The 110,498-nt window shown below is 68.7% G+C and carries 109 protein-coding genes and 1 pseudogene (2 of these 110 cut by a window edge); 48 read left to right on the top strand and 62 right to left on the bottom strand.

The features are described from left to right. Together AVKW3434_RS07655 and AVKW3434_RS07660 are read right to left on the bottom strand one after the other, a co-directional pair. Positions 1–1,079 carry the 5' portion of a methyl-accepting chemotaxis protein gene (locus AVKW3434_RS07655; RefSeq protein WP_284405374.1) on the bottom strand. The gene continues 751 nt to the left of window position 1, outside the view, so the window shows 1,079 of its 1,830 coding nt (coding positions 1–1,079); the start codon lies at positions 1,077–1,079; its stop codon lies off the left edge, out of view. A 158-nt stretch (positions 1,080–1,237) separates the two neighbouring features. After that, positions 1,238–2,038, bottom strand: coding sequence for an IclR family transcriptional regulator domain-containing protein (locus tag AVKW3434_RS07660; RefSeq protein WP_284393314.1), 801 nt, complete (start codon positions 2,036–2,038; stop codon positions 1,238–1,240). A 108-nt stretch (positions 2,039–2,146) separates the two neighbouring features. Between AVKW3434_RS07660 and AVKW3434_RS07665 the strand changes: the two genes are divergently transcribed. The 10 genes from AVKW3434_RS07665 to AVKW3434_RS07710 all read left to right on the top strand — a co-directional run bounded on the left by AVKW3434_RS07665 (position 2,147) and on the right by AVKW3434_RS07710 (position 10,716). Then, positions 2,147–2,848: a 3-oxoacid CoA-transferase subunit A gene (locus tag AVKW3434_RS07665; RefSeq protein WP_284393318.1), complete on the top strand. Its 702-nt coding sequence runs from the start codon at positions 2,147–2,149 to the stop codon at positions 2,846–2,848. Between the two features lie 29 nt (positions 2,849–2,877). Further along, entirely contained in the window at positions 2,878–3,531 is a 654-nt protein-coding gene (locus AVKW3434_RS07670) for a 3-oxoacid CoA-transferase subunit B (protein WP_284405375.1), read from the top strand. Between the two features lie 50 nt (positions 3,532–3,581). Further along, complete coding sequence (gene pcaF, locus AVKW3434_RS07675) at positions 3,582–4,784, top strand: 3-oxoadipyl-CoA thiolase (protein WP_284405376.1); 1,203 nt, start codon at positions 3,582–3,584, stop codon at positions 4,782–4,784. Positions 4,785–4,818: 34 nt separating this feature from the next. Then, positions 4,819–5,613 carry a 3-oxoadipate enol-lactonase gene (gene pcaD / locus AVKW3434_RS07680; RefSeq protein ID WP_284405377.1) on the top strand — a complete coding sequence of 265 codons (795 nt, stop codon included), beginning with the start codon at positions 4,819–4,821 and terminating at the stop codon, positions 5,611–5,613. A gap of 29 nt (positions 5,614–5,642) precedes the next feature. Further along, complete coding sequence (locus AVKW3434_RS07685; protein ID WP_284405378.1) at positions 5,643–6,710, top strand: cyclase family protein; 1,068 nt, start codon at positions 5,643–5,645, stop codon at positions 6,708–6,710. A 113-nt stretch (positions 6,711–6,823) separates the two neighbouring features. After that, positions 6,824–7,120, top strand: a complete 297-nt coding sequence (locus tag AVKW3434_RS07690; protein ID WP_284405379.1) for a YciI family protein — start codon at positions 6,824–6,826, stop codon at positions 7,118–7,120. A 42-nt stretch (positions 7,121–7,162) separates the two neighbouring features. Next, a complete protein-coding gene (locus tag AVKW3434_RS07695; RefSeq protein ID WP_284405380.1) occupies positions 7,163–7,888 on the top strand; it encodes an SDR family oxidoreductase in 726 nt (241 codons plus the stop codon). Positions 7,889–7,942: 54 nt separating this feature from the next. Further along, the gene (locus AVKW3434_RS07700) at positions 7,943–9,277 is read left to right on the top strand and encodes a short-chain fatty acid transporter (protein WP_284405381.1); all 1,335 of its coding nucleotides are present in this window, start codon (positions 7,943–7,945) and stop codon (positions 9,275–9,277) included. Between the two features lie 58 nt (positions 9,278–9,335). Continuing rightward, positions 9,336–9,620 (top strand): muconolactone Delta-isomerase, encoded by a 285-nt coding sequence (catC, locus tag AVKW3434_RS07705; protein ID WP_272565052.1) that lies wholly within the window; start codon positions 9,336–9,338, stop codon positions 9,618–9,620. Positions 9,621–9,708: 88 nt separating this feature from the next. Beyond that, entirely contained in the window at positions 9,709–10,716 is a 1,008-nt protein-coding gene (locus AVKW3434_RS07710) for a tripartite tricarboxylate transporter substrate binding protein (protein WP_284405382.1), read from the top strand. A gap of 100 nt (positions 10,717–10,816) precedes the next feature. Here AVKW3434_RS07710 and AVKW3434_RS07715 read toward each other — a convergent pair whose 3' ends face one another. The 10 genes from AVKW3434_RS07715 to AVKW3434_RS07755 all read right to left on the bottom strand — a co-directional run bounded on the left by AVKW3434_RS07715 (position 10,817) and on the right by AVKW3434_RS07755 (position 19,791). Further along, positions 10,817–12,094: a type II toxin-antitoxin system HipA family toxin gene (locus AVKW3434_RS07715; protein WP_284405383.1), complete on the bottom strand. Its 1,278-nt coding sequence runs from the start codon at positions 12,092–12,094 to the stop codon at positions 10,817–10,819. Then, positions 12,091–12,729 carry a helix-turn-helix transcriptional regulator gene (locus tag AVKW3434_RS07720; protein ID WP_284405384.1) on the bottom strand — a complete coding sequence of 213 codons (639 nt, stop codon included), beginning with the start codon at positions 12,727–12,729 and terminating at the stop codon, positions 12,091–12,093. Before AVKW3434_RS07720 ends, AVKW3434_RS07715 begins: the two co-directional genes overlap by 4 nt. 288 nt (positions 12,730–13,017) lie before the next feature. Then, on the bottom strand, positions 13,018–15,123 hold the full coding sequence (locus tag AVKW3434_RS07725) for a TonB-dependent siderophore receptor (RefSeq protein WP_284405385.1): 2,106 nt from the start codon (positions 15,121–15,123) through the stop codon (positions 13,018–13,020). A gap of 633 nt (positions 15,124–15,756) precedes the next feature. Continuing rightward, the gene (locus tag AVKW3434_RS07730) at positions 15,757–16,311 is read right to left on the bottom strand and encodes a hypothetical protein (protein ID WP_284405386.1); all 555 of its coding nucleotides are present in this window, start codon (positions 16,309–16,311) and stop codon (positions 15,757–15,759) included. Positions 16,312–16,500: 189 nt separating this feature from the next. Further along, positions 16,501–16,785, bottom strand: a complete 285-nt coding sequence (locus AVKW3434_RS07735; RefSeq protein WP_284405387.1) for a phage virion morphogenesis family protein — start codon at positions 16,783–16,785, stop codon at positions 16,501–16,503. A 162-nt stretch (positions 16,786–16,947) separates the two neighbouring features. Further along, complete coding sequence (locus AVKW3434_RS24220; protein ID WP_349816831.1) at positions 16,948–17,307, bottom strand: transglycosylase SLT domain-containing protein; 360 nt, start codon at positions 17,305–17,307, stop codon at positions 16,948–16,950. 126 nt (positions 17,308–17,433) lie between these two features. Then, a complete protein-coding gene (locus tag AVKW3434_RS07740) occupies positions 17,434–17,595 on the bottom strand; it encodes a putative holin (RefSeq protein ID WP_349816832.1) in 162 nt (53 codons plus the stop codon). Positions 17,596–17,726: 131 nt separating this feature from the next. After that, positions 17,727–18,353, bottom strand: coding sequence for a hypothetical protein (locus AVKW3434_RS07745; protein ID WP_284405388.1), 627 nt, complete (start codon positions 18,351–18,353; stop codon positions 17,727–17,729). Positions 18,354–18,372: 19 nt separating this feature from the next. After that, the gene (locus AVKW3434_RS07750; RefSeq protein ID WP_284405389.1) at positions 18,373–19,236 is read right to left on the bottom strand and encodes a DUF4747 family protein; all 864 of its coding nucleotides are present in this window, start codon (positions 19,234–19,236) and stop codon (positions 18,373–18,375) included. Between the two features lie 204 nt (positions 19,237–19,440). Beyond that, on the bottom strand, positions 19,441–19,791 hold the full coding sequence (locus AVKW3434_RS07755; RefSeq protein WP_284405390.1) for a hypothetical protein: 351 nt from the start codon (positions 19,789–19,791) through the stop codon (positions 19,441–19,443). Between the two features lie 15 nt (positions 19,792–19,806). Here AVKW3434_RS07755 and AVKW3434_RS24225 point away from each other — a divergent pair. Further along, positions 19,807–19,884, top strand: a pseudogene (locus AVKW3434_RS24225) (DNA-binding protein HU); the annotation flags it as partial. Positions 19,885–20,049: 165 nt separating this feature from the next. On the opposite strand, the gene AVKW3434_RS07760 reads toward AVKW3434_RS24225, so the two are convergent. The 6 genes from AVKW3434_RS07760 to kefC form a co-directional block, all read right to left on the bottom strand. Continuing rightward, entirely contained in the window at positions 20,050–22,200 is a 2,151-nt protein-coding gene (locus AVKW3434_RS07760; protein WP_284405391.1) for a YehQ family protein, read from the bottom strand. Then, the gene (locus AVKW3434_RS07765) at positions 22,197–23,324 is read right to left on the bottom strand and encodes a vWA domain-containing protein (protein ID WP_284405392.1); all 1,128 of its coding nucleotides are present in this window, start codon (positions 23,322–23,324) and stop codon (positions 22,197–22,199) included. Before AVKW3434_RS07765 ends, AVKW3434_RS07760 begins: the two co-directional genes overlap by 4 nt. Then, positions 23,321–25,801 (bottom strand): DUF5682 family protein, encoded by a 2,481-nt coding sequence (locus AVKW3434_RS07770; protein ID WP_284405393.1) that lies wholly within the window; start codon positions 25,799–25,801, stop codon positions 23,321–23,323. Before AVKW3434_RS07770 ends, AVKW3434_RS07765 begins: the two co-directional genes overlap by 4 nt. Beyond that, positions 25,798–26,943, bottom strand: a complete 1,146-nt coding sequence (locus AVKW3434_RS07775) for an ATP-binding protein (protein ID WP_284405394.1) — start codon at positions 26,941–26,943, stop codon at positions 25,798–25,800. The genes AVKW3434_RS07770 and AVKW3434_RS07775 overlap by 4 nt, the downstream gene beginning before the upstream one ends. Before the next feature lie 52 nt (positions 26,944–26,995). Then, positions 26,996–31,180 (bottom strand): DUF4132 domain-containing protein, encoded by a 4,185-nt coding sequence (locus AVKW3434_RS07780; RefSeq protein ID WP_284405395.1) that lies wholly within the window; start codon positions 31,178–31,180, stop codon positions 26,996–26,998. Between the two features lie 80 nt (positions 31,181–31,260). Continuing rightward, a complete protein-coding gene (gene kefC / locus AVKW3434_RS07785) occupies positions 31,261–33,156 on the bottom strand; it encodes a glutathione-regulated potassium-efflux system protein KefC (protein ID WP_284405396.1) in 1,896 nt (631 codons plus the stop codon). Positions 33,157–33,270: 114 nt separating this feature from the next. On the opposite strand from kefC, the gene AVKW3434_RS07790 reads away from it, so the two are divergent. From AVKW3434_RS07790 to AVKW3434_RS07800, 3 genes are all read left to right on the top strand, one after another. Next, positions 33,271–33,909 (top strand): LysE family transporter, encoded by a 639-nt coding sequence (locus AVKW3434_RS07790; RefSeq protein WP_284405397.1) that lies wholly within the window; start codon positions 33,271–33,273, stop codon positions 33,907–33,909. Positions 33,910–34,051: 142 nt separating this feature from the next. Further along, on the top strand, positions 34,052–34,669 hold the full coding sequence (locus AVKW3434_RS07795; RefSeq protein WP_284405398.1) for a nucleotide-binding protein: 618 nt from the start codon (positions 34,052–34,054) through the stop codon (positions 34,667–34,669). A gap of 65 nt (positions 34,670–34,734) precedes the next feature. Further along, positions 34,735–35,199 carry a MaoC family dehydratase gene (locus AVKW3434_RS07800; protein ID WP_284393360.1) on the top strand — a complete coding sequence of 155 codons (465 nt, stop codon included), beginning with the start codon at positions 34,735–34,737 and terminating at the stop codon, positions 35,197–35,199. Positions 35,200–35,297: 98 nt separating this feature from the next. On the opposite strand, the gene AVKW3434_RS07805 is transcribed toward AVKW3434_RS07800, so the two are convergent. After that, positions 35,298–35,612, bottom strand: coding sequence for a DUF4148 domain-containing protein (locus tag AVKW3434_RS07805; protein ID WP_284405399.1), 315 nt, complete (start codon positions 35,610–35,612; stop codon positions 35,298–35,300). A gap of 209 nt (positions 35,613–35,821) precedes the next feature. Here AVKW3434_RS07805 and AVKW3434_RS07810 point away from each other — a divergent pair, with 209 nt between their 5' ends. Further along, positions 35,822–36,787 (top strand): LysR family transcriptional regulator, encoded by a 966-nt coding sequence (locus AVKW3434_RS07810; RefSeq protein ID WP_284405400.1) that lies wholly within the window; start codon positions 35,822–35,824, stop codon positions 36,785–36,787. Between the two features lie 24 nt (positions 36,788–36,811). On the opposite strand, the gene trmL is transcribed toward AVKW3434_RS07810, so the two are convergent. Next, the gene (gene trmL, locus AVKW3434_RS07815) at positions 36,812–37,273 is read right to left on the bottom strand and encodes a tRNA (uridine(34)/cytosine(34)/5-carboxymethylaminomethyluridine(34)-2'-O)-methyltransferase TrmL (RefSeq protein ID WP_272565035.1); all 462 of its coding nucleotides are present in this window, start codon (positions 37,271–37,273) and stop codon (positions 36,812–36,814) included. Between the two features lie 81 nt (positions 37,274–37,354). Continuing rightward, positions 37,355–38,077: a ComF family protein gene (locus AVKW3434_RS07820; protein WP_284405401.1), complete on the bottom strand. Its 723-nt coding sequence runs from the start codon at positions 38,075–38,077 to the stop codon at positions 37,355–37,357. 37 nt (positions 38,078–38,114) lie between these two features. Here AVKW3434_RS07820 and AVKW3434_RS07825 point away from each other — a divergent pair, with 37 nt between their 5' ends. From AVKW3434_RS07825 to AVKW3434_RS07855, 7 genes are all read left to right on the top strand, one after another. Continuing rightward, on the top strand, positions 38,115–39,020 hold the full coding sequence (locus AVKW3434_RS07825) for a methyltransferase domain-containing protein (protein WP_284405402.1): 906 nt from the start codon (positions 38,115–38,117) through the stop codon (positions 39,018–39,020). A gap of 489 nt (positions 39,021–39,509) precedes the next feature. Beyond that, positions 39,510–40,679, top strand: a complete 1,170-nt coding sequence (gene coxB, locus AVKW3434_RS07830) for a cytochrome c oxidase subunit II (RefSeq protein ID WP_272565032.1) — start codon at positions 39,510–39,512, stop codon at positions 40,677–40,679. Between the two features lie 33 nt (positions 40,680–40,712). Continuing rightward, positions 40,713–42,353 carry a cytochrome c oxidase subunit I gene (gene ctaD, locus AVKW3434_RS07835; RefSeq protein WP_272549039.1) on the top strand — a complete coding sequence of 547 codons (1,641 nt, stop codon included), beginning with the start codon at positions 40,713–40,715 and terminating at the stop codon, positions 42,351–42,353. 13 nt (positions 42,354–42,366) lie between these two features. Next, a complete protein-coding gene (locus AVKW3434_RS07840; RefSeq protein WP_272549038.1) occupies positions 42,367–42,477 on the top strand; it encodes a cytochrome oxidase small assembly protein in 111 nt (36 codons plus the stop codon). Positions 42,478–42,498: 21 nt separating this feature from the next. Beyond that, positions 42,499–43,122 carry a cytochrome c oxidase assembly protein gene (locus AVKW3434_RS07845; protein WP_502869041.1) on the top strand — a complete coding sequence of 208 codons (624 nt, stop codon included), beginning with the start codon at positions 42,499–42,501 and terminating at the stop codon, positions 43,120–43,122. Beyond that, the gene (locus AVKW3434_RS07850) at positions 43,119–43,337 is read left to right on the top strand and encodes a DUF2970 domain-containing protein (protein WP_284405404.1); all 219 of its coding nucleotides are present in this window, start codon (positions 43,119–43,121) and stop codon (positions 43,335–43,337) included. The genes AVKW3434_RS07845 and AVKW3434_RS07850 overlap by 4 nt, the downstream gene beginning before the upstream one ends. Positions 43,338–43,388: 51 nt before the next feature. Then, positions 43,389–44,270: a cytochrome c oxidase subunit 3 gene (locus AVKW3434_RS07855; RefSeq protein ID WP_284405405.1), complete on the top strand. Its 882-nt coding sequence runs from the start codon at positions 43,389–43,391 to the stop codon at positions 44,268–44,270. Positions 44,271–44,381: 111 nt separating this feature from the next. On the opposite strand, the gene AVKW3434_RS07860 is transcribed toward AVKW3434_RS07855, so the two are convergent. Next, positions 44,382–44,612 (bottom strand): twin transmembrane helix small protein, encoded by a 231-nt coding sequence (locus AVKW3434_RS07860; RefSeq protein ID WP_272549034.1) that lies wholly within the window; start codon positions 44,610–44,612, stop codon positions 44,382–44,384. Positions 44,613–44,618: 6 nt separating this feature from the next. Here AVKW3434_RS07860 and AVKW3434_RS07865 point away from each other — a divergent pair, with 6 nt between their 5' ends. The 5 genes from AVKW3434_RS07865 to AVKW3434_RS07885 are packed head-to-tail and all read left to right on the top strand — an operon-like array spanning position 44,619 to position 48,807. Continuing rightward, positions 44,619–45,389 carry an SURF1 family protein gene (locus AVKW3434_RS07865; RefSeq protein WP_284405406.1) on the top strand — a complete coding sequence of 257 codons (771 nt, stop codon included), beginning with the start codon at positions 44,619–44,621 and terminating at the stop codon, positions 45,387–45,389. Further along, on the top strand, positions 45,331–46,080 hold the full coding sequence (locus AVKW3434_RS07870; protein ID WP_272565026.1) for an SCO family protein: 750 nt from the start codon (positions 45,331–45,333) through the stop codon (positions 46,078–46,080). Before AVKW3434_RS07865 ends, AVKW3434_RS07870 begins: the two co-directional genes overlap by 59 nt. Beyond that, positions 46,080–47,285 (top strand): COX15/CtaA family protein, encoded by a 1,206-nt coding sequence (locus AVKW3434_RS07875; protein WP_284405541.1) that lies wholly within the window; start codon positions 46,080–46,082, stop codon positions 47,283–47,285. Before AVKW3434_RS07870 ends, AVKW3434_RS07875 begins: the two co-directional genes overlap by 1 nt. Beyond that, positions 47,282–48,193: a heme o synthase gene (gene cyoE / locus AVKW3434_RS07880; protein ID WP_284405407.1), complete on the top strand. Its 912-nt coding sequence runs from the start codon at positions 47,282–47,284 to the stop codon at positions 48,191–48,193. The genes AVKW3434_RS07875 and cyoE overlap by 4 nt, the downstream gene beginning before the upstream one ends. Before the next feature lie 5 nt (positions 48,194–48,198). Next, positions 48,199–48,807 carry an SCO family protein gene (locus AVKW3434_RS07885; protein WP_284405408.1) on the top strand — a complete coding sequence of 203 codons (609 nt, stop codon included), beginning with the start codon at positions 48,199–48,201 and terminating at the stop codon, positions 48,805–48,807. On the opposite strand, the gene AVKW3434_RS07890 is transcribed toward AVKW3434_RS07885, so the two are convergent. The 5 genes from AVKW3434_RS07890 to ftsY form a co-directional block, all read right to left on the bottom strand. Beyond that, positions 48,747–49,622 (bottom strand): Crp/Fnr family transcriptional regulator, encoded by an 876-nt coding sequence (locus tag AVKW3434_RS07890; protein WP_284405409.1) that lies wholly within the window; start codon positions 49,620–49,622, stop codon positions 48,747–48,749. The two genes, AVKW3434_RS07885 and AVKW3434_RS07890, sit on opposite strands and share 61 nt — an antisense overlap. Before the next feature lie 94 nt (positions 49,623–49,716). Further along, positions 49,717–50,097 carry an oxidoreductase gene (locus tag AVKW3434_RS07895; RefSeq protein ID WP_284405410.1) on the bottom strand — a complete coding sequence of 127 codons (381 nt, stop codon included), beginning with the start codon at positions 50,095–50,097 and terminating at the stop codon, positions 49,717–49,719. Positions 50,098–50,206: 109 nt separating this feature from the next. After that, entirely contained in the window at positions 50,207–51,223 is a 1,017-nt protein-coding gene (locus AVKW3434_RS07900; RefSeq protein WP_272565020.1) for a Bug family tripartite tricarboxylate transporter substrate binding protein, read from the bottom strand. A gap of 132 nt (positions 51,224–51,355) precedes the next feature. Beyond that, on the bottom strand, positions 51,356–52,297 hold the full coding sequence (gene rpoH / locus AVKW3434_RS07905; RefSeq protein WP_272565019.1) for an RNA polymerase sigma factor RpoH: 942 nt from the start codon (positions 52,295–52,297) through the stop codon (positions 51,356–51,358). A 283-nt stretch (positions 52,298–52,580) separates the two neighbouring features. Next, entirely contained in the window at positions 52,581–54,032 is a 1,452-nt protein-coding gene (gene ftsY, locus AVKW3434_RS07910; protein WP_284405411.1) for a signal recognition particle-docking protein FtsY, read from the bottom strand. A gap of 29 nt (positions 54,033–54,061) precedes the next feature. Between ftsY and AVKW3434_RS07915 the strand changes: the two genes are divergently transcribed. From AVKW3434_RS07915 to coaD, 4 genes are all read left to right on the top strand, one after another. Further along, a complete protein-coding gene (locus AVKW3434_RS07915) occupies positions 54,062–55,516 on the top strand; it encodes a M16 family metallopeptidase (protein WP_284405412.1) in 1,455 nt (484 codons plus the stop codon). 23 nt (positions 55,517–55,539) lie between these two features. Further along, positions 55,540–56,889, top strand: a complete 1,350-nt coding sequence (locus tag AVKW3434_RS07920; protein ID WP_502869042.1) for a M16 family metallopeptidase — start codon at positions 55,540–55,542, stop codon at positions 56,887–56,889. Then, positions 56,886–57,530, top strand: a complete 645-nt coding sequence (gene rsmD, locus AVKW3434_RS07925; RefSeq protein WP_502869043.1) for a 16S rRNA (guanine(966)-N(2))-methyltransferase RsmD — start codon at positions 56,886–56,888, stop codon at positions 57,528–57,530. The genes AVKW3434_RS07920 and rsmD overlap by 4 nt, the downstream gene beginning before the upstream one ends. A 180-nt stretch (positions 57,531–57,710) precedes the next feature. Beyond that, on the top strand, positions 57,711–58,208 hold the full coding sequence (coaD, locus tag AVKW3434_RS07930; RefSeq protein WP_272565014.1) for a pantetheine-phosphate adenylyltransferase: 498 nt from the start codon (positions 57,711–57,713) through the stop codon (positions 58,206–58,208). 21 nt (positions 58,209–58,229) lie between these two features. Here coaD and AVKW3434_RS07935 read toward each other — a convergent pair whose 3' ends face one another. The 6 genes from AVKW3434_RS07935 to AVKW3434_RS07960 all read right to left on the bottom strand — a co-directional run bounded on the left by AVKW3434_RS07935 (position 58,230) and on the right by AVKW3434_RS07960 (position 62,747). Further along, on the bottom strand, positions 58,230–59,354 hold the full coding sequence (locus AVKW3434_RS07935) for a zinc-binding metallopeptidase family protein (RefSeq protein WP_284405413.1): 1,125 nt from the start codon (positions 59,352–59,354) through the stop codon (positions 58,230–58,232). Positions 59,355–59,497: 143 nt separating this feature from the next. Then, positions 59,498–59,812: a BON domain-containing protein gene (locus AVKW3434_RS07940; RefSeq protein ID WP_092741513.1), complete on the bottom strand. Its 315-nt coding sequence runs from the start codon at positions 59,810–59,812 to the stop codon at positions 59,498–59,500. A gap of 112 nt (positions 59,813–59,924) precedes the next feature. Continuing rightward, positions 59,925–60,497: a ferritin-like domain-containing protein gene (locus AVKW3434_RS07945; RefSeq protein ID WP_284393399.1), complete on the bottom strand. Its 573-nt coding sequence runs from the start codon at positions 60,495–60,497 to the stop codon at positions 59,925–59,927. Between the two features lie 51 nt (positions 60,498–60,548). Then, the gene (locus AVKW3434_RS07950; protein WP_272565011.1) at positions 60,549–60,947 is read right to left on the bottom strand and encodes a hypothetical protein; all 399 of its coding nucleotides are present in this window, start codon (positions 60,945–60,947) and stop codon (positions 60,549–60,551) included. Between the two features lie 60 nt (positions 60,948–61,007). Continuing rightward, positions 61,008–61,172 carry a DUF1328 domain-containing protein gene (locus tag AVKW3434_RS07955; RefSeq protein WP_011796896.1) on the bottom strand — a complete coding sequence of 55 codons (165 nt, stop codon included), beginning with the start codon at positions 61,170–61,172 and terminating at the stop codon, positions 61,008–61,010. Positions 61,173–61,403: 231 nt separating this feature from the next. Further along, positions 61,404–62,747 (bottom strand): sensor histidine kinase, encoded by a 1,344-nt coding sequence (locus AVKW3434_RS07960; protein ID WP_284405414.1) that lies wholly within the window; start codon positions 62,745–62,747, stop codon positions 61,404–61,406. Positions 62,748–62,887: 140 nt separating this feature from the next. Here AVKW3434_RS07960 and AVKW3434_RS07965 point away from each other — a divergent pair, with 140 nt between their 5' ends. After that, positions 62,888–63,520, top strand: coding sequence for a response regulator (locus AVKW3434_RS07965; protein WP_092741509.1), 633 nt, complete (start codon positions 62,888–62,890; stop codon positions 63,518–63,520). A 128-nt stretch (positions 63,521–63,648) separates the two neighbouring features. On the opposite strand, the gene AVKW3434_RS07970 is transcribed toward AVKW3434_RS07965, so the two are convergent. The 4 genes from AVKW3434_RS07970 to gpmA form a co-directional block, all read right to left on the bottom strand. Next, a complete protein-coding gene (locus AVKW3434_RS07970) occupies positions 63,649–64,053 on the bottom strand; it encodes a response regulator (protein ID WP_272565009.1) in 405 nt (134 codons plus the stop codon). A gap of 116 nt (positions 64,054–64,169) precedes the next feature. Next, positions 64,170–64,925 carry a HesA/MoeB/ThiF family protein gene (locus tag AVKW3434_RS07975; RefSeq protein WP_284405415.1) on the bottom strand — a complete coding sequence of 252 codons (756 nt, stop codon included), beginning with the start codon at positions 64,923–64,925 and terminating at the stop codon, positions 64,170–64,172. A gap of 87 nt (positions 64,926–65,012) precedes the next feature. Then, on the bottom strand, positions 65,013–66,449 hold the full coding sequence (locus AVKW3434_RS07980) for a S41 family peptidase (protein ID WP_272565007.1): 1,437 nt from the start codon (positions 66,447–66,449) through the stop codon (positions 65,013–65,015). Positions 66,450–66,555: 106 nt separating this feature from the next. Further along, complete coding sequence (gene gpmA / locus AVKW3434_RS07985) at positions 66,556–67,299, bottom strand: 2,3-diphosphoglycerate-dependent phosphoglycerate mutase (protein WP_272565006.1); 744 nt, start codon at positions 67,297–67,299, stop codon at positions 66,556–66,558. 71 nt (positions 67,300–67,370) lie between these two features. Between gpmA and AVKW3434_RS07990 the strand changes: the two genes are divergently transcribed. The 4 genes from AVKW3434_RS07990 to AVKW3434_RS08005 all read left to right on the top strand — a co-directional run bounded on the left by AVKW3434_RS07990 (position 67,371) and on the right by AVKW3434_RS08005 (position 69,762). After that, complete coding sequence (locus tag AVKW3434_RS07990; protein ID WP_092741500.1) at positions 67,371–67,778, top strand: rhodanese-like domain-containing protein; 408 nt, start codon at positions 67,371–67,373, stop codon at positions 67,776–67,778. A gap of 52 nt (positions 67,779–67,830) precedes the next feature. After that, positions 67,831–68,103 (top strand): glutaredoxin 3, encoded by a 273-nt coding sequence (grxC, locus tag AVKW3434_RS07995; protein WP_272565005.1) that lies wholly within the window; start codon positions 67,831–67,833, stop codon positions 68,101–68,103. Between the two features lie 120 nt (positions 68,104–68,223). Further along, on the top strand, positions 68,224–68,685 hold the full coding sequence (secB, locus tag AVKW3434_RS08000; RefSeq protein WP_092741496.1) for a protein-export chaperone SecB: 462 nt from the start codon (positions 68,224–68,226) through the stop codon (positions 68,683–68,685). A gap of 60 nt (positions 68,686–68,745) precedes the next feature. Continuing rightward, positions 68,746–69,762 carry an NAD(P)H-dependent glycerol-3-phosphate dehydrogenase gene (locus AVKW3434_RS08005; protein ID WP_284405416.1) on the top strand — a complete coding sequence of 339 codons (1,017 nt, stop codon included), beginning with the start codon at positions 68,746–68,748 and terminating at the stop codon, positions 69,760–69,762. Between the two features lie 297 nt (positions 69,763–70,059). On the opposite strand, the gene panC is transcribed toward AVKW3434_RS08005, so the two are convergent. Further along, positions 70,060–70,908, bottom strand: coding sequence for a pantoate--beta-alanine ligase (panC, locus tag AVKW3434_RS08010; protein WP_284405417.1), 849 nt, complete (start codon positions 70,906–70,908; stop codon positions 70,060–70,062). Positions 70,909–70,987: 79 nt separating this feature from the next. Further along, positions 70,988–71,881 carry a 3-methyl-2-oxobutanoate hydroxymethyltransferase gene (gene panB / locus AVKW3434_RS08015; RefSeq protein ID WP_284393419.1) on the bottom strand — a complete coding sequence of 298 codons (894 nt, stop codon included), beginning with the start codon at positions 71,879–71,881 and terminating at the stop codon, positions 70,988–70,990. A gap of 63 nt (positions 71,882–71,944) precedes the next feature. Here panB and nadC point away from each other — a divergent pair, with 63 nt between their 5' ends. The 3 genes from nadC to pabB all read left to right on the top strand — a co-directional run bounded on the left by nadC (position 71,945) and on the right by pabB (position 75,875). Further along, on the top strand, positions 71,945–72,811 hold the full coding sequence (gene nadC, locus AVKW3434_RS08020; protein ID WP_284405418.1) for a carboxylating nicotinate-nucleotide diphosphorylase: 867 nt from the start codon (positions 71,945–71,947) through the stop codon (positions 72,809–72,811). A gap of 76 nt (positions 72,812–72,887) precedes the next feature. Then, positions 72,888–74,006 (top strand): quinolinate synthase NadA, encoded by a 1,119-nt coding sequence (gene nadA / locus AVKW3434_RS08025; protein ID WP_272564999.1) that lies wholly within the window; start codon positions 72,888–72,890, stop codon positions 74,004–74,006. Between the two features lie 81 nt (positions 74,007–74,087). Then, positions 74,088–75,875: an aminodeoxychorismate synthase component I gene (gene pabB, locus AVKW3434_RS08030; RefSeq protein WP_284405419.1), complete on the top strand. Its 1,788-nt coding sequence runs from the start codon at positions 74,088–74,090 to the stop codon at positions 75,873–75,875. Between the two features lie 143 nt (positions 75,876–76,018). Here pabB and AVKW3434_RS08035 read toward each other — a convergent pair whose 3' ends face one another. The 12 genes from AVKW3434_RS08035 to AVKW3434_RS08090 form a co-directional block, all read right to left on the bottom strand. After that, positions 76,019–76,303, bottom strand: a complete 285-nt coding sequence (locus AVKW3434_RS08035) for a hypothetical protein (protein ID WP_272564997.1) — start codon at positions 76,301–76,303, stop codon at positions 76,019–76,021. An 18-nt stretch (positions 76,304–76,321) separates the two neighbouring features. Then, a complete protein-coding gene (locus AVKW3434_RS08040; protein WP_284405420.1) occupies positions 76,322–77,827 on the bottom strand; it encodes an IQM protein middle domain-containing protein in 1,506 nt (501 codons plus the stop codon). A gap of 178 nt (positions 77,828–78,005) precedes the next feature. Further along, positions 78,006–78,365: a 5-carboxymethyl-2-hydroxymuconate Delta-isomerase gene (locus AVKW3434_RS08045; RefSeq protein ID WP_284405421.1), complete on the bottom strand. Its 360-nt coding sequence runs from the start codon at positions 78,363–78,365 to the stop codon at positions 78,006–78,008. A gap of 57 nt (positions 78,366–78,422) precedes the next feature. Next, on the bottom strand, positions 78,423–78,809 hold the full coding sequence (locus AVKW3434_RS08050) for a 6-carboxytetrahydropterin synthase (protein WP_284405422.1): 387 nt from the start codon (positions 78,807–78,809) through the stop codon (positions 78,423–78,425). 51 nt (positions 78,810–78,860) lie between these two features. Continuing rightward, positions 78,861–79,499: a 7-carboxy-7-deazaguanine synthase gene (gene queE, locus AVKW3434_RS08055; protein ID WP_284405423.1), complete on the bottom strand. Its 639-nt coding sequence runs from the start codon at positions 79,497–79,499 to the stop codon at positions 78,861–78,863. Beyond that, positions 79,496–80,719: an 8-amino-7-oxononanoate synthase gene (bioF, locus tag AVKW3434_RS08060; protein WP_284405424.1), complete on the bottom strand. Its 1,224-nt coding sequence runs from the start codon at positions 80,717–80,719 to the stop codon at positions 79,496–79,498. The genes queE and bioF overlap by 4 nt, the downstream gene beginning before the upstream one ends. Next, entirely contained in the window at positions 80,716–81,408 is a 693-nt protein-coding gene (bioD, locus tag AVKW3434_RS08065) for a dethiobiotin synthase (protein ID WP_284393457.1), read from the bottom strand. Before bioD ends, bioF begins: the two co-directional genes overlap by 4 nt. Then, positions 81,405–82,730, bottom strand: coding sequence for an adenosylmethionine--8-amino-7-oxononanoate transaminase (gene bioA / locus AVKW3434_RS08070; RefSeq protein ID WP_284405425.1), 1,326 nt, complete (start codon positions 82,728–82,730; stop codon positions 81,405–81,407). The genes bioD and bioA overlap by 4 nt, the downstream gene beginning before the upstream one ends. A gap of 13 nt (positions 82,731–82,743) precedes the next feature. Next, the gene (gene panD / locus AVKW3434_RS08075; protein WP_284393461.1) at positions 82,744–83,124 is read right to left on the bottom strand and encodes an aspartate 1-decarboxylase; all 381 of its coding nucleotides are present in this window, start codon (positions 83,122–83,124) and stop codon (positions 82,744–82,746) included. Between the two features lie 52 nt (positions 83,125–83,176). Then, positions 83,177–84,766: an L-aspartate oxidase gene (gene nadB / locus AVKW3434_RS08080; protein WP_284405426.1), complete on the bottom strand. Its 1,590-nt coding sequence runs from the start codon at positions 84,764–84,766 to the stop codon at positions 83,177–83,179. Between the two features lie 68 nt (positions 84,767–84,834). Beyond that, positions 84,835–85,695, bottom strand: coding sequence for a segregation and condensation protein A (locus AVKW3434_RS08085; protein ID WP_272564987.1), 861 nt, complete (start codon positions 85,693–85,695; stop codon positions 84,835–84,837). A 71-nt stretch (positions 85,696–85,766) separates the two neighbouring features. Further along, positions 85,767–85,970, bottom strand: a complete 204-nt coding sequence (locus AVKW3434_RS08090; RefSeq protein ID WP_272564986.1) for a DUF3460 family protein — start codon at positions 85,968–85,970, stop codon at positions 85,767–85,769. Positions 85,971–86,089: 119 nt separating this feature from the next. On the opposite strand from AVKW3434_RS08090, the gene AVKW3434_RS08095 reads away from it, so the two are divergent. Together AVKW3434_RS08095 and AVKW3434_RS08100 are read left to right on the top strand one after the other, a co-directional pair. Beyond that, a complete protein-coding gene (locus tag AVKW3434_RS08095; protein WP_272564985.1) occupies positions 86,090–86,617 on the top strand; it encodes an outer membrane protein assembly factor BamE in 528 nt (175 codons plus the stop codon). A 92-nt stretch (positions 86,618–86,709) separates the two neighbouring features. After that, the gene (locus AVKW3434_RS08100) at positions 86,710–87,384 is read left to right on the top strand and encodes a YitT family protein (protein WP_372588228.1); all 675 of its coding nucleotides are present in this window, start codon (positions 86,710–86,712) and stop codon (positions 87,382–87,384) included. Between the two features lie 118 nt (positions 87,385–87,502). Here AVKW3434_RS08100 and AVKW3434_RS08105 read toward each other — a convergent pair whose 3' ends face one another. The 6 genes from AVKW3434_RS08105 to AVKW3434_RS08130 all read right to left on the bottom strand — a co-directional run bounded on the left by AVKW3434_RS08105 (position 87,503) and on the right by AVKW3434_RS08130 (position 94,717). Then, positions 87,503–87,976 carry a DUF1240 domain-containing protein gene (locus AVKW3434_RS08105; protein ID WP_284393471.1) on the bottom strand — a complete coding sequence of 158 codons (474 nt, stop codon included), beginning with the start codon at positions 87,974–87,976 and terminating at the stop codon, positions 87,503–87,505. 18 nt (positions 87,977–87,994) lie between these two features. Beyond that, the gene (locus AVKW3434_RS08110; RefSeq protein WP_284405427.1) at positions 87,995–88,933 is read right to left on the bottom strand and encodes a hypothetical protein; all 939 of its coding nucleotides are present in this window, start codon (positions 88,931–88,933) and stop codon (positions 87,995–87,997) included. 262 nt (positions 88,934–89,195) lie between these two features. Continuing rightward, positions 89,196–91,265, bottom strand: coding sequence for a methionine--tRNA ligase (gene metG / locus AVKW3434_RS08115; protein ID WP_284405428.1), 2,070 nt, complete (start codon positions 91,263–91,265; stop codon positions 89,196–89,198). A gap of 99 nt (positions 91,266–91,364) precedes the next feature. Next, on the bottom strand, positions 91,365–92,792 hold the full coding sequence (locus AVKW3434_RS08120) for a hypothetical protein (protein WP_284405429.1): 1,428 nt from the start codon (positions 92,790–92,792) through the stop codon (positions 91,365–91,367). 46 nt (positions 92,793–92,838) lie between these two features. Next, complete coding sequence (locus AVKW3434_RS08125; protein ID WP_284405430.1) at positions 92,839–94,095, bottom strand: patatin-like phospholipase family protein; 1,257 nt, start codon at positions 94,093–94,095, stop codon at positions 92,839–92,841. A 40-nt stretch (positions 94,096–94,135) separates the two neighbouring features. Then, a complete protein-coding gene (locus AVKW3434_RS08130; RefSeq protein WP_284405544.1) occupies positions 94,136–94,717 on the bottom strand; it encodes a restriction endonuclease in 582 nt (193 codons plus the stop codon). Positions 94,718–94,851: 134 nt separating this feature from the next. On the opposite strand from AVKW3434_RS08130, the gene apbC reads away from it, so the two are divergent. From apbC to AVKW3434_RS08160, 6 genes are all read left to right on the top strand, one after another. Next, entirely contained in the window at positions 94,852–95,943 is a 1,092-nt protein-coding gene (apbC, locus tag AVKW3434_RS08135; RefSeq protein WP_284405431.1) for an iron-sulfur cluster carrier protein ApbC, read from the top strand. 193 nt (positions 95,944–96,136) lie between these two features. After that, positions 96,137–97,777, top strand: a complete 1,641-nt coding sequence (locus tag AVKW3434_RS08140; RefSeq protein ID WP_284405432.1) for an OFA family MFS transporter — start codon at positions 96,137–96,139, stop codon at positions 97,775–97,777. A gap of 12 nt (positions 97,778–97,789) precedes the next feature. Beyond that, the gene (locus AVKW3434_RS08145) at positions 97,790–99,316 is read left to right on the top strand and encodes a methyl-accepting chemotaxis protein (RefSeq protein WP_284405433.1); all 1,527 of its coding nucleotides are present in this window, start codon (positions 97,790–97,792) and stop codon (positions 99,314–99,316) included. Between the two features lie 108 nt (positions 99,317–99,424). Continuing rightward, positions 99,425–101,770, top strand: a complete 2,346-nt coding sequence (locus tag AVKW3434_RS08150) for an FdhF/YdeP family oxidoreductase (RefSeq protein ID WP_284405434.1) — start codon at positions 99,425–99,427, stop codon at positions 101,768–101,770. Next, positions 101,767–102,933, top strand: a complete 1,167-nt coding sequence (fdhD, locus tag AVKW3434_RS08155) for a formate dehydrogenase accessory sulfurtransferase FdhD (RefSeq protein WP_284405435.1) — start codon at positions 101,767–101,769, stop codon at positions 102,931–102,933. The genes AVKW3434_RS08150 and fdhD overlap by 4 nt, the downstream gene beginning before the upstream one ends. Positions 102,934–103,105: 172 nt before the next feature. Continuing rightward, positions 103,106–105,628 (top strand): ABC transporter permease, encoded by a 2,523-nt coding sequence (locus AVKW3434_RS08160; protein WP_284405436.1) that lies wholly within the window; start codon positions 103,106–103,108, stop codon positions 105,626–105,628. Positions 105,629–105,660: 32 nt separating this feature from the next. On the opposite strand, the gene AVKW3434_RS08165 is transcribed toward AVKW3434_RS08160, so the two are convergent. From AVKW3434_RS08165 to AVKW3434_RS08185, 5 genes are all read right to left on the bottom strand, one after another. Beyond that, the gene (locus AVKW3434_RS08165) at positions 105,661–106,404 is read right to left on the bottom strand and encodes an amino acid ABC transporter ATP-binding protein (protein WP_284405437.1); all 744 of its coding nucleotides are present in this window, start codon (positions 106,402–106,404) and stop codon (positions 105,661–105,663) included. Next, positions 106,401–107,114, bottom strand: coding sequence for an amino acid ABC transporter permease (locus AVKW3434_RS08170; protein WP_284405438.1), 714 nt, complete (start codon positions 107,112–107,114; stop codon positions 106,401–106,403). Before AVKW3434_RS08170 ends, AVKW3434_RS08165 begins: the two co-directional genes overlap by 4 nt. Positions 107,115–107,129: 15 nt before the next feature. Beyond that, on the bottom strand, positions 107,130–107,828 hold the full coding sequence (locus AVKW3434_RS08175; protein WP_284405439.1) for an amino acid ABC transporter permease: 699 nt from the start codon (positions 107,826–107,828) through the stop codon (positions 107,130–107,132). A gap of 158 nt (positions 107,829–107,986) precedes the next feature. Continuing rightward, positions 107,987–108,814, bottom strand: coding sequence for an ABC transporter substrate-binding protein (locus AVKW3434_RS08180; RefSeq protein ID WP_284405440.1), 828 nt, complete (start codon positions 108,812–108,814; stop codon positions 107,987–107,989). 147 nt (positions 108,815–108,961) lie between these two features. Then, on the bottom strand, positions 108,962–109,861 hold the full coding sequence (locus AVKW3434_RS08185) for a LysR family transcriptional regulator (RefSeq protein WP_284405441.1): 900 nt from the start codon (positions 109,859–109,861) through the stop codon (positions 108,962–108,964). 168 nt (positions 109,862–110,029) lie between these two features. Here AVKW3434_RS08185 and AVKW3434_RS08190 point away from each other — a divergent pair, with 168 nt between their 5' ends. Next, positions 110,030–110,498, top strand: the start of a protein-coding gene (locus AVKW3434_RS08190; RefSeq protein ID WP_284405442.1) for an MFS transporter. 1,067 nt of this gene lie beyond the right edge of the window; 469 of the gene's 1,536 nt are visible here — the first part of the coding sequence; its start codon is at positions 110,030–110,032; its stop codon lies off the right edge, out of view.

A 110,498-nucleotide genomic window follows, 5' to 3' on the forward strand; every position in this document is an offset into this window, starting at 1 on the left:
GAGATGATGTCCGAGATCTTGCGCGAGCTGTCGTTGATGCCCTTCATGGTGTCCACCACCTGGTTGACCACCTCGCCGCCCTTCACCGCGACGTCGCTCGCATCCTGCGCGAGCTGGTTGGCCTGGCGGGCGTTGTCGGCGTTCTGGCGCACGGTGCTGCCCAGTTCCTCCATCGATGCGGCGGTCTCTTCCAGGGCCGAGGCCTGCTGCTCGGTGCGCTGGCTCAGGTCGTTGTTGCCCTGGGCGATCTCCGCGCTGGCGTTGGCCACGCTCTCGGCATTGCCGCGCACGGTGCCCACGGTCTGCACCAGGTTGCTCTGCATGCGCTGCAGGGCGGTCAGCAGGGCGCCGGTTTCGTCCCTGGATTGCGCCACGATCGGCACGCTCAGGTTGCCGTCGGCCACGCGGTCGGCGGCGTCCACGGCGTCCTGCAAGGGCACCGTGACGGAACGGGTGATGAAGAAGGCACAGGCCGCGCCGAGCAGCGCGGCGATGAGCGCCACGGCCCAGACGATCATGCGGGCACTGAGGTACGCGGCGTGGGTTTTTGCGCCACCTTCCTGCATGTTCTTTTCTTGAAGGTCCACCATCTTCTTCAGCGTGGCCAGATAGGTGCCCTGCAAGGCAAATCGGGGGCCGAACAGCAGCTGTCGCGCCTCGTCTTTCTGGTTTTGCAGGCCGAGCGCCGCCACCTCCTGGCTGAAGGCGACGTAGGCTGCGCGCTGGGTCTTGATGTCCTGGATGAGGGCGCGTTCTTCCGGGGTGTCGGCCAGCTTTTCCAGCGTTTCGATGATCGCCGTACCTGCGGGGCCGTTCCGGTCCAGCGCCGCCTTGTGGGGCGCCATGGCCTGTTCATCGGGCAGGATGATGAGGTTGCGCACGGCGCGGGCCGTGTCCATGGTGAGATAGGACAGTTGCTGGCTGGCCACGGCTTTGGGATACAGATCGTTGATGACGTTTTGAGACCCGTCGTCCTGCTCTGCCAGGCGAACCAGACTCACGCCGGTGATGATCGCCATGAGCAGAAGCACCACGCCGAAGCCGAGGCCCAGACGGGCACCCAGTTTGAGATTTTTCATGAAAGGGCTACTTGGAAATGACCGATGGGAGGCTGGCAACGGCAGGTCGCCAATTTGTCATTAATCGTAACCACTAATTGCCAAGGCCCTTGGAAGCTGCCCTTTTTTTGGCGGCTTCATCGGTGGGCTGTGGGGAAAATTCCACAGCGGCCCGCCGTTCAGCGGCGCGTGCCCAGCGTGCGCGAGATGGCTTCGGCCGCCTTGAGCAGGGCCGGCAGTAACTCGGTCTGCATCATCTCGGCGCTGGTCCGGTTGGCCTGCCCGCTGATGTTGAGCGCCGCCACCGTCTCCCCGGCCCGGTTGCGCAGCGGCGCGGCGACCGAGATCAGGCCCTCTTCCAGTTCCTGGTTGATCAGGCACCAGCCCTGCGCGCGGGCCTGGCGCACGGCAGCGAGCAGGGCGTCGTCGTCCAGCAGGGTGTGGGGTGTGAGCCGCTGGCGCGGCACCTTCGGCAGCAGCGCCACCACGTCGGCATCGGGCTGGCCGGCCAGCAGCACGCGGCCCATCGACGTCCAGAAGGCGGGCAGGCGAGAGCCCACGCCCAGGTTGGTGCTCATGATCTTGTGGGTGTGCACGCGCAGCACGTAGACGATGTCGCTGCCGTCCAGCACGGCGGCCGAGCAGGATTCGTGCACCTGGTCCACTAGCGCTTCCATCGTCGGCTCGGCCAGATCCCAGATCGGCATGGACGACAGGTAGGCAAAGCCCAGGTCCAGGATGCGTGGGGTCAGCCGGAACAGCCGCCCATCGCTTTCCACGTACCCGAGCGTCTGCAAGGTGAGCAGGATGCGCCGCGCCCCGGCGCGCGTGAGGCCCGTGCGGGCGGCCACTTCGCTCAGCGTCTGCTGCGGCGCGGTGGCGCTGAACGAGCGGATCACCTCCAGCCCACGGGCGAACGACTGCACATAGCTGTCGCCCGGCCTAGGGTTATCACCAGTCTCCGCGGGGGTATCGCTCATAAGCATTTGGTCCTAAAATTCATTATACGAACATTTGTTCTATATGCGAACAAATGCCTAGCCGCTCCGGCGGGACCCGAATTCTCACCTTTAGGCTCTCCTTTCCCCATGATCAACAAGATTGCGGATTCCGTGGCCCAGGCCCTGTCGGGCATTCAGGATGGCGCCACCGTGCTGATCGGCGGCTTCGGCACCGCCGGCATTCCCGGCGAACTGATCGACGGGCTGATCGAGCAGGGCGCGCGCGACCTCACCGTGGTGAACAACAACGCCGGCAACGCCGAAGCGGGCCTGGCCGCGCTGCTCAAGGCCGGCCGGGTGCGCAAGATCATCTGCAGCTTTCCGCGCCAGGTGGACAGCCACGTGTTCGACGGCCTGTACCGCTCCGGCCAGCTGGAGCTGGAACTGGTGCCCCAGGGCAACCTGGCCGAGCGCCTTCGCGCGGCCGGGGCGGGCATCGGCGCCTTCTTCTGTCCCACGGGCTACGGCACGGAGCTGGCCAAGGGCAAGGAAACGCGCGAGATCGGCGGCAAGCAGTACGTGCTGGAGTACCCCATCCAGGGCGACGTGGCGCTGATCAAGGCCGAGCGGGGCGACCGCTGGGGCAACCTCACCTACCGCATGTCCGCCCGCAACTTCGGCCCGGTGATGGCGACCGCCGCGCGGCGCACGGTGGCCACGGTGCACGAGGTGGTGGAGCTGGGCGCGCTCGACCCCGAGGCCATCGTCACGCCCGGCATCTACGTGAGCCACGTGGTGCGGATCGACCGCGTGGCCACGCAGGCCGGCGGCTTCAAGAAGTCAGCATAAAAATGGCCCCCAGCGCAACAGGAGCTAGCGTGAGCAGCTATCAAAAAAGAAGCAAAGACGAACTGGCCGCCCGCGTGGCGCAGGACATCCACGACGGTGCCTACGTCAACCTGGGCATCGGCCAGCCCACGCTGGTGGCCAATCACATTCCGCCGGGCCGCGAAGTCATCCTGCAAAGCGAGAACGGCATCCTGGGCATGGGCCCGGCGCCGGCCGCGGGCGACGAGGACTACGACCTCATCAACGCCGGAAAGCAACCCGTCACGCTGCTGGCGGGCGGTGCGTACTTCCACCATGCCGACAGCTTCGCCATGATGCGCGGCGGCCACCTGGACATCTGCGTGCTGGGCGCTTTCCAGGTCAGCGCCACGGGCGATCTGGCCAACTGGAGCACGGGCGAGCCCGGCGCCATCCCCGCCGTGGGCGGCGCCATGGACCTGGCCATCGGTGCCAAGCAGACCTGGGTGATGATGGACCTGCTCACCAAGCAGGGCCAGTCCAAGGTCGTGCCGCAATGCACCTACCCGCTGACCGGCATCGGCTGCGTCAAGCGCATCTACAGCGACCTGGCCACGCTGGCCTGCACGCCCGAGGGCCTGGTGCTCATCGATGCCGTGCCGGGCCTCGACCATGCCGAACTCGAACGCCTCGTGGGCCTGCCCATCCGGCCATCGCACGCCTGACACCGGCCGCCGCGGCGCCTTTCCCGACCAACACCCTGGAGACAAAGACCATGACGCAAGCCTTCATCTGCGACGCCATCCGCACGCCCTTCGGCCGCTACGGCGGTGCCCTGTCCAGCGTGCGCACCGACGACCTGGGCGCCATCCCGCTCAAGGCGCTGATGGCCCGCAACCCGAATGTGGACTGGGCCGCCGTGGTGGACGTGCTCTACGGCTGCGCCAACCAGGCCGGCGAAGACAACCGCAACGTCGCCCGCATGTCCGCGCTGCTGGCCGGCCTGCCGATCGACGTGCCCGGCGCCACCATCAACCGCCTGTGCGGCTCGGGCCTGGACGCCGTGGGCACGGCCGCGCGCGCCATCAAGTCCGGCGAAGCGGGCCTGATGATCGCCGGCGGCGTGGAGAGCATGAGCCGCGCCCCCTTCGTGATGCCGAAGGCCGAAACCGCCTTCAGCCGCGCCAATGCGGTGTACGACACCACCATCGGCTGGCGCTTCGTCAACAAGCTCATGAAGGTGCAGTACGGCGTGGATTCGATGCCCGAGACGGCCGAGAACGTGGCCGACGACTACGGCATCGAGCGCGAAGCGCAGGACCGCATGGCGCTCGCCAGCCAGCGCAAGGCCGTGGCCGCCCAGCAGGCCGGCCACCTGGCGCGCGAGATCACGCCCGTGCAGGTGCCGCAGAAGAAGGGCGAGCCCGTCACCGTGGACCAGGACGAGCACCCGCGCGAGACCAGCCTGGAAGCGCTGGCCAAGCTCAAGCCCGTGGTGCGCGAGGGCGGCACGGTGACGGCCGGCAACGCCAGCGGCGTGAACGACGGCGCCTGCGCGCTGCTGCTGGCCGACGAGGCGAGCGCCGCCCGGCACGGCCTCACGCCGAAGGCCCGCGTGGTCGGCATGGCCACGGCCGGCGTGGCCCCGCGCGTGATGGGCATCGGCCCGGCGCCGGCCACGCAGAAGGTGTTGCAGCTGACGGGCCTCACGCTCGATCAGCTCGATGTGATCGAACTCAACGAGGCCTTCGCCGCGCAAGGCATCGCCGTGCTGCGCCAGCTGGGCCTGCAGGACGACGACGCGCGCGTGAACGCCTGGGGCGGCGCCATCGCGCTGGGCCATCCGCTGGGCGCCAGCGGCGCGCGCCTTGCCACCACGGCCGTGAACCGCCTGCATGCCACGGGGGGGCGCTACGCGCTGGCCACCATGTGCATCGGCGTGGGGCAGGGCATCGCCGTGGTGCTTGAACGCGTCTGATCGGCCCGCTGCGAAACCCCAGGAAATCAAGCCCGTGTCCACTGCCACCCTCCACACCCCCGCCGGCGCCTTCCGCGTGCGCCTCGACGGCCCCGAAGGCGCACCCGTGCTGGTGCTCTCCAACTCCCTGGGCACCACCCTGGAGATGTGGGACGCGCAAGCCGCGCGCTTCGCCACCACGCACCGCGTGCTGCGCTACGACACGCGCGGCCACGGCGCGAGCGTGGCCTCGCCCGGCCCGTACACGGTCGACCAGCTGGGCAGCGACGTGCTGGCGCTGCTCGACGCGCTGGCCATCGAGCGCGCCAGCTTCTGCGGCATCTCGATGGGCGGCCTCACCGGCCTGTGGCTGGGCGTGAATGCCCCCGCGCGGCTGGACCACCTGGTGGTGGCCAACAGCGCCGCGAAGATCGGCACGGCCGAGGGCTGGACATCGCGCGCCGCGCTGGTCCGCGAGAAGGGCACGGCGGCCATGGCCGAACTGGCCGCATCGTCGCCCAGCCGCTGGTTCACCGATGCCTTCGTGGCTGCGCAGCCCGCCGTGGTGCAGCGTGCCCAGGGCTGGATCGCCGGCATTGCCCCCGAGGGCTATGCCGCCTGCTGCGAGGCCCTGGCCCAGGCCGACCTGCGCAGTGCCATCCGTGCCATCAGCGTGCCCACGCTGCTGATCGCCGGCACCGTCGACCCCGTGACCACGGTGGCCGATGCGCAGGCCATGCAGGCCATCATCGCGGGCGCGCAGCTGGCGCAAGTGCAGGCCTCGCACCTGTCCAACCTGGAAGCGCCGGCCGCGTTCGACGCCGCACTGGCCGCGTTCCTGGCGCGCTGAGCCGCGGCACGAAGAGAGACCGAGACCGCATGGACCCGCAGCCCACCAACCCCCGCTGGCAGCACCGGCCCGCCGGCTCCACCTGGGGCGACTTCGGCCCCCATGACCAACTGGGCCGCCTGAACCTGCTCACGCCCGAAAAGGTGCGCCAGGGCGTGGCCGAAGTGCAAGAGGGCCTGGCCTTCGCGCTGAGCCTGCCGCTGGACTATCCCGGCGGCAACGCCCTCAACCCCAATCGCCAGCCGCCCGTGCTGCGGCCGCTGCTGCGCAAGGGGCTGGTCAACTTCAACTGCCTGCTGGGTGCGCTGGAGCCGGGCCGCACCGACGTGCTGTCGGACGACCTGGCCATCCTGCACCTGCAGTACTCCACGCAGTGGGATGGCCTGGCGCACGCGGGCTCGATGTTCGACGCCAATGGCGACGGCCTGCCCGAAGCGCTGTACTACAACGGCTATGCCGCAGGCCGCGACATCGTGGGCCCGGACGACGTACGCGATGCCGGCGTGCCCGCCGCGCCGGGAGCGGCCACCAGCACATCGGCCGCGCATGCGCTGGGCATCGAGGGCATGGCCCGCACGGGCGTGCAGGGGCGCGGCGTGATGATCGATCTGCGCGCGCACCTGGGCGATGCCCGCACCGTGGTCGGCTACGATACGCTGATGCGCGTGCTGGAGGCCGACGGCGTGGCCGTGGAGCCGGGCGACATCGTCTGCCTGCACACGGGCTTTGCCGACGTGGTGCTGGGCATGCGCCGGCACCCCGATCCGGCCGTGCTGGCGGACAGCTGCGCCGTGCTGGACGGGCGCGACGACAGGCTGCTGCAATGGATCACCGACAGCCAGCTCGCCGCCATCGCCGCCGACAACTACGCCGTCGAGGCCTTCCCCGCCAAGGCGGGCCCGGCCTGCTGCGCCGCGCTGCCGCTGCACGAGCACTGCCTGTTCAAGCTGGGCGTGCACCTGGGCGAGCTGTGGCACCTGACGCCGCTGGCCGCGTGGCTGCGCGCGCGCCACCGCTCGCGATTCCTGCTGACGGCGCCGCCGTTGAATTTGCCCGGGGCCATCGCCTCGCCCGTGACGCCGGTCGCCACCGTCTGAAGCCCTGACCGTCACCCCGTTCCGCGCAGTGCGCACTGCGCGGAAATCCATCCCCTGAAGCCGGCTGACCGGCGTTTGCAATGTGCCGGACCGCCGTGCACACGGAGACTGTTGTGCCTTTCATCATCGAGACCTTCGACAAGCCCGATCACCAGCACGTGCGCCAGGCCACGCGGGCCGCGCACCTGGCGTTCCTCGACCAGCACAAGGCCCTGCTGCTGGCCTGCGGCGCCAAGCTGGCCGACGACGGTAAGGATCTGGGAGGCGGCCTCTACGTGGTGGCGATCGACTCGCGCGAAGAGGCCCAGCGCTTCATCGAATCCGACCCGTTCCACGCCGCCGGCCTGTTCGAGCGCGTCACGCTCACGCGCTGGCGCAAGGCCTACGTCGATGGCCAGAGCTACCTGTAATCCCCACGCGCCCCTGCATTCCCTGAAGAAGAAAGACCTTCCATGACCACTGCACCTGCACGCGAGCGCGTTCTCATCACCGGCGGCGGCGCCGGCATCGGCGCGGCGACGGCCGAGCGCTGCCGCGCCGACGGCTACGAGCCCGTCATCATCGACCGTGCGGTCGCCCATGTGCCCGGCGGCATCCAGGCCGACCTGTCCGACACCGCCGACACCGCACGGGCACTGCAGCAAGCGCTGGCGGGCGGGCCCATCACGCGCCTGGTCAACAACGTGGGCATCGTGGTGCCTGCCGAAGCCGCGGATCAGACGCTGGAGCAATTCGACCTCGCCGTGGCGCTGAACCTGCGCTGCGCGCTGCAGTGCATGCAGGCGCTGCTGCCGGGCATGCAGGCGGCGGGCTTCGGGCGCATCGTGAACATGTCCTCGCGCGCCGCATTGGGCAAGGAGCTGCGCACCGCGTATTCGGCCACCAAGGCCGGCCTCATCGGCATGACGCGTGTGTGGGCGCTGGAGCTGGGCCGCCACGGCGTGACGGCCAACGCCATCGGCCCCGGCCCCATCCGCACCGAGCTGTTCGACCGCGCCAACCCGCCCGATGCGCCGCGCACCAAAGCCATCATCGACTCGGTGCCCGTCAAGCGCGTTGGCACGCCGGACGACGTGGCGCATGCCGTGTCCTATCTGCTCGATGCGCGCAGCGGCTTCGTCACCGGCCAGGTCTTGTACGTCTGCGGTGGCATGACCGTGGGCGTGGCCGGGGTCTAGCGCTTGCCTCCTCGCGTTTTCTCAAAACCTCACAACACCAAAGAGACAATTTCCATGTCGAAAATCACCGCCTTCTTCACCGAACTGATGCGGCGCTATCTGCCCGATCCGTTCGTCTTCGCGATCATGCTCACGCTGCTGACCATGGCGCTCGCCTTCGGGGTGGAAAACCGCCCCATCAACGCCGTGGTGCAGGACTGGGGCAAGGGTTTCTGGAGCCTGCTGGCCTTCACCACGCAGATGGCGGTGATCCTGGTGATGGGCTACGTGCTGGCGGCCGCGCCCATCGTGGACCGCTTTCTCGACCGCATCGCCTCGCACGTGCACACGCCGCGTCAGGCCATCATCGTCGCCACCATCGTGGGCTGCGTGGGCAGCTACCTCAACTGGGGCTTCGGCCTGGTGATCGGCGGCATCATGGCGCGCAAGCTGGCGCTCAAGGTCAAGGGTGTGCACTACCCGCTCATCATCGCGGCGGCGTACACGGGCTTCACCATGTACAGCCTGGGTTTCTCGGCGACCATCCCCGTGCTGATCTCCACCAAGGGCCACGCGTTCGAGGGCACCATGGGGCTGATTCCGCTCACGCAGACGATCTTCTCCGCGCCCATCCTGCTGACCAGCCTGGCCGTGCTCATCGCGCTGCCGCTGCTCAACGCCACCATGCACCCCAAGAAGGGCGAGCCGGTCGTGGAACTGGACCCGGCCACCGTGGCCGACACCAAGCCCGCCAGTGCCGAACACCTGCTGGGCGACGAGAAGACGCTGGCCTGGCGCCTGAACAACAGCCGCGTGCTGAGCCTGCTCATCGGCCTGTGCGGCATGGGGTACGTGGCCATGCACTTCATCCAGGGCGGCAACCTCGACCTGAACATGATCAACTTCTTCATCCTGTTCCTCGGGGTGCTGCTGCTGGGCACGCCGATGAAGTACGTGGAGAAGGTCAACGAAGGCGTGAAGACCATCGGCGGGATCATCCTGCAGTTCCCGTTCTACGCCGGCATCATGGCCATCATGCACGGCTCGGGCCTGGTGGAGTCCATCGCGCACGTGTTCGTGAGCGTCTCCACCGCCGACACGCTGCCGCTGTGGGGCCTGGTGAGTTCGTTCGTCATCAACTTCTTTGCGCCCTCGGGTGGCGGGCACTGGGTGCTGCAGGGCCCGTTCATGATCAACGCGGCCACCACGCTGGGCGCCTCGCAGGCGCAGACCGCCATGTCGGTGATGCTGGGCAACGGCTGGAACGATCTGGTGCAGCCGTTCTGGATCCTGCCGGCGCTGGCGCTGTCCAAGCTCAAGCTGAAAGACATCATGGGCTACACGGTGGTCTCCATGCTGCTGGTGGGCGCGATCTACGCCGTGACCATGCTGGTCTGGCCGCACCTGTGACCGCAGGCGCCTCCCTTTCTTTCCTTTCCATCCCTTTTTCGTTTTCAAGGAGCAATCGATGCTGTTCATGGCTGAAATGACGGTGAACATCCCGTCCACGCTGGCCCCCGAAGTGGCCGACGAAATCAAGCGCAAGGAGAAGGAATATTCGCAGCAGCTGCAGCAGGGCGGGAAGTGGCGCCACCTGTGGCGCGTCGTCGGCGAGTACGCCAACGTGAGCATCTTCGACGTCGCCAGCAACGACGAGCTGCACACGATCCTGAGCGGCCTGCCGCTGTTCCCCTACATGCAGATCAAGGTGACGCCGCTGGCCAATCACCCGTCGTCCATCGTGCAGGAATAACGGCATTGGCCGCTGCGCCCCGCTGGCGGGCGCCGCACCCGCCACGCGCCCCGCTTTTCATCCCCATAAAGAGATCCGAGGAAACAACATGACTTCCGTCCGCCCAAGCCTTCGCTTCGCCACCCATCGCCGCACCCTGCTGGCCGCCGCCCTGGTCGTGGCCGCCACCGCTGCGGTGCCCACCGCGTTCGCGCAGGCGTTCCCCAACAAGCCCATCACCATCATCGTGCCCTTCGCAGCCGGCGGCACCACCGACATCCTGGCGCGCGTGATCGGCCAGGGCCTGTCCGCCGAGCTGGGCCAGTCGGTGGTGGTGGACAACCGCGCCGGCGCGGGCGGCAACATCGGCGGCCAGATGGCCGCGCGCGCCCCGGCCGACGGCTACACGCTGTTCATGGGCACGGTGGGCACCCACGCCATCAACGCCGCGCTGTACAAGAAGATGCCGTTCGATCCGGTGAAGGACTTCGCGCCGCTCACGCGCGTGGCCAACGTGCCCAACCTGCTGGTGGCCAACCCCAACCAGCCCTACAAAACGGTGCAGGAGTTGATCGCCTATGCCAAGGCCAACCCCGGCAAGGTGAACTTCGGCTCGTCCGGCAGCGGCAGCTCCATCCACCTGTCGGGCGAGCTGTTCAAGAGCATGGCCAAGGTGGACATGCAGCACGTGCCCTACAAGGGCAGCGCCCCGGCCGTGACCGACCTGCTGGGCAACCAGATCGGCATCATGTTCGACAACATGCCCTCGGCCATCCAGCACGTGCGCTCGGGCAAGCTGCGCCCCATCGCCGTGACCACGGCCAAGCGCTCGCCCGAGCTGCCCGACGTGCCCACCATCGCCGAAGCCGGCGTGCCCGGCTACGAGGCCACGTCGTGGTTCGGCATGTTCGCGCCCGCCGGCACGCCTGCGCCCATCGTGGCGCAATTGAACAAGGCCCTGGTCAAGGTGCTGTCGCAGCCCGAGACGAAGAAGAAACTGGCCGACCAGGGCGCCGAGCCGGTGAGCGAGACGCCCGAGCAGTTCGCCGCCTTCATCCAGGCCGAAAGCGCCAAGTGGGGCAAGGTCGTGAAGGAGTCCGGCGCCAGCGTGGATTGATTTGCTATATTTTTGATAGCGATATGCCATAGTGGAATTTGTGCTGGCGGCATTTTTCATGCCGATGCCGGCCGCTTGAATCGCAGGCGCCGGCGCCGACTCAGCAGAACGCCTGGCGCTGCGCCTTGAGCGCATCGCGGTCGATGCTGGCGTGCAGCAGTGCCATGTCGTTCGCGTCCACGCCGTGGCCGGCAAAGTGCTGCGGCCACTGGTCCACCGTGCGTGCCACGGCCTGGATGAGCTCGATGGCCCGGGCGCGCGGGATGCCGAACTCGCTCAGGTCCGTCAGCGCGTTCTCCAACGTGGATTCGGCGCCGTGCCGGCCGACCACCATGGCCTGGTAGCCCATGTTCTGCAGCGTGGGCACCACGTCGAACGCGGGCGACAGCTCGTAGTACCCGTCCCAGCCCAGCCGCAGGCAGTGGTTGCGCTCGTGGTCGTCCGTGTTGTCCATGAGGATGTTGAACACCATGCGCTGGAACAGCTCTTCGCGCTGGGCTTTCTGCCGGTCCGGATGGGCCTGGCGCCGCAGCACGGTGGCCAGCGCCCCGTAGCTCTCCGCAAGGCCCGCCGCCGCCAGCGCCGTCCGGGCCGAGAGGCAATGCAGCCGCAGGGTCTGCCCGCCGATGTCGAGCCGGTCGAAGCGCTCGATGGTCAGCGCATGGCGCCGCTTGCCGTGCGCATGCCGCGAGGGCAGGGGCAGCACGCCGGTGGTGGCCACGTGGATGCCGGCCTGGGCTGCCAGCGTCATGGTGGCGTGCTCGATCAGCGGCGTGTCCACCGCGTCATCCCATTCGCTGAACTTGACCACGCAGGGTCCTTTGTCGGTCTGCAGCAGTGCCTTGGGTCGTGCGCCGCCCAGCGTGACGCCGGGCTGCACCAGGCGCTGGATGTCCGGCGTGATGGGCGCTTGCGTCTGCACGTCTTCCACGGCTTGCGCCAGCGAGGCCAGATCGCGCAGTTGCGGATAGGGCCCGATGCGCCGGGGCACGTAGTGCTCGGCGGAGGTGGAGATGCTCAGGGCGCCGAAGCGGTCGTCCCCGGCGAACAGCAGCATCTCCAAAATCGACAGGCGCGCGGGCCGGTCGATGTGGCGGATGATGCGCTCGCCCCACCGGTCAGGCCGCGCGTCGTCGATGGCGCCGGGGGCGGTGTCCTTGTGCCCTGCGCTGAAGGTCTGGCCCGCGATGAGCGGCAGGTCTTCGCTGAGCGCGAACTCCCACCAGTCCGCTGTGTAGCTGAAGGTGGCGCAGTTGGGCACCAGTTGCGACAGGGCCACGGAGCCCGTCAGCACGGGGGCGGCCGGGTTGACCAGGGTCCAAACGTAGAGCGTGTCTTGCGGCTCGTAGGCGCGGGGCGTGACCCCTGGCAGCGTCATGGCCGCTCTTTCTTGATGCCGGCGATCAGGGCGGCCAGGCCTGAAGCGGCATTGGGTAGCCGCCGTTCAATCCGCTGTTTTGCTTGAGTGAAGTCCCGCAGGCCTTCATTTGTGGTCTCCACGTTTCTGTTTGGCACAGGAACGCCGCGCAGGGCTTCTCTGGACGCGCCTGGGCCGGATGGGGAAGGCCGGCTCGCCACCGGCTGGGGCGAATTGGATGCCTTGCTGTCAGGCGCTGCGCCTGCCTTCAAGGGGGAGGCCGCGCGCCTTGCTCGGCCTTGGGCCGCTGTTTCCATGCCCCTGTTTTCTTTCCTGGCCGGAGACCGGGGTTTGGGGCGGGTTCTTGCCACTTCGCGCTCCAGCGAGGCGAGATCGTTCTGCGGGGCAATCAGATCGGCCAGTCCCTGCGCCTGGTTGATGATCCACAGGCACATGACATACGACGCCATCGCCACGGAGGGATCGCCCCGTTCGATGCGGGCCATGGTCGGCTGCGACACACCCAGCCGCTGCGCCCACTGCGCCTGCGTTTCCCTGCGGCGCTTGCGGGCGATGACGATGTTCTGCGCCAACTGCTCAATCTGCTGCAGTACGGCCTGGGGATAGTCTGCGGGAGGGGTGTTCTGTCTCGGCATTCATAGATGTTAGTAAAAATGCCTAAAAATAGAAACCTATAAATCAATGGCTTGGCCGCGGATCAGGGCAAGACGGTCAAAAAATTCGCATAGATAGATTATTTATGGGAAAAGATGAATATCTATGAATAAATTGGAGCAAGCGGCGACTGGCCCTAGCGATGCCGGCCCACGAATGGAGCGCGAGCCGGCGGTTCGAGGGGAAGGAGATGGGCACGGCGCGTGGGCGGCAGCCAGTCCCCATGGCGGGCGGCGGGCAACAACGCCCTTCCGCCGGTCTCCATATCTTCAGAAGAAGTACGTCAGGCCCACGCTGAAGCTGCGCGGCAGGGCGGGCGACACCACGTTGGCGTTGATCGCGCCGTCGTAGTAGGCCTTGTCGAACACGTTCTTGACGCCCGCGGTGATGCGGTAGTTGGAGCCGGCATAGCCGATCGACAGGTCCGCCACGGTGTAGGCGGGCAGGGTGAAGGGGTACGAGCCGACCTGCTCGCTCACGTAACGGGCACCGGCGCCCAGGGTGATCTGCGGCATCTGGGGCAGCTTATAGGTGGCCCACAGGGCCAGCGTGTGGCGCGGCGTGAGGTTCAGCGGCAGGCCCACGATGGCGGCGTTGTTGTCGCGCGTGACCTTCGTGTCGGTATAGGTGTAGGCGCCCGTCAGCTTCAGGCTGCGCAGCAGTTCGGCGCCCACTTCCAGCTCCAGCCCGCGTGCGCGCTGCTCGCCGGTCTGCACGCTGAAGCCGGTGTTGGCCGGGTCGGCCGTGGTGACGTTGCGGCGCTTGAGGTCGAAGAGCGCCAGCGCTCCGGTAAGCCCGCCGCCGGGCGCCTCGTACTTCAGGCCCGCTTCCCATTGCTTGCCGGTCTCCGGCGCGAAGGGCGAGCCGCCGAAGCTGGTTCCCGACACGGGCAGGAACGATTCGCCGTAGCTGGTGTAGGCGGCCCATCCGGGCGTGAACTCGTACACCAGCCCGGCCGACAGGGTGGTGGCGGAATCCTTCTGGCGCGTTTGCCGGTTGGCCAGGCGGTCGTCGATCTGGTTGTCCGACCAGTCGCGGCGCAGCCCGACCAGGGCCGTCCATTGCGGGTTGAACTTGATCTGGTCCTGCGCATACAGGCCCATCACGCTGAGCTTTTCAGGCGCGTTGCTGGTATAGGCGGCCGGGCAGGTGGTGGCCGCGCCGTACACCGGATTGAACAGGTCGAGCGCGCCGATGGTGCAGCGCCGCTGGCCTTGCCAGCTGTGGCTGGTGCGCGCGTCCAGCCCGGTCACCAGGCGGTGCTGCACGCCCAGGGCGGCAAACTGCGACAGCAGCGAGGTGTCGGTGGCCAGCATGTCGTCGTCCAGGTACTGGCGCGTGGCCTGGCGGTTCTGCAGGCGCTGATTGGACTGCAGCGCCAGGTTGGAGACGAAGTTGCCGTTGCCCTTCTCCGATTCGTAGCGCACGTTCTGGCGCAGCGTCATCTGCGGCGAGAAGCGGTGCTCCAGCGCGTAGCCGACCGAGGTGCTTTCGATGTCATAGCCGCCGAAGCTCGGATCGCCCGTGTACAGCGTGGTCCGCACAGGGCCGTTGCGGTTGGGCAGCACCGTGCCGTAGGGCGTGATGCCCTGCTGGCGCATCCAGTTGCTCTGGCTGTAGGTGGCGAACAGCACCAGATCGGTCTGCGCGCCCAGGTCCAGCGACAGCGAAGGCGCGATCCAGCGGTCGCGCCGGTAGATGAAGTCGGTCGGATCGTCGCTGTTCGAGACCTGGGCGTTGATGCGGAACGCCGCCTTGCCCGACTCGTTCAGCGGGCGGTTGATGTCGGCCTGCAAGGTGCGCTGGCCGAAGCTGCCCACCTCCACACCCACTTCGCTCAAGGCATCGCGCTTGGGCCGCTTGCTGATGGCGTTGACGATGCCGCCGGGCTGCACCTGCCCGTACAGCACGGAGGCCGCGCCCTTGAGCACCTCGAAGCGCTCGTAGCCGTAGGGCGTGAGGCGCGTCCACATGCCGGGGCTTTGCACCAGGCCGTCGATGAGGATGGATTCGGTGGAGCGAAAGCCCCGGATGTTGATGTCGTCGAAGCCGCGCCGCCCGAAGTTGACCGGGCTCACGCCGGCCACGGTCTGCAGCGCCTGCTGCAGGTTGGCGATCTGGCGCGACTCCATCTGCTCGCGCGTGACCACGCTCACCGACTGCGGGGTTTCCAGCCGGCGCATGGGTGCCTTGCCCGCTGTCTGCGCTTCGGTCGGCGCGAAACCCACGTCTTTCTCGGTGCTGGCGTTGATGCGCACTTCCTGCAGTTGCGGCGTTGCGTCCGCGCCGGCCTGGGCCATGACGGCTTGCGAAAGGCACAGGGCCAGAGGCGTCAGTGCGCAGCGGCGCAGGGTGCGTGCCGGGGAACGGGCCATTGAAAGGCGCAGGAAAGGGCGCAGGAAAACAGTGGCGTAGGCAGGCAAGTGCGCCGCGTCGGAACGTGTGTGGACCATGGAAATGCGGGAGAGGGAAGAGGCGAGGAGTAGGCAGCCAGACCAAGCGACGAGAAAGTGAATCAATTCTAATAAGAATAATTATCATTCAAATTAATATGGAGGCTGCCGAACCGGAAAGAGGCGCCAGGCGGGCACTTCCTCAAGGCGCACTTCGCCCGAACGAAACTCACCGGTATGGCGAAAACTGGACCCGGCGCATCAGCCCATCGCCTCCCGCCGCCTGCACGGAAAAGATGCAGGCGGCGATGACTACGGCGCTACGGAGGGTGTTGGGGAAATGCGTGTAGCCATGGTCGGCGGCGGCGGGCTTGGCGTCGTGGGAACCAGGACCTATTTGAGGCGCGCGGCCGTAGCGGTAGCCGCGCTACGGCGTCCGGTCGTCATCGCCCTTGGCATGCCTGTCTTCATGGTCACCAAGGAATTGGTTGCAGAGCACGTAGGGAATGAGCGAGGGAACCATCCACCACCACGAATGGAAATAGGTGAGAGCCCAGCAGGTCCAGGCGAAGACGGCACTGAACCAGCGGGCGTAGAAAGAGAATCCGCGAGACTTCATTTCGCGATCTTGAGGCCGCGACCGCCCCAGCGCACATAGACCAAGTAAGGCAGGATGCGCACCGTGCCAGCCGGTGTGGGCAGATGAATGGGCACTGTTGCCACCTCCTTGATCATCATGTTCAATGGCGGACCCAATCTCGCCATGTACACGCCTGGGCCAAAAACCCCATTCGCTCCAGCCCGGCTCGCGTGGATGACGCCAGTTCGTGCGATGCCCGCCGCCCCCGCCGTCGTCGTGAAGTGGATAAGGTGCTTTGGCAGTGCCGCGAACCCGTAACCCGCCGCGCCTAGCACGGTGGCGGTGGTCGGCGCCACATCCGGCGTCCAGAGCGCCGCGAACACACCAGGCACATGCGCCAGCGGAGCGAACGAATTGTCCGAGGTAGTGGCAACGTTCGCCCAATACTGCGCCGCCTCATCCGCCGCCAGGGTGGATTGGCGATAGAACTGGCGCAGCTTGAACATGAGATGGCTGATGGTACCCGCGTCGGAAACTTCCACGGGCGTGCCGCATCCTTCGCGGCGGCAGGTAAGGGCAATGTCGGGCATGGGCGTTCTTTTTATGCAAAGGCCGCGGGAACATCCCCGCGGCGCACTGGCCTCCCGCCAGCGCTCGGCATTACCGCCGTGCTACCTTGCGCGACCCTTACAACATCACCGCAAATTTGTTGTGATTGGCGACCCCCTCAATCGTCGGCCCGCGCGCCCCTAACCGCAAACCTGCCGAGCCTGGGTTGGCTACACCAAACGCTCCAGGCTGCGCTCCATAACCCACTCGCGGATGATCTCGCGAATCTCCGCATCGTCCGCCGCACTGAGACCCAAGTACAGCCTAGCCGGCATCTTGACCTTGTGCGCCGGGATCGCTAACGCCCTCACCGTCGCGGTCTTGTGCTTCTTGCCCGCAAACAACACCGTGCCCGCCACGCTTCGATAGCGCACTATGGTGGCGCGCTCGGGCTGGTCGATCTTGCCGCCGAACTGGTGGATCGCGCCGTACTTCGCATTGGTGCTGACCGCCACAATTGTTGTCATCCACCAGCAGCATCACGGGCCAAGCGCTTGGCCTCGCGTTCCAATAGGACGCCGTCCTTGGCCGCCATAGCCAGCAGGCAGTCCACAGCCAAAAACTAGGAATGCCATGCTCGCAGCCCGGGCCCCAGTCCAGGTAGCGCGGCTGCAGGACTACCAGGACGCGGTGCGGCTAAAGGGCTGATTTGCGCGCAGCGCAGGGTCAGTGGTTGAAATCCCCCTCAACGTGGCCGGCATGAACTGCGCCAGACCGGCCGCTCCGACGTGCGAGGCAGCGCCCGCGCGCCAGGCGCTTTCCCTTTCCTGATGCACTTGAGCGGTGAACACGGCCACCGGAGCATCCAGGCCCCATACCGCATGCGCCGAGCGGATGAGCAGGGAGCGGTGTTTGCTGCGCTGCCGTGGGCGCCTGGGCTTTTGCAACAGAGGAGATAGCCGACAGGGCGAAAATTCACAGCGCAGCAGTAAAAGCGCAGAACAAGGCCACGACCCTTGCGCAACAAGTACTGCCACATGGTCACAGGCCCGACGCCACGCCGAGGACCACAAATCCGACCGCCATGGCGGTGATGTACACATGCTGGTCTCCCGGCACTACGCGGTAGTCCACGTCCCGAGAGGTTTGTCCATGCCCAGCCATCAATCCTGGTAAAGGAAGCCGTCGGGGCGCGTAGAGGAAAGCACACGGTCGAGCCAATAACCCAGCACTGCCGTCAGCACAATGAGTGCGGCCTTGTATAGCACCACAGGCAACTGGGCCAGAGACACCAACGCGATCAGCGCTAGCAGAAGCACCGCCACCAGCAGGAACAGGCTATTACGCGGCGCGTAGCCACAGAGGGATGACGTGTTTCACAGGCACTGCTTGCAAGACGATGATGGAAAGCCATCAGTCTTCCTGCGAAGGGGGCCGTGTATTGGGAGCCAGAACCTTAATCCTTTTGCTGCCCGGTGGAGCCTCTTGCGGATTGCGCTTGCGATACTCCGAGATGTTTCCGAAACTGCGAGTACATCATTGCAATGCGAAACACATGCATAGTTGCGGCAACTACAGACGTCAAGGCGTAGAGAAAAAATCCATAGCCAAATACGCCGCCAAGGGCATTCATCCAGGGGAGCCAGTCACGGATTGGATCCATCGCAGGGGTATAAAACCACCAGGCTTTTGCCACAACGGCGCTAAGAAGCGCCAAGGCCTGCACCAGAATGAAATGCACGAACGTCGCGCAAAGACCCAGATACATGGTAGGCAAGGTTTCCCCACCTGAGTCTTGCGGGTCAGGATCAGCAAGCAAGGATCGGAACTTCTCGTCGCCGAAGCCAATGAAGATGGCAAATCCGCCGAGAGTGAAGCCTAGAACGTTGGGAAGTACGGAGAGATTCTGATCCCACCAAGCCGTGCAGCTTCCACCTGGAGCACATACAGGTGACCACCAAGTATTCCAAGTGAGCGCAAGAAGGACCAGGGAAAGGTGCATGTATGGCGAGCGCACCAAAGCACGGAGGCCACCATAGGCAACCCAGTACGCTTTGAAGACATGGGAAACGCTGCGATACATAAAGTGCTCATCCTATTGGCTACTGATTTTTGGCCCTTTTAATCAATTCCCTGATCGTCTCTTTTGCCTCGGAGAAGCGCATAAACACGCGCTTAGGTCTTTTCGCTGTAGTCACCTCGATAGGGGTGCCGTGCTCATCCACTCCCACGCTTGTCACCCGGCCGTTACGAGCAGCAACCTCAGCTTCTGCTAGAAGTTGCGGATCTGGTTGCAGGCGATCGCCCCTTTTTGCCGTCAGTACTTCTTGTCGAGATTGCACATTCAGCCCTGCTAGGCGCTGTTCAAATCTGGCTGCCAAGTCACCCACATCGTCAGGGTTGGGACGCTTGAACGTTAGCTCGACACGATGCAGCCCCGGAACGTTGAAGACCTCCTCCAAGGCATCTTCGTCAGGCAGCGCTGTAACGTCAACCTGTGGAAACTGCTGGTCCGCAACCACGTGATCAAACAGTGTTTGCAAATACTTCTCTACTATCCCCGGCGCAAGCACTCCTGACTTGTCCTTGGAGACGTACCAAAGTTCGTGCTCCCGCGGGAAAAAAATGAAGGGGATCTTCTGCATATGCGCCAGAAGATGCCGAGGAATACTGATCTGCTGTACCTCTTTCTCAGTAGCTTGCTTGCGTGTGACCGTGTTGAACCACGGTTCGTTCGCGTCGACTTTAACGAAGCGGTAGATCTCGCCCGAGAGCTCGTTAGTTTGAACAGCATCTCCAATGCCATAAAGACTCCCCAAGATCAGCCCGTGAATTTCTCCTTGAGCGTAGAGCTTGTGTACGTCATAAGCCGAACTGAAAAGTTCGACGTAGCGCTCCCGGCTATGTGGACGATGCATCGCAATATTCATCGCACTTACAACTACTGTTCTTGCTCTTTGTGCCACTTTACTTGTCCTCCGAGTTATTCGATTTAATCGTCACGGGCCATTATGCAAAGAGTTCGCACAAGAGCGCCGGACCCTCTCAGTGGAGGGCATCGCCGACCGCATGGACGTGACTCATGACAGCCTCTACAAGTGGCTCGGCACCGGCCGCATGCCGGCCATCCTGATGGCCGGCACGCGGACTGGCCTGCGGTTGTCACTACGTTACCGATTGGTACACCGCGGCAGCGGGGCGCCTGTCCATTCCCATGTCCGTGCCCGGTATCGGGTTGGCGCAGTAGGCTTGGTCCAAGCGAACGCAGCACCGTTGAGCTGGTCTACGTTTTCCACGGATTCGAACCGCAGTCGGCTCTCGAACTGCGTCTCCTCGATGTTGTTGCGGTTCTCCACGCAGCCCTTGGCGCGGCTGTTTCCAACCTCATCGGTGATGTGTTTCGCTTCCAGCACATCCAGCCGCGAGCGAACTGCCGCCGACGTGTTGGCACTGCTGTCCCACAGCAGATGGCGCGGCGCGCCCTGGAACGGCCGGCCTGCCTGCAATCCTCGCGCGAACATTGAAATCCGAAGACGGGCAAGGCCCTTAAGATCAAGGCTAGCGAGGGGCCGAAGTTCACCGCGAGCAAGCCGCTGAAGGATGTGCTGAACTGAGCCAGCCGGCTTTCTGCTGCCCCTGCTGGGAGCAGTGGTAAGCCACCTGGACCCAAGCCACGACGACAAAGCAAAAACCTTCCGCCGATGTCGGCCGCGCGGCGTGCGTGCCCTGATGCGCTGGCACCCACTTGCAGGGGCCGCCCGCGCGGTCTTGCCGCCGCCCTAGCCGCCGCTTTGTGCCTGCAACAGCAGTGCCAGCGTGGAGAGCGCGGCCAGCAGCGGTGCGCGGTCGGCCGAGCGCAGGTGCTCGCCCAGGCTTTCGAGCAGCTCTGCGCTGCGGTCCAGGCCGCCTTGCCGTAGCTGCCGCGCCTGCGACTGCGCGCGTGCGTCCAGCCCGCCTGGCTGGTGGCGCAGGCCCTGGCGCAGCCACTGGGCCAGCGATTGCAAGGTTTCATCGAGCAGGGCCTGCAGGGGCGTTGGCACATCAGCGCAGGTGCGCAAAGCCAGCGGCTGTGCGGCGGGCGGCTCGATCTGCGGCACCACCGCGCGCTGTTGGGTGAGCAGCGCCAGCGGCTGCATGACCGCCTCGCCGCCGCGCAGCGCCACCGGCCCGGCCACCGCGCGCAGCGGCCCCCATTCGCCCGCCAGCGCGCGGGCCAGCGCGTCCACGGCGCCCGGCGCGGCCGCACGGTGCGGCAGCGCAAGGTGCAGTGCAGGCCCGGCGTCCTCGTGCTGCGCGTCCACGATGCGCGCATGCAGCAACTGCTCGGCGGCATCCCACTCGCAGTCCTGCACCTGCATGCCGCCTTCGAGCGCCACCACATGCAGCGCGCCCGATGCCCCGCTGGCCGCGCCGGTGGCGGCCTGGCGCGGCTGCACGAAATCGGGAAGCGCGGCGCGCAGGCGCTCGCGCAGCGCTGGCACGCTGGCTTGGCGCAAGGGCGGGGCCAGCTCGTCCCAGGCCGCAGGCGAGAGCGGCATCACGCCGGTCTGGCGCGCCCCGGCGGTGATGTCGATGAGGCCGTTGGCGCGGCGCGTGGCGGTCTTGGTGATGACCTGCCCGGTCGCGATCTGCCGCAGCGGAAACCCCGCCACGCGCCGTCCGGCGAGGGCCTGCGCGGGTCCGCCGGCGCCTTCGCCGCGCGGCCACTGGCGTTCCAGCACCGTCACGGTCTGCGTGTCCGGATCGGCGAAGAGCACGTTGGCGCCTTCGGCGGCTGCGTCGGACCAGAGCGCGGCGCCCAGCGAGACGAGCTTGATGTGGTCCAGCGCGACCTCGCCCTTCACGCCCGTGCCCAGGATCTGGCTGGCATGCAGCGCGGGGCGTGCTGCCCCCGTCCTGTCCGCGGCCACGGCCTCGGCGTGAACCGCGGCACGCGGGCGCGCCCACAGCTCGGCCGCCACGGCCAGCAGACGCAGCGGGTCGTGCCGGCTGCTGCGGGCCTGCAGCGATTGCAGCAGCAGCCACAGCTCCGCGATGCCGTCGTCCACCCAGCGCCAGCCCAGGGCCTGCGCCTGCGCGCGCAGCGCTTCGAAACGCGCTGCCAGGGCCATCGTGGGCTGGGCCGATCCGTCGAGCCACAAAGACAGCAGCACCGCATCGAGCGCCTCGCGCAGGCGCAGCGCCTCGGGGGACTGCAACTGCGCGGGTGCCGCCGCGGTGCCGCTGCCGCCATCGGTGCCGGCACCGGCCTGCCCGGTGCCCGCGCGCGGCGGCACTTCCACCATGGTTTCGTCGCCGCCCGCGGGCAGATCGCCCGCGGCGCGGAACGCCCACAGCGCCACCACGACATGCGCGCAGCCGCTGCCCTGCTGGCAGTCGCAGCGCGCATGCACGAGCGAGCTGCGCGAGAAGAACCGCACGGTGCACATCGGCAACCGGGCCGTGGGCGGCGCGGCGGGACCCTGCCACGGCTGCACCGCCACCACGGGGCGCGAGGCCGCCAGCCGCGCGGCCTGCTCCAGCACCGAGGTCGCCACGCTGGCCGACACCGCCGCGTCGTCGAAATGCGCGGGGCTCCAGGCGCCCCCCGATTCCGTGGGCGGCGCTGCGGCCGTGGACGCATCGACCGCAGGGGCGCTCGCCGTGCCGTGCCGTTGTTGATAGGCCAGCACCAGCATCACGCGGTGGCGGCACATGCCGCTCGCGGCGCAGGTGCATGCGGCATCGCGCAGCGTGCGGCCCGGCGGCAGGCGCGTGCGCGCGCCGTCGTCGAATTCCGCGCGCACGGTGCCGTCGGGTTCGGTCTCCAGCCGCGGCAGCACATTGGCCGCCACGTCCTTCTGCGCGCGCTTGACGAAGCCCGCGTTGGCCAGCGCCGTCAGCGCCTCCGGGGTGAGTTCGAGCAGGTCGGCCCGCAGCGGCGCGTTCATGCCTGCACCTTCTCGGCCAGCCAGCCCGCGAGCTGGCCCGGGGTCATGGCGCCGACCTGCGCGCCTTCCTTCACGAGGCGCGCGGCCATCTCGCGGTCGTAGGCGGGCTCGGCCTGCGCGTCGAGCGCGGCCAGGCCCAGCACCTTCGCGCCCGCGCCGGTCAGCGCCTTCACGCGGCGCACGAGTTCTCCGGGGTCGCCGCCCTCGTAGAAATCGCTCACCAGCACGACGATGGTGCGGACCGGGTTGGCGACGAGCGATTGCGCATAGGCCACGGCCCGGGCGATGTCGGTGCCGCCGCCCAGCTGCACTTTCATGAGCAGCTCCACCGGGTCGGACACATCGGCCGTGAGGTCCACCACCTGGGTGTCGAAGGCCACCAGTCGCGTGCGCATGCCCGGCAGCTGCCAAAGGCAGGCGGCCATCACCGCGCTGTGGATGACGGAGTCCACCATCGACCCGCTCTGGTCGATGAGCAGAACGATGTCCCACGGCTCGGCATGCCGCCGCGTGCGGCTGATGAAAATGGGCCGCTCCACGTAGAGCTTGCCACGCGCCGCGTCCCAGCGCCGCAGGTTGGCCTGCAGGGTGCGCCGGAAGTCGAAGTTGCGCGCCACTTTCATGCGCGAGAGGCGGCGCCGGTCGCGGCTGCCGCTGAACGCCTGGCGCACTTCGGTGGCGAGTTTTTCCATGATGCGCCGCACCACCTCGGCCACGAGCCGGCGGGCGGCGGCCAGCACCTGCGGGTTCATGAGGTGCTTGGTGTGCAGCACCGCGCGCAGCAGCGATTCGGACGGCTCGATGCGCTCCAGCACCTCCAGGTTGGTCACCACTTCGTCGATGCCGTAGCGCTCCACCGCATCGCGTTCCAGCCGCTCGATCACTTCCTTGGGAAAGAGCGTGTGGATGGTGTTGATCCAGTCCGGCGTGCTGAGCGCCGAGGGTCCCAGGCCCGCGCTGCGCTCGCCGCGCTCGGCGCGATCGCTGTCGCGGCCGTAGAGCCATTCGAGCGCCGCATCGGCCGCCTGCGCGGCATCGCCGAGCGCGCCGCACGCGGGTTCCGCCGGTTCGCCGAGCAACAGGCGCCAGCGCTGCAGGGGGTCAGGGATGGTCAGCGGTGTCATGCAGGGGCTCCGGTGCCGGCGTCGATGCCCCACGCGGCCAGCCGCGCCGCGGCCGCGGCTTCGCCGGCGCGGGCACGGGCCAGTGCTTCGGGGGGCAGGGCGCCCGGGGTCGCGGCCGTGAGGGTGCGGCGCGGCAGGTGCTGCGCGCCGTGCAGCGACAGCACCTGCCCGGCGAGTTGGCCCCGCTCGCGCGGTGGCAGCCAGGCGAAGGCGGCCCGCAGCGCCGGCAGGGCCTGCACGAAGTCTTCGTCGTCCAGCGCCCGGATGCGGCGGTCCATGCCGGCGGCGAAGGCCGGTTCGGTGGCGAGCGCCTCGCGCGCCAGCGCCAAAAGGCCGGCGAGGGCGTCGCCCAGCGTGGCGGCGGTCATGGCGGCGAGCAGGTCCATGGCTTCCTGCACGCCGGCCTCGGGGGTGGCGGCATCGCCGCCTTCCGAGCCACCGCCCAGGCGGCCCGACAGCGCCAGCACCGCGCCCAGCGCCGCGCCGCGGCTGACCGGTGCGGCCTGCGGGTCGGCCGCCTTGCGCTGCCATACCGCGAGGGCGCGCGCGGGTTCCAGCGCGAGCGGATGGGGCGTGCCGTCTTCCAGGTCGGCCAGCGTGTCGGCGACGATGCGCTGCAGCGCGCGGTGGCCCTGCAGATGGTCTTCGGTGTCGGCGGTGGCCACCGCGGCGGGGGCTTCGAGCAGCCAGAGCGCGCGGTCGAAGCCGGCCTCCACCGCGATGCGCAGCACGGGTGCGCCGGCCATGCCGAGCATCTGGCCGTGGCGCAGCAGCGTGTGCAGCAGCCCCAGCGCGGGGGCCAGCGCCTCGAAACGCGGCTCCTGCGCGATGGCGTCGCCGATGTCCCGCAGCAGCCCGTCGCTCAGGTCCGCAAGGCCGGCCCAGGCCGCGCTGTTCAGGCCTTCGGCCAGCGGCGCGATGCGCCCGCGTGCCTGGCGCAGGCGGTCTTCCAGGCGCGCCCGCGCCGCGTCTTCCAGCGTGGCGCCCCAGGCGCCCGCCTCGATGAGCGCGGCCTGCTGCTCCAGCGGTTCGCTGAGGCTCCAGGCCTCGCCGCGTTCGCCCGACAGCGCCATCGCCGGGCCGCGCGTGCGCACCACGCCCGGCAACTGCAGCAACGCCAGCCGGTGCAGCACGCGGCTCCTGGCGCGGTCGCCTTCCTGCAGCAGGTCGAGCGTGACGGTGCCACGCAGCGGCAGGCCCTGCGCGGCCAGCTCAGCCCGCACGGCCGCGACCAGCGGCGGCTGCGGCGTGCCCGGTGCGAGGCGGCCCGCCGTGTCGCCGGCCAGCACGTCCATCGCCTGCACCAGCACCGGGGCGGTGCCGGCACGCAGCGGGCCACGGTAGGTCCAGGGCAGGGGGGCGTCGAGCGCCTCCTTCACCAAGGCGCCCGCCAGGGCGTCGAGCCAGTCCGAGCGCAACGGCTGGCGGTGCCCCCGCAGCCGCGCCAGCCCCAGCGCGCGCGCATGCACGGCCATCAGGTCGGCGGTGGAGGCGCTCAGCTGGCGCTCGCGCAGGCGCTGCACCACGCCGCGCAGCAACTCGCGGGCCGCGCCCTCGGCCCCGTGCTCCCAGAGCCACTGGTAGTACTGCGGCGACGGCATGCCCGACGCATAGCCCGCGAAGGCATCGAGCCGCCGGAAGGTGTAGGGCACGATGTAAGAGCCAAATCGTGCCGATGCCTTAGTGGTAATTGGTTGGTTTGCTATATTTTTGATAGTGTCTTCGGGGTCTTCCGCGGGCTGCGGCGTCTCCGGCTCGCCGGGGGACATCTCGCGCCAGAGCCGCGCGAGCGCGGGTGCGTGGTAGCCGCCGCACACCACCAGCACGGCGCCGCGGTCCTGCGCCATGGCCCAGGCGATCCAGCGCGCCATCATCTGTTCGCGCGCCTGGTTGCCGAGCGAACCCGCCTCCCCCTCGCCGCGCAGGTGGCCGAAGTACGTGGACAGGCGCAGCGCCAGGCCATCGCTGGCCTCCCAGCCGGCCTGCGCATCCTCCGGCCCTGCGTCTTCGAAGAGGTGGTCCCAGAGCGCGTCGCGGCCCTGCACCGCGAGCTTGTCCGCCAGCGCGCGCTCGTAGGCCTCGGCCCGCGCCTGGTGCTCGGCATCGGCCGCATCGGCGTAGCGGTTCTCGAGATGGGCGAACGCGTCGTGCCAGGCGGGCAGGTCGATGAAGCGCACCTGCGCGCCGGCTTCCCGCCCGGCCTGCAGCGCCTGCCATTCGGGCGAGTGATCGGCGAAGGGCGTCCACGATCCGCGGTGCGTGCCGCCGCGCGCCAGGTAGCTGTAGATCGCCACCGGCAGGCGGTGCGGCAGGTAGAGCTCGTCCAGCCGGTCGTTGAAATCCGCGGGCCCCTCGATCAGCACGAACGCGGGCCGCAGCGCCCGGATGCGCGCCGCCACCAGCCGCGCACAGGCGGGGCTGTGGTGGCGCACGCCGAGGATGACGGGGTCGGCGGGCGGCGCCGTGCCGGCCTTCACGGCAGCCGGTGGCGCGCTTCGTAGTACGCGCGCCAGTGCCCGCCCGTGCGCTTGGCGGCCTTTTGCTCGAAATAGCGGCGCAGCTTGGCGCGGTCGTCGGCGTTGTCCTTGACGATGGTGCCGGCGATGCAGTCCACCAGGTCGGCGGGCGAGCCCTCGCGCCGCTCCAGGAACCAGGCGCGCACGCCCACCGCGTGGGCCACGTTCACGGCCTCGGCGGTGGACATCACGGCGCTCAGGCGGTCCATGGCCGCATCGGGCGACGCGCCGCGCTGGCCGTCGGCCGGTGCACCGCGCAGGTCTCGGAAGGTGGACACGAGCAGCTCCAGCACCGGCGCCGGCACGGCGTGCGGGATGCCGCTTTGCGCGAGCAGCCGCGCGCTGGCGTCCTGCACGAGCGACAGCTCCCGGTCGAAGTCGAGGATCGGGAAGACGGTCTCGAAGTCGAAGCGGCGCTTGAGCGCGGCGCTCATCTCGTTCACGCCGCGGTCCCGCGTGTTGGCCGTGGCGATGATGTTGAAGCCCTCGCGGGCGTAGAGCATGGCGTGTTCGCCCGCCAGCTCGGGCACCGCCATCACGCGGTCGGAGAGCATGCCGAGCAGGCAGTCCTGCACCTCCAGCGGCGCGCGCGTGATCTCCTCGAACCGCACGATGCGGCCCTGCTGCATGCCCTGGTAGAGCGGTGCGGGCACGAGCGCGCGCGGGCTGGGGCCTTCGTTGATGAGCAGGGCGTAGTTCCAGCCGTACTTGATCTGGTCCTCGGTGGTCGAGGCGCCGCCCTGGATGGTCAGCGTGGAGATGCCCGAGACGGCCGCGGCGAGCAGCTCCGACAGCAGCGACTTGGCCGTGCCGGGCTCGCCCACGAGCATCAGCCCGCGGCCGGTGGCCAGCGTGACCAGCATGCGTTCGATGCTTGCCACGGGCGCGACGATCTTGGGGGCGATGCCCAGCGCCGCATCGCCCAGGATGAAGGCCCGCGCGGCGCGCAGGCCCAGCGACCAGCCGGGCGGGCGCGGGTCCGTGTCCTGTGCGCGCAGGCGCTCCAGTTCCGCGGCATGGAGGATTTCGGAAGGCGGCCGCTGCAGCGGGACTCCCGCGGTTGCGGCTTCGCCGGGAGGTGGTGTTTTGCGGGAGATGGCCATGGTGCGGTCGGTCAGGGATGGGAAAGGCAGGGGGCAGCCATGCGATGGCCGGTCAGGCGCGAAGCCCCTCCAGGTCGCGGATCAGCTCGCTGGCGGAGATGGCGTCCAGACGGCCGATGGGCTCGGCATTCTGCAACTCGCCCCACGCGGAAGGCTTGCCCACCTGCACCTCGCCCAGTTCCTGCTCGGGGTACTCGTCCACCATGCCCACGATGATGCCGGGGTCCAGGTGCAACTCGATCACATGGGCGGCTCCCAGCGGCTTGGTGAAGTACCAGATGCCGCCGCCGTCCTGCGCCTGCCCGCGGCGCCAGCCCTTGTTGACCAGGCCCAGCACGCGGCCCGTGGGCACCTTGGCCTTGGTCCAGCGCGAGAGCTTGATGTCCGCCTTCTCCGCCTCGGTCAGCGTGTAGGTGTCGCGGCCGATCTGCGGGAACGGCTGCAGCAGCTCGTAGTCCGCGAAAATCTGGCCGAAGGCTGCGGCGTCCTCGGGCGACAGTTCCAGCGCATGCGGAACGCCGATGCGCACCTGCGCACCCTCCGGGATATCGAACGGGTCGTCCTCGGCCGTGGTGGTGCTGCCGTCTTCCGCCACGCGAAAGCAGGCCGCGAGCCGGCCGCCGTAGCTGCCGCCATCTGGCACCTCGTACACGCCCCAGACCAGGCGCTGCACGATGTGGCGCACGAGCGGGTGGCCGGCGAGGAAGGTGCGGAACACCTGCGGCGTCCAGCGCCGGCGCGCGCACATGGCCACCTCCAGGCGCAGCAACTGCTGGCTGGCGATGGTGCGCGCGTCCTTCTTGAGCAGCTTGAAGCGCTCCACGGCCTGCGCCGAGAGGTCGGGGTCGTCGGTCTTCTTCGGCTTGGGCAGGTCCGGCAGGCGCGCGCCGTCGCTGCCGTCCCCCGAGACCTCGCGCACATAGGGTTTGAGCGTCTCGTCGAAGCCCACCTTGAACGCCCTCGGACCGAAGTCGAGCCGCAGCGTGCCCTGCGCGTCCAGGCCCAGGTCGGGCGCGAGGCGGTCCTCCAGTTCCTCGGGGCTCAGGCCCCGCGCCTCGGCGATGGCGGCGATCTTCTCGCGTGCCTTGTCCTGCAGGCCCTTGAACTTGATCTTCTGTGCGATGCCGTTGAGCAGCATCAGCGCGACGTCGGTGCCGATCTGCGCGAGCACGTCCAGCCCGGTGACGGCGCGCGCATGGGCCGACTCGCCGGGCCAGGCGCGGATGAAGGGCGTGAGCCGGCGGGCGGTGTCGTCGGTACCCAGCAGGCCCAGCGCGGTCAGCGCCCAGCCGTCCTTCGACGGGCCGCCCGCTTCGAGCCAGGCGCCGAACGCATCCCATGCGAAGTCGGCCAGCGAATCGGGCGTGCAGGCCTCGCGCGCCACGGCGATGCCGGCATAAACCTCCTCGCTCGTGGGGAAGGTCAGCATCTGGCCGAGCGCGTCGAGCGCTTCGTCGGGCAGCGCCTTGCCGCGGCCCGGGCCGTCCTGCAGCACCGGGCGGCGCCAGCCGCGCGGCTGCCAGAATTCGGGCAATTTGGCGCGCTTGGTCGGGAAGCGGTCCAGCGGGCTTTCGTCGAGCACGGTGCGCAGCGCCTGCAGGACCGTGTCGTCACCGTAGCGGCCGGCCACCTCCATCAGGAGGGCCCCGTGTCCCTGCGCATGCAGCAGCCGCAGGGCGGCGCCCGCGCAGTCGCGCGCCTCGCCCGCTTTGCCCAGGGCCGGCGCGATGAGCGCACAGGCCGCGTGCTCGGGGTATTTCAGCAGCCAGGCGCGGCCGGTGTCGCGCGCGGTCTTGAGCTTGGCGAACGCGCGCGCGGCCGTGGGGGCGATCTCCACGGCACCGTAGTGCATCGCCCAGGCCAGGTTCTCGGCCGGCTTCGCGCGCACCATGGCGGTGAGCGCCGGCAGCGCGGGCAGGCCCAGCTTGGCGATCGCATGGCCCACGCCGTAGCCCTCGGCCTCGCCCGCCACGGCATTCCAGAACGGCACGGCAAGCGCTGGAGGCAGCGTGGCCACGGCCACGCAGTCGAAGGAATACCAGTAGTAGCGCTCGCGCTTGCGCTCGGCCAGCATGGCGCGCCATGCCGCGATGAGCGCGTCGGCGTCTCCCGCCCGGATGGCGCGCGCGGCGTCCTCGGCCAGGGGGGCGAGCTGCTTTTTCCTGTTCGTGTCGAAGCCCAGCAGATCCACCATCTCCAGCACGTCCTGCGCCGCTTTCGCAAAGCGGTTGAGATGCCACGAGTTGAGACGCTGCGCCTCTTCGCGTTCGCCCGGCGCCCATTCCTCGACGGGGGGCAGCGGCAGCGGCTCCAGCGCCAGCGCCGCCGCGGTCTTGCGCGCGGTCTTCGCAAGCCAGGGCGGATCGGCGAGCACGGCCGGCAATTCTTCGCGGGCGGCCACCTCGGCCGGGCCGGTGAGGAGGGCCAGCTGCCGGTCCACGGCGGCCTGCGCGGCGGCATCCAGCCAGGGGCGCAGCAGCGGCACGCTCTGCCCGTGCGCACGCAGCAGGCGCGAGAGCATGGGCGTGAGCAGGCCGGCGTCCTTTCCGTCCGCGGCCACCAGCCGCGAGAGGGCCGCGATCGCCGCGAGCGGCCAGCGGTCCGCCGCCAGGGACAGGCGCGCCAGCGCGCCCTTGGAGCTGCTGGCGGCCTTGGCCAGCGCATGCACGGCCTCGGGCGTGCCGAGGGTGGCCAGCGCTTCGCCGGCGGCCTCCTCGGCGGCCCCGCGTTCCAGAACCGCCACCGCGCCGGTGCCGCGTTCGCGCACGGCCGTCGCCACCATGCGCCGGTTGCCCCAGAAGCCCTCGGAGTAGCCCAGCCGCGTCTTCGCGGCCAACGCGATCGCGGCGGGGTCGGTGGCCGTGAGCATCAGCCAGTGCAGGGTGTCGGGCACCTCCTTCTCGGCGGCGAGCCGGTGCGCCAACGCGTCGGAAACCGCCGGCCGGTCGGGCAGCAGCAGCGCCATCGTCGGCTGCCGGCTCGGGTGCAGGGAGGGCAGGGCGGCCTCGATGCGGTCCGCGCAGACCTCCCACTCGGCCTGTGGCGCGGCCGCGAGATGGCGGCGGAAGGCTTCCTCGCCCTGGCCCAACGGCCCGCGCCATCCGTTGCTCATCGCGCGGGTCACGGTGGTGGACAGGTGCGCACGGCGCTTCTTGGTGGTCGAGTCGTAATCGTTGGTCGTCTCCAGGCGCTGCGCTGCCATGAGGATGTCGACGGCCCCGGGCAGTCCGTACTGCGCCACGAGGTAGTCCACGATGGCGGCGGCCGGTTCGTTCTCGCCGTAGTAGCCCGAACTGGCCAGGGCCAGCGCGAGCAGTGCCGTGTCGGCCTCTGCATCGGCCTCGGCCGTGGGCCGGGCGAGGCGGTCGATGGTGCGCTGCAGCGGATCGCGCAGGGGTGCATCGGTGGCGGGCAGGTCGACGAGGAAGTCGCAGTTGCTGCGCACGCGCTGCCATGCCTGGGGCAGTGCAGCGGCTTTCGCTTCCTGTGGGAAACGGCGCGAGGCATAGGCCTCGCGCTCCATCTGGGACGGCAGGCGCACGGGGTCGCCCTGGGCCAGCCAGGGCGGCACCGCGCCGGGCTCGCCGTCACCGGCCGCGGCATCGGTGGGCGCTGCGGCCGGCGGGGTGGTCTCGGCCCCAGCGGCCGCTTCGGCGAGCAGGGCCTGGGCGAGGGCGGTCGCGCGCTTGCCGACCTGCGCGGTCGTGCCCCAGCCCGTCAGCAGGCCTTCGGATTTCAGGCGCTCGAACGCCATCGAGGCGCCCTGGTCGCTCACGCCGTGCTGGCGCTTGAGCACCGCGGCCGAGAACACGTCTTCCACCTTCACCGCACCCTCGGCCAATTGCGTGCAGAAGGCTGCTAAGACACGATCGCACTGCGCATCCAGGCTTTCCGCCGGGGCGGGAGCCGGTGCAGAAGCGCTGGCGGTGGCGGAGCGCTCGGCACCATCTGCGGCCGCCTGCCTGGAAGCGGCCTGGGGCGCGGGCGTCTTGGCGGGCGCCGGCGAGGCACCGATGGCGGCGCCCGGGGCCACGCCGACTTCGCTGTAGCCCTTGTTCGTTTTCTCGGTGACCAGCTTGGTCAGCGCCGCCGAGGCCTTCGCGGCGTCGGCGAACGATTTGGTCTGGCTCTGGCCGGCGGTGCCGATGCGGCCCCACCGGATGTTCAGGTCGGAGCCGGAGGGCTCGATCTCCCAGAATTTGCTGGAGTTTCCTTCGATCAGTTCGAAACGGCGCATGGGTTCGTGTGTCCTTTCGCAAACGGGTCTTGGGGGATGGCCGGCGGCCGCGGCCCGGGCCACGGAGCCGGTCGAAAAAGTCAGGCGCTGCCCGGCGGCAGGCCGGTGCGCTGCGCGGGCGGGGCATGGCCTGCGGCGTCCGCAGGAGTGCCCGCGTCCGCCGCGGCGGATGCGGCTTCCTGCCGCTCCTTGGCCATCTGTTCTACCAGTTGCTGGCGCCCTTGTCGCGCCACGGCGATGAACTTCTCCTGGTTCTTGTGGTGCGGGTACATGCGGTTGGCCAGGTCGATGTTGTGTTGGCGGAACCGGTCCGCCACGCGCTGGGCCTCTTGCGCCGGCAGGCCCATGAGTTCCAGCACCGTGCGGGCGGTCTTCAGGCTGGACTCGAACAGCTCGCGCTCGACGTGCTCCACGCCCAGATCGCGCAGCGCGTTCCAATGGCTCATGTTGCGGGCGCGGGCCACGATTTTCAACTGCGGAAAGTGAGCGCGCGCCAATGCAGCGATCTTGACGGACTGGCTCGTGTCGTCCACCGCGATGACCAGGATGCGGGCCTGCGAGGCCCCTGCGATGCGCAGTAGCTCCAGCCGCGTGGCGTCGCCGTAGAACACACGGTAGCCGAAGGTGTGGGCCACCTCCAGCATCTCCACGCTGTGGTCCAGCACGGTGGTTGGAACGGCTTGCAGCAGCATGGTGCGCGCGACGATCTGCCCGTAGCGCCCGAAGCCCGCGATGATGACCGGCGCCTCCTGCGGCTCGGAGATCTCGGCCGCGGCCGGCACATCGGTCCTGAGCCGCGCATAGCGGCGCAGCAGCACGCGGTCCAGCAGCACCAGCAGCAGCGGCGACAGCAGCATCGACAGCGCCACGGCGCCGATCAGCAGCGACGCGGTTTCGGCCGGTAGCGCGCCCGCCGTCGATGCCGCCTGGAACACGACGAACGCGAACTCGCCGCCTTGCGCCAGCAGCAGCGTCATCACGGGCCGCTCCTGGTACGGCGTGCCGGTCGCCCGCGCCAGTGCGTAGATCACCACGCCCTTGATGACCAGAAAACCGAGCAGCACCAGGGCCATCAACCCGGGCGAGCGCATCAGCACGCCGAAGTCGATGGACATGCCCACGGCCATGAAAAAGAGCCCCAGCAGCAGGCCCTTGAAGGGTTCGATATCGGCCTCCAGCTCGCGCCGGTATTCGCTGTCGGCCAGCAGCACGCCGGCGAGGAAGGCGCCCAGCGCCATCGACAGGCCCACGATCACCATCAGCCAGGCGATGCCCACCACCAGCAGCAGCGAGGCGGCGGTGAAGATCTCCGGTGTCCTGCTCTTGGCGATCCAGCGCAGCAGCGGGCGCAGCAGCAGCCGTCCGCCCAGCACGATGCCGCCCACCACGCCCACGATCTTGCCCACCTCCAGCAGCAGTTCGGGCGTGGCATGGGGCGCCGCGCCGGCCGTGGCGGCAGCGCCCAGCAGCGGCAGCAGCGCCAGGATGGGAATGGCCGCCACGTCCTGGAACAGCAGGATCGAGAACGCCTTCTGCCCGCTGTCGGTGCGCATCAGGTTGCGCTCGCCCAGCGACTGCAGCGCGATGGCCGTGGACGACAGCGCCAGCCCCAGCGCGCCCACCAGCCCCACGCGCCATGGCAGGCCGCAGGCCCACGCCACGAGCCACAGCAGCGCCGCGCACCCCAGCACCTGCGCGCTGCCCAGCCCGAAGATCGGGCGCCGCAGGCTCCACAGCCGGCTGGGCTGCAGCTCCAGGCCGACGAGGAAGAGCATCAGCACCACGCCGAACTCGGCGAAATGCAGGATGTCCTGCACGTTGCTCACCAGGCCCAGGCCCCAGGGGCCGATGGCGATGCCGGCGGCCAGGTAGCCGATGATCGCTCCCAGCCCCAGCGCCCGCGCGATGGGCACGGCGAGCACGGCCGCGCCCAGGTAGAGGAAGCCGTAGGTGAGCCAGGTGGGTGCGTGGGCCATGGAGAAGGAATGGGGTGGAGAGAGAGGCGGTGAAGGGACCTCGGCAATTTTGCATCGGTAAGATCGGCGGCTCCCGATCCTTTCATCTTCTTTCCTTTCTTTTCCGGCGTACCCATGGACCTGCACACCTGGCTGGCATTTTTGGCGGCGGCTTGCCTCATCGCGATCTCGCCGGGCTCCGGCGCCGTGCTGTCCATGAGCCACGGGCTCACCTACGGCGTGCGAAAGACGGGCGCCACCATCCTGGGGCTGCAACTGGGGCTGCTGCTGATCCTGGTGATCGCCGGGGCGGGTGTGGGCTCGCTGCTGCTGGCGTCCGAGACGGCGTTCAGCGCGGTCAAGATCCTGGGCGCGTGCTACCTCATCTACATCGGCATCGCGCAATGGCGCTCGGGCGATGCGTCGTCCCTGCCGGGCGGGGAGGCCGCGCCGGCCGGCCCGTGGCAAAAGCGCTGCCTCACGGGCTTTCTGACCAACGCCACCAATCCCAAGGGCATCATCTTCATGGTCGCCGTGCTGCCCCAGTTCATGACCGACACGCGCCCGCTGTGGACGCAACTGCTCGCCATGGCGGCCACCATGGTGGCGGTGGACATGGCCGTCATGCACGGCTATGCCGCGGGCGCCAGCGCAATGCGCCGCCTGCTGCGCAACGCCCGCGCGGTGCGCGCGCAGAACCGCGTGTTCGGCGGCCTGCTGATGGCCGTGGGCACAGGGCTCTTCTTCGTCAAGCGCGGGGCCCAGCACGGTTGAATTCGTTCGCTATAAAAAATATAGCAATACGCCCTAGTGGAATATGCGATGAAGGGGTTTTTGACTCATACTCCCCAGTCCGGCGCCGGGCGGCGCTACCATCGCCCCCGCCAACCCAACTTTTGACACCCAGGAGGCGTGCATGCCAGTGATCGCAGTGGCCAATCCCAAGGGCGGCGTGGGCAAATCCACGCTCGCCACCAACATCGCCGGCTATTTCGCCGGCCAGGGCCACGCCGTGGTGCTGGGCGACGCCGACCCGCAGCAGTCGTCCCGGCTTTGGCGTGGGCTGCGGTCCCCGGCCGTGCGGCCCATCGGCGACTGGCCCGTGCAGCCCGACGCCATCGGCCGCCCGCCCAAGGAGGCCACCCACGCCGTGCTGGACACGCCCGCAGGCCTGCACGGCGCGCAGCTCAAGTCGGTGCTTCAGCTGGCCGACAAGGTGATCGTGCCGCTGCAGGCCAGCGTGTTCGACATCTTCGCCATCCGCGGCTTCCTGGACGAGCTGGCCCAAAGCCGCCATGCGGCGAACGTGCAGATCGGCATCGTCGGCATGCGGGTCGATGCCCGCACCATCGCGGCCGACAAGCTGGGCGAGTTCGTCGAAAGCCTGGGTCTGCCGGTGCTGGGCCGGCTGCGCGACACGCAGAACTACATCCATCTGGCCGCGCAGGGCCTGTCGGTCTTCGACGTCTCGGCCAGCCGCGTGGCGCGCGACCTGGAGCAGTGGCAGGGCATCTGCGACTGGCTCGACCAGTAGGCCGGCGCGCGCGGCTGTCGCGTGCCCGACAACGCGCACGGCCCGCCCCGGCCTAAAGTGCGCGCATGAAAACCTTCCAGACGTATTCCGAAGTGGCCGCCTGCGTGGGCAGCGAGGTGGCGGTGACCGACTGGATCACCATCACCCAGGCGCAGATCGACCAGTTCGCCGAGGCCACGGGCGACCACCAGTGGATCCATGTCGATCCCGAGCGTGCGGCCCAGGGCCCGTTCGGCGCGCCGATCGCCCACGGGTTTCTCACGCTGTCGCTGATTCCGCGGTTCTTCGAATCGGCGTTCGCCATCGCCGGCGCGCGGATGGGCGTGAACTACGGGCTCAACCGCGTGCGCTTCACCTCGCCCGTGCCCGTGGGCAGCCGCCTGCGCGCGCGGCTCACGCTGCAGGCCTGCGAGCCCGCCGCGCCGGACGGCATCCAGATGACCTGGCTGGTCACCATCGAGCGCGAAGGGTCCGACAAGCCCGCGTGCGTGGCCGAGTCCCTGGCGCGCAATTACGGCGCCGCGCCCTGAAGGCGCCCCATGAAAAAGGCCCGCAGGGCGAACCTGCGGGCCTTTTTTGGAGGAGGGGCTGGGCCGGTCGCAACCGGCCGGGCCGCCGTGCGGTCAGATCAGTGGTCGCCGCTGACCGTGTTGCGCGACTTCGCGGCCGCCACGGTTTGTGCCTGCACTTCCTTGCGGGTGACGACCGTGGCGTTGCCGGAGACGGCCAGGGGCGCGGGCACGTCGTACCAGTCGCCGGCGCGGGGCAGGGTGCCGTTCTGGCGGGCGGCCACCAGGTCGGCCACGACGGCTTCACGGGTCAGCGCGCTGGAGGCGGCGACAGGGGCGGGATAGTCGGAGCCGTCGCCTTCCACACCGGCGTGGGCGGCGAAGGCGCTCAGGGCGATGGCGGCAGCGGTGGCGAGAGTGCGGTAGTTGTTCATGATGGTGTCCTTCATTGGTTGGTGTTTCCGGGCAAGGCTGGTCTTGTTGGGGGCCGGTCTTGTCCTGCCTCGGTGGGTCCGCCTTCAGGCTTCCTCATCGATGGGTTGAACTGTACGCAGGGTTAACCCTTTGAAAAACAGCACTCCTGGCAATGAATAATTAACAAAATTGAAATAATCGCGGCCCTTGAAACGCCGTCATTCCTGCAATGGATAGATTGCTGACGATGCGCGTGTTCCAGTCCGTGGTGGACGAAGGTGGCTTCGCCGCGGCCGCGCGCGCGATGGACCTGTCGGCCGCGGCGGTCACCCGGCTGGTTGCCGACCTGGAGAGCCACATCGGCACCCGGCTGCTGCAGCGGACCACGCGCCGGGTCTCGCTCACCGATGCCGGCGAGGCCTACCTGGCCCGTGTGCGCACCATCCTGGCCGACGTGGAGGAGGCCTTCGCCGCGGCCCAGGCCCACACCTCGGAGATCGCCGGCGTGCTGCGGCTGCACGCGCCGCCGGTGCTCGCGGTCCACATCCTCGCGCCGCTGGTGGAGGGCTTTCATCGGGCGCATCCCCGGGTGGTGCTGGACATCCATGTGGATTCCTCGCTGGAGCCGCCCATCGGCGATTTCGACATCACGCTGCTGAGCGACGACGCAGTCTTCGGCTCCAACGTCATCACCCGGCCCATCGTGCGCTCCGACAGCGTGGTGTGCGCCTCGACGGCCTACCTGCGGGACCACGGCACGCCGCAGGTGCCGCAGGACCTGGCCCGGCACCAGTGCCTGCTGCGCCGGCGCAGCGACACCAAACCGGGGGTGATGCGCCTGTTCGATCCCCTGCTGGGCCACCGGGCCATCGACATCGAGGTGCAGCCGGTCTGCGTGACCAACCACATCGAGACCCTGCTGCGCGCTGCGCTGGATGGCGCGGGGCTGACCTCGCTGCCGGTCGATCTGGCCGCACCCTACCTGCGCAGTGGGCAACTGGTGCGGGTGCTGGCGCCCTGGACGGCGGGGCGCTTCACGCTGTACGCGGCCTTTCCGAGCCGCAAGTTCATGCCCGCACGCACGCGGGCCTTCCTGGATTTTCTGAGCGCCCGCACGCGCAAGTCCGTGGAGGAGGCGCTGCAGGCCCCTGGCGTCCTGGACCAGGACGCGGCGGCGCCCGCACCGCAGGCCTGAAGGCCAGGCCCGGGCCTCAACGCATCAAAGGAAGCTGTTTTGCCGCCAGGCCTCGTACACCGTGACCGCCACGGCGTTCGACAGGTTCAGGCTGCGCTGCCCCGGCACCATGGGCAGCCGCAGCTGCTGGGCGGGCGGGAACGATTCGCGCAGCTCGGGCGGAAGGCCGCGCGTCTCGGCGCCGAACACCAGCCAGTCTCCGGCGCGGAAGCTGGTCTCGTACACCGTGAGCGTGGCGTGCGTGGTCATGGCGAACATGCGTGTGGCGTCCGGCTCGGCATCGCGCAGGAAGGCGGTCCATCCCGCGTGGCGCTGCACCTCGGTGTACTCGTGGTAGTCGAGGCCCGCGCGCTTCATCAGGCGGTCTTCCATGGAAAAACCCAAGGGTTCGATCAGGTGCAGCCGGCACGCAGTGTTGGCGGCCAGCCGGATCACGTTGCCTGTGTTGGGCGGGATCTCGGGTTCGACAAGAACGATATGAAACATGGCGTCTATTGTCGGCATCTGCGCCGCACCCGGCGCGAAAGCTCGTAAACAAACGTATCCAGATCCGGCGATCGGCCCCGGTCAGGGGCTGTCGGTGCGGGCGACCACCACCGCGGTGATGTGCGCGGCGCCGGCCTCGCGCAGCACCCGCGCCGCCGCGTGCAGCGTGGCGCCCGTGGTCATCACGTCGTCCACCAGAACCACCCGGCGGCCCGCGATGCGCACGGCGCGTGCGGGCTCCAGCGCGAACGCGCCGCGCAGGTTGCGCAGCCGGTCCTTGCGCGGCAGGCCGCTCTGCGCCTCGGTGGCGCGGGTGCGCAGCAGGCTGGCGGCATCCGCCTTCGCCGGCGACAAGGCACGCGCCAGCAGCGCGGCCTGGTTGAAGCCGCGCTCTTTCATCCGCTGGCGCGACAGGGGAATGGGCAGCAGGCAGTCGGCCGCTTCCACGGCCGGTTCCACCCAAGGCGTGCTGCGAAGCAGGGTGGCCAGCGACGGCGCCCAGCCGGGATCGGCACGGAACTTGAAATCGGCCAGCGCCTGCGCCCACGGGTAGCCGTAGTCCACCGCGGCAAGGCAGGCGTCCAGCGGCGGCGGGTCGGTGAGGCAGTGCCCGCAACGCGCCACGCCCGCCGGCACGGGCAGGGCGCAGGTCGCGCAGCGCGGCTGCGGTTGCGCGAAGCGGGTGGCGCAGGCATCGCAGACGCGCCGCGCGGGCCAGGCATGGCAGACGGCGCACTGGCTGGGCACGGCACCCAGGGCCGCGCCCAGCCAATGCGATATCCCTGCAAGGTGCCTGTGGAGCATCGACTCAATATACTCGCTGCGACCCCCGTTCCCCACGATGCCAGAGCACCTTCCCCCCACCATCGACCCGCCCGCCGCGGCCCGCTGGCACGCCGCCGCTCCCGCCGTCTCCCCCTGGCTGCACGAGGAGGTCGCCCGGCGCATGGACGACCGGCTCCAGTGGATCCGACAGGCCCCGGCCGCCTGGTGCGACTGGGACCCGGTGCGCGGTGGCCTGCAGGCCCATGCCCTGGTGCGCCAGCGTTACCCCCAGGCCACCTGCCAGGTGGCGGAAACCGCGGCGCGCCGCCAGCCGGTGGCTGAGCAGGCATTGGGCGCGGCATGGTGGAGCCCTTCGCGCTGGGGCGGGCGTGCTCCGAAGTTCGGCCTGCCAGCGGACGGCAGCGTCAACCTGGTGTGGTCCAACATGGCGCTGCACACGGCCGCCGACCCGCAGCGGCTGATCGGCCAGTGGCACCGGGCACTCGCCGTAGACGGCTATCTCATGTTCTCCTGCCTGGGCCCCGACACCGTGCGCGAACTGCATGCCGTCTACGCCGGACTGGGCTGGCCGCCCGCCGGCCATGCCATGACGGACATGCACGACTGGGGCGACATGCTGGTGCAGGCCGGGTTCGCCGAACCGGTGATGGACATGGAGCGCATCCGGCTCACCTTCGCCACCCCGGCCCGGCTGCTGCAGGAGTTGCGCGAACTGGGCTGCAACCTGCACCCGGCGCGCTTCCCCGCGCTGCGCGGGCGGCGCTGGCGCGAGCGCCTGGAGCAGGCGCTGGCCGACCGACTGGCCGACCCCAACGAAGGCGGCCAGCTGGCGCTGACCTTCGAGATCGTCTATGGCCACGCCTTCAAGCCGGCACCGCGGTTGCGCGTGAGCGAGAGCAGCGCCGTGTCGCTGCAGGACATGCGCGCCATGCTGCAGGGGGCGAGGAAACCGGGCGCCTGAGGGTGTTTTCCCGGGGGCAGGGCCCCCATGATCCGTCGCAACAGCAGGCTACAATTCTTGGCGGTGCTGTTCCGGAACTTCTGCTGCGCGGTGCGATCCCCGCGGCCCCGCCGGGAGGCCGCCTGTCGGCGGCAGGCTCTGCGGTCGGCGCGAAACCTTCCAACCTTCTCATGGTTTGTACGGGGCTGTGCAGCGGATGTCGCCGCGGGCCTTGCAATCGGACCACGGGAACGGCATGCTGCACGGTGCAGGGCACGCGCCAACCCGCGCGGGCCTTGAAGGTCAGGAGACAAAAAGCGAAGCACCGCCGGTGCTCCGCATCGATGAAACCGGGTTCATGTGGAACCCAGCCGCGCTGAAGGGCCCGGGCATTGCGCCCCAAGGCCTGGGCACGGTCTGGATGTTGGAATTCGCATGGCTTTGTGCGCCGCCCCGACCCCACGCGGGGGCGCCCAGGGATTGGTTAATTGAGGCTTAGAAGTGAGAACTATGAAGAGCATTTCCAACAAGCTGGCTTCTTTGCTGCTGATGGCGGGTGCATGGGTGGGCACCGCAGCCCACGCCGTGCAGGATCTTCCCGGTGGCCCGGCCGTCAACCAATTGAACCTGGCGCCTCCGGTCACCCGCATCGCCGAGGAGCAGCAGTTCCTGCACTGGATGATGCTCATCATCTGCACGGTGATCTTCATCGCCGTGTTCGCGGTGATGTTCTATTCGATCTGGAAGCACCGCAAGTCGCGCGGCGTCAAGCCGGCCAATTTCCATGAGTCCGTGACCGTCGAAGTCATCTGGACCATCGTGCCCTTCATCATCGTGATCCTCATGGCGCTGCCCGCCACCAAGGTGCTCGTGGCGCAAAAGGACACCACCAACGCCGACCTGACCATCAAGGTCACTGGTTACCAGTGGAAGTGGGGCTACGACTACATCACCGGCGAAGGCCAGGGCCTGGCCTACATCTCCACGCTCGACAGCAGCCACCGCCGCATGTCCGACAGCGGCAACGTGAGCAACGCGCCGGCCGACTACCTGCTCAAGGTGGACAACCCCCTGGTGGTGCCCGTGGGCAAGAAGGTGCGGGTGATCACCACCGCCAACGATGTGATCCACTCGTTCATGGTGCCGGCCTTCGGCATCAAGCAGGATGCGATTCCCGGCTTCGTGCGCGACACCTGGTTCCGCGCCGACAAGGTGGGCGACTACTACGGCCAGTGCGCCGAGCTGTGCGGCAAGGAACACGCCTACATGCCCATCCACGTGAAGGTCGTGTCTGCCGCCGACTACACCCAGTGGGTGGCCGGCGAGAAGAAGAAGGCCGCGGCCAAGCTGGACGACCCGAGCAAGGTGTGGACGCTGCAGGACATCCTGCCGCGCGGCGAGAAGGTCTATGCCGCCAACTGCGCGGCCTGCCACCAGGCCAACGGCAAGGGCGCGGGCCCCATCAAGCCGCTGGACGGCTCCGCCATCGTCAAGAGCGACGACCACACCCAGCAGATCCACATCGTGCTCAAGGGCGCCGCCAACGGCGCGATGCCCTCCTGGGCGCAGTTGAGCGATACCGATCTGGCGGCCGTGGTGAGCTACACCAAGAACGCCTGGTCCAACAAGACGGGGCAGATCGTGCAGCCGTCCGAGATCCTGGCCCAGCGTGGCAAATAGCCACCCACGCCCCAACGCACTGAGGAATCCAAGATGAGCGCAGTTCTCGACAACCACGGTCACGCGGGCGGCCACGCACACGACAGCCACGGCGATCACCACCACCACGGCCCGACGGGCTGGCGGCGCTGGGTGTTCGCCACGAACCACAAGGACATCGGCACGCTGTACCTGCTGTTCTCGTTCACCATGCTGATGGTGGGCGGCATCCTGGCGCTGCTGATCCGCGCCGAGCTGTTCAAGCCCGGCCTGCAGTTGGTGAACCCCGAGCTGTTCAACCAGCTCACCACCATGCACGGCCTGATCATGGTGTTCGGCGCCATCATGCCGGCGTTCGTGGGCTTTGCGAACTGGATGATTCCGCTGCAGATCGGCGCATCCGACATGGCCTTCGCGCGCATGAACAACTTCAGCTTCTGGCTGATGATCCCGGCGGCCATCATGCTGGTGACCTCGTTCCTCATGCCCGGCGGTGCGCCGGCGGCGGGCTGGACGCTGTATGCGCCGCTCACGCTGCAGATGGGCCCGTCGATGGATGCCGGCATCTTCGCGATGCACATCCTGGGGGCCTCGTCCATCATGGGCTCGATCAACATCATCGTGACCATCCTGAACATGCGCGCCCCCGGCATGACGCTGATGAAGATGCCGATGTTCGCCTGGACCTGGCTCATCACCGCCTACCTGCTGATCGCCGTGATGCCCGTGCTGGCCGGCGCCATCACCATGACGCTGACCGACCGCCACTTCGGCACCAGCTTCTTCAACCCCGCCGGCGGCGGCGACCCGGTGATGTACCAGCACATCTTCTGGTTCTTCGGCCACCCCGAGGTGTACATCATGATCCTGCCGGCCTTCGGCATCATCAGCCAGATCGTGCCGGCGTTCTCGCGCAAGCGGCTGTTCGGCTATGCCTCCATGGTGTATGCCACCTCGTCCATCGCCATCCTGTCGTTCATCGTGTGGGCCCACCACATGTTCACGACCGGCATGCCCGTGACCGGCCAGCTGTTCTTCATGTACGCCACCATGCTGATCTCGGTGCCCACGGCCGTGAAGATCTTCAACTGGATCGCCACCATGTGGCGCGGCTCCATGACGTTCGAGACCCCGATGCTGTTCGCCGTGGGCTTCATCTTCGTGTTCACCATGGGCGGCTTCACCGGGCTGATCCTGTCGATGGCCCCCATCGACATCCAGCTGCAGGACACCTACTACGTGGTGGCCCACTTCCACTACGTGCTGGTGGCCGGCTCGCTGTTCTCCATGTTCGCCGCCTACTACTACTGGGCGCCGAAGTGGACCGGCGTGATGTACAGCGAAACCCGGGGCCGCATCCACTTCTGGGGCTCGCTCATCACGTTCAACGTGACGTTCTTCCCCATGCACTTCCTGGGCCTGGCCGGCATGCCGCGCCGCTATGCGGACTACCCCATGCAGTTCGCCGACTTCAACATGCTGGCCTCCATCGGCGCGTTCGGCTTTGGCCTGATGCAGGTGTACTTCTTCCTGTTCATCGTGGTGCCCGCGATGCGCGGCAAGGGCGAAGTGGCGCCGCAACGCCCGTGGGAAGGGGCCGAGGGCCTCGAATGGGAAGTGCCTTCGCCGGCGCCTTTCCACACGTACGAGACGCCTCCGAAGCTGGACGCCTCGGCCACCCGCGTGATCGGCTGAGGAGGGACTGGCAATGACCCCCGAGCAAAAGAAGTCCAACCGGCGCATGGCGCTGATCCTGGCCTCGGTGGCCGTGGCCTTCTTCGTCGGCTTCATGGTCAAGATGGCCTGGCTGGCCCGCTGAAAGCCTGGACGCGCCATGGGCATGTTCCGCACTGAAAACGCCAAGATGGTGGGCAAGCTGGCCGTGATCTCGGTCGGCATGTTCGCCTTCGGCTACGTGCTCATTCCCATCTACAAGCACATCTGCGAGATGACCGGCATCAACATCCTGTCGCTGTCCGAGCGGCAGGTGCCGGGCAACGGGGTGGCGGGCCGCGATGTGAAGGTGCCCGCGAACACGCAGGTGGACAAGAGCCGCACCATCACCGTGGAGTTCGACGCCAACGCGCGCGGCCCGTGGGACTTCAAGCCCGCGCAGCGCTCGCTGCAGGTGCACCCGGGCGAGCTGGCCACGGTGATGTACGAGTTCCAGAACGTGCAGAACCGCCGCATGGCCGCGCAGGCCATCCCGAGCTACGCGCCCCGGCAGGCGGCCGCTCACTTCAACAAGCTCGAATGCTTCTGCTTCAACCAGTACGTGCTGGAGCCGGGCGAAAAAAAGCAATGGCCCGTGGCGTTCGTGATCGACCCGCGCCTGTCCAAGGACGTGACCACCATCACCCTGTCCTATACCTTCTTCGAGGTGGGCGGCAAGACGCCGCCCGCGCCCACCGAGCCCACGGCCGCGCTGCCGGCCGGCTTGGTGCCGCAGGGGGCCGGATCGTGAGCCCGCGCAGCCCCGGCGAATCGCCGGTGCGCCGCAAGGGCTCGCTGCTGCGCACCGTGCGGGCGGTGGCGTGGTCGTTCATCGGCCTGCGCAAGGGCTCGGAATACCAGCAGGACGTGGAGCGGCTGAACCCCATCCACATCATCGCCGTCGGCCTGGCCGCGGCGCTGCTGCTGGTGGTCGGGCTGATCGCGCTGGTCAACTGGGTCGTCTGATGGACGGCCGCAGCCCGACGGATAACAACGATTTGAGATTCAGGAGCTGACATGAGTGCATCTACCCCCGGCACGACCCCGTACTACTACGTGCCCGCCGAATCGCGCCATCCGGTGATGGCGGCGGCCGGCCTGTTCTTCGTGATCCTGGGCGCGGGCCAGTGGGTCAACGGCCATGACTGGGGCAAGTATTCGCTCGCCCTGGGCATGGTGTGGTGGCTGTTCGTGCTGTACCAGTGGTTCCGCGATGCCGTGCGCGAGAGCGAGGGCGGCCTGTACGGGCACAAGATCGATCTGTCCTACCGCTGGAGCATGAGCTGGTTCATCTTCTCGGAGGTGATGTTCTTCGGCGCCTTCTTCACCGCTCTGTGGTGGGCGCGCTCCCATTCGGTGCCGGCCCTGGGCAGCCTGGACAACGCGCTGCTGTGGCCCGACTTCAAGGCCGTGTGGCCCAGCATGGCGGCGGGCATGACCGCATCGCCCGCCGGCATCGTGGAGCCCTTCCAGACGGTCGGCCCGTTCTGGCTGCCCACGATCAACACGGCGCTGCTGCTGACCTCCGGCGTTACGCTGACCATCGCGCACCATGCGCTGCGCGAAAACCACCGCGGCAAGACCATCGCCTTCATGTGGGCCTCCGTGCTGCTGGGCATCGTCTTCCTGTGCGTGCAGGGCTACGAGTACTACCACCTGTACACCGACCTGAACCTCAAGCTCAGCTCCGGGGTCTTCGGCTCCACCTTCTTCATGCTGACTGGCTTCCACGGCTTTCACGTGTTCGTGGGCATGCTGATGCTGCTGTTCATCACGTTGCGCCTGCAAAAGGGCCACTTCACACCGGAAAAGCATTTCGGCTTCGAAGGCGCCGCCTGGTACTGGCACTTCGTGGACGTGGTGTGGCTGGGCCTGTACGTGCTGGTCTATTGGCTGTAATCCAGGCCCCTCGGCGGCCCGACGAAAAAAGCGCCGCAGGGCGCTTTTTTTGCGGCGGTGCTTCGGTGCCCGCCGCGGCCCATGGGCGATGCCTGGCAGACCAGGTGGCGCTCAGCGCGTGGCCGGCAGTCCGGTGGGCTGGATGTAGCCCAGCTTCCAGGCCGCCAGCAGGCACAGGAAGAGCAGAATCGACAGCCCCACGCGGACGGCGAGCGCGCGGGCCATGTGGCCGCTGCGGGCTTTGTCGTTGCGGCCGTTGCGCATCATGAAGAACAGCGCGGAACCGAGGCTCGCCAGAATGGCCAGGAAGGCCAGCACCACCACGTATTTCATGGAGCGCATTATCCCGTGACATCTGCAAGACGCCGACTTGGCCTGCAATTTTGGCTGGTCAGCCTGGCCGCCGTGCTGGCCATGGCCGCGACCGCGTCGCTCGGGCGCTGGCAGCTGTCCCGCGCGGCGCAGAAGGAAGCCTTGCAAGCCGCCATCGACGCGCGTTCGGCCCGGCCGCCATTGGAGGGCGCCACGCTCGCGGCCCTGCCTGCGGCCACGGGGCCGGACGACCCGCTGGTGCACCGCCGCATCGTGCTGCGCGGCCGCTGGCTGCCCGCCCACACCGTTTTTTTGGACAACCGCCAGATGCAGGGCCGGCCGGGGTTCTTCGTCCTCACGCCGCTGCAGTTGCAGGGCAGTGCCACCAGCGTGCTGGTGCAGCGTGGCTGGGTGCCGCGCAATTTCCAGGACCGCACCCAGTTGCCCCAGATCCCCACGCCGGCGGGCGACACCGAGGTGGAAGGCCGCATCGCGGCGGCGCCATCGCGGCTGTACGAAGTCGGCGCCACCGGCAGCGCCGAGGGGTCTTCCCGCATCCGGCAAAATCTCGACCTGGCGGCCTATCGCGGCGAGACCGGCCTGGCCCTGGCGCCACTCACCGTGCTGCAGACGGGGGCCGCGAGCGACGGGTTGCAGCGCGACTGGCCCGTCATCGACGCCGGGGTCGAAAAACACTACGGCTACGCCGTCCAATGGTTCGGGCTTTGCGGCCTGGTGGCAATCCTCTATGTCTGGTTCCAAATCGTCCGACGCTTCCTTCGCCCACGCCGCCAGCCTGCCGCCTGACGCGCCCCAGGGCGCCCATCCGCTGGGTCTCACGGTGCACAGCCTGCCGCCCGCAGGCGGGGCCATGGCGGCCGTGCAGCAGTCACGCCAGGGGCGCTGGAAGATGCTGGGCATCCTGCTGGTGTGCGCCGCGCCGGTGGTGGCCTCGTACTTCACCTACTACGTGCTGCGGCCCGAAGGGCGGCGCAATTTCGGCGAGCTCATCGCCCCCCAGCGCGCGATGCCGGCGGGCATGGCGACCACCGCCCTCGACGGCGCTCCCGGTCGGCTCGACCAGCTGCAGGGCCAGTGGCTGCTCGTGAGCGTGGCGCCCGGCGCCTGCGGCACCCCCTGCCAGAACCATCTGTATCTGCAGCGCCAGCTGCGCGAAAGCCTGGGCAAAGACAAGGACCGCATCGACTGGGTCTGGCTGGTGACCGATGGCGCCGCGCCGCCGCCCGAGATCCAGCCGGGCCTGCAAAAGGCCCAGGTGCTGCGGGTGGACGCGCAGGCGCTGTCCGCGTGGCTTGCGCCCGCCACCGGCCACGCGATCGAAGACCATCTCTACGTCGTCGATCCCATGGGCCACTGGATGATGCGTTTTCCGGCGGGCCTGGACGCCGCCGGGGCCGCCAAGGCCAAGCGGGACCTGGAGCGGCTGATGCGCGCCTCGGCCTCGTGGGACCAGCCCGGCCGCACCGGAGCGCCATGATGCAGGACGCCCAGCCGCTGTACGACCTGGCCCCTCTCGCCCGCATGGTGCTGCTGGGCGCGGTGATCGCGCTCGGGCCGCTGGCCTGGGTGTGGCTGCGCAACCGCGGCACCTCGCGCGTGCGGCGCCTGCAGGCGCTCACCGTGCTGACCCTGTTCCTCACCTTCGATCTGGTGCTGTTCGGCGCCTTCACCCGGCTCACCGATTCGGGCCTGGGCTGCCCCGACTGGCCAGGCTGCTACGGCAACGCCAGCCCGCTGGGCGCGCATGCCGAGATCTCCGCCGCCCAGCAGGCCATGCCCACTGGCCCGGTCACCCACGGCAAGGCCTGGGTGGAGATGATCCACCGCTACCTGGCCAGCGGCGTGGGCATGCTCATCATCGTGCTCACCGTCGGCGCGTGGTGGCAGCGGTCGCGCGCGGCCAGGCGCCAGGGTCCGCCGCCCGCCCTGAGCCCCTGGTGGCCCACGGCGACGCTGGTGTGGGTCTGCCTGCAGGGCGCATTCGGCGCGCTCACGGTGACCATGAAGCTCTTTCCCGCCATCGTGACGCTGCACCTGATCGGCGGACTGGTGCTGCTGGCGCTGCTGTGCGTGCAGGCCGTGCGCGAGACGCATGCCGCGCGCGGCGTCCCGCCCGTGGCGCTGGGCCGCGGCCTGCGGGGCCTGCTGGTGGCGACCACCGTGCTGCTGGCGGTGCAGATCGTGCTCGGCGGCTGGGTGAGCACCAACTATGCGGTGCTGGCCTGCACCACGTTCCCCACGTGCCAGGGCAGTTGGTGGCCCGACATGGCCTTCGGCCAGGGCTTCGAGATCTGGCGGCCGCTGGGCCTGCTGCAGGACGGCAGCCACATCACCTTCGCGGGCCTCACGGCCATCCACTATGCGCACCGGCTGGCGGCCTACGCCGTGCTGCTGGCCCTCGGGCTGCTGGCCTGGCGCTTGCACCGCGCCGCGCTGCTGCCGGCCCAGGCGCGCTGGATCGCGGGCCTGGCGCTGATGCAGTTCGCCACCGGCCTGTCCAACGTGGTGCTGGACTGGCCCCTCGTGGCCGCCGTGCTGCACACCGGCGGCGCCGCGGCCCTGGTCGTGGTCCTCACCTGGGCCTTGGCCGCCAGCCGCGCCGTGGGCGCCGCCCGTCCCCTGGCCGCCGCTGCCGGCACACCGACAACCGCGCCCACGGGCGCAACGAGAATCTCCGCATGAGCGCTGCTCCCGCCACCTCCCCTCCGATCACCAGCATGCCGTCGCGCGCGGCGCAGTTCTATGCGCTGACCAAGCCGCGCGTGGTCCAGCTGATCGTTTTCTGCGCCTTCATCGGCATGGTGCTGGCCGTGCCCGGCATGCCCAGCGGCGCGCAGTGGGCGCACATGGCCGTGGCCTGTGCGGGCATCTGGCTCGTGGCAGGCGCCGCCGCGGCATTCAACTGCATCGTGGAGCAGGGCATCGACGCGAAGATGAAGCGCACCGCCTGGCGGCCCACCGCCAAGGGCGAGCTGTCCAACACGCAGACGCTGCTGTTCTCGGCGGCGCTGTGCGCAGCGGGTTCATTGGTGCTCTACCGGTGGGTCAACCCGCTCACCATGTGGCTCACCTTTGCCACCTTCGTCGGCTACGCGGTGGTGTACACGGTGATCCTCAAGCCGCTCACGCCGCAGAACATCGTGATCGGCGGCGCCTCGGGCGCCATGCCGCCGGTGCTGGGCTGGTCGGCCATGACGGGCGACGTGGCGCCCGAGGCGCTCATCCTGTTCCTCATCATCTTCCTGTGGACGCCCCCGCATTTCTGGGCCCTGGCGCTGTACCGCGTGGAGGACTACCGCAAGTCGGGCCTGCCGATGCTGCCCGTCACGCACGGCAACGAGTTCACGCGGCTGCAGGTGTTCCTGTACACGCTGATCCTCTTCGCGGGCTGCCTCATGCCCTTCGTGTACGGCATGAGTTCCTGGATCTATCTGGCTGCCGCCGTGATGCTCAGCCTGGGCTTTTGCGCCTATGGCTTTCGGCTGTGGCGCCGCTACTCGGATGCGCTCGCTCGCGAGACCTTCCGCTTTTCCCTCATCCACCTGAGCCTGCTGTTCGCCGCGCTGCTGGTGGACCACTACGTGCTGTGATCGCCATGAATAAACGCATTGCTCTTAGAAGAATAGCTGCCAGCGCTTGGCTGGTAAGCGCTGGTGGCCTGTTGGCGGCTTGCTCCAAGAAGGGCCCGGAGTTCAAGGGCGTGGACATCACCGGCGCCGACTACGCCAAGGACCTGCCCCTGCCCGACCACAACGGCCAGCCGCGCCACCTCAAGGACTTCGCAGGCAAGGTCGTGGTGGTGTTCTTCGGCTACACCCAGTGCCCCGACGTGTGCCCCACGTCCATGGTGGAACTGGCGGAGGTCAAGCGCTCGCTGGGCGCGGACGGCGACCGGCTCCAGGGCATCTTCGTCACCGTGGACCCCGAGCGTGACACGCCCGAGGTGCTCAAGGCCTACATGGCCAACTTCGACCCCACTTTCCTCGCGCTGCGTGGCAGCCCCGAGCAACTGGCCGCCGTGGCCAAGGACTTCAAGATCTACTACAAGAAGGTCGACGGCAAGACGCCCACGAGCTACACCATGGACCATTCGGCCGGCAGCTACGTGTACGACCCCGCCGGCCGCCTGCGCGTGTACAACCGCTACGGCAGCGGTGCGCAGGCGCTGGCCGCCGATGTGCGGGCCCTGCTGAACGAGGGCTGAGGCGGCGGGGCGGCCGCGTCGGCTTGCCCCACCACCGCCGCCCCCGGGCGCCAGGCAGCACCGGCCACCGGGCCCGACACCGGCTCGGCCATGCCGCGCGCCAGGGCCGCGAGGCGGGGCCGCACGATGGCGCAGTGCCAGCGGTCATGCCGGACCAGCCCACCCGTCAGGGCGATGTGCGCGAGCCCCCGGGCGACCGTCTCGCGCGTGGTGGCCAGCAGTGCGGCCAGCATCGCCTGCGTGGGCAGCCGAACCAGGGTGCTGCGCTGCAGATCGGCCAGCAATAGCAGGGCGCCCGCCAGTCGCGCCGTGGCCCCGCGCATGCGCAGCAGCCCCGACCAGTCCGCAAGCTGCGCCTGCGCCCGTGCGTTCTCGCGCGATAGCGCCTCCAGCCAACCCGAAGCTGCAGCGCCGTGGCGGGGCGAGCGCAGGGCTTCTGCCGACACTTCGCACAGCCGGCCCTCACCCAGGGCCGTGCCCGACAGCTCCGCGGGCGCCGCGAACAGCGCCGTCGTGCCCAGGGCATGGCCGCAGCCCGCCAGGCCCACGGGCCGGTCGATGCCCTCGGCGCCCCGGCGGTGCAGCAGCACCGTACCGACCTTGAGGATCTGCAGCACCGGCGCGGACTGGCCTTGGCGCGCCAGCGTTTCGCCCTTGCGAAAGCGCCGCTCCACCACGCGGCCCGCCATCTGGACCTCGCGCGGGGCCCGGCCGAGCAGGCAGTGCGAGCGGCCGGCGCAGGTGTGGCACGGAGGCAGGGGCGCGCCCTCTTCGGTCGCCGTGGCGCCGTGGGGCCGGGTGCGCAGACTCAGCACGAAAACGGCCTCCAGGGCATGATTTCTCCCGGCATATCGCTATAAAAATAATAGCAATCGCTTGCGATGGTGATGGACGGAGCGGGCCGGGTGCTCAGGCGTAGGCCAGTTCGCCGTGGCGGCTTTCGATGCGCTGGCCGGCCGACAGCGACATCAGCAAAAGCGCGATGGTCTCGTGCAGGATGACCGTCTGCTGGTTGCCCGTGTCCACCATGTGCCGGCGCAGCGCGTCACGCACCGCCGGCTGGCCCGTCACATCGATCACGATGTCCGCGGCGCTGCCGTGCGCCGCCAGCAATCCCATGAAATCGGAGGTCACGGGCACGCCGTGGCTGCGCGCCAGCTCGATGCTGGGCAGGGAGAGGTTCAGGTCCGCCACCCCGAGCACGGAGACGAACGGCGCTGCCAGCAATTGCTGCAACAGCGGGGTGCCGGTGTGGCCGGCACCGATGACGAGGATGCGAAAGGGCTGCATGGCGTGCCTTGGAAATCACGAAGGCGCCAGTCTGCCGGCCACGGGCTCCGCGGGGCATGATCTGCATCAACATCGGTGGAGGCGCAGCGCACCCCACCGGGGCAGGGCGTCAGTCGGCCCGGATGCCCTGCGTGCGGATCACGCGGGCCATGAGCGCGGTGTCCGCCTGGATGCGGTTCGCCAGCCCCTGCGGCGAGGTCCCGGCCACCTGCCAGCCTTGCTGGAACAGCTTGGCCCGCACGTCGGGGCTGCGGGCGATGTCGGCGATCAGCGCCGACAGCCGCGCCTGCACCGCAGCGGGCATGGTGGCCGGCGCCGCGAATGCGTTCCAGATCTCCAGGTTCAGGTCCGGCACGCCGGCCTCCGCCAGGCTGGGCACGCCAGGCACGAGCGTGCTGCGACCGGCCGAGGTGACGCCGATGAGGCGCAGCTTGCCCGTGCGTTCCTGCGACAGGGCCAGCGCGGGCGGCAGCAGCGCCATCTGCAGCTGCCCGCCCAGCATGCCCGTGGCCACCTGCGGGTAGCCGGGGTAGGGCACGTGCACTGGCGCGATGCCGGCGCGGGCCTTGAGCAGTTCCGTACCCAGGTGGCCCACCGTTCCCACGCCCGGCGTGCCGTAGCTCCAGCGGCTGCCGGCCTGCCGCGCCGCTGCGAGAAACGCGCGCGCATCGGCATGGGCCGGCACGTCCGGCTGCGAGGCCGGGGCGGTCAGCACCAGCGGCGAAGTGCCCACCAGGCTCAGCGGCGCGAGGTCCTTCTGCGGGTCGTAAGGCACGGCCGGGTTGAGCAGCTTGGCGATCGTCAGGTTGCCGTTGATGAACAGGCCGATGGTGTGGCCGTCGGTCGCCTTGGCCACCGCATCGGCGCCGATGTTTCCGCCCGCGCCCACCTTGTTTTCCACGATCACCGGATGGCCGAGCGCCTGCGCCAGCGGCTCGGAGAACGTGCGCGCCGTCAGGTCGGGCGACGATCCCGGCGGAAAGCCCACGATGATGCGCAGCGGCTTGCTCGGCCACCCCGGCGTCGCCAGTGCGCCGGGCGCCGATTGGGCCGTGGCCGTGCCCAGGGCGCCGGCGAGCGAAAGGGCCACCATCAGCGTGCGGCGTCGAACGGCAGGAAAAGTCATGGGGGTCGTGTCCTTGGAGATCGGGGGCACCGGCAGCCGGCGTCCCATGAAAAAAGCGCGCAATCCACAGGGGATTGCGCGCTCGGGATTATCGCCATGCCGGCCCGCCCGCAAAGGCGGGTGGACCGTGGGTCAGGCGTACTCGACCAGGGCCTTCTTCATCTTCTTCATCGCGGCCACTTCGATCTGGCGGATGCGTTCGGCGCTCACGCCGTACACGGCGGCCAGTTCGTGCAGCGTCATGCCGCCGGAGCCGTCGTCGTTCACCTTGAGCCAACGCTCTTCCACGATGCGGCGGCTGCGATCGTCCAGGCCCGAGAGGGCGGCGGCGATGCCGTCGGTGGCCAGGGCATCGCGCTGGCGCGATTCGATCATGGCGGTGGGCTCGTGGGCACCATCGGCCAGGTAGGCGATGGGGCCGTAAGCCTGTTCGCCGTCATCGGAGGGCGAGGGGTCCAGCATCACGTCGCCGCCCGACAGGCGGGTTTCCATCTCGATGACCTCTTCGCGCTTGACGTTCAGGTGCTGCGCCACCGCATCGATTTCGCGCTCGGAGAGCGTATCGCGGTGGGTGGCTGCGTCAGCGGCGGCCGCATCGGCCTTGAAACCCTGCTTCATCGAGCGCAGGTTGAAGAACAGCTTTCGCTGCGACTTCGTCGTGGCCACCTTGACCATGCGCCAGTTCTTCAGGATGTATTCGTGAATCTCGGCCTTGATCCAGTGCATGGCGTAGCTCACCAGGCGCACGTTCTGATCGGGGTCGAAACGCTTGACGGCCTTCATGAGGCCCACGTTGCCTTCCTGGATCAGGTCGCCGTGCGGCAGGCCGTAGCCAAGATACTGGCGGGCGATCGAGACCACCAGGCGCAGGTGCGACATCACCATGCGGCCGGCGGCATCCACATCGTTGTTGTCCTTGAGCTGGCGCGCGTATGTGCGTTCTTCTTCCGCCGTGAGCAGCGGAAGGCGGTTCACCGCCGAGATATAAGCGTCCAGATTGCCCAAGGGAGGGATGAGCGCCCAAGGATTGGCGGGAGCCAGAGCAGTGGCTGCGGTTCCAGATTGAAGCGTCATTCCAGAGATCCTTTCTTCCATGACATTCATGTTAGCACTCCATATGAGGGAGTGCTAAGGGACTAGTTCCCGCACCGGCGTAGGACGTGGGAGACGCGTCATTGTCGGAAAAAAGGGCGTCAGCGCAGCAATTCAAAGGGCGTGATGCTATTGAATTGATAGCGAAAAAATCCAAAAACTTTGTTTCGTGAACAATCAATTCACCGGATGGCACCAATCCGCCCCCGTCGCCCAGCCCCCCGGCACGCATGGCAAGGGGCTTCGGACTTCGCTCGCAGGCCCGTCAAGTCAGCAACGCCTGCGCGAATTCCTTGGCGTTGAAGGTTTCCAGGTCTTCCAGCTTCTCGCCCACGCCGATGAAGTACACCGGAATGGGACGTTCCTGCGCGATGGCGGCCAGCACGCCGCCCTTGGCCGTGCCGTCGAGCTTGGTCACGATCAGGCCAGTGAGTTGCAGCGCATCGTCGAAGGAGCGCACCTGGGCCAGTGCGTTCTGCCCCGTGTTGCCATCGATCACCAGCAGCACCTCGTGCGGCGCCGTCGCATCCGCCTTGGTGACCACGCGCTTGATCTTCTGCAATTCCTGCATCAGGTGCAGCTGCGTCGGCAGACGCCCGGCGGTATCGACCAGCACCACGTCCTTGCCGCGCGCCTTGCCGGCGGTGACGGCATCGAAGCTCACCGCCGCAGGATCGCCGCCGTCCTGGCTCACGATCTCGACCGTGTTGCGGTCGGCCCAGACGCCGAGTTGCTCGCGCGCCGCCGCCCGGAAGGTGTCGGCCGCGGCCAGCAGAACCGCTGCGCCCTCATTGGCCAGGTGCTTGGTCAGCTTGCCGATGGAGGTCGTCTTGCCCGCGCCGTTGACCCCCGCCACCATGATCACGGTGGGCGTGTAGCGGCCGATGACCAGCGATTTTTCCAGCGGCCGCAGCAGGTCGGCCAGGGCCTCGGCCAGCAGGGCCTTCACGGCGGCCGGATCGGTGGTCTTGGTGTCCTTGACACGGCGCTTGAGGTCGTCCAGCAGGTGCTGCGTGGCCTTCACGCCGGTGTCGGCCATCAGCAGGGCCTCTTCCAGCTCTTCGTACAGCGCGTCGTTGATCTGGGTGCCGGTGAAGACCGTGGCGATGCTGCTGCCGGTCTTGCGCAGGCCGTTCTTCAGGCGGTCCATCCAGCCCTTGCGCTCGGCGGGCGCGGGCTGCACGGGTGGTGCGGCCGGGATGGGCATCACCGGTGGGGGGACCTGCACGGCGGGCGCCGCCACCGGGGCGGGCACCGGGGGCACGACAGGCGTGGAAACAGGCGCGGGAGCCCGGGACACCGTGGGTACCGCAGGGGCCGGCACAGGTGCCACCACAGGGGCTGCCACGGGGGGCGTGATGGGTGCGGGAGAGGGGGGCGGAACCGCAGCCGGTGCGGGTGCCGTGGGTGCCACGGGTGCCCCAAGCGCGATTGGTGCGGTGGGCACGGGCGCCGCGACCGGGGCTGGCGGCTGCACCGGGGGATGAACGACGGGCGGCGGCGCCACCGGCACCTCCACCGGCGCCTTCGCAAACGGGTTCTTCAGCCACCCGAAGCCCCCGGAGGCCGCAGGGGCACTCGAAGGGGCTGCAGAGGGCGGCGAGAGCGCGTCGGCGGCAGGCGTTGCAGGCACGGAAACCGCTGGCGCAGCCTCCGCGGGATGGGGGGCTTGCGGCTCGGTGGGGGCGGCGGGCTTTTTCTTGAAAAAACTGAACATTGGAGGGTTCTTAGAATCGCATCCATTCTATGAAACGCGCTATCACCCTTCTGGGCCTGCTGGCCTGCGTGCATGCCGGGGCCCAAACCCCGCTGTCCGCTCCCACCCCCCTTCCTCCCTCGGCCCAGGACACGCAGGCGCAGCGCCCGCCGTCCACGGGGGTTCGGCAATTCACCTTGAAGAACGGCATGCAGCTGCTCGTGCAGCCCGATCGCCGGGCGCCCACGGCGGTGCACATGGTCTGGTTGCGGGTCGGCGCGATGGACGAGGTGGACGGCACCTCCGGCGTGGCCCACGCGCTGGAGCACATGATGTTCAAGGGCTCCAAGACCGTGCCGCCGGGCGAGTTCTCGCGCCGCGTGGCTGCGCTGGGCGGGCAGGAAAACGCCTTCACCAGCCGCGATTACACCGGCTATTACCAGCAGATCCCCGCGAACCGGCTGGAAGACGTGATGAAGCTCGAAGCCGACCGCTTCGCCAACAACCAGTGGCCCGACGCCGAGTTCAAGCGCGAGATCGAGGTGGTCAAGGAAGAGCGCCGCATGCGCACCGAAGACCAGCCCCGGGCCGCGCTCATCGAGCAGCTCTATGCCGCCACGTTCATCGCCTCGCCCTACCGCCGGCCCGTCGTCGGCTGGATGAGCGATCTCGATGCCATGACCGCCGACGACGTGCGCGCCTTCCACCGCCAGTGGTACGTGCCGGCCAACGCAGTCGTGGTGGTGGCCGGCGACGTGGACCCCGACAAGGTCCGCGTGCTGGCCGAAAAGTACTACGGCCGCATTCCCGTGCGCGCCGTGCCGACCCGCAAGCCGCGCGTGGAGCCCGTGCAGCAGGGCATCCGCCGCATCGCCTACAAGGCCCCGGCCGAGCAGGCCTACGTGGCCCTGGCGTTCCGCGCGCCGAGCATCACGCGCCTGGAGAACATGGCCGACAGCGACCGCGATGCGTTGTCGCTGCTGGTGCTGTCGGCCGTGCTCAGCGGCTACGACGGTGCGCGCCTGGAGCGCGCCTTGAGCCAGGGCCCCGACCGTGTGGCCGACAGTTCGGACAGTTCGGCTTCCGTCGTGGGCCGCGGCCCCAGCGTGTTCCTGCTGACCGGCGTGCCGGCCCCCGGCAAGACCCCGCAGCAGGTCGAGGACGCCCTGCGCGCCGAGGTCGCCCGCATCGCCCGCGAAGGCGTGAGCGAGGCCGAACTGGCCCGCGTGAAGACGCAGTGGGCCGCCTCCACCATCTACCAGCGCGATTCGCTGCAAAGCCAGGCCAGCGACCTGGGCAGCAACTGGGTGCAGGGCCTGCCCCCCGACGCCGACGCGCGCCTGATCGCCCTGCTGCGCGCGGTGACGCCTGCCCAGGTGCAATCGGTGGCGGCCCGCTACTTCGGGGACGACCAGCTCACCGTGGGCACGCTGCTGCCGCAACCCATGGCCCCTGGCGCCAAGCGCGCCGCCCCCGCAGCCGGCGCCGACGGGCGGATGCATTGATGAGAACGCGCAGGACACCCCCCATGAAAACCTTTCAACGCATGGCCGCACGCGCGTGCCTCGCCTTTGCCGGGGCCTTGTGCCTGGCCCACCCCGCCTGGGCGCTGCTGCCCATCCAGCACTGGACGGAGCCGAGCGGCGCCCGGGTCTGGCTGGTGGAGAGCCCGGCCATTCCGATGGTTGACGTGCAGGTGGACTTCGATGCCGGCGCGCGCCGCGACCCGGCCGCGCAGGCGGGCCTGGCGAGTGCCGTGGCGGCCATGTCGTCCAAGGGCGTGCGCGCCCAGGGCGATGAACCCGCCATGGACGAAAACGCGCTCGGCGAAGCCTGGGCCGATCTGGGCGCGAGCTTCGAGGCCGCGGCCGACCGCGACGGCCTGAGCTTTTCGCTGCGCTCGCTCACCGAGCCTGACCTGCTGGACCGCGCGGCGCGGCTCGCAGCCCGGCAACTGGCCCAGCCGAGCTTTCCGCAGGACATCTGGCAGCGCGAGCGTTCGCGCTGGGCCGCCGCTTTGAAAGAGTCCGAAACCCGCCCCGGCACGGCCGCGGCCAAGGCCTTCGGCAGCGCGGTGTACGGCACCCACCCCTACGGCCAGCGCACGACGCCCGACACCCTGGGGCGCATCGAGATCGCCGACATGCAGGCCTACCATGGGCGCGTCGAGACCTGCCGGGCCCGCGTGAGCATCGTCGGGGCCGTCACGCGCCCACAGGCGCAGGCGCTGGTGGCCACGCTGCTGTCGCAGATGCCCGCGCGCGATCCCGCCACCTGCCAGCCGCTGCCGCCCGTGCCCGAAGTGCAGGCGCTGGCCGCGCCGGTGCAGCAGGACATTCCCTTCGCCTCGGCGCAGGCCCATGTGTTAATCGGCCAGCCGGGCTTCGCGCGGCGCGACCCGGACTTTTTGGCCCTGCTCGTGGGCAACCACATCCTGGGCGGCGGCGGATTCACCTCGATTCTGACCAGCGAGGTGCGCGAAAAGCGCGGCCTGAGCTACAGCGTGTACAGCCAGTTCTCGCCCGGCTTGAACACCGGCGTCTTCCTGGTCGGGCTGCAGACCCGCCCCGACCAGGCCGCCGAGGCCGTGAAGGTATCGCGTGACGTGCTTGCGCGCTTCGTGGCGCAAGGCCCGACCGAGGCCCAGCTCAAGGCCGCGAAGGACAACCTGATCGGCGGCTTCGCGCTGCGCATCGACAGCAACCGCAAGCTGCTGGCCAACGTCGTCAACATCGCGTGGAACGACCTGCCGCTGGATTACCTGGAGCACTGGACCGACCGCGTGCAGGCCCTGACGGCCGCAGATGTGCGCGCCGCCATGGCGCGCAAGCTGCAGCCCGATCGCATGGTCACCGTGGTGGTCGGGGGCCAGCCTTGAACCGGCCCGCACGCCGCGCCGCGCCGGCAGCGCCGGCCAGGTCGGGGGTCGCCGCGAAGAAGCCCGCGGCCAAGGCGCCCGCGGTGAAAGGCGCGGGCGAGGTCCGCATCATTGGCGGGCAATGGAAGCGCACGCGCCTGCCCGTGGCGCAACGCCCCGGCCTGCGCCCCACGCCCGACCGGGTGCGCGAGACGCTCTTCAACTGGCTGGGTCAGGACCTGACCGGCTGGCGCTGCCTTGACGCCTTCGCGGGCACGGGCGCCCTGGGGTTCGAAGCCGCCTCGCGCGGCGCCACGGCCGTGCAACTGGTCGAGAACGATCCGGCGCTGGTCGAGCAACTGCACACGCTGCAGCAGCGCCTGCAGGCCCTGGCGGTGCGGGTGCAGCGGGGCGATGGCGTGGCCGCGCTGCGGCACTGCGCGCCGGGCAGCCTGCACCTGGTGTTTCTGGACCCGCCGTTCGACGGCGCTCTGTTCGAGCCTGCGTTGGCCGCGGCGGCCCAGGCGGTTGCGGCCCAGGGGTTCATCTACCTGGAAGCACCGCAGGCCTGGGACGAGGCCGCCCTGGCAGAGCTGGGGCTGGCGGTGCACCGCCATCTGAAGGCCGGCGCCGTGCATGCCCATCTGCTCCAAAAACAATGATGCTATTGAATTTGTAGCGTAATGCCCTAGTGGAATATGCGCTGGAGGCATTTTTTGCTTGTAGTGCTCGCGGCCATCACTGCCGCCGGGGCAGCCTTTCCGCCCGCTGCATAATCCGCCCCTGCGCCCGCCCAACCGCGTGTGCCCCCTTCCGCCAGACCGCAAAGGAGCGACCACGCCATGGCCCAGAACGTCCTCGCCATCTATCCCGGCACCTTCGATCCCATCACGCTGGGCCATGAAGACGTGGTGCGCCGCGCCACGCAGCTCTTCGGCCGGGTGATCGTGGCCGTGGCGGCAGGCCACCACAAGAAGACCCTGTTCAGCCTGGAAGAGCGCATCGAGATGGTCCGTGAAGCGGTGCGCGCCTATCCGCAGGTGCAGGTCGAGACCTTCTCCGGCCTGTTGCGCGACTTCGTGGTCGAGCGCGGCGGCAAGGCCATGGTGCGTGGCCTGCGCGCCGTGACCGATTTCGACTACGAGTTCCAACTGGCCGGCATGAACCGCAGCCTCATGCCCGAGGTGGAAACCGTCTTTCTCACGCCCAGCGACAAGTTCCAGTTCATCAGCAGCACCTTCGTGCGCGAGATCGCCCTGCTGGGCGGCGAGGTGGACAAGTTCGTTTCCCCGGAAGTGTCCGAACGCCTGGCCGTGAAGGTGCGCGCGCAGTCGTCTTGAGGCGCTTTGGCGGCCGGCGCGTCAGGCTTGCAGTGCTTTCATCGGTTCGGGCCGCGCTCGGTTGCGGGCGGACTGCACCAGTTCGTGCACGAAGCGCAGCTTGGCGAGCGCCCCGGACGACAGGGCGAACGGATAGGCATCCTGCTGGCCCAGGCTGCGGTTCAGGCTGTTGAGCAGCAGGGTGAGTGGCACCCACTCGCTGACCATCGCATCGAAATCCGGGGATTGCGTGGCGAATGGGTCGTTCATCGTGAAGCGCCGTGCCGCGCCCGCTTTGGGCTTCGGGATCTGAAGCCCGGTGCGGTAGCTCGACGCCGTCTCCAGCAGATCGACCATGTGCAGGTAGTGCGCCCAGGTCTCGGCCCAGTCTTCCCACGGGTGGGCCGTGGCGTAGGCGCTCACATGGTGGTCGCCCCAGTCCCGCAGGTGCGGGCTGCTGGCGTAGTAGGCCTGCAGCGCCGCGCCGTAGTCCTGCCGCTCGTCGCCGAACACGGCACGGAAGTGGTCCAGCTTGCCCTGGTCGCGCAGCAACCGGTCCCAGTAGAAATGCCCGGATTCGTGCCGCAGGTGGCCGATCAGCGTGCGGTAGGGCTCGTGCAGCGCCAGCCGGCGGCGTGCTCGTTCGTCGTCGTCGGCTTCGGCGATGTTGAGGGTGATGGTGCCGCTCGAATGCCCGGTGATCACGGGGTATCCCGGCTGGTCGGCCAGGAATTCGAACGCCGGGCTTTCGCCGGGGGGCGCGGGCTCCAGGCCCAGCTTGGCCAGCGTGTAGTACAGCTGCCGCTTGGCGTGTTCGATCTGCTTCCAGCGGCGCAGGTTGGCGGGCTCCGACAGGTCGGGGAGGATGCGCGTCTGCCGGCAGGACACGCACAGGGCCTGCGGGTCGTCGCCCTGCAGCGCGAAGTTGCAGGCGCGGTGCGCGGTGCGGTGGTGGCACAGCCGGTACAGCGGCTGGGCACTGCCCCGGCCGGCGTCCGCCACCCGCTCCCACAGGTCGGAGTCGTCACGCAGGCCCGATACCGCGGGCACCAACGCGGCCATCGTCAATTGGTCTGGCAGGAAGGCGAGCTTGGCGCCGCAATGCAAACATTGGACGCTGTCGAAGAAAACGAGGTGACCGCATTGGTCGCAATTGAATACCTGCATGGTGCGAGCTTAGAGCCTGTGAGGAATCTTGCATTGCACTTGCGGCAAGCCTGTGGCAACCCAAGGGGTTGGCGAAACAAAAACAGGCTCCGAAGAGCCTGTGTTTGCAAGGTTTCCGCAGGCCACGTGGGCCTGCTGTGGCCTCAAGGACGCACGACGATGCTGTTGCGCACGTCACGCACGTGCTTGGTGTTGCGTGCGATGGATTCGGCCGTGTTCTTTTCGGTCTGCGACTTGGCGAAGCCCGACAGTTGCACGGTGCCGTTCAGCGTTTCGACGCTGATGGACGTGGCGGACACGGACTTGTCTTCAGCCATCTTGGCCTTCACAGCGGTAGTGATGCCGGCGTCGTCCACGTAGGAGCCGACGGTCTGCTGGTCGCGCGCCACCGAGCAACCGGCGGAGATGATGGTTGCGCCAGCGAGGGCTGCAAAAGCGAGGGCACGTGCGTATTTCATGGTTATTTCCTTGGTTTGGTTTGTTAACACGGGTGCTTTGGGATTCTGCAGCCCACCGACCTGTTGCACCCCCCGCGGTCGATGAACTGTTTCTTGGTGGCGGCGTCGCCTTTCAGCGCTGCAGCCAGTCCTTGAGTTCGTCGGCATGCTCTTCTTCGTCGGCCAGGATGCCTTCCAGCATCCGGCGTGTCGTCGGGTCCTTGTCGCCGATCAAAGTGATCATCTGGCGATAGGCCTCCACGGCGATCCGCTCGGCCACCAGGTTGGCTCGCACCATGGCCTTGAGGTCGGACGATTCGTCGTAGTCCGCATGGCTGCGCTCTTCGAGCGAGCTGGGCGAAAAATCGGGCTCGCCGCCGAGCTGCACGATGCGTTGCGCGATCTTGTCCGCATGGGCGGACTCCTCGTTCGCATGCACCAGGAATTCGGCCGCGATGGCTGGCGACTCCATGCCGTCCGCCGTGAAATGGTGCCGCTTGTAGCGCAGCACGCACACCAGTTCGGTGGCGAGCGCGTCGTTCAGCAGCTTCACGATGGCATCGCGGTGCGGGCCGTAGGCGGGCGTGACAGCCCCTTCATCCAGATCCTGCGTCGCTGCGTAGTGCAGCGCCTTTTCGTCGAGCACGAGGGTCTCGGAAGGGGCCGCCGGATTGCTGGCCGTGTTGATGGTGGTGACAGGGGACATGGGGACGCTCGCTCTTTGTTATTGAAGTGTTTTAAGCAGTTGCCAGTGGAATCAATATTCGTGGCGGCGGGGGCGGCGGCTCATCAGGCACAGCGTGGCCACTGCGGCGCCCGCAGCGGCAGCCAGCAGCATCGATTTGCCGGGTTGCTCGACCACATAGCGCGTCGTGACATCGGCCGCCTGGTTGAGTTGGCGGCGGGCGCGTTCGGTGGTGTCTGCGCAGTAGGAGATGCCGCGCGATGCGAGGTCTTGCGCACGGGCTGCGAGATCGTCGATCAGCGGGTTCACCTCACCATGCAACTCGTCCACTTTGCGTGCGGCCTTGTCCAGGGTGTTGTTGGCTGCGTCGCGGGTGGATTGCACGGCGTCCTTGGCGGAGTCGAGCACGCTGTCTGCGGCGTTGTGTGCGGAATCCACGGCTTTTTTCGCGGCGTTCTGGGTGTCGATCATGGTTGGGTTCCTTGGGGTTTTGGAGTGGTGAGCGCTTCGGTGCGCGGTGCGTTCAGTGCGTTAACCGCGCTTGAGCAGGCTCAGCACGAAGGTGACCACAGCCATGATCACGAACACGAAGAAAAGAATCTTCGCAATGCCAACGGCGCCGGCAGCGATACCGCCAAAGCCAAAAAGTGCGGCAATCAAAGCGATCACCAGGAAAACCACTGCGTAATGCAACATATCCATCTCCTCTTGCACCAGAAGTTCCGGCGGGTTGGTAGGGGGCGCATCGGTCAGCGCCTGGGATTGAATGTAGTTTTCGCGGTGCGGGGCGGCTGCCGGTCCCTGGCGCGCACCCATGTAGGACGCCGCCCATGAGGGAGGATCTCTCAAAAATCACGGGTGGCCGGCAGCGGCCATTCCGGTCAAAAAGGAGCTTGCGGGCGTTGCGCCTGGGCCCGCTTCGTTCCCTCAGTGCACGTGCGGCAGCACTGCGGAAACGAGGGTTCCCTCACCGGGCTCGGATGTGACGGTCAGGCGGCCCCCAGCGGCCTCGACCCGGTGCCGCATGCCCATCAGGCCGTGGGCGGAAGGGTTGGCCTTGCCCGTGTCGAAGCCGCTGCCGTTGTCGCGGATCTGCACCGCCACGTGCGTGGGGTAGTTGTGCACGGCGACCAGCACCTTGCCGGCGTTGGCGTATTTGCCGATGTTCGTCAGCGATTCCTGGACCATGCGGTAGATGGTCAGTTGAACGGATTCGGGCAGTTCCACCGCTTCCAGATTCAGGTCCACCTCCACATTGCTGCGCTCCGCGAACTCGCGGCCCAGGATTTCAAGCGATGCCGTCAGCCCCAGGTTGAACAGCGACGAAGGCCGCAGGTCTTCGATGATGCGGCGCTTGAGCGCAATGCCGCTGTTGAGCGTGTCGGTCAGGTGCTTGAGGCGTTCGGCGATTTCGGGCGCCTGGGAATCCACCCTGGATTTGAGGCGCGCCACGTCGAGCTTGGCCGCGGTGAGCAGGGCGCCCAGCTCGTCATGCAGTTCGCGCGCCAGATGGCCGCGTTCGTCCTCGCGCACCTGCTGCAAGTGGTTCGCCAGTTCGGTGAGGGACGCGGTGCGCTCCCGTACCAGCTGTTCGAGCCGGTCGCGCTCGCGCTCCAAGGTTTCCTGTTCGCGCTGGTTGAACGACTGCAGTGCGCTGGCCTGCCGCAGGTACATGTAGAACGCCAGCAGCCCGATGGCGGCCATGGTCGCGATGCCGATGCGCGACAGCATCAGAGAATGAAGGATCTCTTCCGTGCTGTGGTTGGTGCGGTCGGTGCTGCGTTCCGTCAGCCGGGCCGAGAGCGAACGGATGGCATCCATGTTCTCCTTGCCCACGTCGGTGGACAGCACGAACTTCCACGCATCGTCGTTGTCCTGGCGCCGCAGCCGCAGGCTCAGATCGAGCTCGGACATCTTGCGGGAAATCTGCCGCGACAGCTGCGTGAAGTCCTCCTGGTCTTCGACCGAGGAAGCGGTGAAGATGGCGCGCAGTTCGTCCAGATTGCTGTTGATGGTGGAAGCGGCTTTCTCGTAAGGTTCGAGATAACGCTCATCGCCGGTCAGCAGATAGCCCCGAAGACCGGTCTCCGCATCGAGCATGTTCTGCATCATGCGATCGAGCGCGGCGCGGGTGGTATAGGTGCGAGAGAGGGCGCTGACCGCATCGTGCGAGCGGTCATAACCGGCCTCGTTGATGCCAACCAGCGCCGATGCAGCCAGCAGTGCCAGGGGCAAGCTGACTGCCATCTTGCGAAAATTGGACCAACGCATAGGTTTCTCCGAAAGACAGGCGGGTGATTTCTGGATAATGTCACCAGCCAGCGGTGTTCCGCTGCAGGCACGCCCGCAACGGGTGAATTGGCTACCAGAACGATAACGGGCAGTTTGGCTGCCCCTTGAAAGAACGCTCAATGATCAAGATCGGCATTGTGGATGACCATGCGATTGTCCGCTCGGGATTGCGACAATTTTTGTCAGAACATGTAGACCTCCGGGTGGTGGGTGAGGCGTCCAATGGGCGCGAGGCGATCGATCTGGTTCGTGCACAGGAGATCGATGTGCTGCTCATGGACTTGTCGATGCCCGGCCAAAGCGGCCTCGATGCGCTGGCCATGCTGCGTGCGAAGGCGCCCGACATGGGCATCCTGATCCTCAGCGGCTATCCGGAGGAGCACTACGCCATCAACCTGATTCGCCAGGGTGCCAGCGGCTACCTCAACAAGGAATGCGACCCCAAGGAGATCGTCGAAGCCATTCGCACGATCTCGCTGGGCCGTCGCTACCTGACCCCTGCCGTGGCCGATCTGCTGGCCCAGCAGCTCAACCGCAAGGACGATGCGCCGCCGCACGAACAACTGTCGGAGCGCGAGTTCCAGGTGTTCCTCAAGCTGGCCAAGGGCGAAACCGCGGGCGACATCGCCAAGTCGTTGTCGCTCAGCGTGAAGACCGTGAGCACCTACCGCACGCGCCTGATGGAAAAGATGGCGCTGTCGTCCAACAGCGACCTGACCTACTACGCACTGAAGAACAAGCTGATCGATTGAACCAGCACCCAAGCAAAACGGCCACCGGGCAATCGGTGGCCGTTTTCAAATGGAATGGGTGGAAAAAGAGCCTGAGCCTGGTCCCATGACCGCGCCCTCGCGGCTTGGCATTGAATCCGGCTTCAGCGTCAGCCGGTGGCGGATTTTGGGTTGGCCTGGCGGGCCGTGCTGTGCTCTACACAGTATTCGACCAGTGCGTCGATCTCATTGGATTTGTCGAACACTGCATCCACGCCCAATTGGGCGCAGCGCATGCGAACGTCCGGCGTTGCATAGTTGCTGAGCACCACCATCTTCTGGCCTGCGGTGCGATTGCGGCACGCTGCCAAGACCCCCAGACCGCTTCCCTGTCTCAGAAAAAGATCGACGATGGCCAGGTCCCACTGGCCTGCATTGTTGGCCAGCCACTCTTTGCCTTCGTCTTCGGTCTCCGCAATGCCTACGGCTTCCACCTCCGCCAGTTCCTCGAGCGTGCCGATCAGGTTTTCTCGGATGGTGGCGTTGTCTTCAACAATGTAGGTGCGCAGTTTCACTGTGGGGTCCAGTCCGGATCACGGAGGCAGAATGAGAATGTGATCACAGCTTCACTTTATGGGGAACCAATGTGTCATTCTGCCAGTAGCAACATGCTGAGCCGGTAGGATTCTTCCTACGGTGTGGCGTGACCACATACGCTGCAATGCCCATGGCGCGGAATTTTCATCACAGTCCATTCCATGGAACGCCCGTCGAGCATCGAGAGCCGCCCTGCCAGCGATTCGCCGAACCCCACGATGAGCTTCAGGGCTTCCCCCGCCTGCATGGCGCCGACGATTCCGACCATCGGCGCGAACACGCCCAGGGTGGCGCACTGGGTTTCTTCGAATGCGGTGTCCGGCGGGAAGATGCAGGCGTAGCACGGCGATAGTGGATCGCGCGGGTCGATGACGGTGATCTGCCCGTCGAATCGGATGGCGGCGCCCGTGACGAGTGGCTTGCTGTGGGTCACGCAAGCGGCGTTCACGGCATGGCGCGTTGCATAGTTGTCGCTGCAGTCGAGCACCACGGTGGCCTGGCCCACCCAGTCATCGAGCCATTCCTTGTCGGCCCGGGCCTGGATGGCGTCCAACCGCACGCCCGGATTCAAAGCCTGCAGCGCTTGAGCGGCGGAGTGCACCTTGGGCTCTCCGACACGCTCCGTGGTATGGGCGATCTGGCGCTGCAGGTTGGTCAGATCCACCACATCGTCGTCCACCAGGGAGATGCGTCCCACGCCGGCAGAGGCCAGGAACAGGGCGGCGGGTGAGCCCAGCCCACCCGCTCCGATCACGAGCGCGTGGGCGGCCAGGATGCGCTCCTGGCCCTCGATCCCGATCTCGTCGAGCATGATGTGGCGCGAATAGCGCAGTAGCTGATCGTCTGTCATGGGGGCTGGAAACGGGTGCGATAGCGAGGCCATGAAAAAGGCCGGGCGCCTGAAAGGCGCCCGGCCGTCGGTGAATCCAGAAGGGATTTAGTTTTCCTTCTTCTCTTCCTTGCGTTCAGTCTGCGTCTTGCTGACAAGCACGGACTGGCCCTTCAATTGGTTGAGGGCCTGCGCCAGCTGAAAGTCCTTGTCCGAACCGAACTCCGGCATCTTGCGGTCGGCGATGGGCTTCTTGGCTTCTTCTTCAAGGCGCTTGCGCGCTTCCTCGCGGGCCTTCTCGCGTGCTTCGTCCTTCTTCTCTTCGCCCTGGCCGCTGGTCAGGTGCTTTTCGAGATCGGCCTCACGCATGCGCAGCGATGCATACACATCGCCTTCGGCGCTTTCATCCACCATCACGTCGGGCACGATGCCCTTGGCCTGGATGGACTTGCCGCTGGGGGTGTAGTAGCGCGCGGTGGTCAGCTTGATGCCGGTGTCCGGACCCAGGGGGCGCACCGTCTGCACCGACCCCTTGCCGAACGTCTGGCTGCCCATGATGGTGGCGCGCTTGTGGTCCTGCAAGGCGCCGGCCACGATTTCGCTGGCAGAGGCCGAGCCTTCATTGACCAGCACCACCAGGGGCACGCTCTTGAGGGCGGCAGGCAGACGTTTGAGCGGGTCGCCATTGCCGCGGCGCTGGTAGAACTCTGGCGCCGCCTTGAAGGTGGCCTTGCTTTCCGCCAGCTGTCCGTCCGTGGTCACCACGGTGACGTTCTCGGGCAGGAAGGCGGCGGACACGGCCACGGCCGCATCCAGCAGGCCGCCCGGGTCGTTGCGCAGATCGAGCACCAGGCCCTTGAGGTTGGGCTCCTGGCGATAGACCTCTTCGATCTTGCGAACGAAGTCGTCCACTGTGCGCTCCTGGAACTGCGAAAGGCGGATCCAGCCGTAACCGGGCTCGATCACCTTGCCCTTCACGGACTGCGTCTTGATCTCCTCGCGCGTGATCGTCACCGGGAACGTGCGGCTCTCGTCTTTGCGGAAGATCGTCAGAGTGACCTGGGTGCTCGGCTCGCCGCGCATTCTCTTGACCGCATCGTTGAGGGCCAGGCCCTTCACGGCGGTGTCGTCGATCTTGGTGATCAGGTCGTTCGTCTTGAGACCGGCACGGAAGGCAGGCGAGCCTTCGATGGGCGAGACGACCTTGATGAGCCCGTCTTCCTGCGTGATCTCGATCCCGACGCCCACGAAGCGGCCGGAAGTGCCTTCGCGGAATTCCTTGAAGGACTTCTTGTCGAAATACTGGGAGTGCGGATCCAAGCTGGACACCATGCCCGAGATCGCGTCGGTGATGAGCTTCTTGTCATCGACCGGCTCGACGTAATCGGTCTTCACCAGACCGAACACGGCGGACAGCTGCTGGATTTCCTCGAGCGGCAGCGGCGTCATCGCGCCGCGCGCCACCGTCTGCAGGGAGACGGTGGTCAGTGCCCCGGCGACGACGCCGATCGACACCCAACCTGCGATTTTCAGTTTGTGGCCCATTAAAAACACCTTTGCCGCTTCAATATACACCTTGGAAAGATTGCCCCCAGTGCAGTTCCGCGCTGGAAGCGACTTTTGCGCTGTGCGGGCCGCCTTTACACGGACTTTACGCCTTGCCCTGCGATGCCACCGCGGCCGCGGCCTTGGCGGCGGCTTCGGCGTCGCCCAGGTAGTAGTGGCGCAGCGGTTTCAGGTCCGCATCGAGTTCATAGACCAGGGGGATGCCGTTCGGAATGTTCACGCCGACGATGTCGTCGTCCGAGATGCCGTCCAGGTACTTGATCAAAGCACGGATCGAGTTGCCGTGCGCGGCGACCACGATGCGCTTGCCGGCGCGGATAGCGGGCGCCATGGACTCATTCCAGAACGGCAGCACGCGCGCGACGGTGTCCTTCAGGCACTCCGTCAGTGGGATCTGCTCGGGGGCCAGGCTGGCGTAGCGCAGGTCGCCCCGCTCGCTGCGAGGGTCTGCGGCTTCCAGCGCTGGCGGCGGCGTGTCGTAGCTGCGGCGCCACACCAGCACCTGCGCGTCGCCGTATTGCTTGGCCATGTCGGCCTTGTTCAGGCCCTGCAGGGCGCCGTAGTGGCGCTCGTTCAGGCGCCAGCTGTGGTGCACCGGCAGCCAGGTGCGGTCCATCTCGTCGAGCGTGTGCCACAGCGTGCGCGTGGCGCGCTTGAGCATGCTGGTGTAGGCCAGATCGAATTCGTAGCCTTCCGCCTTCAGCAGGCGGCCTGCGCTCTTGGCCTGTTCCACGCCCGTGGGCGTCAGATCGACGTCGGTCCAACCGGTGAAGCGGTTCTCGAGGTTCCAGGTGGATTCTCCGTGGCGGATCAGGACGAGTTGGTGCATGGTTTCCCTAGAGCAGGCGGGTCAAAATCCAGCATTCTAAAATTGAGCGGTTTGCCAACCCTAGGACTGACGTGAAATTCATCATCGACAACTGGTATTTGTTCTTTATCGCGCTGGCCTCCGGCGGCATGCTTTTGGTGCCGCTGCTCAAGGATGCCACCGGCGGCTCGCTCACGGCGGCGCGCGCCGTGCAGCTCATCAACCGCGAGAAGGGCGTGGTGATCGACGTGTGCGAGCCCGACGAATTCGCCGCGGGCCACGTGGGCGGCGCCAAGAACATCCCGCTGAACCAGCTGGAAGAGCGGCTGCCCCAGGTGGTCAAGAACAAGGCCCTGCCGATCGTGCTGGTTTGCGCCAAGGGCCCGCGGGCCCAGCGCGCCGTGGGCATCGCCAAAAAGCTGGGCTACGACAATGCCCAGGCGCTGGCGGGCGGGCTGAAAGCGTGGAAAGACGCCAGCATGCCGGTTGAAAAGGCCTGAGTTGGCCGCAATGTGTGCTGTGTAGCCATTTTTTGAGCAGGAAGGCCCTCCCATGCAAGCCGTGAAGATGTACACCACCGCCGTCTGCCCCTACTGCATTCGGGCCAAGCAGATCCTCAAGTCCAAGGGCGTGGAGGAGATCGAGGAAGTCCGCGTGGACCTCGACCCCGTGGCCCGCAGCCACATGATGGAAATCACCGGGCGCCGCACCGTGCCCCAGATCTTCATCGGCGACACGCACGTCGGCGGGCACGACGACCTGGTCGCGCTCGACGGCCGGGGCGGCCTGATGCCGCTGCTCGGCGGTGCCCAGGCCGATGCCTGAACTGCCGCTTTTCCGTTTCTGCGGCGCTGCATAATGCAGCCCCAAGTGCCCGCTGCGGGGAGTGTTTTCCCCAGCGGGCTTTGTTTTGTCGAATAGTGTTCTGACTGAAAGACCGACACCATGGCTACCGAAGAAAATCCCGTGTTCCAGATCCAGCGCGTGTACCTGAAGGACTTGTCCCTGGAGCAGCCCAACTCGCCCGCAATCTTGCTGGAGCAGGAACAGCCCAGCGTGGACATCCAGCTGGGCGTGGAAGCCACGCCGGTGGCCGATGGCATTTTCGAAGTGGCCGTGACCGCCACCGTGCAGACCAAGATCAAGGACAAGACCGTGTTCCTGGTCGAGGCCAAGCAAGCCGGCATCTTCGAGATCCGCAACATCCCCGAAGACCAGATGGGCCCGATCATGGGCATCGCCTGCCCGCAGATCGTGTACCCCTACCTGCGCGGCAACGTGGCCGACACCATCACGCGCGCCGGCTTCCCGCCCGTGCACCTGGCCGAAATCAACTTCCAGGCCATGTACGAGCAGCAGCAGGCCCAGGTGGCCTCCGCAGCGCCGTCGCCCATCATCACGCAGTAAGCAGCGTGCAGCGCCGGGAGGCCGTTGCGCCTCCCGCGTGAACCTCGGGCACACGAACGAATGAACATCGTCGTCTTGGGGGCCGGGGCCTGGGGCACGGCCATGGCCGTCAGCGCGGCAGCGCACCCATCGGCGCATGCCGTGACCCTGTGGGCGCGCGACGCGCAGCAGGTGGCCGGCATGCAGGCCACACGGCAGAACGCCCGGTATCTGCCGGACATCGAACTCCCTTCTTCCCTGGCGCTGAGCGCGGGCGACCCGTTGTCGCTGGCCTCCAGCGCCGATCTGGTCGTGGTCGCGACGCCCATGTCCGCGCTGCGCGGCATGCTCCAGGTGCTGAGCGCCCTGGACGTGCCGGTGGCCTGGCTCTGCAAGGGGTTCGAGGCAGCGCCGCGGGGCGGCAGCGCCGTGGGCCTGATGGGGCACGAGGTGTGCGCGCAGGTCGCCCCCGGCCTGCGCAGCGGGGTACTGAGCGGCCCCAGCTTTGCGCAGGAGGCCGCCCGCGGCCAGCCGACGGCGCTGGTGGCGGCCAGCCCGCACGCCGCCGTGCGCGATCTGCTGGTGGACGCGTTCCATGGCCCCACGCTGCGGGTGTACGCCAACGACGACATCGTCGGTGTCGAGGTGGGCGGTGCGGTGAAGAACGTGCTGGCCATCGCGACGGGGCTGTGCGACGGGCTCGACCTGGGGCTCAACGCCCGTGCCGCCCTCATCACGCGCGGCCTGGCCGAGATGACGCGGCTGGGGCTGGCGCTGGGTGCGCGGCCCGATACCTTCATGGGTTTGTCCGGACTGGGCGACCTGGTGCTGACCGCGACGGGCGACCTGTCGCGCAACCGGCGCGTGGGCCAGGCCCTGGCGCAGGGGCTGACGCTGGCCCAGGCGGTGGATTCGCTCGGCCATGTGGCCGAAGGCGTCTACAGCGCCCGGACGGTGCTGGCGCGTGCGCGCCATCTGCAGGTGGACATGCCGATCACCGAGGCGGTGGTGGCGTTGCTGGACGGGCAGAGAACGCCGCGCGATGCGGTGGCGCTGCTCATGGGCAGAAGCCCGGTGGCGGAACTCTCGCGGCCTTGAAGGGCCTTTGAAAGCTCTGCCACCGGGCTTCTTTGCCCGTTGCAGGGGTTGATGCTCAGAGCACGCCGAAGAGCATGAGCAGCAGCACGAGGGACAGTGGGACGCCGAGAAGCCAGAGGATGACAGGCATGGAAGTTCTCCTGAAGAGTGGTTGGTCGATGGATCAACCTTAAAGGCCACCCCTGGGCGCCCCTGTGCGGCGTGGTGACCTGCGCGCGTAGTCCCGAGCCTACCGGCGGTGCAGGAGAGGCCGAGCCGCGCCTTCGCGGCGATGCACCGCCCGCTGCGGTGCGCCCTTCAGAATTCCAGGTTGTCGATCAGTCGCGTGTTGCCCAGCCGCGCCGCGCCCAGGGCCACCAGCGTGCCCGCGCCGGCCGCGCCGCCGGCCTCGGGCGGCTGCAGGTCGTGGCGGCGCCGCACGGTGAGGTAGTCCGGTGCCCAGCCCTGGCGGCGCAGCGCGTCCAGGGCCTGCCGCTCCTGTTCGCCGGCATCGCCCCCGCCCGCGAGAAAGCCGTCCGCCAGTGCGCGCAGGGCCTGGGCCAGCTGCATGGCGCGCGACCGTTCCTGCGCCCCGAGGTAGCCGTTGCGCGAGCTGAGGGCCAGGCCGTCGTCCGCGCGCCGCGTCTCACCCGCCACCACGTCCACCGGCAACGCGAACTGCCGCACCATCTGCCGGATCACCATGAGCTGCTGGTAGTCCTTCTTGCCGAAGACGGCCGTGCCGCCGCTCGCGCCCAGCACGCAGGCGAAGAGCTTCATGACCACCGTGCAGACGCCGACGAAGAACCCGGGACGGAAGTGCCCCTCCAGGATGTCGGCCAGCGCGGGGTCGGGATGCACCTTGAAGGTCTGCGGCTCGGGGTACAGGTCGGCCTCGCGCGGGGCGAAGAGCAGGTCGCAGCCGGCCTCGCGCAGCTGGGCGCAGTCGGCGTCCCAGGTGCGCGGGTAGCTGTCGAAATCCTCGTGGGGCAGGAACTGCAGGCGGTTCACGAAGATGCTGGCCACGGTCACGTCGCCCAGCGGGCGGGCCTGCTCAACCAGTGAAATGTGGCCGGCGTGCAGGTTGCCCATGGTGGGGACGAAGGCGGGCCGGCCCCGGCCCGCGAGGGCCTGGCGCAGTTCGGCCACGGTGTGTGCGATGAGCATGGGTCATCCCCGATCGGAAAAAGAGGGCTGCAGGAAAAGGAAGGTAAGGGCCGAAGGGGCGGCCCGAGCGCGGGCCGCCCTACCAGGCGTGCAGGGCGTCGTCCGGAAAGCGCCCGGCCTTGACGGCCTGCACATAGGCCTGCATCGCGCCGCGCACGCTGCCCGCCTCCTGCATGAAGTCGTGCACGAAGCGCGGCATCTTGGCCAAGTGGATGCCCAGCATGTCGTGCAGCACCAGCACCTGGCCGGCGGTGCCGCTGCCGGCCCCGATGCCGATGGTGTGGCAGTGGGGCAGCTCGGCCGTGAGTTCGCGGGCGAGCGCCGCGGGCACCATCTCCAGCACCAGCATGGTGGCGCCCGCGTTCTGCAGCTCGGACGCCTGCTGGCGCAGGGTGCGCGCGGCCAGGTCGCCCTTGCCCTGCACGCGGTAGCCGCCCAGGGCGTGCACCGTCTGCGGCGTGAGGCCCAGGTGGGCGCACACGGGCACGCCGCGCTGCACCAGGAACTCCACCGTCGGCGCCGTCCAGCCGCCGCCTTCGAGCTTGACCATGTGCGCGCCGGCCTGCATCAGCGTGCAGGCGCTGCGCAGGGCCTGTTCGCGGCTTTCGGCGTAGGTGCCGAAGGGCAGGTCGGCGATCAGCCATGCCGTGCCCTGCACCCGGTGCAGGCCGCGCGCCACGCTGGCCGTGTGGTAGGCCATGGTGTCCAGCGACACGCCCACGGTGCTGGGCAGCCCCTGGCAGACCATGCCGAGCGAGTCGCCGACCAGGATGCATTCCACGCCCGCCGCGTCCGCCATGGCGGCGAAGGTGGCGTCGTAGGCGGTCAGCATGGTGATCTTTTCGCCGGCCTCGCGCATCTGCTGCAGTCGCGGCAGGCTCACGGGCCGGCGCTCGGGCAGCGGAGAGGCGGGCGGCAGCGTGCCGTAGGGCGTCGCGGAAGAAGCGGAGGCGTTGGGGATGGCAGTGGTCATGAAATGGGCAGGGCCGGGCCGAAAGTGCGGCGAGTCTATGCGATGCCGCTATGCTTGCCGCCCATGACGAAATCCCCCCTTTCCCTGGACGGCGGCATCGCATCGCTGGCCCAGGACGACGTTGCCCGCGCGCTGCGCGAGGACGTGGGCGCCGGCGACCTCACCGCCGGCCTGATCGACCCGGCGCGCCGCGTGCGCGCCCGCGTGCTGGCCCGCGAAAGCGCGGTGATCTGCGGCGGCCCCTGGGCCGAGGCGGCCGTGCGGGCCCTGGACCCGGCCGCGCGCATCACCTGGCACGTTCAGGAAGGCGAGCGCTGCGCGCCCGACCAGGTGGTGCTGGAGGTGGAGGGCAGCGCCCGCGCGCTGCTGAGCGCCGAGCGCACGGCGCTGAACTTCCTGCAGCTGCTGTCGGCCGTGGCGACCAAGACGGCGACCTACGTGGAGGCCGTGCGCGGCACGCGGGCGCAGATCGTCGATACGCGCAAGACCCTGCCCGGCCTGCGGCTGGCGCAGAAATACGCCGTGCGCACGGGCGGCGGCACCAACCACCGCATCGGCCTGCACGACGCGGTGCTCATCAAGGAAAACCACATCGCCGCCGCCGGTGGCGTGTCGGCCGTGCTGCGCGCCGCGCAGGCCGTGGCCGCGCAGGCAGCCTTCGTGGAGATCGAGGTCGAGACGCTGGAGCAACTGCAGGAGGCGCTGGATGCCGGCGCGACGATGCTGCTGCTGGACAACATGCCGCTCCCGATGCTGCACGAGGCCGTGCGCCGGAACGCCGGCCGCGCCATTCTGGAGATCTCCGGCGGCGTGACGCTCGAAGGCCTGCGCGCCCTGGCCGAGACCGGCGTGGACCGCATCTCCATCGGCACGCTGACCAAGGATGTGAAGGCCATCGATTTCTCGATGCGCATGCAGGACATTGCCTAGCCGATCCGGCCATCCTCCGGACCTGAGATAACGTGTTGGCGCCGCGCCCTGCCGCCGCGGCCGAAAGACCCACCCCATGACGACCCCCACCGCCATCAAGGACGTGGAGTACGAGCAGCCCGAAGACGGCGCCGTCTGCTCCACGAAGTTCGCCTGGGCCCGCGTGCCCGCCGAGCCTTCGCCCACCGAACGCGCCGCGCTCAAGGACCGCATCCGGCGGCTGCTGCGCGAGAAGAACGCCGTCATGGTGTCGCATTACTATGTGCATCCGGACCTGCAGGACCTGGCCGAGGAAACCGGCGGGCTGGTCAGCGATTCGCTGGAGATGGCGCGCTTCGGGCGCGACCATGCCGCGCAGACGCTGGTGGTCTCGGGCGTGCGCTTCATGGGCGAGACGGCCAAGATCCTGTCGCCCGAGAAGACCGTGCTCATGCCCGACCTGGATGCCACCTGCTCGCTCGACCTGGGCTGCCCCGCCGATGCGTTCAGCGCGTTCTGCGATGCGCACCCGGACCGCACCGTGGTCGTCTACGCCAACACCAGCGCGGCCGTGAAGGCGCGCGCCGACTGGCTCGTCACCTCCAGTTGCGCGCTGGAGATCGTGGGCGCGCTCAAGGCGGCGGGCCACAAGATCCTGTGGGCGCCCGACCGCCACCTGGGCGCCTACATCCAGCAGCAGACCGGCGCCGACATGCTGTTCTGGAACGGCGCCTGCATCGTGCACGACGAGTTCAAGGCCGAGGAACTGCAGGCGCTGAAGGCGGCGCACCCGCAGGCGAAGGTGCTCGTGCACCCCGAGAGCCCTGCCGACGTGGTGGCGCTGGCCGATGCCGTGGGCTCGACCTCCGCCATCCTGAAGGCCGCGCGCGAGATGGATGCGCGCGAATTCATCGTGGCGACCGACAACGGCATGATGCACAAGCTGCGCGCGCTCAACCCTGGCAAGACCTTCCACGAGGCCCCCACGGCCGGCAACAGCGCCACCTGCAAGAGCTGCGCGCACTGCCCCTGGATGGCCATGAACGGCCTGGCCGACGTGGCCCGCGTGCTGGAAACCGGCGCCAACGCCATCCACGTGGACCCGGCGCTCATCCCGCGCGCGCGCCAGCCCATCGACCGCATGCTGGCCTTCACCGCCGCGCTCAAGGGTGGGCAGCCCCTGGGCGCGCTGGTGCCCCACATCGGCGCGGCATGACGCGCACCTCCATGGGATCTATTTGCTATCGATTTAATAGCTATCAAGGCATGATTTTCTAGGGCATGGGCCTGTTTTGACGTGAATTTCAGGATCGACTTCTCCGACCCGCGCCACCCGGCCGGGCCGCGCCTGCGCCATGCGTTCGCCGCGCCGCGCCGCACGCTGGTGGCGCAGGCGCCGCATGAGGTGCGCGCCGTGCTGGACGCGGCCGAGGCCGAGGCGCGCGCCGGGGCCTGGTGCCTGGGCTACCTGCGCTACGAGGCGGCCGGCGCGTTCGACGCTGCGCTGCGCACGCATCCGGCCGACGGGCCCCTGGCGTGGTTCGCTGTGTTCGACCGAGCCTTGCCCTGGCCCGATGCCCCAGTCTCCCCCGGCGATGGCGATGGTGGCGGCGCGGGAGCGCCCACGGTGGACTGGCACACCCGCCCGCAGCGCGCCGCGTTCGAGGCCGCCCTGGCGCACCTTCACCAGGCCATCGCGGCCGGAGAGTTCTACCAGGTCAACTACACCGCGCCGATCCGGGGCACCGTGTCGCCGGTGGGCGGGGCGCAGGCGGCGCTGCCGCTGTTCGCCGCGCTGCAGCGCGCCCAGCCGGGCGGTTATGCCGCGTGCATCGACGGCGGCGCCGAGCAGATCCTGTCCGTCTCGCCCGAGCTGTTCTTCGACTGGCGCGGGGGCTCGCTGCTCGCGCGGCCCATGAAGGGAACGGCGCCGCGCGGCGCCACGGCCGAGGACGATGCCGCGCAGGCCGCCGCGCTGCGCGCCTCGCCCAAGGAGCGCGCCGAGAACGTGATGATCGTGGACCTGCTGCGCAACGACCTCTCGCGCATCGCCGAGCCGCACAGCGTGCGCGTGCCCGCGCTGTTCCACACCGAGGCGCTGCCGGCTGTGTGGCAGATGACGTCCGACGTCGAGGCCCGCACCCGCGCCGGCACCACGCTGGCCGACGTGTTCGCCGCGCTGTTCCCGTGCGGCTCCATCACCGGGGCGCCCAAGGTGCGGGCGATGCAGGCCATCCACGCGCTGGAGCCCGCGCCGCGCGGCGTGTACTGCGGCGCGGTGGGCATCGTGCGGCCGGACGGTGAGGGCGCCGTGGCCGCCACCTTCAACGTGCCCATCCGCACCGTGACGCTGCGCGGCCGCGACGCGCGGTGCGGCATCGGCAGCGGCATCACCTCCGGCGCCCAGGCCGCGGCGGAGTGGCAGGAGTGGCAGCACAAGAGCGCCTTCCTGCAGCGCGCCAGCGCCCCGTTCGATCTGCTGGAAACCCTGGCGCTGGAGGACGGCGTGCTGCGCCACCGCGCCGACCACGTGGCGCGGCTGGCCGCCTCGGCCGCGCACTTCGGCCACGCCTTCGACGCGGCGCGCGTGCAGGCCTGCCTGGAGGCGCTGGCCCAGGCTCACCCCACCGGGCTGTGGCGCGCGCGCCTGCTGCTCGATGCGGCGGGCCACCCGCGCGCCGAGGCCTGGGCGATGGCCCCCACCACCGTGCCGGTGCTCCTGCAACTGGCCACGCGCCCGCTGGAAGGCGCGCACGGCGAATTCGTGCGCCACAAGACCACGCGCCGGGCGCACTACGACGCCTTCACACCCGAGGCCGAGGGCGTGTTCGACACGCTGTTGTGGAACGAGGCCGGCGAGATCACCGAATGCACGCGCGGCTGCATCGCGGCGCTGCGGGCCGACGGCCGGTGGGTCACGCCGCCGCTGTCCTGCGGCCTGCTGCCCGGCGTGGGCCGCGCGGTGGCCCTGCGCGAAGGCCGGGTCACCGAGGCCGTGCTGCGCGTGGAGGAGGTGCCACAGGTGCGGGCCTGGGCGTTCGTGAACAGCCTGCGGGGCTGGCTGGACGCCACGCTGCAGGCCTGAAGCCGGCGGGGCCGAAGGCCCCTGGCTCTGGGTTGTGCTACTGATTTTGTAGCGGCATGCCCTAGTACTGATTGCGCTGGAGCCCTGTCAGGCTTCAAGGAAAATCAGGGGCTGCAGTCCGGGCCATCCATCGGAGAACCAGTTCAGAGCGGGGCCAGGCCTGCTTCCTGAAACGAGCGGTAGATCTTGACCAGAAAGACGTGGATCTGGCCGTTGGAGGCGCTGATCCCCGGCAGCAAAGAAGCGAAGTCGAATTCGGGATGCTCTGCCGCGAAACGCAGACTGGCAATGATGCCGGCAGTTTCGTCGGGCGTGTATTCCTCGGGCAGCGAGGCCAGCTGTTCGGCGGTCAGGCCCTGAAAGGCATCGAGGTCGCCGACGTAGTCGATCATGCTCAAGGGGATGCGAAGAAATTTGACGGTATCCATGTTTTTCTTTCCGGCTACTTACTGAATCTTCTGGTCGACCACGAAATTGCTCAGGCCCTGGGAGCTAAGGTTGTGGGCCACTTGCTCCAGTTGGGCTGCGCTGGGGCGGTAGTGTCCGCTGTTGCGGGTCAGGGACTGGATCTCGCCGTTGTGCACGGTGATCTCTCCCGCACCCGCCACCGGTTGGCCGGCCAGGAAACTCGAATGGTGGAACTTGCCGGGCGCATGGTAATTGGACGCATACAGGTTGCCATCGTGATCCATGACGAAGATCGCCTTGCCCGCGCCTCCGCCGAAGCATGCCGTCTTGCCGTTGCGGGTATCGAACGGCTTGCCTTCCGCGTCAAAAATCTTTCCGTCTTTCACCGTCAGCTTGAATTGCTGACGCTGCTCTGCATTGAGATAGGTGACGGAAGTCGCCCACGTCTTGTTGCCCTGAAGGTGCTCGCCGTCGTACTCGGCAAAGAGGGCAACGTTGTGCTGGAACTTGGCCGTGGGCGGCACTGCGTTCGATGAAAGGCGTTTGTCCTCAAAGGGATCGACGTGGGGCGTGGGCGGGTTGGCCGGATTCCAGATTTGCGGCGCTTCATGAACGGCCTGCGAGGGGGCAGGACCTGCCGTGGTGGCGCCTGGCAGCATGGAGGCCAGACCGACGGCGTGCTCGGCGGGAGGCCAGGGCGAATTCCCCGGTGCGCCCTGCAGGCCGTGCGGGGCTTGCTGCAGCACGGGGGCGAAAGCGGGCTGCGGGCCGCCCGGGAACAGCGACGCGAAGCCGGTGAAAGGCTGGTTTTGTGGTACGGCGTGCTCGGCGGGAGGCCAGGGCGAATTCCCCGGTGCGCCCTGCAGGCCGTGGGGGGCTTGCTGCAGCACGGGGGCGAAAGCGGGCTGTGGGCCGCCCGGGAACAGCGACGCGAAGCCGGTGAAAGGCTGGTTTTGTGGTGGATGCAGCGGGTGTGCCGGCTGGGGCGGTGTCTGAAAGCCTGGGTGAAACGCCATGGTTGGGGCGGCCTGAGGCGGTGGATGGCCCATCCAGGGCATCGCCAGGACGGGCTCATCCTGTGGCGACGACGCAGGTGCGGCCTGCGCGGGAAATCCTCCTTGCGGTGCGCTGGGTTGCGGCATCGCCACAGAGGGCCGCGCCTGCGGCAACACCGTTGCTCCCGCCCCGCCGCTGGCCAGCAGCGAAGTCGGCTTGGCCGACTGCAGGACGGCTGCCGCGCTGATGCGTCCCGGCGCCGCAGCGCCTGCTGCGGGAGCGCCCGGTTTTCCAGCGGCGGAAAGCAGCTTCAACGCATCGTTCAGCGGGATTTTCGTCCCATCGCCGAGTTTGATCTGAACGCGGGGCTGCAGGGCGGACGACGCGCTGTTCAGTTTGGGCCGGGGCCTGAGCGGCCCTGGCAATGCCGAATCGGATGTGCCGGTGGCCGGCTTCTCCGGCTCGACGCCGGCCGGTCGTGCCGCCTGTAGCGCTGAAGGGCGGAGCTGATGGAGCCGGGCAGGTATCGCGTTGGGGAGGGGTCTCATGGCAGCCCTGTGGCTTGGTTTCCGAATGATTTTCATCATCCGGCCAGCACCATGGAATGCTCGGCAGAACCCGAATCTCCTGCGCGGCTTGCGAAGCCATCTAATCCCGGCAGGCGGAATTGCTATTTATTTTGTAGCAAGATGCCTTACTGTTGATTGCGCTGGAGCCCTGTGGGGCTCAAAGCCGCTCTTTCACGTAGGACCCGCGGTCCATGTCCACGATCTCCACGCTGAGCTGCACCATCACGCCTTCGGGCCGGGGCGTGAGACGGCGCAGCACGTCGGCCACTCGGCCGGCGAGGTCCTGCTTGGCCTCGGGCGAGCGGCCGGACAGCAGGCGCAGTTGCGCATGCACGAACGCGCGGTCGGCGGGGGCGGTGCCGATCTCGAAGCGGTCGGTGCGCAGGAAGCGGGACTTGAGGTCCGCCTCGTTCTGGATCTCGGGGCTCGCGGTGAGGGACTGGTTCAGTTCCGCCAGCATCTGGGCTTCGGGCAGACCGGCCAGGTTCTGGCTGTATTCGATGACGAGGTGGGGCATGGCGGTTCTCCTGCGGGGTGGGATGAAAGACGGGGAAGGGGAAGAGGGCGGATGGGCTCAGCCCGGCACCGGGCCGGGCGGCGCCAGCTCCAGCACGCAGCCGTCGCCCAGCGCCTCGCGCCACACGCGCACGCGGCTGGCAGGTGGCTGCATGCCATCGAGCGCCTGAGCGATGAAGCGGCACAGGTTTTCCAGCGTGGGCGTGCCCAGGCCGGGCACCTCGTCCAGCCAGTGGTGGTCGAGCTGCTCGCGCACGGCGGCCAGGCGCTGGCGCAGGTGGCCCAGGTCGATGACCATGCCGGTGGCGGGATCGCGCGGGCCGGTGACGGCCACCTCCGCGTGGTAGGTGTGGCCGTGGATGCGGCGGCTGCCCTCGGCCTCGATCTCGCGCTGCAAGGTGTGCGCGGCATCGAAGAAAAAGCGCTGGTGGACGGTGAACTGCATGGTCGGCGAACGGGCGGGAACGGGGCGAAAAAACGGTACGGGGAAAGGGGCTCAGCGGATGCCCGTGAGCTTGTGGGTCTGCAGGCTCAGGCGCCATGCGGGGCGCTCCAGGCAGGCGGCGATGCAGCGCCCGGTGTTGGCGGCCTGCTCCGGGCCGTCCATGGGCTGCAGGAAGCGGTGCGTGAACTGCGTCTGCGACTCGAGCGCGGCGAGGTCGAAGCCGGGCTGGGGCCACACCAGCTTGAGTTCCTGCCCGCTGCGCTGCACCCAGGGCGCGCCGGCCTTGGGGCTGATGCACAGCCAGTCGATGCCGGGCGGCGCGGCGACGGTGCCGTTGCTCTCCACGGCGATGCGAAAGCGCCGCGCGTGCAGGGCGTCGATGAAGGCCGTGTCCACCTGCAGCAGCGGCTCGCCGCCCGTCAGCACGACCAGGCGGTGCGCGGCATCGTGCGCGGGCCACTGGGCGGCGATCACCTCGGCCAGCGCGTCTGCGGTGGCGAACTTGCCGCCCAGGGTGCCGTCGGTGCCCACGAAGTCGGTGTCGCAGAAGCGGCAGACGGCGCTGGCGCGGTCTTCCTCGCGGCCGCTCCAGAGGTTGCAGCCCGCGAAGCGGCAGAACACGGCGGGCGTGCCGGCCTGGCCGCCCTCGCCCTGCAGGGTGTAGAAGATTTCCTTGACGCTGTAGGTCATGCCAGGGCCTCCACGGCGGCGGGCGCCAGCTCGGCCAGCGCCTGCAGCAAGCGGTCCACGTCGGCCTCGGTGTGCGCGGCTGACAGGGCGATGCGCAGGCGCGCCGTGCCCTCGGGCACGGTGGGCGGGCGGATGGCGGGCACCCACAGGCCGCGCTGGCGCAGGCCTTCCATGGCGGCCAGGGCCTCGTCGTTGGCGCCGATCACCACGGCCTGCACGGCGGTGCGCGACTCGCCCAGTTGCCAGTGCGTGCCCTGCAGCCGCGGCGCGAGGCCGTCCCGCAGGCGCTGGACGAGGCGCGCGAGGTGCTCGCGGCGCGAATCCTCCGCCTCGATGAGCGCCAGGCTGGCCTGCAGCGCGCGCGCCAGCAGCGGCGGCGCGGCGGTGGCGAAGATGTAGCTGCGCGTCTTTTGCAGCAGCCATTCGATCAAGGCGTCGTCGCCCGCGACGAAGGCACCGGCCACGCCCGCGGCCTTGCCCAGCGTGGCCATGTACAGCACGCGCCGCGAGGCCTGCGCGCCGACCAGGCCCGCCTCGGCCAGCGCGCCGCGCCCCTGCGGCCCGAGCACGCCGAAGCCGTGCGCGTCGTCCAGCAGCAGCAGCGCGTCGTGGCGCTCGCACAGCGCCAGCAGCGCGGGAATGTCGGCCACGTCGCCATCCATGCTGAACACGGCATCGGTGATGACCAGCTTGCGGCGCGCGGGGCTGCTGGCCAGCGCGGCCTCCAGCGCGGCCAGGTCGGCATGCGGGTAGCGGTGGATGCGGGCGCGCGACAGGCGGGCGCCGTCGATCAGGCAGGCGTGGTTGAGCGCATCGGAAAACAGCGCATCGCCCTCGCCCACGAGCGCGGGCACGATGCCGGCGTTGGTGGCGTAACCCGCGTAGAAGTACAGCGCGCGCGGCAGGCCCACGAAGCGGGCGAGGTCGGCCTCCAGCGCCGCGTTGGCCGCGCTGTGGCCGCTCACCAGCGGCGAGCCGCCCGAGCCCACGCCGAACTCGCGCGCGCCCGCGCAGGCGGCCTCGGCCAGCGCGGGGTGGCCGGCCAGGCCCAGGTAATCGTTGCTGCAAAAAGCCAGCATGGGCGCGCCATCGACCAGCAGGTGCGCGCCGCCGGCCGGCACCACGGCGCGGCGCCGGCGGCGCAGGTGGGCGGCGTCGAGCGCGGCGATGCGTGCCGGAAACTCGTCGATCCAGGAGGCGGCGTCGGGGCGGGGGCTCATCGGGTCGTCCATGCGGCGGGAAGGTCGAAGGGCAGCGCACGGGCGTCCGGCACGGCCTGGTAGGGAATGTCGGCCAGCAGCGGGGCGCCCAGGCGCTGCGCGAGCCAGTCGAGGTTTTCTTGCGGCGCCCGCATGTGCGGGTCGATGCGGCTGGCGATCCAGCCGGCCAGCGGCAGGCCGCGCGCGCGCACGGCATCGGCCGTGAGCGCGGCGTGGCTCAGGCAGCCCAGCCGCAGGCCCACCACCAGCACCACGGGCAGGCCCAGGGCCTGGGCGAGGTCGGCGCCGGTCTCGGTGTCCGACAGCGGCACGTGGAACCCGCCCGCGCCTTCGACGACGACCGCATCGGCCTGCGCCGCCAGCGCTTCGTAGCTGCGCACGATGTGCGCGATGTCGATGCGCGTGCCCGCGCGCTCGGCGGCGATGTGGGGCGAGAGCGGGTCGGGCAGCAGCACGGGGTTGTCCAGCGCCGGGGGCACCGCGATGGTGGAGGCGGCGCGCAGGGCGAGGGCGTCTTCGTTGGCGAGCTGGCCATGGTGCCATTCGGCGCCCGCGGCGATGGGCTTCATGCCCACGACGCGCGTGTGGTGGCGCGCCAGCGCGTGCAGCAGGCCGGCCGAGGCCAGCGTCTTGCCCACGCCGGTGTCGGTGCCGGTGACGAAGCAGGCGAATGCCGGGGTCGGGTTCATGGGGTGGTCTCCTCGGCCAGCGTGGCCTGCAGTGCGGCGAAGGCGGCATCGCCCAGGTGCTGCACGGCCTCGTCGTCGAGCACGTAGGGCGGCATGGCGTAGAGCGTTTTGCCGATGGGGCGCAGCACCAGTCCGCGCGCCATGGCGTGGCGGTGGTAGCGGCGGGAAAAATCGGGCAGGGAGGTCTGCACGTCCCACGCCCACACCATGCCCAGCCGGCGCGCATGGCGAACGCGCGGGTGCTGCGTGATGGGCGCGCAGGCGGCGTCGATGCGCCCGGCCAGCGCGGCATTGGCCGCGAGCGGGTCGAGCTGGTCGAACAACTCCAGCGTGGCCAGCGCCGCGCGGCAGGCCAGCGGGTTGCCGGTGTAGGAGTGCGAGTGCAGGAAGCCGCGGGCCACGTCGTCGTCGTAGAACGCGGCGTACACGGCCTCGGTGGTGAGCACGGCCGACAGCGGCAGCGTGCCGCCCGTGAGGCCCTTGGACAGGCAGATGAAATCGGGCCGGATGCCGGCCTGCTGGTGCGCGAACATCGTGCCGGTGCGGCCGAAGCCGGTGGCGATCTCGTCCACCACCAGGTGCACGCCGTAGCGGTCGCACAGCGCGCGCGCCTGGCGCAGGTATTCGGCATCGTGCATGGCCATGCCGGCGGCGCACTGCACCAGGGGCTCGACGATCAGCGCGGCGGTGCTCTTGTGGTGCTCGGCCAGCCAGACCTCCAGCGTCTGGGCGGCGCGCCGGGCCGCATCCAGCGCGCTCTCGCCGGGTTGCGCGCCGCGCGCATCGGGGCTGGGCACGGTGGCCGCCAGGCGCACCAGCGGGGCGTAGGCCTCGCGGAACAGGGCGATGTCGGTCACGGCCAGCGCGCCCACGGTCTCGCCGTGGTAGCCGCCGGCCAGGCCCACGAAGCGGCTCTTGCCCGGCCGCCCGGCGTTGCGCCAGCAATGCGCGCTCATTTTGAGGGCGATCTCGGTGGCCGCGGCACCGTCGCTGCCGTAGAAGGCGTGGCCCAGACCGGTGAGCGCGCCCAGCCGCTCGGACAGCTCCACCACGGGGGCGTGCGTGAAGCCCGCGAGCATCACGTGGTCCAGCCGCGCGAGCTGATCGGCCAGCGCGGCCTGGATGTGCGGGTGGCTGTGGCCGAAGAGGTTGACCCACCAAGAGCTGATGCCGTCCAGGTAGCGCCGGCCATCGGTGCCGTGCAGCCACGGGCCGCGGGCGCTGGCGATGGCCACGGGCGGGTCGGCCTCGTGGCGCTTCATCTGCGTGCACGGGTGCCAGACGCTGGCCAGGCTGCGGGCGACGAGGGTGTCCTGGTTCATCGTGGGTGGCCTTTCACAGGGCCTGCGTGGGCACGTGGTGGCGCAGTTCCACCTGGCGGTTGGCGGCGTCCACGAACACCAGCTGCGGCCGGTGCGCGGCCACCTCGGCTTCCTCGACCTGGGCGAAGGCGGCGATGATGAGCAGGTCGCCCACGGCAGCGCGGCGCGCCGCCGAGCCGTTGACCGACACCATGCCGCTGCCGCGCTGGCCCTTGATGGCATAGGTGACGAAGCGCTCGCCGTTGTCGATGTTCCAGATGTGCACCTGCTCGTTCTCCACGATGTTCGCGGCGTCGAGCAGGTCTTCGTCGATCGCGCAGGAGCCTTCGTAGTGCAGCTCGCAGTGCGTGGCGGTGGCGCGGTGGATCTTGGATTTCAGCAGGGTGCGTTGCATGGCGGGAGGGGCGAAGAAAACGGTTAGAGCTTGCGGTGGGGCGGTGGGGCGGTCAGCGGACCGGCGGGACCAGGATGGTGGGCGCGGCCGGGGCGGCCCGCTCGGGGTAGTCGCGGCTGTAGTGCAGGCCCCGGCTCTCGCGGCGCATCTGGGCCGAGCGCACGATGAGTTCGGCCACCTGCACCAGGTTGCGCAGCTCCAGCAGGTCGCGCGTGACGTGGAAGTGGGCGTAGAACTCCTCGATCTCGGCCTGCAGCAGCGTGATGCGGTGCGCCGCGCGCTCCAGGCGCTTGTTGGTGCGCACGATGCCCACGTAGTCCCACATGAAGCGGCGCAGCTCGTCCCAGTTGTGGGAGATGACCACGCACTCGTCGGCATCGGTCACGCGGCTGTCGTCCCACGGCGGCACGTCGGGCACGGCGTCAAAGCTGCCGGCGGCGATCGCCTGGGCGGCCGCGCGCGCGAAGACCATGCACTCCACCAGCGAGTTGCTGGCCAGCCGGTTGGCGCCGTGCAGGCCGGTGCAGGCGGTCTCGCCGATGGCGAACAGGCCGGGCAGGTCGGTGCGGCCGGCCAGGTCGGTGAGCACGCCGCCGCAGGTGTAGTGTGCGGCGGGCACCACGGGGATGGGCTCCTTCGTGATGTCCAGCCCCAGCTCGGCGCAGCGCGCGAGGATGTTGGGAAAGTGCTCCTGGATGAACGCCGGGCTCTGGTGCGAAATGTCCAGGTGCACGCAGTCCAGGCCGTGGCGCTTCATCTCGTAGTCGATGGCGCGGGCCACCACGTCGCGCGGGGCCAGTTCGGCGCGCGGGTCGTGCTGCGGCATGAAGCGCGTGCCGCCGGCCGAGCGGGGCAGCAAGAGCCGCCCGCCCTCGCCGCGCACCGCCTCGGTGATGAGGAACGACTTGGCGTGCGGGTGGTACAGGCAGGTGGGGTGGAACTGGATGAACTCCAGGTTGGACACGCGGCAGCCCGCGCGCCAGGCCGCGGCGATGCCGTCGCCCGTGGCCGTGTCGGGGTTGGTGGTGTACAGGTACACCTTGCCCGCGCCGCCCGTGGCCAGGATGGTCTGGGGCGCGCGGAAGGTGACGACCTCGTCGGTGCCTTCATCCAGCGCATACAGCCCCAGGCAGCGCTGCGGCCCGCCGCGGCGCAGCTTGTGCGGGGTGATGAGGTCCACCAGCGTGTGCTGCTCGAACAGCGTGATGCCGGGCGTGGCGCGCACGGTGTCGATCAGGGTGCGCTGCACGGCGGCGCCGGTGGCATCGGTGGCGTGCACGATGCGGCGAGCGCCGTGGCCGCCCTCGCGCGTGAGGTGCAGGGCGCCGTCCTCCTGCGAGAACGGCACGCCCAGGCCCTGCAGCCAGTGGATGGCCTCGGGCGCGTTCTCCACCACGAAGCGCGTGGCGGCCAGGTCGCACAGCCCCGCCCCGGCCACCAGGGTGTCCTGCACGTGGGCCTCGTAGGTGTCGCCCTCGGCCAGCACGGCGGCGATGCCGCCCTGCGCCCAGGCGCTGGCCCCGTCCTGCAGCGCGCGCTTGGTGATGACCGCCACGCGGTGCGTGGGCGCCAGGTGCAGCGCGGCCGACAGCCCGGCCAGCCCGCTGCCGATGATGAGAACGTCGAAATCGTGGGATGGCATGGTGGTGCGTGTGGGCGTGTGGGGCGTTCGGGCCGGGGCGCCCGGCCGTGGCGGTGAAGGGCGTCGGCTCAGACCGGCGTGTACGCCAGCCGCACGTAGATGGGCGCGAACGCCTCGGCCTGGGTGATCTCGATCAGGGTTTCCTTGGCCAGTTCCAGCAGCGCGATGAAGGTCACCACCAGCACGGTGCTGCCTTTTTCGGGCTCGAACAGTTCCTCGAACTCCACGAAACGCCGGCCCTGCAGCGTCTTGAGCACGGCGCTCATGTATTCGCGCACGCTCAGCTCCTCGCGCGTGATGCGGTGGTGCTGCACCAGCTTGGCGCGCCGCAGGATGTCGCGCCAGGCCTCCTGCAGGTCGGCTACGTGCACGTCGGGAAAGCGCGGCTGCAGGCTCTGCTCGATGTGCACCTGCGCCCGCAGGAAATCGCGCCCGTACTGCGGCATGCGCGACAGGCCGGCCGCGGCCAGCTTGATCTGCTCGTATTCGAGCAGGCGGCGCACGAGTTCGGCGCGCGGGTCCTCGGGCTCGGCGCTGCCTTCCTGCTTCTTGGGCGGCAGCAGCATGCGCGACTTGATCTCGATGAGCATGGCCGCCATCAGCAGGTACTCGGCCGCCAGCTCCAGGTTGCGGCTGCGGATCTCGTCCACGTACACCAGGTACTGGCGCGTGACGCCCACCATGGGGATGTCGAGGATGTTGAAGTTCTGCTTGCGGATGAGGTACAGCAGCAGATCGAGCGGCCCTTCGAACGCTTCGAGGAACACCTCCAGCGCATCGGGCGGGATGTACAGGTCGGTCGGCAGGGCAAACAGCGGCTCGCCATACAGGCGCGCCAGCGCCACCGCATCCACGACCTGGGGGGAGGCGCCCTCGGCACCCCCGGCGGGCAGGGCGGGGGCGGAGGCCCTGTCCGCGGCGGTGCTCATCGTTTGCTATTAAAAATATAGCTATCAGCGCTAGTTGCTATTGCGCTGGATGGCATTTTGATGCCTGAGATTCAGCCCTGGGTCTGGTAGACGTAGGGCTTTTGCGGCACGCTGGCTTCGTCGTACTCGCCCCAGAGGCTGCGGTCCACGCGCTTGTCCCACAGCAGCGCACGGCCGGCCTGCTGCTGCGCGTCCAGTTCAGGCTTCTCGGTCTTGAGCTGGTTGATGAACTGGGTGGTGTCGGACTGGTAGTCGGGGCGGCGGAAGAAGGACATGGCGGTGGTGCAGTCACTGTAGGGAGGCGGCGATTTTAGCGGGCGCCGCCCTTGGCCGGGCGCCGCCGCCTCGGCGCGCTACAGTGCGGACCCCGACACTGCCCCGGAAAGGACCCCCGATGAACACCCCCCGATGGAGCGCCCCGGCGGCCCGGGCGCTGCGCGCCACCGGCCTGGCCTGCACGCTCGGCGTCCTGGCGGCCCTGCTCGCCGGCTGCGATCCGCAACGCATCAGCGAACTGGAGGAGGGAAGTTCCACCGAGGCCGACGTGCGCTCGCGCTTCGGCGAGCCCGAGCGCGTGTGGGACGAGCCGGGCGGCGCCCGCACCTTCGAATACAACCGCCAGCCGGCCGGCCACCAGAACTACATGATCACCATCGGCCCCGACGGCCGCATGAGCGCGCTGCGCCAGGTGCTGGCGCCGCACAACTTCGAGCAGATCGTGCCCGGCATGGCCATGGATGATGTGCGCCGGCGCCTGGGCAAGCCCATGAAGGCCATGACCTACGAGCGCAAGGGCGAAACCGCCTGGGACTGGCGCTGGAACGACGGCGGCAACCAGCCCATGATCTTCACCGTGTACTTCGACGGCCAGGGCCGGGTGCTGCGCAGCGGCAGCGCGCTGGAGATCCGCGAGGGGCGATAGCCCGGCGCCGGCACCACCGCCAGCGCGGGCTGGCGCGTTGTTTGCATGGTCTGCCGGTGTTGGAGTAGCCTGTGACAACCATCCGCCCCGCCATGCCCGAAGCCCCCTTGCCACCCCCTGCGCCCCCGGCCGAGGCCGCGCCGCCGCCTTCCGCGCCGCTGTACCCCATGGGGTCGCTGCGCCACGGGCACTACGAAGACGTGCAGGCGCTCTTCGCCGGCACGCTGTTCGTGGCCATGGCGCTCATGCTGTTCGGCCAGGCGGGGCTGCTCATCGGCAGCACGGCGGGCATCGCCTTCTTGCTGCACTACGTGACCGACATCTCGTTCGGCAAGCTGTTCTTTGCCATCAACCTGCCGTTCTACTGGTTCGCCTGGACGCGCATGGGGCGGGAGTTCACCGTCAAGACGTTCCTGTCGGTGGCGCTGCTGTCGGTGCTGACGGAGCTGTTTCCCCACGTCATGCACGTGGACTACCTGAACCCGCTGTTCGCCGCCGTGCTGGGCGGGCTGCTGCTGGGCACGGGCTGCCTGTTCCTCGCGCGCCACAAATCCAGCCTGGGCGGCGCCACCATCGTCTCGCTGTACCTGCAGCAGCGCTACGGGGTGCGCGCGGGCAAGGTGCAGATGGCGATCGATTGCACCGTGGTGCTGCTGGCGCTGGTGATCGTGCCGATCGAGCGGGTGGCGTATTCGGTGCTGGCGGTGGTGGTGATGAGCGGGTTTTTATGGATCAGCCACCGGCCGGGAAGGTACGTGGGGCATTGAGGCTGTGTGGGCTGGCGAGGCCGGCTCAGTCAGCGGGCGCCGCGCCCGAAAAATCCCTGCGGTGACCAGGAATGCGAGCCTCGCTGGTCAGTCCACAGTGCGGTCTTATCGCATGGCATCAACGCCCCTGCTGGTTCACCCAGTCCAAGCTCTTGCCTCTGACACACCAGGCAGGATCGCGCACCCAATCGGTGAACCACATGGTGGGGTTGTCTTTAAGGTCTGAACAAAGCGAGTAACCCAGGCTGGGCATATAAAAGCGCACGATCAGAGAGGTCACGGGAATGAGCAACAAGGCCACGCCGCTCGCGAGCACGATGATCGTGAAGAAACGCTCCATTGGCTGGATGGACTTGTCGCTGCAAGGAATCGCGCGCATGGTCCCCAGGATGATTGCTAAAGCGCAGATAAGCGCGATGAATGGGGCGAGCAGTGCTGCGGGTGCGATCCGTACTCCGGATGCCAAGGTGGCTATGCCGACAACGGTTGGGATGATTTCGTAGCGGATTACAAAGCATGAGCCTGCCATGAGTCCAAGGTAAAGAGGAATTCCCCACAACAAGGTGGCGCGAACTTTTTTGACGTCGAACATGGGTAGCGGAGGTGTTACTTAATATCGAACGCAAGAAATTCGACAGAGCCAATCTTTGACCCCCTGGTCAATGGCACGGCACATTTGCGTCTTTTTCTGAGTCATTGCATCGCTGAGTTCGTTTTGCCATGACTGGGATTTCGTATCGATGTAGTAGATACCTTGAGCGGTCTGCTCAGGAAGCAATTTGAGGGCAGCGATCACCTTGTCCTTCAGACCGTAGTGTCGATCAACAGCATTCAGCCCGATGCCCACACCAACGGCAAAGACGGCCATCACGACCAGTGGAAGCACCGCCACTGTCGTAGCCGATCCGGCGACGCCCGCAGCCATTGAATACGCAATCAGAGCGCCAAGCCCGCCTTTGACGGCCTCCACCCCGATCCCGCCCACGAGGTCATACATGGTCTTCTCGTCATTGAACATGAAGTCCATCAGTTCGATCCCTGTGGACACCACCACGCCCAGCATGAAGCCGCCCTTAGCAATGCCTTGCAGGCTCTTCATTCCGAGTCCCAGTTGCAGCATCTTGGGATTCGTCGCCAAGTAGCGCGTGCCCTGCAACGCGCCGCTGCGCCGCGCCGAATAGCCTTTGATGATGATGTACGTGCCCGTCGCCGTGGTCTTGATGTAAGTCCCTATGCCGGCCATGCCGATGGCATTCATCGTCTTGCCGATGGCCAGCACATCGTTGGCCCCCTGCGCTACGGGCCCGACCCACGGCTCGCTGGCATTCGGGCTGAATTCCTTCTGCCAATACTGCCCGAACGTGGACTGCGACAGCATCTTGCGCAGGTTGAATTCCAGGGCGGCATTGCGCCTGGCCTTGTCCTGCAGGATGCTCATGTACTGGCCCTGGGTCAGCACCAGCACGTCCACCTGGTTCCTGTCCATGGACTGGGCCAAGGTCTGTCCGTAGCCGACGTTGAAGAACGTGGCCGCGAGTTCTGCGCTCATTCAATCCCCCCTTCGAGATCGCGTTTTTATTGGGGGCGAATGCTAATCGGAAAAAGCGAAAACGTGACTTTGAAGTAATTTAATTGATTAATCAATTGGCGATGCTGCGCGGCGAGGGGGCTGGAGTCGGCAGGCAGGCCGTGACCCCGGCAGCCCAGCCCGTGAGGGCCCTACAGCAGCCCGGATTCGGCCATCGACAGCACCGCGCCGCTAGCGTGTCCAATCTTCACGGGAGGTCGCGTTGATTGGACAGCCAATACCCTCAGCGCACGCGCATGCCGGGCGTCGCACCCGGCCACGGCTCCAGCACGTGGATACCGGGGTGGGCCTTCTCATCGCCATGGCTGGCGGCCAGCACCATGCCTTCGCTGATGCCGAACTTCATCTTGCGCGGGGCGAGGTTGGCCACCATCACGGTGAGCTTGCCGATCAGGTCGGCGGGCTGGTAGGCGCTGGCGATGCCGCTGAACACATTCCGGTGGCGGCCTTCGCCCACGTCGAGCGTCAGGCGCAGCAGCTTGGTCGAGCCTTCGACCGGCTCGCAGTTCACGATCTGCGCGATGCGCAGGTCGATCTTGGCGAAGTCGTCGATGGTGATGGCGGGCGCGATCTCCTCGCCGCCGGGCACGGTCTTTTCGGGCTCGGGCGCCGCGGGCGGCTCGAACAGGGCGTCGAGTTGCTTCACGTCCACGCGCTGCATCAGGTGCTGGTAGGTGCCGATGGTGTGGCCGGCGCCCAGCAGCGTCTGCGCATCGGCAAAGGCCAGCGGCGCGACGTTCAGGAAGGCCTCGACCTGCGCGGCCAGGGCGGGCAGCACGGGCTTGAGGTAGATGGCGAGCACGCGGAAGGCCTCGATGCAGGTTGTGCACACGTCCTGCAGGCGCGCGTCCATGCCTTCCTGCTTGGCCAGTTCCCAGGGCTTGTTGGCGTCCACGTACTCGTTCACGCGGTCGGCCAGCAGCATCACCTCGCGCAGGGCGCGGGCGGTGTCGCGCTTTTCGAGGGCCTCGGCGATGGTGCCGCCCTGGCCCGCCAGCGTGGCGAGCAGGGCCTGGCCGTCGCCGCTCATGGCGCCCAGCTGGCCGCCGAAGCGCTTGGCGATGAAGCCGGCCGCGCGCGAGGCGATGTTGACGAACTTGCCGATCAGGTCGCTGTTGACCCGGGCCATGAAGTCTTCGGGGTTGAAGTCGATGTCTTCGTTGCGGCCATTGAGTTTGGCGGCGATGTAGTAGCGCAGCCATTCGGGGTTCATCGACAGGCCCAGGTACTTGAGCGGGTCCAGGCCCGTGCCGCGGCTCTTGCTCATCTTCTCGCCGTTGTTCACGGTGAGAAATCCGTGCACGCAGATCTTGTCGGGCGTCTTGCGGCCGCTGAACTTCAGCATGGCGGGCCAGAACAGGGTGTGGAAGGTGACGATGTCCTTGCCGATGAAGTGGTACTGCTCAAGCAACGGGTCGGCCATGTAGGCCTCGTAGTCTTCGCCGCGCTTTTCCAGCAGGTTCTTGAGCGAGGCGAGGTAGCCCACGGGTGCGTCCAGCCACACGTAGAAGTACTTGCCCGGCGCATCGGGGATCTCGATGCCGAAGTAGGGCGCGTCGCGGCTGATGTCCCAGTCGCCCAGGCCCTCGCTGGTGCTGCCGTCCGGATTGGTGCGCACGGTGAACCATTCCTTGACCTTGTTGGCCACCTCGGGCTGCACGTGCACGCCGTTCTGCGTCCATTCCTGCAAAAAATCGACGCAGCGCGGGTCGGAGAGCTTGAAGAAGAAATGCTCCGAGCTCTTCAGCACCGGCTTGGCGCCCGACAGCGCCGAGAAGGGCTGGATGAGGTCGGTGGGCGCATAGACGGCCCCGCAGTTCTCGCAGTTGTCGCCGTACTGGTCCTTGGCGTGGCACCGGGGGCATTCGCCCTTGATGAAGCGGTCGGGCAGGAACATGTTCTTCTCGGGGTCGAAGAACTGCTCGATGGTGCGCGTTTCGATGAGGCCGTTGGCCTTGAGGTCGCGGTAGATCTGCTGGGCGAGCGCGTGGTTCTCGGGCGCGTCGGTGTTGTGCCAGTTGTCGAAAGCGATGTGAAAACCGTCCAGGTAGGGCTTGCGGCCGGCGGCGATGTCTGCCACGAACTGCTGGGGCGTCTTGCCGGCCTTCTCGGCCGCGATCATGATCGGCGCGCCGTGGGCATCGTCCGCGCCCACGAAGTTCACCTGGGCGCCCTGCATTCTTTGATACCGCACCCAGATGTCGGCCTGGATGTATTCCATGATGTGGCCGATGTGGAAGTTGCCGTTGGCATACGGCAGGGCGGTGGTGACGAAGATCTTGCGTGCGGTCATCGGGTGCGGGCGTTCGGGGTGGGCCGCGAAAAACGCGGACAAGCCGCGGATTTTAGGCGCTCGCCCCGGCCCGCGCGGCCTGGGCTGCCCGCAGGGGCCTCATGGCCGCTCGCGCGGCGTCACCCGGGGCTCCAGCGGCTGCGGCCGGTACCCGGGCAGGAACCGGCACTCGCCGCCGAACGTCGCCTGCACGCCCGGGCATTGCGCGGCGATGCCCGCCGGCGTGGGGGGCGGGCCGCCGCGCACCCACTGGCCGAGCGCCGCCAGCAGCGTGGGATAGGCGGCATCGGTCAGGTAGCTGTGGGACTTGTCGGCCGTGAAGGTCTGCACCAGGTGGCCGGCCGTGCCGGCGCGCTCCATCGTGCGGCGAAAGCTGTCCTCCATCTCGACGAAGGCGGTGGGATCGTCCACGCCGTGCACGGTCAGCACCGGCACCGGGATGCGCCCGTCGGGGTCGGTGTCGCGCGCGAAGGTGGCCACGGCCTGCGGATCGGCGCGGTAGCGCTGCACGCTGCGGTTGAGCGCGGCATCGTCGCTCGAGCCGGTGTACACCGCGCCCCGGTTGCCGAAGGGGTTGGCGCCGCCGGTGCGCCGCTGCACGATGTCCTGGAAGTGCCAGGTGGCCCAGTTCAGGTGGCCGTGGATGGCGCTTTCGCGGATGCGCACGGTTTGCACGATGGTTTGCACGCGCGACTGCTGCGCGGCCGTGCGCTGCGCCGCGGGCCGGTCCAGGCCCAGGCAACCGTCCACGCGGCGTTTCAGTTCGGCGGGTTTCAGCGTGGCATCGGGCAGCAGGCCCATCCACAGCGGGTACTGGGCTTCGGCGGGCAGCGGGTGGTTGGCGCACAGCGCCTGGTAGATCACCCGCAGGTCGAGCCGGAAGTCGTACGCCCGGCTGCCGCCGGCCAGCACGCCGCTGGTGAGCAGCACACCGTCGTAGGGGCGTTTGCCGTGGCCGTCGTCGGTGAAGAGCGATGCGCCCACGGCGGCCACGCTGGCGCCCCAGGACTGGCCGTGCAGCAGCGTCATGCGCGGCGCGGCCACGTGCTGCACGAAGATGCGCCGCAGCCGCTCGGTGTCTTCGGCCGCGGCATGCACCGCCACGCCGCCCTGGCGGTAGGTGGAGCCGGCCCAGGCGTAGCCGGCGCGCGGCACGACGGCCCAGCGCTCCAGGTCTTCCACCGTGCGCGACAGGCGCGGCGCGCCGAGCGTGGGGCCGCCGTGGGCGTGCAACACGAGCGTGCCGTTCCAGTCCGCGGGGATGGCGATCAGGTAGTGGGCGCCGGCCGAGTCCTGCCCGCTCAGGCAGCGGGCGGCGGCAGGCAGGCCTTTGGGGCACGGGGTGGGGGCGGGTGGGGCTTCGGCCCCGGCAGGCAGCGCCGCAGCAGGAGCGCCAGCCGCCGCCTTTGGGCCGGCCGGTGGATGCGTGCAGCCGGCGGTCAGCGCTGCGATCGCGGCCGCCGCCAGGCCGGTGCGGGCCGTGCGGGCGATGGCCGATGGGAAGTGGGGGCGGGGCGCGAAGGGCATCGGTTGTCTCCGACAGGAGGGGTGACTCCGGGCTGGGTGTGCGGGCTCAAACGGCAGGCGCCCGCACCGCGTTGCCCGCGTCGGCCCAGCCGAAGAAGCGGCAGATCTCGCTGCGGCGCGCCAGGGCGTCCGCACGGCCGAGGGCCATGAGTTCGCGCGTGTAGCCGGCCTCGAACAGCAGGTAGCTGGCCAGCGCGGCGCCGCGCACGTCCTGCATGTTGGAGGTCACGCCCAGGCCGCCCAGCAGCGTGCGGATGGGGCGGGGCAGCTCGCCCACGTAGCGGGCGGCCACCGCATCCAGGCGCTGCGAAGGCGCGATCACCAGCAGTTCCAGCGGGCGCAAGGGGCTGTGCGCGCGCACTTCGGGCGGGATGAGGGACAGCGTCTGGTTGATGCGCTGGGCGCGCTCCACATCCACCGACAGGGCGTCCAGGAAGATGTTGGACAGCGTGTGCCCGGCGATCTGCGCGAGCGACGGGTAGGCCGGCGCGTCGCTGTGCAGCGCCTCGCCCGCCGGTTCGTGCATGCGGCCCGCGCCCACCACCAAAATGCGTTCGGCGCCCAGATGGATGGCCGGCGCGATCGGCGCGGACTGCCGCATCGATCCGTCGCCGAAGTATTCGGTGTGGCCGTCGATGCCCAGCGCCGTGGCGGGAAAGACGAACGGAATGGCCGACGACGCCAGCAGGTGGTCGTGCGTGATGCGGTCGCGCGTGGCCTTGCGCTGCGAGCGCACCCAGGGCTGCTGCGCCTGCGCGGCCTCGAAGAAGGTCACGTGCTCGCCCGAGCTGTAGCTGGAGGCGGTGATGGCCAGCGCCTGCAGGTGCCCCTGGTGGATCAGCCGGGGCAGCCGCACCAGCGGCACCAGTTGCGTGAGCAGGCCGGTGAGCGGCGAGTTGTCCAGCAGCGAGCGCGGCCGCATGCGCCGCCAGCGCGCCAGCAGCCAGCCCAGCGACATGAGGGTGAGCCATCCCGCGCCGCTGCGCATCACGCTCAGCGAGTCGGCCCGGTACACCTGTTGCGCGTGGAAATTGCGCCACACGCGGGCGATGCGGCGCACGGCCCGGTCGAACTGGTCCGCCCCGCAGGCGAGGGCGGCCGCGTTGATGGCGCCGGCCGAGGTGCCGGTGATGATCGGAAACGGGTTGGGTTCGCGCCCCGCGCCGCACGCCATGCGCAGGTCGGAGATCGCCTCCAGCACCCCCACCTGGTAGGCCGCGCGGGCACCGCCGCCGGTCAGCACCAGGCCGATGGGGCGGGGCGAGACGGGTTTGGCGGCGGGGGCAGCGGCGGAAGGGGGCATGGCGGGCCTCGGCGGATCGGTGGTCGTACCCGGGGTTGGATCACCGGGCGGTTGCGGTGCGGGGCGCCTTCAGCAGCAGGGCGGCCAGGGCCTCCCCCTCCATCAGCGTGATGCCGTGCTCGCGGGCATAGCCGCGGGCGTTATCGCTCACCGTGCCCTGCATCGCGATGTAGGTGCTGGCCGGCACGTCCTGCGCCCGGGCGGCCGCCTGCAGGTCGCGCAGCGGCTCGATGCCATGGGTGGCGGCCTTCCAGCGGCGTGCGCTCACCAGGGCCGTCTGGCCCGCTTTCTCCAGGTGGAAATCGGCCTGCAGGCCGGTGAGGCGGCGCACGGCGTAGCCCTCGGCCTGCCAGGCGCGCTCCAGCGCATCCGCAAAGCTGCGCCAGGGCATCTCCGCCGCCTGCCCCAGCACGGCCTGCACCCGCGCGCTGCTGGGCGCGCGCCACTGGCGCCAGGCGGCCAGGCAGCCCACGCCGAAGATCGGCAGGGCACCCACCGCGGCGTACGGGGCGATGTGCGAGGGCAGCAGGGCGCCGCACACCAGCGCGATCAGACCGGCCACCGACCAACTGATCCACCAGGGCGAACGCAGCAGGATCGCGAACAGGGAGTTGGGGGCCATCTTGAATTTCACGGGAATCCTTGTGCTGAGCGGGTGGGCAGGCGTGGGCGGGCGCGGCAACGGTGCATTGTCCTCGGCCCTGCGGGGTTGGGAGATCAGGGAATAGACTACCGGCCCCTCAAGGAGTTATTGGCATGGCAGTCACAGAACAGGCGCTGTTGGCGGCGCTCGCGAGCGTAAGCGATCCGCACACCGGCAAGGATTTCGTCAGTGCGCGGGCGGTGCGCAACGTGCGCATCGCCGGTGGCGACGTGGCGTTCGACGTCGAACTGGGCTACCCGGCCAAGAGCCTGGTGCCCGAACTGGAACGCCAGTTGACCGCCGCGGCCCAGACCGTCGCCGGCGTGGAGCAGGTGGCGGTGCGCATCACCAGCCAGGTCGTCGCCCATGCGGTGCAGCGCGGCGTGCAGTTGCTGCCGCAGGTCAAGAACATCATCGCCGTGGCCTCGGGCAAGGGCGGCGTGGGCAAGAGCACCACCGCCGCCAACCTGGCGCTGGCGCTCGCGGCCGAGGGCGCCAGCGTCGGCGTGCTGGATGCCGACATCTACGGCCCCAGCCAGCCCATGATGCTCGGCATCGAGGGCAAGCCCGAAAGCGCCGACGGCAAGACCATGGAGCCGATGCGCAACCACGGCGTGCAGGTGATGTCGATCGGGTTCCTGATCGATGCCGACCAGGCCATGATCTGGCGCGGCCCCATGGCCACCCAGGCGCTGGAGCAGCTGCTGCGGCAAACCAACTGGAAGGACCTGGATTACCTCATCGTGGACATGCCGCCCGGCACCGGCGACATCCAGCTCACGCTGAGCCAGCGCGTGCCCATCACCGGCGCGGTGATCGTCACCACGCCGCAGGACATCGCGCTGCTGGATGCCAAGAAGGGCATCAAGATGTTCGAGAAGGTGGGCGTGCCCATCCTGGGCATCGTCGAGAACATGGCGGTGCACGTGTGCAGCCAGTGCGGCCACGCCGAGCACATCTTCGGCGAGGGCGGCGGCCAGCGCATGGCGGCCGAATACGGCATGGCCTACCTGGGCGCGCTGCCGCTGGACATGCAGATCCGCCTGCAGGCCGACACCGGCACCCCCACCGTGGTGGCCGACCCCGACGGCGAGGTGTCCCGCATCTACAAGAAGATGGCGCGCGACGTGGCGGTCAAGGTGGCGCAGCAGGCCAAGGATTTCTCGTCGAAATTCCCCACCATCTCCATCAGCAAGACCACCTGAGGCGGCCGCTGCCGGACGACCGGCGGCTTCGCCTGCACTGCTGTCCTTTCTGCTTCCTGACAGCGCGGAAAAACATGTCGCGTTGTGTGCAATGTGTCTTGACGTAGCTCAAGCAATGCGCTGACACTGGTTCGAGAGCCCGTGCCAGGGTGGCGCGCGGACGTCGAGAAAGAGCACAGCAGAGAGGAGTGGCATGTCATCCACACAACCCGGTTTTCTGGACAAGGAACGCATCATTGCCGGCCCCGGCTTCAACCGGTGGCTCGTTCCTCCGGCGGCCTTGGCGATCCACCTTTGCATCGGCATGGCTTACGGGTTCTCCGTGTTCTGGCTGCCGCTGTCCAAGGCCCTCTCCACGGCCGGCACCGGCGCCGCCTGCCCCAAGGACATGAGCTTCTTCGCGGAGCTGTTCGCCTCCGGCTGCGACTGGCGCGTGGCCACGCTGGGCTGGATGTACACCCTGTTTTTCGTGTTCCTGGGCTGCTCTGCCGCCATCTGGGGCGGCTGGCTGGAGCGCGCCGGTCCGCGCAAGGCGGGTGTCGTGTCCGCGGTGTGCTGGTGCGGCGGCATGCTGCTGTCGGCGCTGGGCATCCACCTGCACCAGTTCTGGCTGATGATCCTCGGCTCGGGCGTCATCGGCGGGATCGGCCTGGGGCTGGGCTACATCTCGCCGGTGTCCACGCTCATCAAATGGTTTCCCGACCGGCGGGGCATGGCGACCGGCATGGCCATCATGGGCTTCGGCGGCGGCGCGATGATCGGCTCTCCCCTCGCGGTGGACCTGATGAAGCGGTTTTCCACCCCCACCGACGTGGGCGTGATGCAGACCTTCGTGGTGATGGCGCTCCTGTACTTCGTCTTCATGATGGCCGGCGCCCTGGGCTACCGCGTGCCCGCCACGGGCTGGAAGCCAGCCGGCTGGACCCCGCCGCCGCCCAGCGCCAACACCATGATCACGCAGCGCCACGTGCACGTGAAGCGCGTGTGGGGCATTCCTCAGTTCTGGCTCGTGTGGGTCGTGCTGTGCATGAACGTGAGCGCGGGCATCGGCGTGATCGGCATGGCCTCACCCATGCTGCAGGAGGTGTTCGGCGGCGCGCTCATCGGCGTGCCGCAGAAATTCGGCGAACTCGACAAGGCGCAGCTGGCGGCCATCGCCGCCGTGGCTGGCGGCTTCACCGCGCTGCTGTCGCTGTTCAACATCGGCGGCCGGTTCTTCTGGGCCAGCCTGTCGGACAAGCTGGGCCGCAAGATGACCTACGTGGTGTTCTTCGTGCTGGGCGGCCTGCTGTACGCCAGCATTCCCAGCTCGGCCGGGGCCGGCAGCAAGCTGCTGTTCGTGGGGGCGTTCTGCATCATCCTGTCGATGTACGGCGGCGGTTTCGCCACGGTGCCGGCGTACCTGGCCGATCTGTTCGGCACGCAGTTCGTGGGCGCCATCCACGGCCGCCTGCTCACCGCCTGGGCCACCGCGGGCATCCTGGGCCCGGTGGTCGTCAACTACATGCGCGAATACCAGCTGGGCCTGGGCCTGCCGCGCGAGCAGGTCTACAACCAGACCATGTACATCCTGGTGGGCATGCTGGTCATCGGCCTGATCGCCAACCTGCTGGTGCGCCCTCTGGCCGACAAGTGGTTCATGACCGATGAAGAGCTGGCGCACGAGAAAAAGCTCGCGCACGAGAAATCGCTGGCGACCGAGGTGGGCTCGGGCACCGGCGCCGGCAGTTCCACCAGCCCGGCGCTGGTGGCGTTCGCCTGGGCTGCGGTGGGCATTCCCTTGGTCTGGGGCATCTACAAGACCCTGGTGAGCGCGGCCAAGTTCTTCCAGTAAGGGCCGGGCACCATGGTGCTGCCAGGCTCCCTTCACCGGCGGATCAACGCCGCCGCGGCGCGGTTCGCCGCCGAGCACGCCGGCAGCTTCACGCTCGAGCCACCGCAGGGCGGCGCCGCGCAGGCGCCGCTGCTGCGCTGCGCCGGGCGCCTGCTGAACGGCGACTTCTCGGTGGCCGACCGCTTCACCGCGCAGACCGGCGTGCGCGCCACCGTGTTCGCCCGCCAGGGCAACGACTTCGTCCGCATCGCCACCTCGGTGCGCAAGCAGGACGGCGAGCGCGCGGTGGGTACGCTGCTCGACCGCTCCCACCCGGCCTATGCCAACCTGCTCGCGGGGCGGGCCTATGCCGGCTACGCCACGGTGTTCGGCCGGCAGAACATGACCCGTTACGACCCGGTGCGCGATGCGTCCGGCCACGTTGTGGGCGTGCTCTACGTGGGCCTGGATGTCAGCGAGATTCCCGCGTTGAACCTGGCGGGCCGGCTGGCCCTGCTGGTGCTGGCGGTGCAGTACGCGCTGTGGGCGCTGGCCTGGCTGGTGCTGGCGCCGCTGCCTGCCAGTTGGGTGGCGGTGGTGGCGGGCCTGCCGCTGCTGGCGGCTGCGGCGATCTACGGCATGGTGCAGCGCGGCATTGCCCGGCCCGTGGCGCAGGGGCGCGCGGCGGCGCAGCGCATCGCCGCCGGCGACCTCACCACCCAGATGCACGTGGCCCGGCGCGACGAGGTGGGGCAGATGCTGCAGGCCATCAACGGCATCGGCGTGGGGCTGGCCGGGCTGGTGGGCAACGTGCGGCGGGGTGCGGACGGGCTGCGCCTGTCCACCAGCGAGATCGCGGCCGGCAACGGCGATCTGGCCACGCGCACGGAGCAGCAGGCCGGCGAGGTCAACAGCGCCGCCTCGGCGCTGGAGCAACTCACGGCCACGGTGGGGCAGAACGCCGAGCACGCGCGGCGCGTGAACGGACTCATGGGCTCGGTATCGCAGGCCGCCCAGCAGAGCGGCGCGGCGGTGGACCGGGTGGTCGCCACCATGGGCGACATCCGCGAAGGGGCGCACCGCATCCGCGACATCATCGGCATCATCGATGGCATCGCCTTCCAGACGAACATCCTGGCGCTGAACGCCGCGGTCGAGGCCGCCCGCGCGGGCGAGCAGGGCCGGGGCTTTGCGGTGGTGGCGGGCGAGGTGCGGGCGCTGGCCCAGCGCTCGGGCGACGCCGCGCGGGAGATCCGCAGCCTCATCGCCGCCTCGGTCGAGCGGGTGGACGCGGGGGGCGGCCTGGTGGACGATGCGCGCCAGTCCATGCAGGGCATTGCCCACTCGATCGCCGAGGTCACGCACCTGATCGAAGGCATTGCCGCAGCGAGCGGCCAGCAGAGCAGCGGCATCGACGGCATCCACCAGAGCGTCGCCCGCATCGAGCAGATGACCCAGCAGAATGCGGCGCTGGTGGAGGAAGCTGCCGCCGCCGCCCTGCGCATGCGCGAGCAGGCCGCAGCCCTGGCCGACGCGGCAGCCACCTTCAAAACGCCCTAGCATGGTGGTCGCTGCGGAACGCCGCGCACGCGGCGGTGTCCAACCCGGTCGCTCCCTCGGGAGCACACCCCTTTCGCCGTTCGTTTCGCCGATGAGCAGGAGACCACGATGACCGACAAGAAAATCGAGTTCTACAAAGGCCCGGCAGGCGGCTGGGGCGCGCTGCGCTCCGTCGGCCGCGCGCTGCAGTACCAGGACATTCCCCTCAAGGGGGCCAAGACCCTGTTGTCGGCCAACCAGCCCGACGGGTTCGACTGCCCCGGCTGCGCCTGGCCCGACCGCAACCATGCCTCCACCTTCGAGTTCTGCGAGAACGGCGCCAAGGCCGTGGCGGCCGAAGCCACCGCCCGCCGCGCGGGGCCGGAGCTTTTCGCGCAGCATTCGGTGGCCGCCCTGGCCGAGCAGAGCGACTTCTGGCTGGAAGACCAGGGCCGGCTCACCCACCCCATGGTGTACGACGCGGCCAGCGACCACTACGTGCCCATCGGCTGGGACGATGCCTTCGCGCTCATCGCCCGGCACCTGAACGCGCTGACCAGCCCGAACGAGGCCATCTTCTACACCTCGGGCCGCGCCAGCAACGAGGCCGCCTTCCTGTACCAGCTGTTCGTGCGCGAATACGGCACCAACAATTTTCCCGACTGCTCCAACATGTGCCACGAGCCCAGCGGCAGCGCCATGCGCCCGCAGATCGGCGTGGGCAAGGGCACGGTCACGCTGCAGGACTTCGAGGAGGCCGACGCCATCTTCATCTTCGGGCAGAACCCCGGCACCAACCACCCGCGCATGCTGGGCGAGCTGCGCGCGGCCCACAAGCGCGGCGCGCAGATCGTGAGCTTCAACCCGCTGCGCGAACGCGGCCTGGAGCGCTTTCAGGACCCGCAGAACAAGATGGAAATGGCCACGCTGGGCTCCACGCCCATCAGCACGCATTACTTCCAGCTGCGCGTGGGGGGCGATCTGGCCCTGGTCAAGGGGATGATGAAGCACCTGATCGAGATCGAGGACCGCGACGGCGGCGTGCTCGACCATGCCTTCATCGCCGAGCACACCACCGGCATCGACGGCCTGTTGGCTGACCTGCGCGCCGAATCGTGGCCTTTGCTCGAAGAGGAGTCCGGCCTGCCCGAGGCGCAGATCCGCGCCGCGGCCGAGGTGTACCGCAACGCCCAGCGCGTGATCGCCTGCTGGGGCATGGGCATCACCCAGCACATGCACTCGGTGGCCACCATCCAGATGATCGTCAACTGGCTGCTGCTGCGCGGCAACATCGGCCGGCCCGGCGCGGGCCCGTGTCCCGTGCGCGGCCACAGCAACGTGCAGGGCGATCGCACCATGGGCATCTGGGAAAAGCCCCCGGCCGCGCTGCTGGACAAGCTGCAGGAGGTGTTCGGCTTCGAGCCCCCGCGCGAGCCCGGCGTCGACACGGTGGAGGCCATCCAGGCCATGCTGGACGGCAAGGGGCGCGTGTTCTTCGCCCTGGGGGGCAACTTCGCCGCCGCCACGCCCGATACCTACGAGACCTGGAAGGCGCTGCGCCGCTGCGACCTGACGGTGCACGTGACCACCAAGCTCAACCGCAGCCACATCGTGCACGGGCGCGAGGCGCTCATCCTGCCGTGCCTGGGCCGCACCGAGATCGACATGCAGGCTGGCGGCCCGCAGGGCGTGACGGTGGAGGACTCGATGAGCATGGTGCACCTGTCCATGGGCATCAATCCGCCGGCCTCGGACCAGCTGCTGTCCGAGCCCGCCATCGTCGCGCGGCTGGCCGCGGCCACGATCGGCGGGCGCAGCCGCACCCCGTGGCTGTGGCTCATCGAGGACTACGCCCGCATCCGCGACAAGATCGAAGCCGTGTTCGCCGACTTCAAGGACTTCAACCAGCGCGTGGCCGTGCCCGGGGGCTTTCGGCTGCGCAACACCGCCAGTGAGCGCGTCTGGGCCACGGCCGGCCGCAAGGCCAGCTTCGTCGCCCACCCCGTGCCGGTGGACACGCCCTCGCACCAGGCCCGCGCGCTGCGGCGCGACACCGTCGTGTTCACGCTGCTCACCACGCGCTCGCACGACCAGTACAACACCACCATCTACGGCCACGACGACCGCTACCGCGGCGTGTTCGGCCAGCGGCGCGTGGTGTTCATCCACGAGGAGGACATTCGGTCCCTCGGCCTGAAGGACGGCGACTGGGTGGACATTCAGACCGTGTGGAGCGACGGCCAGGAGCGCCGCGCCGACCGCTTCAAGCTCGTGGCCTACGACATTCCCCGCGGCAACCTCGCCGCCTACTACCCCGAGACCAATCCGCTCGTGCCCCTGTCGTCGGTGGCGCTGAACGCGGGCACGCCGACCTCCAAGTCGATCCCCGTGGTGCTGGTGCCGCATGCGGCCGGGGCGGCAGACGCTGCAGACACGGCCGCCGCCGCGGAGCCCGCAGCCGTGGCGGCCATTTGACGCCGTCCGTGCCGGTGGGCCATGACGGCGGGCTCTCGCCCGCGCTGCTTTCGGCGCTGGTCGAACTGGACGATCCGCAGGGCGTCTCCATGCCGCGCCTGGCCAAGCACCTGGGGTTGCCCGGCAGCGCCGTGCTGCGCGGGCTGCACTTGCTGAGCGGCGCGGCCGTGGGCGGCCAGCCGGGCCCCGGCTGGGTGCGCGTGGCGCAGGACGACAGCCGCTGGCTGGCCTGGCTGACCGATGCGGGGCGCCAGCAACTCGCGAGCATGCGAGGGGCGCAAGAATCTTCCGGCCCCGAGGGCCTGGACGACGAAGGCCGCCCCCTGCCCACGCCGCTGGCCACCCGCAGCGTGCAGCGCCATCCCTGCCCGCCGGGTGCTGTGCCTGCGGCTTGGGAGGACGACGCGGTGGCCGCCGAAGTACCGGTGGCCCTGGTGTTCAACGGCCTCTCGCACGCCGTGATGATGGCCACGCCCGCCGACCTGCATGCCTTCGCCCTCGGCTTCGCCCTGAGCGAGGGGATCATCGACCAGCCGGGCGACTGCCACGGCATCGAGGTGCATGCGCTGGAGGCGCCCGCCGGGGTCCCGGCCGGTACGGCCACCGCGTGCGAGGTGCGGGTGGACATCACGGCACGCTGCTTCGCGCGCTTGAAAGACAAGCGCCGCTCGCTCGCGGGCCGCACGGGTTGCGGCGTGTGCGGCATCGACAGCCTGCAGGCGCTGGACCTGGTGCCCGAACGCGTCACCGAGCGCGCCTGGGCCGGTGCGCTGCCTGCCGACGCGATATTGCGCGCCGTGGCCGCCATGCCCGCGCGGCAGTCGCTCAATGCCGCTGCGGGCGCCGTCCATGCCGCCGGCTGGGCCACGCCAGGCGGCGAGCTGACCGACCTGCTCGAAGACGTGGGCCGCCACAACGCCCTCGACAAGCTCATCGGCCAGTTGGCCGCGCAGGGCCGGCTGGGGGAGGACGGCTTCGTCGTCATGTCCAGCCGCGCCAGCTACGAGCTGGTGCGCAAATGCGCCCGGCTCGACATTCCCCTGCTGGCCGCCGTGTCGGCCCCGACCTCGCTGGCCATCGACCTGGCGCAGCAGGCCGGCATCACGCTGTGGGGGCTGTGCCGCCCGCCGCGGGCGGTGCGGTACGGGGGCGCGCAAGGGTAGAGCGAAGGGGAGTCATGGAGCCAGCCGACAGCTACCGGTTTGGCAAGCTACCAGCCTTGCACTGTCGAAGGTTTGGGTCAAATCCACCCTGGGCGCCGCGAAATTCCAAATCCCCTCGCCCTGAGCCCCTTCCCACCCGAAGCCCAACCCATTTGCGCTAACGTCGCTCCCCATGAATCTGTCCTTCTTCCGAATTGGCTGGCGCACGCTGTGGCGCGATCTGCGGGCTGGCGAATTGCGCCTTCTCATCGTGGCGGTCACGCTGGCCGTGGCGGCCCTTACTTCGGTGGGGTTCTTTGCCGATCGGCTGCAGGGCGGATTGCAGCGTGATGCGCTGCAGCTGCTGGGCGGCGATGTGGTGGTGGCCAGCGACAACCCCACGCCGGCGGCGTTCGTCGAACGGGCGAAGGCCGCGGGTCTGTCCACGGTGACGACGCTGGGCTTTCCCACCATGGGCCGCGCGAGCGATGCGCAGGGCGGCGCCAGCCGGCTGGTGGCGCTCAAAAGCGTGGAGCCGGGCTACCCGCTGCGTGGCAGCCTGCAGGTGGCGGAGGCGCCCGGTGCACCCGCGCGGGCCACGCGCGACATTCCGGCGCCCGGCGAGGTGTGGGTGGATGCGCCGGTGCTGGGCTCGCTGGGCCTGCAGATGGGCGATTCGCTGCTGCTGGGCGACGCGCAGTTGCGCATTGCCCGCATCATCGCCATCGAGCCTGACCGGGGCGCGGGCTTCATGAGCTTTGCGCCGCGCGTCATGGTCAATGCGCTGGACCTGCCCGCCACCGGGCTGGTGCAGCCGGCCAGCCGGCTCACCTACCGCTTCGCCGTGGCGGGCGAGGCGCGGGCGGTCCAGCAGTTCGGCGACTGGGCGGCCGAGGCGGTGAAGGCCCCCGAGGTGCACGGCGTGCGCGTGGAGTCGCTGGACAGCGGCCGCCCCGAGATGCGCCAGACGCTGGACCGGGCGCAGAAATTCCTCAACCTCGTGGCGCTGCTCGCGGCGCTGCTGTCGGCGGTGGCCGTGGCGCTGGCGGCGCGCGGCTTTGCCAACGAGCACCTCGATGCCGCCGCGCTGCTGCGCGTGCTGGGTCAGAGCCAGCGCACCATCGCGGGCGGTTACGTGGTCGAGTTCGCGCTGATCGGGCTGTTCGCCAGCGCACTGGGCGTGCTGCTGGGCTACGCCGTGCACCACGTGTTTGTGCTGTTGCTGGCGGGGCTGGTGGAAACGGCGCTGCCCGCGCCCAGCCTGTGGCCGGTGGCGTTCGGCCTCGGGATGGGCCTCACGCTGATGTTCGCCTTCGGGCTGCCGCCGGTGCTGCAGCTGTCGCAGGTGCCGCCGCTGCGCGTGATCCGGCGCGACCTGGGCGGCCTGAAACCCGCGTCGCTGGCGGTGCTGGGCGTGGGCGTGGCCGGGTTCGCCGCGCTGCTGCTGGCGGTCAGCAGCGACCTGAAGCTGGGACTGATCGCCGTGGGCGGTTTCGCGGGGGCGGTGCTGCTGTTCGCCGGACTGGCCTGGGGCGCGGTGAAGCTGCTGCGCCGCAGCGTGAACGAGGCCACGGCCCCGCGCTGGCTGGTGCTGGCCACGCGGCAGATCTCGGCCCGGCCGGTGTATGCGGTGGTGCAGGTCAGCAGCCTCGCGGTGGGGCTGCTGGCGCTGGTGCTGCTGGTGCTGCTGCGCACCGACCTTGTCGAAAGCTGGCAGCGCTCCACCCCGGCCGATGCGCCCAACCGCTTCGTGATCAACGTCATGCCCGACCAGTCGGAGGCTTTTCAGAAAGCGCTGCGCGACGGCGGCGTGTCGCAGTACGACTGGTACCCCATGATCCGCGGCCGGCTGGTGGCCATCAACGGGCGCGAGGTGGGCCCGGCCGACTACACCGACGACCGCGCCAAGCGCCTGGTGGACCGCGAGTTCAACCTGTCGAACGCCGAGCAGGCGCCCACCCACAACCCCGTGGTGGCCGGCCGATGGACGCCGGGCGAGAAGGATGCGGTGAGCGTGGAGGACGGCATCGCCGAGACGCTGGGCCTCAAACTCGGCGACACGCTGCGCTTCGACATCGGCGGGGTGATGAGCGAGGCGCGCGTCACCAGCCTGCGCAAGGTGGACTGGGGCTCGCTGCGCGCCAACTTCTTCGTGATGTACACGGTGGGCCAGCTGCCGCCCGAGCTGCCGGTGACCTATCTGGCGGCGTACCGCGCTCCGGCCACGCCGGGCTTCGACAACACGCTGGTGCGGGCTTTTCCCAACATCACCAACGTGGACATGAGCGCCACGCTGGCCCAGGTGCAGGGCGTGCTCGCGCAGGTGATCCGTGCGGTGGAGTTCCTCTTCGGCTTCACGCTGGCCGCGGGGCTGGTGGTGCTGTTCGCCGCCGTGACGGCCACGCGCGAGGAGCGGGCGCGCGAGTTCGCCATCATGCGGGCCGTGGGCGCGCGCGCCAGCCTGCTGCGACAGGTGCAGCGGGCCGAATTGGCCGGCGTGGGGCTGCTGGCAGGCTTTCTCGCCAGCGTGGTGGCGGTGGCGGTGGGCTGGGCGCTGGCGCGCTACGTGTTCGACTTCGCCTGGACGGCCACGCCGTGGGTACCGATCATCGGCGCACTGGCCGGGGCCGTGCTGGCGCTGGCCGCGGGCTGGTGGGGTTTGCGCGATGTGCTGCGCCGCCCGGTGGTGGAGACGCTGCGCCGCGCGGCGGAGTAGCGCAAGAGAGCCTGAACAGCGCAGCGGCGCCGCTATGCCGCCCGCGCGAACGGCGTGCGGATGTCCGACAGGAACTGCTGCGCTCGCGGGTGCTGCGGGCGGCCGAAGAAGTCGGCCGGCGTGGCGCGCTCCAGCACGCGGCCTTCGTCCATGAAGAGCACGCGGTCGGCCACCTCGCGGGCAAAGCCCATCTCGTGCGTCACGCAGACCATGGTCATGCCGCCCTCGGCCAGATCGCGCATGGCCACCAGCACCTCGCCCACCATCTCGGGGTCCAGCGCGCTGGTGGGCTCGTCGAACAGCATCAGCGGCGGCTCCATGGCCAGGGCGCGGGCGATGGCCACGCGCTGCTGCTGGCCGCCCGAGAGTTCGCTGGGCCATGCCTGCGCCTTGTGCGCCAGGCCCACGCGGTCCAGCAGGGCCAGGGCCCGCTGCTCGGCCGCCTGGCGCGACAGGCCACGCAACTGGATGGGGGCCAGCGTGCAGTTGTGCAGCACCGACAGGTGCGGAAACAGGTTGAACTGCTGGAACACGAAGCCGATGCGCGAGCGCAGCGCGTTCACGTCCACGCCCGGCCCGTGGATGGGCTGCCCGCCGATCAGGATGCGACCGCCCTGGATGGGTTCGAGCCGGTTGAGCGTGCGGATCAGCGTGGATTTGCCCGAGCCCGAAGGTCCGCACACCACGACCACCTCGCCCTGGGCGATGGTTTCGGTCACGTCCACCAGGGCGTGGTAGCTGCCGTACCACTTGTTCACGTCGTGCAGTTCGATCATGTCGTTCGGAGTCCGGAAGCAGAGGAGGGGGCCGCGCGCCGCGCCAGCCGGCGCTCCAGCGCGTAGGCCAGGCGCGACAGGCCGAAGCACAGCACGAAATAGGTCAGGCCCAGGATGCCGAACACTTCGGCCGGGCGGATGAAGACCTGGGTGTTGATCTGCGTGGCGATGAAGGCCACCTCCGTGAGCCCGATGATGTAGCCCAGCGAGGTCTCCTTGATGGTGACGACGAACTGGTTCACCAGCGAAGGCAGCATGTTGCGCAGTGCCTGAGGCAGCACCACCCGGCGCATGGCGCGGGGGTACGACAGGCCTAGGGCGCGGGCGCATTCCATCTGCCCGCGCGGCAGGCCCCGGATGCCGGCGCGCACGATCTCGGCCAGGTAGGCCGCGTTGAACACCACGAGCGCGACCAGCATGGTGGTGAACTGGTCGGTCTTCACCCCCGTCACGCTGGGCAGGAAGAAATAGGCCCAGAACACCACCATCAGGAGCGGCGTGCCGCGCACCACGAAGACGATGGCCGTGACCGGCCAGCGCACCGAGCGCCACGGGCTCACGCGGGCCAGGCCGAACAGCACGCCCAGCGGCAGCGCCAGCAGCAGGGCGCCCGCCGCCAGCAGCAGCGTGAGCGCCAGGCCGCCCAGCGGGCCATTGGGGTACTGGCCGACGAGAAAGTACAGCCAGTAGGTGTCGAAAAGTTCGCGCATTTTTTTGGGAAAGGTTCAGACCGTCCGCACGGGGTAGCGGTGGTGGTACCAGCTCGCCAGGCCCGTGATGAGCAGCGACACCGTGAGGTAGGCGGCGCTCGCGAAGGCGAACGCCTCGATGCTGCGGAACGTGGCGCTTTCCACCTTGGCCGCCTGGTACATGAGTTCGGCCACGCCGATCACGGTGGCGATGGAGGTGTTCTTCCAGAGGTTGAGCGCCTGCGAGATGAGGGGCGGCACGGTCACGCGCAGCGCCTGCGGCAGCACCACGCGCCGCATGGTGGCGAGGAACCCCAGCCCCAGGGCGCGCCCCGCCTCCATCTGCACCGTGGACACCGCGCGGATGCCGCTGCGGATGTCCTCGGCCATGAAGGCCGCGGTGTACAGCGACAGCGCGACAACGGCCGCGGCCGCTTCGGCATGGCCGCTGTCGTACAGCCACTGCTTGGCCGATTCGGGCAGCAGTTCGGGCGCGCCGAAGTACCAGAACAGCATGTGCGCCAGCAGCGGCACGTTGCGCATGCCTTCCACGAAGGCAAAGCCGGCCCAGCGCAAGGGCGCCGCGGGCGCCAGGCGCAGCAGCGCGACGGCCAGCCCCAGGGGCAGGGCGAGCGCGAGTGAAACCGCCAGCAATTGCAGCGACAGCAGCAGGCCGCCCACCATCATGAGGTGGTATTTGCCGCTCAGCAGCAACGAATAGTCAAACAAAGGCATGCACGCCAGTCATTCGGAAAACACCGCACGCAGGATGAGGGGCGTGCGCGGCGGCGGCATGCCGCCGGGTGGCGGGATCACGGTGGCCCGCGTGCGCCAATGGCCCGCTCGCCGCCCGTGCCCAGCCCCCGGCGGTCACCCCGCCGCGGGTCCATCCATCAGCCGTCGATCTTGTCCGATTCGAACTTGAAGGGGCGGGTGGTGAATTTGATCTTGGTGCCGGGGCCGTACCACTTGAAGAAGATCTTCTCGGCCTCGCCAGACTTTTCCAGCTCGCGCAGCGTGTCGTCCACAATGGATTTCACGGCGGTCTCGCCCTTCTTGATGCCCAGCGCCAGCGGCTCCACGCTCAGGTTGGTGGGCAGGATGGCGTAGTCCTTGTTGCGCTCGCCCAGCTTGCCGAAGTCGTCGATCAGCGAGGACTCGTCGTTCACGTAGCCCACGCCCTTGCCCTGCTGCAGCGCGAGGAACGCCTGCTGCGTCGTCTCGAACGTCACCACGTCCACGGTGGGCACGGCCTTGCGCACGTTGGGCTCCTGCGTGCCGCCCTTGACGGTCACCACGCGCTTGCCGGCCAGGTCCGCCACGTCCTTGATGCCGCTGGCCTTCTTGACCAGCACCTTCTGGCCGGTGACGAAGGTGGTCAGCGAGAAATCGATCTGCGCCTCGCGTTCCTTGTTGTGCGTGAGCGATGCGGCCAGGATGTCCACATGGCCCTGCTGCAGCTCGGGGATGCGCGCGGCCACGGCCAGTTGCTTGAACACGGGTTTCACGCCAATTTTCTTGGCGATCGCCTTGCCCAGGTCGATGTCGTAGCCGATCAGCTCGCGCGTTTTGGGGTCGATGAAGCTGTTGGGCTCGTCGGTGCCGAGCACGCCGACGACCAGCTCGCCCTTCTTCTTGATGTCGGCCAGCTGGTCGGCATGGGCCGCGCCCGATACGGCGAACGCGGCAGCGACCAGGGATGCAATGAAGCGGATGCGCATGGTGTTGTTTCTCTCTCTCCGATGGATGAAGCCCGAAGGCTATGCCCGCCGCGGGCGGAGAGGAACGTCGCTTTTTTCATAACCAAACTCGCCGAACGCGCTTGCCCGCCCGCCCGATCATTCGATTGATCGACCCGCTGGCGCACCTCAATCCACGCCTGGTCCCGGCGCGGCCTTGAACAGCCGCTCGCCGATGAAGTCCACGAACGCCCGCACCTTGGGCGACAGCTGCCGGCTCGACGGCCACAGGGCCGAGAACTGCCCGGTGTGCACCAGGTGCGTGGCCAGCACCTGCCGCAATTCGCCCCGCTCGATGGCGTCGCGCGCCAGGAAGTCCGGCATGTACGCCACGCCCATGCCGGCGATGGCCGCACCGCGCATGGCCTCCATGTTGTTGCACACCAGCTCGGTGGGCAGCGGCTGCGGCAGGCCGGGCAGCACCCAGTCGTGCAGCTTGCCGCCACTGGGAAAGCGAAAGATCAGGCAGGCGTGCTGCGCCAGATCGGCCGGCACCTGGGGCGTGCCGCGCCGCGCCAGGTACTGCGGCGAGGCCACCAGCACGAAGCGGAACGGCCCCAGCCGGCGCGCGACGAGGCCCGAGTCGGGCAGATCGCCGCTGCGGATGACCACGTCCAGGCCTTCCTCCACCACATCCACCAGGCGGTCGTTGAAGTCCAGCTCCAGTTCCACGTCGGGGTAGAGGGCCTTGAACTCGGGCAGCACCGGCAGCAGAAAGCGATAGCCGATGACCGGCAGGCTCACCCGCAGGCGCCCGCGCGGGGCCTGCACGGCCGCCTGCATCATCGCGCGGGCGTCCTGCAGCTCATCCAGGATGCGGCGGCAGCGCTCGTGAAAGAGCGCGCCCTCCTGCGTGAGGCGCACCTGGCGCGTGGTGCGCTGGAACAGCCGCAGGCCGAGCTGCTGCTCCAGCCGCGCGATGTTCTTGCCCACGGCCGAGGCCGAGATGCCGAGCGCGCGCCCGGCCTGCGCGAAGCTCGACAGATCGGCTGCGCGCACAAACGATTCGAGGCCGCTGAAGCTGTCCATGGTGGGTGAGAGTGGGGTGAATGGGTTCGGATTGCCAACCCAAGGTTGTTTGTCTGGGGATGTGGGGGCCTATTTTCATCGCATTGCATCGCTTTTATCGTTCATGGGCGTTGGTGGCCTGGAGTCGCCGGCGCCCTTGTCCACTGCCTGAAAGCCGCTGTCCCCGCCATGTCCTCGACCCAACATCCTGCCCGCGCCCCGAAGCCGGCGTCCCCCGTGTCCCTTCAACTCCTGGCCGTGTGCCTGGCCGCGCTGGCCATGCCCTTGAGCTTCACCGGCCCGGCCGTGGCCCTGCCTGCGTTGCGTGATGCACTGGGCGGCAGCCCGGTGCAACTGGCCTGGGTCACTAACGCCTTCATGCTGAGCTTCGGCGCCACGCTGATGGCCTGCGGCGCGCTGGCCGATGCCTTTGGGCGCAAGCGGGTCTTTCTGTGCGGCGTGGGCGTGGTGGCGCTCAGCACGGTCGGGCTGGCCTGTGCCGGCGGCATCGTGGCCTTCAACCTGTGGCGGGCGCTGCAGGGCGTGGGCGCCGCAGCCGCGCTGGCCGGGGGCACGTCGGCCCTGGCGCAGGCCGTGCAGGGCCCGGCGCGCACGCGGGCCTTCAGCTGGGTGGGCACCGCCTTCGGCGTGGGGCTGG

The organism is Acidovorax sp. SUPP3434 (assembly GCF_030159015.1).
In the GTDB taxonomy this organism is placed as follows: domain Bacteria; phylum Pseudomonadota; class Gammaproteobacteria; order Burkholderiales; family Burkholderiaceae_C; genus Paracidovorax.

Bases quoted from the DNA above. Each gene is read 5' to 3' on its own strand.
- AVKW3434_RS07870 (WP_272565026.1), top strand. From the start codon at position 45,331: ATGTCTGGTTCCAAATCGTCCGACGCTTCCTTCGCCCACGCCGCCAGC.
- AVKW3434_RS07920 (WP_502869042.1), top strand. From the start codon at position 55,540: ATGAAAACCTTTCAACGCATGGCCGCACGCGCGTGCCTCGCCTTTGCC.
- AVKW3434_RS07720 (WP_284405384.1), bottom strand. From the start codon at position 12,729: ATGCCGAGACAGAACACCCCTCCCGCAGACTATCCCCAGGCCGTACTG.
- AVKW3434_RS07805 (WP_284405399.1), bottom strand. From the start codon at position 35,612: ATGAACAACTACCGCACTCTCGCCACCGCTGCCGCCATCGCCCTGAGC.
- AVKW3434_RS08165 (WP_284405437.1), bottom strand. From the start codon at position 106,404: ATGATCGAACTGCACGACGTGAACAAGTGGTACGGCAGCTACCACGCC.
- AVKW3434_RS07915 (WP_284405412.1), top strand. From the start codon at position 54,062: ATGAAACGCGCTATCACCCTTCTGGGCCTGCTGGCCTGCGTGCATGCC.
- AVKW3434_RS07820 (WP_284405401.1), bottom strand. From the start codon at position 38,077: ATGCTCCACAGGCACCTTGCAGGGATATCGCATTGGCTGGGCGCGGCC.
- AVKW3434_RS07895 (WP_284405410.1), bottom strand. From the start codon at position 50,097: ATGCAGCCCTTTCGCATCCTCGTCATCGGTGCCGGCCACACCGGCACC.
- AVKW3434_RS08050 (WP_284405422.1), bottom strand. From the start codon at position 78,809: ATGCAGTTCACCGTCCACCAGCGCTTTTTCTTCGATGCCGCGCACACC.
- AVKW3434_RS07810 (WP_284405400.1), top strand. From the start codon at position 35,822: ATGGATAGATTGCTGACGATGCGCGTGTTCCAGTCCGTGGTGGACGAA.
- AVKW3434_RS08045 (WP_284405421.1), bottom strand. From the start codon at position 78,365: ATGCCCCACCTCGTCATCGAATACAGCCAGAACCTGGCCGGTCTGCCC.
- coxB (WP_272565032.1), top strand. From the start codon at position 39,510: ATGAAGAGCATTTCCAACAAGCTGGCTTCTTTGCTGCTGATGGCGGGT.
- AVKW3434_RS08095 (WP_272564985.1), top strand. From the start codon at position 86,090: ATGAACACCCCCCGATGGAGCGCCCCGGCGGCCCGGGCGCTGCGCGCC.
- AVKW3434_RS07755 (WP_284405390.1), bottom strand. From the start codon at position 19,791: ATGTTCGCGCGAGGATTGCAGGCAGGCCGGCCGTTCCAGGGCGCGCCG.
- secB (WP_092741496.1), top strand. From the start codon at position 68,224: ATGGCTACCGAAGAAAATCCCGTGTTCCAGATCCAGCGCGTGTACCTG.
- AVKW3434_RS08160 (WP_284405436.1), top strand. From the start codon at position 103,106: ATGAATCTGTCCTTCTTCCGAATTGGCTGGCGCACGCTGTGGCGCGAT.
- AVKW3434_RS07790 (WP_284405397.1), top strand. From the start codon at position 33,271: ATGGACCTGCACACCTGGCTGGCATTTTTGGCGGCGGCTTGCCTCATC.
- AVKW3434_RS07935 (WP_284405413.1), bottom strand. From the start codon at position 59,354: ATGCAGGTATTCAATTGCGACCAATGCGGTCACCTCGTTTTCTTCGAC.
- AVKW3434_RS08145 (WP_284405433.1), top strand. From the start codon at position 97,790: ATGGTGCTGCCAGGCTCCCTTCACCGGCGGATCAACGCCGCCGCGGCG.
- AVKW3434_RS07665 (WP_284393318.1), top strand. From the start codon at position 2,147: ATGATCAACAAGATTGCGGATTCCGTGGCCCAGGCCCTGTCGGGCATT.
- AVKW3434_RS08120 (WP_284405429.1), bottom strand. From the start codon at position 92,792: ATGCCCTTCGCGCCCCGCCCCCACTTCCCATCGGCCATCGCCCGCACG.
- AVKW3434_RS07725 (WP_284405385.1), bottom strand. From the start codon at position 15,123: ATGGCCCGTTCCCCGGCACGCACCCTGCGCCGCTGCGCACTGACGCCT.
- AVKW3434_RS07955 (WP_011796896.1), bottom strand. From the start codon at position 61,172: ATGTTGCATTACGCAGTGGTTTTCCTGGTGATCGCTTTGATTGCCGCA.
- AVKW3434_RS07975 (WP_284405415.1), bottom strand. From the start codon at position 64,925: ATGACAGACGATCAGCTACTGCGCTATTCGCGCCACATCATGCTCGAC.
- AVKW3434_RS08100 (WP_372588228.1), top strand. From the start codon at position 86,710: ATGCCCGAAGCCCCCTTGCCACCCCCTGCGCCCCCGGCCGAGGCCGCG.
- AVKW3434_RS07875 (WP_284405541.1), top strand. From the start codon at position 46,080: ATGCAGGACGCCCAGCCGCTGTACGACCTGGCCCCTCTCGCCCGCATG.
- AVKW3434_RS07710 (WP_284405382.1), top strand. From the start codon at position 9,709: ATGACTTCCGTCCGCCCAAGCCTTCGCTTCGCCACCCATCGCCGCACC.
- AVKW3434_RS07775 (WP_284405394.1), bottom strand. From the start codon at position 26,943: ATGGCCATCTCCCGCAAAACACCACCTCCCGGCGAAGCCGCAACCGCG.
- AVKW3434_RS07900 (WP_272565020.1), bottom strand. From the start codon at position 51,223: ATGACTTTTCCTGCCGTTCGACGCCGCACGCTGATGGTGGCCCTTTCG.
- panC (WP_284405417.1), bottom strand. From the start codon at position 70,908: ATGCTCATCGCACACACCGTGGCCGAACTGCGCCAGGCCCTCGCGGGC.
- coaD (WP_272565014.1), top strand. From the start codon at position 57,711: ATGGCCCAGAACGTCCTCGCCATCTATCCCGGCACCTTCGATCCCATC.
- AVKW3434_RS07980 (WP_272565007.1), bottom strand. From the start codon at position 66,449: ATGGGCCACAAACTGAAAATCGCAGGTTGGGTGTCGATCGGCGTCGTC.
- bioD (WP_284393457.1), bottom strand. From the start codon at position 81,408: ATGAACCCGACCCCGGCATTCGCCTGCTTCGTCACCGGCACCGACACC.
- AVKW3434_RS07685 (WP_284405378.1), top strand. From the start codon at position 5,643: ATGGACCCGCAGCCCACCAACCCCCGCTGGCAGCACCGGCCCGCCGGC.
- AVKW3434_RS07860 (WP_272549034.1), bottom strand. From the start codon at position 44,612: ATGCGCTCCATGAAATACGTGGTGGTGCTGGCCTTCCTGGCCATTCTG.
- panB (WP_284393419.1), bottom strand. From the start codon at position 71,881: ATGACCACTGCCATCCCCAACGCCTCCGCTTCTTCCGCGACGCCCTAC.
- apbC (WP_284405431.1), top strand. From the start codon at position 94,852: ATGGCAGTCACAGAACAGGCGCTGTTGGCGGCGCTCGCGAGCGTAAGC.
- AVKW3434_RS07660 (WP_284393314.1), bottom strand. From the start codon at position 2,038: ATGAGCGATACCCCCGCGGAGACTGGTGATAACCCTAGGCCGGGCGAC.
- AVKW3434_RS07945 (WP_284393399.1), bottom strand. From the start codon at position 60,497: ATGTCCCCTGTCACCACCATCAACACGGCCAGCAATCCGGCGGCCCCT.
- trmL (WP_272565035.1), bottom strand. From the start codon at position 37,273: ATGTTTCATATCGTTCTTGTCGAACCCGAGATCCCGCCCAACACAGGC.
- grxC (WP_272565005.1), top strand. From the start codon at position 67,831: ATGCAAGCCGTGAAGATGTACACCACCGCCGTCTGCCCCTACTGCATT.
- nadC (WP_284405418.1), top strand. From the start codon at position 71,945: ATGACGAAATCCCCCCTTTCCCTGGACGGCGGCATCGCATCGCTGGCC.
- cyoE (WP_284405407.1), top strand. From the start codon at position 47,282: ATGAGCGCTGCTCCCGCCACCTCCCCTCCGATCACCAGCATGCCGTCG.
- AVKW3434_RS08040 (WP_284405420.1), bottom strand. From the start codon at position 77,827: ATGAGACCCCTCCCCAACGCGATACCTGCCCGGCTCCATCAGCTCCGC.
- AVKW3434_RS08090 (WP_272564986.1), bottom strand. From the start codon at position 85,970: ATGTCCTTCTTCCGCCGCCCCGACTACCAGTCCGACACCACCCAGTTC.
- AVKW3434_RS07845 (WP_502869041.1), top strand. From the start codon at position 42,499: ATGTTCCGCACTGAAAACGCCAAGATGGTGGGCAAGCTGGCCGTGATC.
- catC (WP_272565052.1), top strand. From the start codon at position 9,336: ATGCTGTTCATGGCTGAAATGACGGTGAACATCCCGTCCACGCTGGCC.
- AVKW3434_RS07780 (WP_284405395.1), bottom strand. From the start codon at position 31,180: ATGCGCCGTTTCGAACTGATCGAAGGAAACTCCAGCAAATTCTGGGAG.
- AVKW3434_RS08150 (WP_284405434.1), top strand. From the start codon at position 99,425: ATGACCGACAAGAAAATCGAGTTCTACAAAGGCCCGGCAGGCGGCTGG.
- AVKW3434_RS07825 (WP_284405402.1), top strand. From the start codon at position 38,115: ATGCCAGAGCACCTTCCCCCCACCATCGACCCGCCCGCCGCGGCCCGC.
- AVKW3434_RS07765 (WP_284405392.1), bottom strand. From the start codon at position 23,324: ATGACACCGCTGACCATCCCTGACCCCCTGCAGCGCTGGCGCCTGTTG.
- AVKW3434_RS08140 (WP_284405432.1), top strand. From the start codon at position 96,137: ATGTCATCCACACAACCCGGTTTTCTGGACAAGGAACGCATCATTGCC.
- bioA (WP_284405425.1), bottom strand. From the start codon at position 82,730: ATGAACCAGGACACCCTCGTCGCCCGCAGCCTGGCCAGCGTCTGGCAC.
- AVKW3434_RS08105 (WP_284393471.1), bottom strand. From the start codon at position 87,976: ATGTTCGACGTCAAAAAAGTTCGCGCCACCTTGTTGTGGGGAATTCCT.
- rpoH (WP_272565019.1), bottom strand. From the start codon at position 52,297: ATGACGCTTCAATCTGGAACCGCAGCCACTGCTCTGGCTCCCGCCAAT.
- AVKW3434_RS08130 (WP_284405544.1), bottom strand. From the start codon at position 94,717: ATGGCCCCCAACTCCCTGTTCGCGATCCTGCTGCGTTCGCCCTGGTGG.
- kefC (WP_284405396.1), bottom strand. From the start codon at position 33,156: ATGGCCCACGCACCCACCTGGCTCACCTACGGCTTCCTCTACCTGGGC.
- AVKW3434_RS08185 (WP_284405441.1), bottom strand. From the start codon at position 109,861: ATGGACAGCTTCAGCGGCCTCGAATCGTTTGTGCGCGCAGCCGATCTG.
- bioF (WP_284405424.1), bottom strand. From the start codon at position 80,719: ATGAGCCCCCGCCCCGACGCCGCCTCCTGGATCGACGAGTTTCCGGCA.
- AVKW3434_RS07950 (WP_272565011.1), bottom strand. From the start codon at position 60,947: ATGATCGACACCCAGAACGCCGCGAAAAAAGCCGTGGATTCCGCACAC.
- AVKW3434_RS07695 (WP_284405380.1), top strand. From the start codon at position 7,163: ATGACCACTGCACCTGCACGCGAGCGCGTTCTCATCACCGGCGGCGGC.
- AVKW3434_RS07730 (WP_284405386.1), bottom strand. From the start codon at position 16,311: ATGCCCGACATTGCCCTTACCTGCCGCCGCGAAGGATGCGGCACGCCC.
- AVKW3434_RS07745 (WP_284405388.1), bottom strand. From the start codon at position 18,353: ATGTATCGCAGCGTTTCCCATGTCTTCAAAGCGTACTGGGTTGCCTAT.
- nadA (WP_272564999.1), top strand. From the start codon at position 72,888: ATGACGACCCCCACCGCCATCAAGGACGTGGAGTACGAGCAGCCCGAA.
- AVKW3434_RS08035 (WP_272564997.1), bottom strand. From the start codon at position 76,303: ATGGATACCGTCAAATTTCTTCGCATCCCCTTGAGCATGATCGACTAC.
- AVKW3434_RS07855 (WP_284405405.1), top strand. From the start codon at position 43,389: ATGAGTGCATCTACCCCCGGCACGACCCCGTACTACTACGTGCCCGCC.
- gpmA (WP_272565006.1), bottom strand. From the start codon at position 67,299: ATGCACCAACTCGTCCTGATCCGCCACGGAGAATCCACCTGGAACCTC.
- AVKW3434_RS07960 (WP_284405414.1), bottom strand. From the start codon at position 62,747: ATGCGTTGGTCCAATTTTCGCAAGATGGCAGTCAGCTTGCCCCTGGCA.
- AVKW3434_RS08125 (WP_284405430.1), bottom strand. From the start codon at position 94,095: ATGCCCCCTTCCGCCGCTGCCCCCGCCGCCAAACCCGTCTCGCCCCGC.
- nadB (WP_284405426.1), bottom strand. From the start codon at position 84,766: ATGCCATCCCACGATTTCGACGTTCTCATCATCGGCAGCGGGCTGGCC.
- AVKW3434_RS07795 (WP_284405398.1), top strand. From the start codon at position 34,052: ATGCCAGTGATCGCAGTGGCCAATCCCAAGGGCGGCGTGGGCAAATCC.
- AVKW3434_RS07715 (WP_284405383.1), bottom strand. From the start codon at position 12,094: ATGACGCTGCCAGGGGTCACGCCCCGCGCCTACGAGCCGCAAGACACG.
- AVKW3434_RS07965 (WP_092741509.1), top strand. From the start codon at position 62,888: ATGATCAAGATCGGCATTGTGGATGACCATGCGATTGTCCGCTCGGGA.
- metG (WP_284405428.1), bottom strand. From the start codon at position 91,265: ATGACCGCACGCAAGATCTTCGTCACCACCGCCCTGCCGTATGCCAAC.
- AVKW3434_RS07700 (WP_284405381.1), top strand. From the start codon at position 7,943: ATGTCGAAAATCACCGCCTTCTTCACCGAACTGATGCGGCGCTATCTG.
- queE (WP_284405423.1), bottom strand. From the start codon at position 79,499: ATGACCTACAGCGTCAAGGAAATCTTCTACACCCTGCAGGGCGAGGGC.
- AVKW3434_RS08005 (WP_284405416.1), top strand. From the start codon at position 68,746: ATGAACATCGTCGTCTTGGGGGCCGGGGCCTGGGGCACGGCCATGGCC.
- ctaD (WP_272549039.1), top strand. From the start codon at position 40,713: ATGAGCGCAGTTCTCGACAACCACGGTCACGCGGGCGGCCACGCACAC.
- panD (WP_284393461.1), bottom strand. From the start codon at position 83,124: ATGCAACGCACCCTGCTGAAATCCAAGATCCACCGCGCCACCGCCACG.
- AVKW3434_RS08110 (WP_284405427.1), bottom strand. From the start codon at position 88,933: ATGAGCGCAGAACTCGCGGCCACGTTCTTCAACGTCGGCTACGGACAG.
- AVKW3434_RS08085 (WP_272564987.1), bottom strand. From the start codon at position 85,695: ATGAGCACCGCCGCGGACAGGGCCTCCGCCCCCGCCCTGCCCGCCGGG.
- AVKW3434_RS07840 (WP_272549038.1), top strand. From the start codon at position 42,367: ATGACCCCCGAGCAAAAGAAGTCCAACCGGCGCATGGCGCTGATCCTG.
- ftsY (WP_284405411.1), bottom strand. From the start codon at position 54,032: ATGTTCAGTTTTTTCAAGAAAAAGCCCGCCGCCCCCACCGAGCCGCAA.
- AVKW3434_RS08175 (WP_284405439.1), bottom strand. From the start codon at position 107,828: ATGCCTTTGTTTGACTATTCGTTGCTGCTGAGCGGCAAATACCACCTC.
- AVKW3434_RS08170 (WP_284405438.1), bottom strand. From the start codon at position 107,114: ATGCGCGAACTTTTCGACACCTACTGGCTGTACTTTCTCGTCGGCCAG.
- AVKW3434_RS07760 (WP_284405391.1), bottom strand. From the start codon at position 22,200: ATGAACGCGCCGCTGCGGGCCGACCTGCTCGAACTCACCCCGGAGGCG.
- AVKW3434_RS07800 (WP_284393360.1), top strand. From the start codon at position 34,735: ATGAAAACCTTCCAGACGTATTCCGAAGTGGCCGCCTGCGTGGGCAGC.
- AVKW3434_RS07940 (WP_092741513.1), bottom strand. From the start codon at position 59,812: ATGAAATACGCACGTGCCCTCGCTTTTGCAGCCCTCGCTGGCGCAACC.
- AVKW3434_RS08180 (WP_284405440.1), bottom strand. From the start codon at position 108,814: ATGCGCATCCGCTTCATTGCATCCCTGGTCGCTGCCGCGTTCGCCGTA.
- AVKW3434_RS07885 (WP_284405408.1), top strand. From the start codon at position 48,199: ATGAATAAACGCATTGCTCTTAGAAGAATAGCTGCCAGCGCTTGGCTG.
- pcaF (WP_284405376.1), top strand. From the start codon at position 3,582: ATGACGCAAGCCTTCATCTGCGACGCCATCCGCACGCCCTTCGGCCGC.